At 65.8% G+C, this 110,931-nt stretch carries 121 protein-coding genes (1 of these 121 only partly in view); 61 read left to right on the top strand and 60 right to left on the bottom strand.

Features of this window, described 5'->3' with window-relative positions; translation table 11 throughout:
* From J2X38_RS14115 to J2X38_RS14070, 10 genes are all read left to right on the top strand, one after another.
* On the top strand, nt 1-1,123 hold the 3' portion of the coding sequence (locus J2X38_RS14115; protein WP_310255076.1) for a DUF4166 domain-containing protein. 533 nt of this gene lie to the left of the window's left edge; only the last 1,123 of its 1,656 coding nucleotides appear in the window; its start codon lies beyond the left edge, outside the window; the stop codon is at nt 1,121-1,123.
* A gap of 88 nt (nt 1,124-1,211) precedes the next feature.
* Nucleotides 1,212-3,371, top strand: coding sequence for a prolyl oligopeptidase family serine peptidase (locus J2X38_RS14110; RefSeq protein WP_310255074.1), 2,160 nt, complete (start codon nt 1,212-1,214; stop codon nt 3,369-3,371).
* Entirely contained in the window at nt 3,371-3,859 is a 489-nt protein-coding gene (locus J2X38_RS14105; RefSeq protein WP_310255071.1) for a GAF domain-containing protein, read from the top strand. The genes J2X38_RS14110 and J2X38_RS14105 overlap by 1 nt, the downstream gene beginning before the upstream one ends.
* A 115-nt stretch (nt 3,860-3,974) precedes the next feature.
* Complete coding sequence (locus tag J2X38_RS14100) at nt 3,975-4,817, top strand: glycine zipper 2TM domain-containing protein (protein WP_058539768.1); 843 nt, start codon at nt 3,975-3,977, stop codon at nt 4,815-4,817.
* A 288-nt stretch (nt 4,818-5,105) separates the two neighbouring features.
* The gene (locus J2X38_RS14095) at nt 5,106-5,645 is read left to right on the top strand and encodes a hypothetical protein (protein WP_310255068.1); all 540 of its coding nucleotides are present in this window, start codon (nt 5,106-5,108) and stop codon (nt 5,643-5,645) included.
* A gap of 184 nt (nt 5,646-5,829) precedes the next feature.
* Nucleotides 5,830-6,366 carry a hypothetical protein gene (locus tag J2X38_RS14090; RefSeq protein WP_058539770.1) on the top strand — a complete coding sequence of 179 codons (537 nt, stop codon included), beginning with the start codon at nt 5,830-5,832 and terminating at the stop codon, nt 6,364-6,366.
* 177 nt (nt 6,367-6,543) lie between these two features.
* The gene (locus J2X38_RS14085; RefSeq protein ID WP_310255065.1) at nt 6,544-6,765 is read left to right on the top strand and encodes a hypothetical protein; all 222 of its coding nucleotides are present in this window, start codon (nt 6,544-6,546) and stop codon (nt 6,763-6,765) included.
* A 103-nt stretch (nt 6,766-6,868) separates the two neighbouring features.
* A complete protein-coding gene (locus tag J2X38_RS14080) occupies nt 6,869-7,324 on the top strand; it encodes a PilZ domain-containing protein (RefSeq protein WP_310255063.1) in 456 nt (151 codons plus the stop codon).
* Nucleotides 7,325-7,576: 252 nt separating this feature from the next.
* Nucleotides 7,577-8,035, top strand: coding sequence for a hypothetical protein (locus tag J2X38_RS14075; RefSeq protein ID WP_310255061.1), 459 nt, complete (start codon nt 7,577-7,579; stop codon nt 8,033-8,035).
* A complete protein-coding gene (locus J2X38_RS14070) occupies nt 8,035-8,850 on the top strand; it encodes a ferredoxin--NADP reductase (RefSeq protein ID WP_310255059.1) in 816 nt (271 codons plus the stop codon). Before J2X38_RS14075 ends, J2X38_RS14070 begins: the two co-directional genes overlap by 1 nt.
* Before the next feature lie 12 nt (nt 8,851-8,862).
* Here J2X38_RS14070 and J2X38_RS14065 read toward each other — a convergent pair whose 3' ends face one another.
* A complete protein-coding gene (locus tag J2X38_RS14065; protein ID WP_310255057.1) occupies nt 8,863-10,275 on the bottom strand; it encodes a M20/M25/M40 family metallo-hydrolase in 1,413 nt (470 codons plus the stop codon).
* 132 nt (nt 10,276-10,407) lie between these two features.
* On the opposite strand from J2X38_RS14065, the gene J2X38_RS14060 reads away from it, so the two are divergent.
* From J2X38_RS14060 to J2X38_RS14050, 3 genes are read left to right on the top strand one after another with little or no spacing between them, the layout of a single operon-like run.
* The gene (locus J2X38_RS14060) at nt 10,408-11,031 is read left to right on the top strand and encodes a lysophospholipid acyltransferase family protein (protein WP_310255471.1); all 624 of its coding nucleotides are present in this window, start codon (nt 10,408-10,410) and stop codon (nt 11,029-11,031) included.
* Complete coding sequence (locus J2X38_RS14055; RefSeq protein ID WP_310255055.1) at nt 11,028-11,846, top strand: DUF1295 domain-containing protein; 819 nt, start codon at nt 11,028-11,030, stop codon at nt 11,844-11,846. The genes J2X38_RS14060 and J2X38_RS14055 overlap by 4 nt, the downstream gene beginning before the upstream one ends.
* Nucleotides 11,822-12,226: a ribose-phosphate pyrophosphokinase gene (locus J2X38_RS14050; protein ID WP_310255053.1), complete on the top strand. Its 405-nt coding sequence runs from the start codon at nt 11,822-11,824 to the stop codon at nt 12,224-12,226. The genes J2X38_RS14055 and J2X38_RS14050 overlap by 25 nt, the downstream gene beginning before the upstream one ends.
* A gap of 150 nt (nt 12,227-12,376) precedes the next feature.
* Here J2X38_RS14050 and J2X38_RS14045 read toward each other — a convergent pair whose 3' ends face one another.
* Nucleotides 12,377-13,306 carry an isopenicillin N synthase family oxygenase gene (locus J2X38_RS14045; protein ID WP_058539704.1) on the bottom strand — a complete coding sequence of 310 codons (930 nt, stop codon included), beginning with the start codon at nt 13,304-13,306 and terminating at the stop codon, nt 12,377-12,379.
* 122 nt (nt 13,307-13,428) lie between these two features.
* On the opposite strand from J2X38_RS14045, the gene J2X38_RS14040 reads away from it, so the two are divergent.
* Nucleotides 13,429-13,854, top strand: coding sequence for an EVE domain-containing protein (locus tag J2X38_RS14040; protein WP_310255051.1), 426 nt, complete (start codon nt 13,429-13,431; stop codon nt 13,852-13,854).
* Nucleotides 13,855-13,860: 6 nt separating this feature from the next.
* Here the strand turns inward: J2X38_RS14040 and J2X38_RS14035 are convergent, their stop codons facing one another.
* The 7 genes from J2X38_RS14035 to J2X38_RS14005 form a co-directional block, all read right to left on the bottom strand.
* Nucleotides 13,861-14,190 (bottom strand): PilZ domain-containing protein, encoded by a 330-nt coding sequence (locus J2X38_RS14035; RefSeq protein ID WP_056368603.1) that lies wholly within the window; start codon nt 14,188-14,190, stop codon nt 13,861-13,863.
* 88 nt (nt 14,191-14,278) lie between these two features.
* Nucleotides 14,279-14,869, bottom strand: a complete 591-nt coding sequence (locus tag J2X38_RS14030) for an SOS response-associated peptidase family protein (RefSeq protein ID WP_310255048.1) — start codon at nt 14,867-14,869, stop codon at nt 14,279-14,281.
* Nucleotides 14,870-14,875: 6 nt separating this feature from the next.
* Nucleotides 14,876-15,277, bottom strand: a complete 402-nt coding sequence (arfB, locus tag J2X38_RS14025; protein ID WP_310255046.1) for an alternative ribosome rescue aminoacyl-tRNA hydrolase ArfB — start codon at nt 15,275-15,277, stop codon at nt 14,876-14,878.
* Nucleotides 15,270-15,953 carry an RNA pseudouridine synthase gene (locus tag J2X38_RS14020; RefSeq protein WP_310255044.1) on the bottom strand — a complete coding sequence of 228 codons (684 nt, stop codon included), beginning with the start codon at nt 15,951-15,953 and terminating at the stop codon, nt 15,270-15,272. Before J2X38_RS14020 ends, arfB begins: the two co-directional genes overlap by 8 nt.
* Nucleotides 15,954-15,977: 24 nt before the next feature.
* Nucleotides 15,978-16,736 (bottom strand): DODA-type extradiol aromatic ring-opening family dioxygenase, encoded by a 759-nt coding sequence (locus J2X38_RS14015; RefSeq protein WP_405053459.1) that lies wholly within the window; start codon nt 16,734-16,736, stop codon nt 15,978-15,980.
* A 46-nt stretch (nt 16,737-16,782) separates the two neighbouring features.
* Nucleotides 16,783-17,379: an NAD(P)H-dependent oxidoreductase gene (locus J2X38_RS14010; RefSeq protein WP_310255040.1), complete on the bottom strand. Its 597-nt coding sequence runs from the start codon at nt 17,377-17,379 to the stop codon at nt 16,783-16,785.
* A 122-nt stretch (nt 17,380-17,501) separates the two neighbouring features.
* A complete protein-coding gene (locus J2X38_RS14005; RefSeq protein WP_310255038.1) occupies nt 17,502-18,197 on the bottom strand; it encodes a pirin family protein in 696 nt (231 codons plus the stop codon).
* A 140-nt stretch (nt 18,198-18,337) separates the two neighbouring features.
* Here J2X38_RS14005 and J2X38_RS14000 point away from each other — a divergent pair, with 140 nt between their 5' ends.
* The 3 genes from J2X38_RS14000 (at nt 18,338) to J2X38_RS13990 (ending at nt 20,696) form a co-directional block, all read left to right on the top strand.
* Nucleotides 18,338-19,285, top strand: a complete 948-nt coding sequence (locus J2X38_RS14000; RefSeq protein ID WP_058539680.1) for a LysR family transcriptional regulator — start codon at nt 18,338-18,340, stop codon at nt 19,283-19,285.
* 182 nt (nt 19,286-19,467) lie between these two features.
* Nucleotides 19,468-20,175, top strand: a complete 708-nt coding sequence (gene ctrA / locus J2X38_RS13995) for a response regulator transcription factor CtrA (RefSeq protein ID WP_037513859.1) — start codon at nt 19,468-19,470, stop codon at nt 20,173-20,175.
* Between the two features lie 80 nt (nt 20,176-20,255).
* Entirely contained in the window at nt 20,256-20,696 is a 441-nt protein-coding gene (locus J2X38_RS13990; protein WP_310255034.1) for a GIY-YIG nuclease family protein, read from the top strand.
* A 64-nt stretch (nt 20,697-20,760) separates the two neighbouring features.
* On the opposite strand, the gene J2X38_RS13985 is transcribed toward J2X38_RS13990, so the two are convergent.
* Nucleotides 20,761-22,095: an acyltransferase gene (locus J2X38_RS13985; protein ID WP_310255470.1), complete on the bottom strand. Its 1,335-nt coding sequence runs from the start codon at nt 22,093-22,095 to the stop codon at nt 20,761-20,763.
* Nucleotides 22,096-22,319: 224 nt separating this feature from the next.
* Here J2X38_RS13985 and parC point away from each other — a divergent pair, with 224 nt between their 5' ends.
* Both parC and J2X38_RS13975 read left to right on the top strand, forming a co-directional pair.
* Nucleotides 22,320-24,623, top strand: a complete 2,304-nt coding sequence (parC, locus tag J2X38_RS13980; RefSeq protein ID WP_310255032.1) for a DNA topoisomerase IV subunit A — start codon at nt 22,320-22,322, stop codon at nt 24,621-24,623.
* A gap of 89 nt (nt 24,624-24,712) precedes the next feature.
* Nucleotides 24,713-26,395, top strand: coding sequence for an EAL domain-containing protein (locus tag J2X38_RS13975; RefSeq protein WP_310255030.1), 1,683 nt, complete (start codon nt 24,713-24,715; stop codon nt 26,393-26,395).
* Here the strand turns inward: J2X38_RS13975 and J2X38_RS13970 are convergent.
* The 4 genes from J2X38_RS13970 to J2X38_RS13955 form a co-directional block, all read right to left on the bottom strand.
* Complete coding sequence (locus J2X38_RS13970; protein WP_310255027.1) at nt 26,368-27,576, bottom strand: CCA tRNA nucleotidyltransferase; 1,209 nt, start codon at nt 27,574-27,576, stop codon at nt 26,368-26,370. The two genes, J2X38_RS13975 and J2X38_RS13970, sit on opposite strands and share 28 nt — an antisense overlap.
* Complete coding sequence (locus tag J2X38_RS13965; protein WP_310255025.1) at nt 27,573-28,157, bottom strand: CoA pyrophosphatase; 585 nt, start codon at nt 28,155-28,157, stop codon at nt 27,573-27,575. The genes J2X38_RS13970 and J2X38_RS13965 overlap by 4 nt, the downstream gene beginning before the upstream one ends.
* On the bottom strand, nt 28,157-28,741 hold the full coding sequence (locus tag J2X38_RS13960) for a DUF1285 domain-containing protein (protein WP_310255023.1): 585 nt from the start codon (nt 28,739-28,741) through the stop codon (nt 28,157-28,159). The genes J2X38_RS13965 and J2X38_RS13960 overlap by 1 nt, the downstream gene beginning before the upstream one ends.
* A 370-nt stretch (nt 28,742-29,111) precedes the next feature.
* The gene (locus J2X38_RS13955) at nt 29,112-29,615 is read right to left on the bottom strand and encodes an N-acetyltransferase (RefSeq protein ID WP_310255021.1); all 504 of its coding nucleotides are present in this window, start codon (nt 29,613-29,615) and stop codon (nt 29,112-29,114) included.
* A gap of 89 nt (nt 29,616-29,704) precedes the next feature.
* Here J2X38_RS13955 and J2X38_RS13950 point away from each other — a divergent pair, with 89 nt between their 5' ends.
* Both J2X38_RS13950 and J2X38_RS13945 read left to right on the top strand, forming a co-directional pair.
* A complete protein-coding gene (locus J2X38_RS13950) occupies nt 29,705-30,076 on the top strand; it encodes a dihydroneopterin aldolase (protein WP_310255019.1) in 372 nt (123 codons plus the stop codon).
* Entirely contained in the window at nt 30,073-30,834 is a 762-nt protein-coding gene (locus tag J2X38_RS13945) for an SDR family oxidoreductase (RefSeq protein ID WP_310255017.1), read from the top strand. Before J2X38_RS13950 ends, J2X38_RS13945 begins: the two co-directional genes overlap by 4 nt.
* A 137-nt stretch (nt 30,835-30,971) precedes the next feature.
* Here J2X38_RS13945 and J2X38_RS13940 read toward each other — a convergent pair whose 3' ends face one another.
* Complete coding sequence (locus J2X38_RS13940) at nt 30,972-32,405, bottom strand: NAD-dependent succinate-semialdehyde dehydrogenase (RefSeq protein WP_310255015.1); 1,434 nt, start codon at nt 32,403-32,405, stop codon at nt 30,972-30,974.
* 136 nt (nt 32,406-32,541) lie between these two features.
* Entirely contained in the window at nt 32,542-33,141 is a 600-nt protein-coding gene (locus J2X38_RS13935; RefSeq protein ID WP_310255013.1) for a TIGR02466 family protein, read from the bottom strand.
* 46 nt (nt 33,142-33,187) lie between these two features.
* Between J2X38_RS13935 and J2X38_RS13930 the strand changes: the two genes are divergently transcribed.
* Together J2X38_RS13930 and J2X38_RS13925 are read left to right on the top strand one after the other, a co-directional pair.
* Nucleotides 33,188-34,108 (top strand): SMP-30/gluconolactonase/LRE family protein, encoded by a 921-nt coding sequence (locus tag J2X38_RS13930; RefSeq protein WP_058539670.1) that lies wholly within the window; start codon nt 33,188-33,190, stop codon nt 34,106-34,108.
* 9 nt (nt 34,109-34,117) lie between these two features.
* Nucleotides 34,118-34,807 (top strand): VIT family protein, encoded by a 690-nt coding sequence (locus tag J2X38_RS13925; RefSeq protein WP_310255011.1) that lies wholly within the window; start codon nt 34,118-34,120, stop codon nt 34,805-34,807.
* Here the strand turns inward: J2X38_RS13925 and J2X38_RS13920 are convergent.
* Nucleotides 34,804-35,187 (bottom strand): DUF488 family protein, encoded by a 384-nt coding sequence (locus J2X38_RS13920; RefSeq protein WP_310255009.1) that lies wholly within the window; start codon nt 35,185-35,187, stop codon nt 34,804-34,806. The two genes, J2X38_RS13925 and J2X38_RS13920, sit on opposite strands and share 4 nt — an antisense overlap.
* 56 nt (nt 35,188-35,243) lie before the next feature.
* Here J2X38_RS13920 and J2X38_RS13915 point away from each other — a divergent pair, with 56 nt between their 5' ends.
* The 3 genes from J2X38_RS13915 to J2X38_RS13905 are packed head-to-tail and all read left to right on the top strand — an operon-like array spanning nt 35,244 to nt 37,474.
* Nucleotides 35,244-36,347, top strand: a complete 1,104-nt coding sequence (locus J2X38_RS13915) for a DUF2855 family protein (protein ID WP_310255007.1) — start codon at nt 35,244-35,246, stop codon at nt 36,345-36,347.
* Between the two features lie 47 nt (nt 36,348-36,394).
* Nucleotides 36,395-36,799: a hypothetical protein gene (locus tag J2X38_RS13910; protein WP_310255004.1), complete on the top strand. Its 405-nt coding sequence runs from the start codon at nt 36,395-36,397 to the stop codon at nt 36,797-36,799.
* Between the two features lie 15 nt (nt 36,800-36,814).
* Nucleotides 36,815-37,474, top strand: coding sequence for an HAD-IA family hydrolase (locus J2X38_RS13905; RefSeq protein ID WP_310255002.1), 660 nt, complete (start codon nt 36,815-36,817; stop codon nt 37,472-37,474).
* Nucleotides 37,475-37,654: 180 nt separating this feature from the next.
* Here the strand turns inward: J2X38_RS13905 and J2X38_RS13900 are convergent, their stop codons facing one another.
* Nucleotides 37,655-38,548, bottom strand: a complete 894-nt coding sequence (locus J2X38_RS13900; RefSeq protein WP_310255000.1) for a LysR family transcriptional regulator — start codon at nt 38,546-38,548, stop codon at nt 37,655-37,657.
* Between the two features lie 90 nt (nt 38,549-38,638).
* Between J2X38_RS13900 and J2X38_RS13895 the strand changes: the two genes are divergently transcribed.
* The 7 genes from J2X38_RS13895 (at nt 38,639) to J2X38_RS13865 (ending at nt 44,388) form a co-directional block, all read left to right on the top strand.
* Nucleotides 38,639-39,349: a CoA transferase subunit A gene (locus J2X38_RS13895; RefSeq protein ID WP_310254999.1), complete on the top strand. Its 711-nt coding sequence runs from the start codon at nt 38,639-38,641 to the stop codon at nt 39,347-39,349.
* The gene (locus J2X38_RS13890) at nt 39,349-40,236 is read left to right on the top strand and encodes an HAD family acid phosphatase (protein WP_310254997.1); all 888 of its coding nucleotides are present in this window, start codon (nt 39,349-39,351) and stop codon (nt 40,234-40,236) included. Before J2X38_RS13895 ends, J2X38_RS13890 begins: the two co-directional genes overlap by 1 nt.
* Nucleotides 40,236-40,886: a CoA transferase subunit B gene (locus J2X38_RS13885; RefSeq protein WP_310255467.1), complete on the top strand. Its 651-nt coding sequence runs from the start codon at nt 40,236-40,238 to the stop codon at nt 40,884-40,886. Before J2X38_RS13890 ends, J2X38_RS13885 begins: the two co-directional genes overlap by 1 nt.
* Nucleotides 40,879-41,328: a hypothetical protein gene (locus tag J2X38_RS13880; protein ID WP_310254995.1), complete on the top strand. Its 450-nt coding sequence runs from the start codon at nt 40,879-40,881 to the stop codon at nt 41,326-41,328. The genes J2X38_RS13885 and J2X38_RS13880 overlap by 8 nt, the downstream gene beginning before the upstream one ends.
* Before the next feature lie 43 nt (nt 41,329-41,371).
* On the top strand, nt 41,372-42,676 hold the full coding sequence (locus tag J2X38_RS13875; RefSeq protein ID WP_310254993.1) for a serine hydrolase domain-containing protein: 1,305 nt from the start codon (nt 41,372-41,374) through the stop codon (nt 42,674-42,676).
* 66 nt (nt 42,677-42,742) lie between these two features.
* The gene (locus J2X38_RS13870; protein WP_310254991.1) at nt 42,743-43,720 is read left to right on the top strand and encodes an NAD(P)-dependent oxidoreductase; all 978 of its coding nucleotides are present in this window, start codon (nt 42,743-42,745) and stop codon (nt 43,718-43,720) included.
* Nucleotides 43,708-44,388, top strand: coding sequence for a glutathione S-transferase family protein (locus J2X38_RS13865; protein ID WP_310254989.1), 681 nt, complete (start codon nt 43,708-43,710; stop codon nt 44,386-44,388). The genes J2X38_RS13870 and J2X38_RS13865 overlap by 13 nt, the downstream gene beginning before the upstream one ends.
* A gap of 85 nt (nt 44,389-44,473) precedes the next feature.
* Here the strand turns inward: J2X38_RS13865 and J2X38_RS13860 are convergent, their stop codons facing one another.
* A complete protein-coding gene (locus tag J2X38_RS13860; RefSeq protein ID WP_310254987.1) occupies nt 44,474-44,992 on the bottom strand; it encodes a sterol desaturase family protein in 519 nt (172 codons plus the stop codon).
* A 215-nt stretch (nt 44,993-45,207) separates the two neighbouring features.
* Here J2X38_RS13860 and leuC point away from each other — a divergent pair, with 215 nt between their 5' ends.
* From leuC to J2X38_RS13835, 5 genes are all read left to right on the top strand, one after another.
* On the top strand, nt 45,208-46,638 hold the full coding sequence (leuC, locus tag J2X38_RS13855; RefSeq protein WP_310254985.1) for a 3-isopropylmalate dehydratase large subunit: 1,431 nt from the start codon (nt 45,208-45,210) through the stop codon (nt 46,636-46,638).
* On the top strand, nt 46,635-47,225 hold the full coding sequence (gene leuD, locus J2X38_RS13850) for a 3-isopropylmalate dehydratase small subunit (RefSeq protein WP_310254983.1): 591 nt from the start codon (nt 46,635-46,637) through the stop codon (nt 47,223-47,225). The genes leuC and leuD overlap by 4 nt, the downstream gene beginning before the upstream one ends.
* A gap of 31 nt (nt 47,226-47,256) precedes the next feature.
* Nucleotides 47,257-48,252 carry an NADPH:quinone oxidoreductase family protein gene (locus J2X38_RS13845; RefSeq protein WP_310255465.1) on the top strand — a complete coding sequence of 332 codons (996 nt, stop codon included), beginning with the start codon at nt 47,257-47,259 and terminating at the stop codon, nt 48,250-48,252.
* Between the two features lie 65 nt (nt 48,253-48,317).
* Nucleotides 48,318-48,530 (top strand): DUF167 domain-containing protein, encoded by a 213-nt coding sequence (locus tag J2X38_RS13840; RefSeq protein ID WP_310254981.1) that lies wholly within the window; start codon nt 48,318-48,320, stop codon nt 48,528-48,530.
* A gap of 71 nt (nt 48,531-48,601) precedes the next feature.
* Nucleotides 48,602-48,895: a hypothetical protein gene (locus tag J2X38_RS13835; protein ID WP_058539654.1), complete on the top strand. Its 294-nt coding sequence runs from the start codon at nt 48,602-48,604 to the stop codon at nt 48,893-48,895.
* A gap of 65 nt (nt 48,896-48,960) precedes the next feature.
* On the opposite strand, the gene sdhA is transcribed toward J2X38_RS13835, so the two are convergent.
* The 6 genes from sdhA to ald form a co-directional block, all read right to left on the bottom strand.
* On the bottom strand, nt 48,961-50,763 hold the full coding sequence (gene sdhA, locus J2X38_RS13830) for a succinate dehydrogenase flavoprotein subunit (RefSeq protein ID WP_137892876.1): 1,803 nt from the start codon (nt 50,761-50,763) through the stop codon (nt 48,961-48,963).
* Between the two features lies 1 nt (nt 50,764).
* On the bottom strand, nt 50,765-51,172 hold the full coding sequence (gene sdhD / locus J2X38_RS13825; protein ID WP_058539652.1) for a succinate dehydrogenase, hydrophobic membrane anchor protein: 408 nt from the start codon (nt 51,170-51,172) through the stop codon (nt 50,765-50,767).
* Nucleotides 51,172-51,615 (bottom strand): succinate dehydrogenase, cytochrome b556 subunit, encoded by a 444-nt coding sequence (sdhC, locus tag J2X38_RS13820; RefSeq protein ID WP_137892875.1) that lies wholly within the window; start codon nt 51,613-51,615, stop codon nt 51,172-51,174. Before sdhC ends, sdhD begins: the two co-directional genes overlap by 1 nt.
* Before the next feature lie 111 nt (nt 51,616-51,726).
* A complete protein-coding gene (locus tag J2X38_RS13815) occupies nt 51,727-52,797 on the bottom strand; it encodes an alpha/beta fold hydrolase (protein ID WP_310254977.1) in 1,071 nt (356 codons plus the stop codon).
* 46 nt (nt 52,798-52,843) lie between these two features.
* Nucleotides 52,844-53,074 (bottom strand): hypothetical protein, encoded by a 231-nt coding sequence (locus J2X38_RS13810; RefSeq protein ID WP_058539649.1) that lies wholly within the window; start codon nt 53,072-53,074, stop codon nt 52,844-52,846.
* A 27-nt stretch (nt 53,075-53,101) separates the two neighbouring features.
* Nucleotides 53,102-54,217: an alanine dehydrogenase gene (ald, locus tag J2X38_RS13805; RefSeq protein ID WP_058539648.1), complete on the bottom strand. Its 1,116-nt coding sequence runs from the start codon at nt 54,215-54,217 to the stop codon at nt 53,102-53,104.
* A 158-nt stretch (nt 54,218-54,375) separates the two neighbouring features.
* On the opposite strand from ald, the gene J2X38_RS13800 reads away from it, so the two are divergent.
* From J2X38_RS13800 to J2X38_RS13775, 6 genes are all read left to right on the top strand, one after another.
* A complete protein-coding gene (locus J2X38_RS13800; protein WP_310254974.1) occupies nt 54,376-54,843 on the top strand; it encodes an Lrp/AsnC family transcriptional regulator in 468 nt (155 codons plus the stop codon).
* 105 nt (nt 54,844-54,948) lie between these two features.
* Nucleotides 54,949-56,301 carry a methyl-accepting chemotaxis protein gene (locus J2X38_RS13795; RefSeq protein ID WP_058539647.1) on the top strand — a complete coding sequence of 451 codons (1,353 nt, stop codon included), beginning with the start codon at nt 54,949-54,951 and terminating at the stop codon, nt 56,299-56,301.
* Between the two features lie 52 nt (nt 56,302-56,353).
* Nucleotides 56,354-57,046, top strand: coding sequence for an SDR family NAD(P)-dependent oxidoreductase (locus J2X38_RS13790; protein WP_058539646.1), 693 nt, complete (start codon nt 56,354-56,356; stop codon nt 57,044-57,046).
* 117 nt (nt 57,047-57,163) lie between these two features.
* Nucleotides 57,164-58,135 (top strand): 50S ribosomal protein L11 methyltransferase, encoded by a 972-nt coding sequence (locus tag J2X38_RS13785; protein WP_310254969.1) that lies wholly within the window; start codon nt 57,164-57,166, stop codon nt 58,133-58,135.
* 64 nt (nt 58,136-58,199) lie between these two features.
* Nucleotides 58,200-59,081 (top strand): hypothetical protein, encoded by an 882-nt coding sequence (locus tag J2X38_RS13780; protein WP_310254967.1) that lies wholly within the window; start codon nt 58,200-58,202, stop codon nt 59,079-59,081.
* A 7-nt stretch (nt 59,082-59,088) separates the two neighbouring features.
* On the top strand, nt 59,089-59,901 hold the full coding sequence (locus tag J2X38_RS13775; RefSeq protein WP_310254965.1) for a hypothetical protein: 813 nt from the start codon (nt 59,089-59,091) through the stop codon (nt 59,899-59,901).
* 3 nt (nt 59,902-59,904) lie between these two features.
* On the opposite strand, the gene phhA is transcribed toward J2X38_RS13775, so the two are convergent.
* The 14 genes from phhA to J2X38_RS13705 all read right to left on the bottom strand — a co-directional run bounded on the left by phhA (nt 59,905) and on the right by J2X38_RS13705 (nt 74,590).
* The gene (gene phhA, locus J2X38_RS13770) at nt 59,905-60,777 is read right to left on the bottom strand and encodes a phenylalanine 4-monooxygenase (RefSeq protein ID WP_137892856.1); all 873 of its coding nucleotides are present in this window, start codon (nt 60,775-60,777) and stop codon (nt 59,905-59,907) included.
* Between the two features lie 39 nt (nt 60,778-60,816).
* On the bottom strand, nt 60,817-61,437 hold the full coding sequence (locus J2X38_RS13765; protein ID WP_310254963.1) for an ATP-binding cassette domain-containing protein: 621 nt from the start codon (nt 61,435-61,437) through the stop codon (nt 60,817-60,819).
* Nucleotides 61,427-62,122, bottom strand: coding sequence for a molybdate ABC transporter permease subunit (gene modB / locus J2X38_RS13760; RefSeq protein ID WP_058539640.1), 696 nt, complete (start codon nt 62,120-62,122; stop codon nt 61,427-61,429). The genes J2X38_RS13765 and modB overlap by 11 nt, the downstream gene beginning before the upstream one ends.
* Entirely contained in the window at nt 62,122-62,886 is a 765-nt protein-coding gene (modA, locus tag J2X38_RS13755; protein WP_310254962.1) for a molybdate ABC transporter substrate-binding protein, read from the bottom strand. Before modA ends, modB begins: the two co-directional genes overlap by 1 nt.
* 7 nt (nt 62,887-62,893) lie before the next feature.
* Nucleotides 62,894-64,246 (bottom strand): PepSY domain-containing protein, encoded by a 1,353-nt coding sequence (locus J2X38_RS13750; protein ID WP_310254960.1) that lies wholly within the window; start codon nt 64,244-64,246, stop codon nt 62,894-62,896.
* 15 nt (nt 64,247-64,261) lie between these two features.
* Nucleotides 64,262-66,271: a TonB-dependent receptor domain-containing protein gene (locus J2X38_RS13745; protein ID WP_310254958.1), complete on the bottom strand. Its 2,010-nt coding sequence runs from the start codon at nt 66,269-66,271 to the stop codon at nt 64,262-64,264.
* 69 nt (nt 66,272-66,340) lie between these two features.
* Nucleotides 66,341-66,733: a DUF2946 family protein gene (locus J2X38_RS13740; RefSeq protein WP_058539636.1), complete on the bottom strand. Its 393-nt coding sequence runs from the start codon at nt 66,731-66,733 to the stop codon at nt 66,341-66,343.
* Nucleotides 66,734-66,783: 50 nt separating this feature from the next.
* On the bottom strand, nt 66,784-67,953 hold the full coding sequence (locus tag J2X38_RS13735) for a sterol desaturase family protein (RefSeq protein ID WP_310254956.1): 1,170 nt from the start codon (nt 67,951-67,953) through the stop codon (nt 66,784-66,786).
* A 106-nt stretch (nt 67,954-68,059) separates the two neighbouring features.
* A complete protein-coding gene (ligA, locus tag J2X38_RS13730) occupies nt 68,060-70,246 on the bottom strand; it encodes an NAD-dependent DNA ligase LigA (RefSeq protein ID WP_310254954.1) in 2,187 nt (728 codons plus the stop codon).
* A complete protein-coding gene (locus J2X38_RS13725) occupies nt 70,243-70,641 on the bottom strand; it encodes a putative quinol monooxygenase (RefSeq protein WP_058539633.1) in 399 nt (132 codons plus the stop codon). The genes ligA and J2X38_RS13725 overlap by 4 nt, the downstream gene beginning before the upstream one ends.
* Nucleotides 70,638-71,321: a GNAT family N-acetyltransferase gene (locus tag J2X38_RS13720; RefSeq protein WP_310254952.1), complete on the bottom strand. Its 684-nt coding sequence runs from the start codon at nt 71,319-71,321 to the stop codon at nt 70,638-70,640. Before J2X38_RS13720 ends, J2X38_RS13725 begins: the two co-directional genes overlap by 4 nt.
* On the bottom strand, nt 71,318-72,988 hold the full coding sequence (gene recN, locus J2X38_RS13715; protein WP_310254950.1) for a DNA repair protein RecN: 1,671 nt from the start codon (nt 72,986-72,988) through the stop codon (nt 71,318-71,320). Before recN ends, J2X38_RS13720 begins: the two co-directional genes overlap by 4 nt.
* Before the next feature lie 47 nt (nt 72,989-73,035).
* Complete coding sequence (locus tag J2X38_RS13710; protein ID WP_056368495.1) at nt 73,036-73,830, bottom strand: outer membrane protein assembly factor BamD; 795 nt, start codon at nt 73,828-73,830, stop codon at nt 73,036-73,038.
* A 61-nt stretch (nt 73,831-73,891) separates the two neighbouring features.
* Nucleotides 73,892-74,590 carry a peptidylprolyl isomerase gene (locus tag J2X38_RS13705; protein WP_310254947.1) on the bottom strand — a complete coding sequence of 233 codons (699 nt, stop codon included), beginning with the start codon at nt 74,588-74,590 and terminating at the stop codon, nt 73,892-73,894.
* Between the two features lie 130 nt (nt 74,591-74,720).
* On the opposite strand from J2X38_RS13705, the gene J2X38_RS13700 reads away from it, so the two are divergent.
* From J2X38_RS13700 to J2X38_RS13685, 4 genes are all read left to right on the top strand, one after another.
* A complete protein-coding gene (locus J2X38_RS13700) occupies nt 74,721-75,407 on the top strand; it encodes a hypothetical protein (protein WP_310254945.1) in 687 nt (228 codons plus the stop codon).
* A 49-nt stretch (nt 75,408-75,456) separates the two neighbouring features.
* On the top strand, nt 75,457-75,837 hold the full coding sequence (locus J2X38_RS13695; protein WP_056368491.1) for a helix-turn-helix transcriptional regulator: 381 nt from the start codon (nt 75,457-75,459) through the stop codon (nt 75,835-75,837).
* Nucleotides 75,837-76,370, top strand: coding sequence for an SRPBCC family protein (locus J2X38_RS13690; RefSeq protein WP_310254942.1), 534 nt, complete (start codon nt 75,837-75,839; stop codon nt 76,368-76,370). The genes J2X38_RS13695 and J2X38_RS13690 overlap by 1 nt, the downstream gene beginning before the upstream one ends.
* A 108-nt stretch (nt 76,371-76,478) precedes the next feature.
* Complete coding sequence (locus J2X38_RS13685) at nt 76,479-76,940, top strand: nucleoside deaminase (RefSeq protein WP_310254940.1); 462 nt, start codon at nt 76,479-76,481, stop codon at nt 76,938-76,940.
* Between the two features lie 73 nt (nt 76,941-77,013).
* Here the strand turns inward: J2X38_RS13685 and J2X38_RS13680 are convergent, their stop codons facing one another.
* The 8 genes from J2X38_RS13680 to J2X38_RS13645 all read right to left on the bottom strand — a co-directional run bounded on the left by J2X38_RS13680 (nt 77,014) and on the right by J2X38_RS13645 (nt 84,443).
* A complete protein-coding gene (locus J2X38_RS13680) occupies nt 77,014-77,622 on the bottom strand; it encodes a class I SAM-dependent methyltransferase (protein ID WP_310254938.1) in 609 nt (202 codons plus the stop codon).
* Between the two features lie 129 nt (nt 77,623-77,751).
* Nucleotides 77,752-80,070, bottom strand: coding sequence for a polyribonucleotide nucleotidyltransferase (pnp, locus tag J2X38_RS13675; protein ID WP_310254936.1), 2,319 nt, complete (start codon nt 80,068-80,070; stop codon nt 77,752-77,754).
* A 192-nt stretch (nt 80,071-80,262) separates the two neighbouring features.
* Nucleotides 80,263-80,532: a 30S ribosomal protein S15 gene (gene rpsO, locus J2X38_RS13670; RefSeq protein ID WP_058539624.1), complete on the bottom strand. Its 270-nt coding sequence runs from the start codon at nt 80,530-80,532 to the stop codon at nt 80,263-80,265.
* 25 nt (nt 80,533-80,557) lie between these two features.
* A complete protein-coding gene (truB, locus tag J2X38_RS13665) occupies nt 80,558-81,511 on the bottom strand; it encodes a tRNA pseudouridine(55) synthase TruB (protein ID WP_310254933.1) in 954 nt (317 codons plus the stop codon).
* A gap of 85 nt (nt 81,512-81,596) precedes the next feature.
* Nucleotides 81,597-82,004 carry a DUF6491 family protein gene (locus tag J2X38_RS13660; protein ID WP_310254931.1) on the bottom strand — a complete coding sequence of 136 codons (408 nt, stop codon included), beginning with the start codon at nt 82,002-82,004 and terminating at the stop codon, nt 81,597-81,599.
* Nucleotides 82,005-82,264: 260 nt separating this feature from the next.
* A complete protein-coding gene (locus J2X38_RS13655) occupies nt 82,265-82,807 on the bottom strand; it encodes a GNAT family protein (RefSeq protein ID WP_310254929.1) in 543 nt (180 codons plus the stop codon).
* Nucleotides 82,800-83,414 (bottom strand): thymidine kinase, encoded by a 615-nt coding sequence (locus J2X38_RS13650; protein ID WP_310254927.1) that lies wholly within the window; start codon nt 83,412-83,414, stop codon nt 82,800-82,802. Before J2X38_RS13650 ends, J2X38_RS13655 begins: the two co-directional genes overlap by 8 nt.
* A 60-nt stretch (nt 83,415-83,474) precedes the next feature.
* Entirely contained in the window at nt 83,475-84,443 is a 969-nt protein-coding gene (locus J2X38_RS13645; RefSeq protein ID WP_310254925.1) for a helix-turn-helix domain-containing GNAT family N-acetyltransferase, read from the bottom strand.
* A gap of 108 nt (nt 84,444-84,551) precedes the next feature.
* Between J2X38_RS13645 and J2X38_RS13640 the strand changes: the two genes are divergently transcribed.
* Entirely contained in the window at nt 84,552-85,970 is a 1,419-nt protein-coding gene (locus tag J2X38_RS13640; RefSeq protein WP_310254923.1) for a wax ester/triacylglycerol synthase family O-acyltransferase, read from the top strand.
* Between the two features lie 110 nt (nt 85,971-86,080).
* On the opposite strand, the gene rbfA is transcribed toward J2X38_RS13640, so the two are convergent.
* The 6 genes from rbfA to rimP are packed head-to-tail and all read right to left on the bottom strand — an operon-like array spanning nt 86,081 to nt 92,610.
* Nucleotides 86,081-86,488 (bottom strand): 30S ribosome-binding factor RbfA, encoded by a 408-nt coding sequence (gene rbfA, locus J2X38_RS13635; protein ID WP_310254921.1) that lies wholly within the window; start codon nt 86,486-86,488, stop codon nt 86,081-86,083.
* A gap of 3 nt (nt 86,489-86,491) precedes the next feature.
* Nucleotides 86,492-87,043, bottom strand: a complete 552-nt coding sequence (locus tag J2X38_RS13630) for a DUF1697 domain-containing protein (protein WP_310254920.1) — start codon at nt 87,041-87,043, stop codon at nt 86,492-86,494.
* A 36-nt stretch (nt 87,044-87,079) separates the two neighbouring features.
* Nucleotides 87,080-89,647: a translation initiation factor IF-2 gene (infB, locus tag J2X38_RS13625; RefSeq protein ID WP_310254918.1), complete on the bottom strand. Its 2,568-nt coding sequence runs from the start codon at nt 89,645-89,647 to the stop codon at nt 87,080-87,082.
* 17 nt (nt 89,648-89,664) lie between these two features.
* Nucleotides 89,665-90,435 carry a DUF448 domain-containing protein gene (locus tag J2X38_RS13620; RefSeq protein WP_310254916.1) on the bottom strand — a complete coding sequence of 257 codons (771 nt, stop codon included), beginning with the start codon at nt 90,433-90,435 and terminating at the stop codon, nt 89,665-89,667.
* A complete protein-coding gene (gene nusA, locus J2X38_RS13615; RefSeq protein WP_310254914.1) occupies nt 90,416-92,065 on the bottom strand; it encodes a transcription termination factor NusA in 1,650 nt (549 codons plus the stop codon). Before nusA ends, J2X38_RS13620 begins: the two co-directional genes overlap by 20 nt.
* Entirely contained in the window at nt 92,065-92,610 is a 546-nt protein-coding gene (rimP, locus tag J2X38_RS13610; RefSeq protein WP_310254912.1) for a ribosome maturation protein RimP, read from the bottom strand. The genes nusA and rimP overlap by 1 nt, the downstream gene beginning before the upstream one ends.
* A 205-nt stretch (nt 92,611-92,815) precedes the next feature.
* Here rimP and J2X38_RS13605 point away from each other — a divergent pair, with 205 nt between their 5' ends.
* The 8 genes from J2X38_RS13605 to J2X38_RS13570 all read left to right on the top strand — a co-directional run bounded on the left by J2X38_RS13605 (nt 92,816) and on the right by J2X38_RS13570 (nt 97,758).
* Entirely contained in the window at nt 92,816-93,091 is a 276-nt protein-coding gene (locus tag J2X38_RS13605; RefSeq protein ID WP_310254910.1) for a metal/formaldehyde-sensitive transcriptional repressor, read from the top strand.
* 8 nt (nt 93,092-93,099) lie between these two features.
* Complete coding sequence (gene dmeF / locus J2X38_RS13600) at nt 93,100-94,014, top strand: CDF family Co(II)/Ni(II) efflux transporter DmeF (protein ID WP_310254907.1); 915 nt, start codon at nt 93,100-93,102, stop codon at nt 94,012-94,014.
* Nucleotides 94,015-94,273: 259 nt separating this feature from the next.
* Nucleotides 94,274-94,480 (top strand): cold-shock protein, encoded by a 207-nt coding sequence (locus J2X38_RS13595; protein WP_037514749.1) that lies wholly within the window; start codon nt 94,274-94,276, stop codon nt 94,478-94,480.
* Nucleotides 94,481-94,572: 92 nt separating this feature from the next.
* Nucleotides 94,573-94,782 carry a hypothetical protein gene (locus J2X38_RS13590; protein WP_310254903.1) on the top strand — a complete coding sequence of 70 codons (210 nt, stop codon included), beginning with the start codon at nt 94,573-94,575 and terminating at the stop codon, nt 94,780-94,782.
* A gap of 39 nt (nt 94,783-94,821) precedes the next feature.
* Entirely contained in the window at nt 94,822-95,385 is a 564-nt protein-coding gene (locus tag J2X38_RS13585; protein WP_310254900.1) for a helix-turn-helix transcriptional regulator, read from the top strand.
* Nucleotides 95,386-95,432: 47 nt separating this feature from the next.
* A complete protein-coding gene (locus J2X38_RS13580) occupies nt 95,433-96,032 on the top strand; it encodes an HD domain-containing protein (RefSeq protein WP_310254897.1) in 600 nt (199 codons plus the stop codon).
* A gap of 168 nt (nt 96,033-96,200) precedes the next feature.
* Nucleotides 96,201-97,328, top strand: coding sequence for a cell wall hydrolase (locus tag J2X38_RS13575; RefSeq protein WP_310254895.1), 1,128 nt, complete (start codon nt 96,201-96,203; stop codon nt 97,326-97,328).
* 43 nt (nt 97,329-97,371) lie between these two features.
* Complete coding sequence (locus tag J2X38_RS13570) at nt 97,372-97,758, top strand: VOC family protein (protein WP_058539610.1); 387 nt, start codon at nt 97,372-97,374, stop codon at nt 97,756-97,758.
* A 103-nt stretch (nt 97,759-97,861) separates the two neighbouring features.
* Here the strand turns inward: J2X38_RS13570 and J2X38_RS13565 are convergent, their stop codons facing one another.
* From J2X38_RS13565 to J2X38_RS13545, 5 genes are all read right to left on the bottom strand, one after another.
* Nucleotides 97,862-99,574, bottom strand: coding sequence for an ATP-binding protein (locus J2X38_RS13565; protein ID WP_197411538.1), 1,713 nt, complete (start codon nt 99,572-99,574; stop codon nt 97,862-97,864).
* A 70-nt stretch (nt 99,575-99,644) separates the two neighbouring features.
* Entirely contained in the window at nt 99,645-100,415 is a 771-nt protein-coding gene (locus J2X38_RS13560) for a TIGR02186 family protein (protein WP_310254891.1), read from the bottom strand.
* The gene (locus J2X38_RS13555) at nt 100,412-101,320 is read right to left on the bottom strand and encodes a sulfite exporter TauE/SafE family protein (protein WP_058539608.1); all 909 of its coding nucleotides are present in this window, start codon (nt 101,318-101,320) and stop codon (nt 100,412-100,414) included. Before J2X38_RS13555 ends, J2X38_RS13560 begins: the two co-directional genes overlap by 4 nt.
* A gap of 106 nt (nt 101,321-101,426) precedes the next feature.
* The gene (locus J2X38_RS13550; protein WP_310254887.1) at nt 101,427-102,572 is read right to left on the bottom strand and encodes a hypothetical protein; all 1,146 of its coding nucleotides are present in this window, start codon (nt 102,570-102,572) and stop codon (nt 101,427-101,429) included.
* Nucleotides 102,569-103,993: a glycosyl transferase family protein gene (locus J2X38_RS13545; protein WP_310254885.1), complete on the bottom strand. Its 1,425-nt coding sequence runs from the start codon at nt 103,991-103,993 to the stop codon at nt 102,569-102,571. Before J2X38_RS13545 ends, J2X38_RS13550 begins: the two co-directional genes overlap by 4 nt.
* Before the next feature lie 138 nt (nt 103,994-104,131).
* On the opposite strand from J2X38_RS13545, the gene nhaA reads away from it, so the two are divergent.
* Both nhaA and J2X38_RS13535 read left to right on the top strand, forming a co-directional pair.
* Nucleotides 104,132-105,415: a Na+/H+ antiporter NhaA gene (nhaA, locus tag J2X38_RS13540; RefSeq protein ID WP_310254884.1), complete on the top strand. Its 1,284-nt coding sequence runs from the start codon at nt 104,132-104,134 to the stop codon at nt 105,413-105,415.
* Nucleotides 105,415-106,758 (top strand): hypothetical protein, encoded by a 1,344-nt coding sequence (locus tag J2X38_RS13535; protein ID WP_310254882.1) that lies wholly within the window; start codon nt 105,415-105,417, stop codon nt 106,756-106,758. The genes nhaA and J2X38_RS13535 overlap by 1 nt, the downstream gene beginning before the upstream one ends.
* 16 nt (nt 106,759-106,774) lie before the next feature.
* Here the strand turns inward: J2X38_RS13535 and J2X38_RS13530 are convergent, their stop codons facing one another.
* Nucleotides 106,775-108,514 (bottom strand): D-aminoacylase, encoded by a 1,740-nt coding sequence (locus tag J2X38_RS13530; RefSeq protein WP_310254880.1) that lies wholly within the window; start codon nt 108,512-108,514, stop codon nt 106,775-106,777.
* Between the two features lie 125 nt (nt 108,515-108,639).
* Between J2X38_RS13530 and J2X38_RS13525 the strand changes: the two genes are divergently transcribed.
* Nucleotides 108,640-109,389: a methyltransferase gene (locus J2X38_RS13525; RefSeq protein WP_310254878.1), complete on the top strand. Its 750-nt coding sequence runs from the start codon at nt 108,640-108,642 to the stop codon at nt 109,387-109,389.
* Nucleotides 109,390-109,393: 4 nt separating this feature from the next.
* On the top strand, nt 109,394-109,705 hold the full coding sequence (locus J2X38_RS13520) for an alkylphosphonate utilization protein (protein ID WP_310254876.1): 312 nt from the start codon (nt 109,394-109,396) through the stop codon (nt 109,703-109,705).
* An 89-nt stretch (nt 109,706-109,794) separates the two neighbouring features.
* Here J2X38_RS13520 and J2X38_RS13515 read toward each other — a convergent pair.
* Nucleotides 109,795-110,931 (bottom strand): acyl-CoA dehydrogenase (locus tag J2X38_RS13515; protein ID WP_310254874.1); only part of this gene is annotated, 1,137 nt, incomplete at its 5' end.

Genomic DNA, 110,931 nt, shown 5'->3' with positions numbered 1-110,931 from the left:
TGCCGGCGCCCCGGTGAAGCTGCGACGCGGCGGCAAGGATGCGCACGGCATCGGGCTTGCGGAAAGCCTGCGCTATACCGTCGCGGTCCCCGGCCGGCTGCCACTCAGGAACATCCATTTCTCGCTCGTCGACGTCCCCGATCTCCAACTCATTCCGCGCGCCTGGCCTGCGCTCACCGATATCTGGATGGGCGCGGGGCCGGTGCCCGAGATCCTGCATCGCATCCTGAACCTGCTGGCAAAAGCCCGCGCGCGCTTTCGCCTGCCGTCGTTCGAACCCTTCTCGCGCCTCTTCTACGCGGTGCTCAACCGCATGCGCTTCGGCGAGCATCGCGGCGGGATGTTCATTCGCGCGCGCGGGCTTGCCGAAGGAAAAATGGCCGAACGGAGCTGGCATCTTTTGGCCGAAGGCGATGATGGGCCCTATATCCCGTCGATGGCGATCGAGGCGATCGTCCGCAAATTGCGCGCCGGCGATCGTCCGGCCGCCGGCGCGCGGTCGAGCGTCGATGCGCTGAGACTCGCCGACTATGACGCGCTGTTCGCGAACCGATCGATTCACACCGGCTTTCGCAGCGAAGAGCCCGACGCGCCGCTCTATCGTCAGCTTCTCGGGACCGCCTTCGACACGCTGCCGCCGACGCTTCGGCTGCTGCACGGAAGCAAGGCCGAACGCCGGTGGCAGGGTCACGCCGAAGTGCGCCGCGGCACCGGGCTGCTCGCGCGGATCGCCGCCGCGATCGTCGGCTTTCCGAAAGCGGCTGCGCGCGTCCCCGTCACGGTCGCCTTTACGCCCGAAAAGGGCGGCGAACGCTGGGTCCGCGAATTCGGCGGCGAGCGCTTTGCGTCGTTGCAGTCGCGCGGCACCGGCCGGAACGACTATCTGCTCGTCGAGCGCTTCGGCCCGCTATCGTTCGCGATGGCGCTCGTGGTCGAGAAGAACCGCCTTCATCTGGTCCCGCGCCGCTGGTCGGCCTTTGGCGTCCCGATGCCGCGCTGGCTGATGCCGCGCGGCCCCAGCTTTGAAACCGAGGCCGACGGCAGCTTTCGCTTCGACGTCGAAATCGCCGCGCCGCTGATCGGATTGATCGTCGCCTATCGCGGATCGCTCGATCCCGCCTGACGGGCATCAAATCCCCTTGCCCGCCCCTTGCCGATGCTTACATATCGACGCACGATAATTTCCCGCAGAGAATGAGGATCGCCTTGCCATGTCCCGTAAAGCCCTGTCCGCGCCGCTCGCGCTCGTTGCCCTGACGATGATCCCGGGCGCAGCAGCGGCGGCCGACGCCGCGGCGACATCGGCGACGGCCAAGGCCTTGACCTATCCCGACACCACGCGCGGCGACACGGTCGATCCGCAGTTCGGCGTCGACGTTGCCGACCCCTATCGCTGGCTGGAGGACGACGTCCGCGTCAATCCGAAGGTCGCCGACTGGGTCGCGGCGCAGAACAAGGTCACCGACACCTATCTCGAAACGCTGCCCGGCCGCGACAGCTTCAAGGAGCGGATGACCGAGCTTTACAATTACGAACGCTTCGGCCTGCCGACGAAGGCCGGAACGCGCTATTTCTATAGCCGCAACGACGGGCTGCAGCCGCAGTCGGTGCTCTATGTCCGCGAAGGGCTCAAAGGAGAAGGTCGCATACTGATCGACCCCAATAGCTGGGCGAAGGACGGCGCGACCGCGCTCGGCGAGTGGAACCCGTCGGAAGATGGCAAGCATCTCCTCTATTCGGTGCAGGACGGCGGCACCGACTGGCGCATCGTGCGCGTCAAGGATGTCGCAACGGGTCAGGACCTGTCCGACGAGGTGCGCTGGGTCAAATTTTCGGCACTCGACTGGGCGAAGGACGGCAGCGGCTTTTATTATTCGCGCTTCCCCGAGCCTAAAGAGGGCGAAGCCTTTCAGTCGCTCAACGAAAATCACAGCGTCTATTTCCACAAGCTCGGGACGCCGCAGAGCGCGGACGTGCTGATCCACGCGACCCCCGACAAGCCCAAGCTCAACAACAGCGCGGTCGTCACCGACGACGGCCAATATCTGCTCGTCGTCTCGTCCGAAGGCACCGACGAACGCTATGGTCTGACGCTGTATCCGCTCGGCAAGCGCGGCGCGAAGCCGATCACGCTTGTCGACGATTTTGCGAACAACTGGGAATATGTGACCAATGAGGGTACGCGCTTTACCTTTGTCACCAACAAGGGCGCGCCGCGCGGACGCATCGTGTCGCTGGACATCAAAAAGCCCGCCGCGCTGACGCAGCTGGTCGGCGAGAATGAGGCGACGCTGGTCGGCGCATCGCGCGTCGGCAACCGGCTGATTCTCTCCTACCTCGGCGATGCCAAGTCGGAGGCGCGCATGGTCGCGCTCGACGGCAAGCCGATCGCCAACATCAATCTCGCCGACATCGGCGCGGCCTCGGGCTTCGGCGGCAAGTCGAGCGATCCCGAGACCTTCTACAGCTTCTCGAGCTATGCGCGGCCGACGACGATCTATCGCTTCGACACGCAGACCGGGAAGAGCGAGATTTTCGCCGAACCGAAGCTGACCTTCAAGCCCGCCGACTTCAGCGTCGAGCAGCGTTTCTACAAGTCGAAGGACGGCACCGAAGTGCCGATGTTCGTCGTGATGAAAAAGGGCCTCGACCGCAGCAAGGGATCGCCGACATTGCTCTATGGCTATGGTGGCTTCAACGTCTCGATGACCCCCGGCTTTTCGCCGACCAAGCTCGCCTGGGTCGACAAGGGCGGCGTGCTCGCGATCGCGAACCTGCGCGGCGGCGGCGAATATGGCAAGGCGTGGCACGACGCCGGGCGCCTCGACAAGAAGCAGAATGTCTTCGACGATTTCATCGCCGCGGGCGAATATCTGATCGCCGAAGGTATCGCAGGCAAGGGCCAGATCGCGATCGAGGGCGGATCGAACGGCGGGCTGCTCGTCGGCGCGGTGACCAACCAGCGCCCCGACCTGTTCGCCGCGGCGCTGCCCGCGGTCGGCGTGATGGACATGCTGCGCTTCGACCGCTTCACCGCCGGCCGCTATTGGGTCGACGATTATGGCTATCCGTCAAAGGAGGGCGATTTCAAGAATCTGCTCGCCTATTCGCCGTACCATAATATCAAGGACGGCACCGCCTATCCCGCGGTGCTGGTGACGACCGCCGACACCGACGACCGCGTCGTGCCGGGGCACAGCTTCAAATATACCGCAGCGCTCCAGCATGCGAAGGCGGGCGACAAGCCGCACCTGATCCGCGTCGAAACGCGCGCGGGCCACGGCAGCGGCAAGCCGACCGACAAGATCATCGCCGAGGCGGCCGACAAATATGCCTTTGCGGCGAAGTGGACGGGGCTGAGCGTCGAATAATGTCCTTCGCCCTCGCCTTCTCCGCCACCGATCCCGCCGAGCGCTGGGCCGAGGCGGGTGACGCCGCGGCCGCGCTCGTCGCGGGCGAACCCGACGGCATCGCCAATATGGCGAATGTCGCGGCGCTGATCTGGCAGGCGATCCCCGACCTCAACTGGGCAGGCTTCTATCGCTTCGACGGGACCGAGCTGGTGCTTGGCCCGTTCCAGGGCAAGGCGGCGTGCATCCGCATTCCGCTCGACAAGGGCGTGTGCGGGGCCGCTGCGCGGCTTCGCGTCACCCAGCGCGTCGACGATGTCCACGCCTTTCCCGGCCATATCGCGTGCGACGCCGACAGCCGCAGCGAGCTCGTCGTGCCGGTGATCGCGAACGACCGGCTGGTCGGCGTGCTCGACCTCGACAGTCCGATCCCCGGCCGCTTCACCGCCGCCGACCAGGCAGGTGCCGAAGCGCTCGTCGCGCGCATCGCGGCCGCGCTCGCGGCCTGAAACCCCGCCCCAAATCGGGACAGATAAGTCACGGTTAACGGATTCGCGAAAAGGCGCTAATTTTGCTAACAAACTGTTAACCAATCGGTTCGGCCGAGGGAACAGGGAGTAAGTCATGCGCACGTTCGTGTTGTTGGGAATGGCCGCAGGGTCGTTGTTGCTGGCGAGCCATACGCGCGCCGAGCAGCCCGCGCTCGACTATGGCGTTCCCGCCGATCCCGATACCCGTGTTTACACCGGCTATCCCGACCGCGTGCCGAGCGAAGTCGATTATCGCCACGTCAATGGCACCTATGACGCCGAGGGCCGCTGGACCGGCACCTGGGACGGCACGTACGAGACATCCGACGGCCGCCGCTACGAAGGCCGTTATGAAGGCACGATCGAGGGCCATGGCGCCGGCTATCCGCCGCCGCCCGCTTACGACCCCCGTTATCACGGTGGGTATGACGCGCGTTACGACGAAGAGATGGAACGCCGCTGTGGCCGGGGGGGCACAGTGGGCGGCGCGGTTGTCGGCGGGCTCGTGGGGGGCATCGCCGGCAACCGCATAGCCGGACGCGGCGACCGCACCGCGGGCACGCTGATCGGCGGCGGGCTCGGCGCGCTGGCCGGCAGCGCGATCGGCAGTGCAGCCGACAAGAAGAAATGCGACGAATATTGGTCGAGCCGCAGCGCCCGCTACCAGGGTGGCCATTATCAGGGCGGCTATTATCCCGGCGGCACCTATCCCGGTGGCTATGCGACGACTTACCAGCACAGCGGCTACGGCTATGGCTACGGCTATTACACCCCCGGCGTCGTCGTCACGACGATCATCAACGGCGCGCCGATCGTGACCGAAACGGTCGAGACGTCGACGCGCACCTATTATGAAAATGTTCCGGTGCGGAAACGCTATGTCGCGAAGAAAAAGTGGAAGCCGAGACCCAAGGCCGCGCCGCGCTGCGTCTGCTGATACCCGGGAACAGGTCTGGTCATCTGTAACAGGCCCGTCATCCCAAGGATGGCGGGCCTTTCGGTTCTTTTCGTCATCCCGGGCTTGACCCGGGATCCCGCTTTTCCGGCGTATCGATCGCAAGCGGGACCCCGGATCAAGTCCGGGGTGACGATAAAAGGAAGGATGCCACCAAGCTCGCCTCATCGGGCGGCGGCCACGGTTCAGCGGTGCGAAAGCATCGCGCGCGTAGGGCGGTGACATTGCGGGCTGGACCATCCTGAGCCCGCCGAAGGGGAGCTTCCCTCGATGCGTAAATTGACCAGCTTCACCACCGCAGCGGCGATCGTCCTGACCTCGGTCGGTCTCAGCGCCGTGCCCGCCGAAGCGCGCGGGCGCCATCATCATGGCGGCTGGGGTTATCGCGACCGCGACAATATCAGCACCGGCGACGTGCTCGGCGGGCTGCTCGTCATCGGCACGATCGCCGCCATCGCGAGCTCGGTGAGCAAGAACAAGCGCGAGCGGGCGCCCGACTATCGTTACGAGCCGCCTTATCGCGGCGACGACCAGCGGCAGGAGGTGCCGCGCTACGAACCCGATGCACCGAACGACATCACCCCCGGCGCCTATGGCCGCGGCGAGGCCGAAGGGCGCGCCGCCGACGCCTGCAGCTGGGCGGTCGAGGGCGAGATGGGCGACGACGCCCGCGTCGACAGCATCACCGGCACCGAGCCGAACAACGGCGGCTGGTACGTCACCGGCACCGCCTCGCGCCTTGGCGGCGAGGTGAGCAGCTTTGGCTGCAGCTATCGCAATGGCCGCGTTGTCGACGTCAATTTCGGCTGACACTATCCACACCGGTAAAAGGCCTCTCGCCTCCGTGGCGAGGGGCCTTTTTCCTTTATGAACGCCAGCGAAACCAAGTCTGAACCCCAGATAAGCGGTGGGTTCAGCGCCCTGTCACAGCCACACCGGTAAACCGTCTCCAACAGGCCGCGAAGCTGCTGCCTGCGCTTAAGGAGACCGAACCATGGCTATCAAAACCACCCTGACCAAAGCCGCAATTGGTGCGGCCACCGCCGGCGCGATGCTGATGAGCGCCGCCCCTGCCGCCGCGCGCGATCGCTATGACCGCGACGGAATCAGCGCGGGCGAAATCATCGCCGGCGCCGTCGTAATCGGCGGCCTCGCGGCGATCCTGTCGAGCGGCGACAACGACCGCTACGACCGTTATGATGGCCGCTACGACGATCGCTATCGCGGGCGCTACGACGATCCCCGCTACGGCTATGGCTATGACTATAACCGCTATGGCAACAGCCGCCGCGCGGTCAGCCAGTGCGTCGGCGCCGTCGAGCGCGGCAGCCGCCGCTATGGCCGCACTGACGTGACCGAGGTCACCAGCATCGACCGCAAGCGCGACGGTTACCGCGTCAAGGGCCGCGTCATCGTGCGCGATGGCTATGGCGACCGCTGGGGCCGCGGCGGCTATTACGACAAGGGCAAGTTCACTTGCGAGGTTCGTTATGGCCGCGTCCAGGACATCCGCTTCTCGGGCCTCGGCTAACCGTCAAAGCCCCTCTCCTAAAGGAGAGGGGCTTTTCTTTATTCACGTTGGGCGGCATGAAGCCATCTGCCCGCGCTCGTGCTTGGCTATCCGGCGATCCGCTTCACCGTCGGCGTCGAAGATTAGGCCCACCAGCATCAGGTCAGCATCGACGGCGCGGTCAGTTCGAACACGACGGTGAAATGGGCGCCGGTTAAGGACGCTGCCGCCTATCGGCTGTACTGGCGCCGCGCCGACCGCAACGACTGGTCCGACGGCCGGGTCGTCCTGTCGGATGCTTCGACCGAGGTCGTGTGGTCCGGTGCAATCGTCGACGATAATTTCTTTGGCGTTTCAGCGCTTTCCGTGGACGACCGCGAAAGCATCGTCACCTTGGGCGGGCTGCCGCCGGCGCAATAATTACCGAACACGCTATACGAAAATTTACCTTCTGCCTTTACGACTATCGGAGGACCACAATAATCGGCCGACGTGGGGGTCAGCCGACAGAGATGAGTCGCGCATGTCCAGTCCCGAGGCTTCCCCAGCCTCATCCGTCCCCGCCGAGAAGCGCCAGCCGCGTCAGTCGCGTCTGGTAAAGGGCGCGCTTGCCTGCGCGCGGCTCGGCCAATTCGATGTAACGATCCGCAACGTGTCCGAAACCGGCATCGGCGGACAGGGGCCCGTTGCGCTCAATATCGGCGAGCGAATCACTGTGTTTCTGCCCGGCCACGACCCGATGCTGGGCACTGTCCGCTGGGTCGTCGACAAAAGATTCGGCATCGAGACCGACCGGCCGATCGACACGGCATTGCTCCGCGCCGCGCACGGGGGGGCGGCTCCGGCAACCCATGCCGTCGCCTCTGGCTTCGAGATCGTCCCGCCCCCCAGCGCCCCCGCACGCCGCCCCGGCCTCGTCCTCGGCGCTGCCCAACCGGCGCACTCCGGCCGCAGCGTGTGGCAAGGCAAACGGCAGTGAAGCAGTTTGGCGTTAGGGTGCTGAGCTAATGTTCCGACATTCGTCATTCCCGCGGACGTGGGAATGACGAAGGAAGAAAGAGCGCGGCCACGCCCGGTCTTGAGCGGCCGGACGGGTGCGCTTCCTTTGGGCCGAACGGCCGGATTCAGCCCGCCTGCGGCATCCCCTGACAGAAATATTGAATTGCAAATGACTCGCAATAACATATAAGCCCGCCGGCGCGGCTTGTCGCGCGCGCTGGAAAGGGAAGCGATGTACGCCTTTGTCGATCGCCGGGTGGACAGCCTTTGCAACAGCGGTCGTTTCCTGCTCTGGGCGATGCGCGGGTGGGTTCACGCCGCCGAGCGCGGGCGATGCCCGCCGCAGGTGCTCCATCGGGGCTTTGCTGCGGTCGGTGCCGCGGGCGCCCTGCCCGACTTTCACGTTGCGATGGCGCTGCTTGCCGGCGATGCGGTCGAAACCCTGCTGCTCGCGCCCCTGCCCTGTCTCCAGATTTCAGAGGATGAAGCAATTCTGCTTGGACTCTGGCGCGATTTTTCGCTTGAGAACGCCGCAAATGCCCATGCGACGCTGGCCTTGCTGGCCGAGGGAGAAAGCGTCGGCCCGATCGCCAAAGCGATGGGCGCCGCGACCGACCGGCTGGTCGCGACGGGATTCGATATGCCGGCCCTCGCGGCCGGCACCATGACACATCAGGAAAGTCCAAAGTGATGAGTGACCGTATTGCCGAAGCCGCCAAGCTGGCCCCCTCCGCCTCGCTGACCGTCGAGGAGGTGCGTTCGGTGCGTCATTGGAACGAGCATCTGTTCAGCTTCACGATCACGCGGCCGCCGAGCTTTCGCTTTCGCTCGGGCGAGTTCGTGATGATCGGCCTGCCCGGCGAAGGCCGCCCGCTGCTCCGCGCTTACTCGATCGCGAGCCCCGCCTATGCCGACGAGCTCGAATTCCTGTCGATCAAGGTGCCCGACGGCCCGCTGACCTCGCGCCTCCAGCTGATCCAACCGGGCGATCCGGTCTATCTCGGCCGCAAGCCGACGGGGACGCTCGTCGCCGACGCGCTGACCCCCGGGCGGCGTTTGTTCATGCTGTCGACCGGGACGGGGCTCGCCCCTTTCCTCAGCCTCGCGCGCGACCCCGACATTTACGAGCGTTTCAACCAGATCGTGATCGTGCATTGCGTGCGGCAGGTCAGCGACCTCGCCTTCCGCGACGAGCTCGAAAGCCAGCTTGCGGGCGATCCGCTTGTGCAGGATCAGGCGCTCCTCCAGTTCCACTATCTGCCGACGGTGACGCGCGAGCCCTTCCCCACGACGGGCCGCATCGACGCGCTGATCGAAAACGGACTGCTCTTTGGCCATCCGCTGACCGGCCCGAGCGCCTTCGATTCCACCACCGACCGCATCATGATGTGCGGCAGCATGGCGATGATCCGCGACCTCGAGGCGCGCTTCGAGGCGCTCGGCTTCAAGGAAGGCTCGAACGCCGCGCCCGGCGACTTCGTCATCGAGCGCGCGTTCGTCGGTTAGGACCAAATCCCGTCAGGGCTTGTCCGCGTATGCCTTCACCAGGTCGAACATATAGTCGCGCCCGACATAGACCGAACGCACTTCCATGCGTTCGTTGAGGCCGTGCGCGCCATTGCCGTCGGGGTCGCCCCACATGCCGGGGATGCCATAGGTCGGGATGCCGACCGCACCCAGAAAGGTCGCGTCGGTATAGCCGTTCGCCATCGACGGGATGACCTTCAGCCCCGGCCAATATTTGTCGACGAGCGTCTGCATCGGGCCGAGGATCTTCGGGTCGAGCGGCGGCGCGGGCGGTGCGGGGCGTTTGGGCGGGAGCTGGGTGATCGTGACGCCCGGATCGCCGATCACACGTCCGAGTTCGTCCTTGATCGATTCGATGCTGTGGCCGGGGAAGATGCGGCAATTGATGTTCGCGCCCGCGCGCTGCGGCAGCGCGTTCGGGGCATGGCCGCCATCCAGCAACGTCGCGACGCAGGTGGTGCGCAAATTGCTGTGGAGGAACGGGTCCTTGTTGACGATCGCCTCGGCCGCCTTGTCGGCGGGGTTCTTCGCCAGCGCGGCCATCGCCCTGCCCGTCTCGTCGCCGCGCGCGGCGCCGGCTTCGGCAAAAAAGCGCCGCGTCGTGTCGGTCATCTCGACCGGGAAATCATAATCCGCAACCTTGGTGAGCGCGCGCGAAAGCTCGTAGATCGCATTGTCGGGCACCGGCGCCGAGCTGTGCCCGCCGGGGTTTCTCGTCTCCAACCGGAAGTTCGCGAAGGTCTTTTCGCCGACCTGCACCGACTGGCCGAGCACCTTGCCCTTGCCGTCGCTGTCGCCGCCGCCGCCTTCGTTCAATGCAAATTCGGCGTCGATCAGGTCGCGCTTGTTCGCGGCAAGCCATTCAACGCCGTTGAACGCACCATTGGTTTCCTCGCCGCAGGTCAGCGCGACCTTGACCGTGCGCTTGGGCTTGTAGCCCGCCTGCTGGAAACGGATCAGCGTGTCGACCCACACCGCGGCCTGCGCCTTGTCGTCGGCGGTGCCGCGGCCATAGAAATAGCCATTCTCCTCGACCATGACGAACGGGTCGCGCTCCCAGTCGGCGCGCTTCGCCTCGACGACGTCGATATGCGCGACGAGCAGGAGCGGCTTCGCGGTCTTGCTGGTACCCGGATAGACGGCGACGAGACCGCCTTCCTTGGGGTTTTCAGCGGTGGCGAACAGGGTCAGCTGGCTCGCCGGTATGCCCGCCGCCTTCAGCCGCGTGGCCATGCGCTCCGCAGCGAGCGTGCAGCTGCCCGACGAGAGCGTCGTGTTCGTCTCGACCAGCTCCTTGTAAAGGCCGCGGAACGCAAGCTGGTCGGGGCGCGGCTGCGCCTCGGCGGCAATCGCGGGCGCCGCAAGCAGCATGGCGGACGTCAGCAGCGCGGACAGCGTCTTCATCAAATTCTCCCCTGTTTTGGGATGAAGGGAGCAGAAAGACGGCATCGCCGCAAGCCGCGATGCGCGCACCTCTTGCGCCACGACGGGCTTTCGCGCAATTCGGGCCATGGGAGAGGACCAAGCGTGACACGAATGAATGACGACCCGCCGGGGCTGGTGGCGCGCGCGGTGCGCCGCCTGCTGCTTTTGCTGTACCGGATTCGCGGATGGAAAGCCGTCGGCGAGGTGCCCGAACCGCGCCGCTTCATCCTGATCGCGGCGCCGCACACGAGCAACTGGGATTTCGTCAATTTCCTCGGGCTGACCGCAGACCTGAAGATCCGGCCCTTTTTCATGGCGAAGTTGTCGCTTTTCCGCTGGCCGATCGGCGGCTTTATCCGCCAGATGGGCGGCGTCCCGGTCGATCGCCGCGGCGGCGGCAATGTCGTCCAGCAGATGGTCGATGAATTCGCGCGCCGCGCCGAATTCATGCTCACCGTCGCGCCCGAGGGCACGCGCGGCAAGGCGGCGAAATGGCGCACCGGCTTTTATCAGATCGCGATGGCGGCCAAAGTGCCGCTGGTGGTCGGCTTCATGGATTATGGCACCAAGACCGGCGGGCTCGGCCCGCTGATCTGGCCCACGGGCGACTTTCGCGCCGACATGTTGAAGGTATTTGAGGTATATAGGAGCCATAGCGCTCGATTCCCCGAGCGGCAGGCGCGCTCGATCGATGATATCGTCGGCCGCGATGAGGTACCGGACATGCGCGCGTGAGTGACGCAATTTTGCTCCTGACGATCAATTTCGGCGGATTGCTCGGCGTGATCCTGCTGCTCTGGGGCATCGCGACGCTGATCCGCGACGTATCGTTCATCGACGCCTTCTGGGCGTTCGGCATGGTACTGCTCGCGTGGGGCACATGGTGGCAGGTCGGCGCAGAGGGCGCGCATGCCAAGCTGCTCCTCGGCCTGACCTCGCTATGGGGGCTGCGGCTCGCGATCCACCTGACGATCCGCTGGGCGAGCCATGGCGAGGATCCGCGCTACAAGAAAATCCTCGCGCACTCGATGGAGAAGCGGAAGTGGAGCTGGGCGAAGACCGCGCTGCTCATGGTGTTCCTGACGCAGGCGCCGTTGCTCTTCATCACCTGCCTGCCCGCGCAGATCGGTATCTGGGCGAGTGCGGCCGACCCCGTGGCAACGTTGGATGTCCTCGGCTGGGTCGGCGCGGTAGCGGCGCTGACCGGCATCGCGTTCGAAAGCATCGGCGACGCGCAGCTCGACGCCTTTCGGAAAAACCCCGCGAACAAGGGCAAGGCGCTCGACACGGGCCTCTGGCGTTATACGCGCCACCCCAATTATTTCGGCGATGCGCTGACATGGTGGGGCCTCTGGCTGGTCGTCGCCGACCTCGGCTGGGCGCCCGCGCTCGCGAGTGTGATCGGGCCGGTCTTCCTGACCTTCACGCTCACCAGATGGTCGGGCAAGGCACTTCTCGAAAAGGGGCTGCACAAGACGCGGCCCGATTATGTCGACTATGTCGCGCGCACCTCCGGATTCATTCCATGGCCGCCAAAGACCAGGGTTTAGGCGGCGAGGAAAGCCCGGCCGATGTGTCGGCGCTCGGCGACGCGCCGCGTATTCGCGCGATATTGATCGAGGCGGCGCGCGCGGGGCGGAGCGTCAGCTATTCCGAACTGCTCGGCGACCTCGGTTTCCGCTTCACCCGGCCCAAGATGCGTGCGGTGTGCCGGACGCTCGAAGAAGTCGACCGGCTCAGCGCGCTCGATGGCGAACCCGATCTGGCGGTGCTGGTGGTGCGCGAAAGCGACCGGCTGCCGGGGCAAGGCTGGTGGGTCGGCGGAACGGCTTTGTTGCTCGGCTATGACGGCCCGTGGGAAGGGGCGGCGGCGGCGCGGTTTATTCGCGAGCAGCAGCAGGCGGTGTTCGATTATTGGGAGGGGCGGTAGGCTGATTTCGACCAGTTGCTGACATATCCATCATCGTCACCCCGGACTTAATCCGGGGTCCATGACTTCAACGCTGCGGTGGATCCCGGATCAAGTCCGGGATGACGAAAGGAGGGGATGGCAGCTAACCACCCCGGAACCGTCATGCGCTTATTTCTTCAACCCGATCTCGCGCAGCCGCTCCTGCAGATACTCGTCCGCCGTGATCGGCGTCGGATATAAATTCGGGTGCGACGCGTCGACGCAGCTTTCGAGCGTCTCGATCGGATAGTCCGAGCGGAAGTGCAGAAAGAAGGGCATCGAATAGCGCGCGACGCTCGCGCGGCCCGCATCGGGGTTGCGGACGCGGTGCGTGGTCGAGGGCAGCTTGTTGTTGGTCAGCCGCTGGAGCATGTCGCCGACGTTGACCGCCATTGCGCCCGGAGGCGGCGAGACGGGGAGCCAGCTGCCGTCCTTATCGAGGATTTCGAGCCCGGCTTCTTCTGCGCCGAGCAGCAGCGTGATCGTGTTGATATCCTCATGCGCCTCTGCACGGATGCCCTTCGCGGGGGCTTCGACCGGCGGATAATGGAGCAGGCGCATCACGCTGTTGCCGTCGGCGACCGTGTCGTCGAAGAAATCGGGCGCGAGGCCGAGGTAGCGCGCGATACCGGAGAGGAGACGCGCGCCGACGCGGTCGAATTCGGCGAAGAGCTTGTCATAGGCGGTACGAAAGCCGTCGACCTCGGCGGGCCAGACATTGTTCGGCTGCTGCGCCGCGAGGCGGTGCCCCGCGGGCAGGTCGCGGCCGACATGCCAGAATTCCTTGAGGTCGACTTCCTTCGCGCCCTTGGCGATCTCGGTCCCGAACGGAGTGTAGCCGCGCGCGCCACCGCCACCGGCGATATGATAGGCGCGCTTGGTTTCCTCGGGCAACGCGAAAAAGGCTTTCGCCTTGTCCCAGGCTTGGTCGATCAGCGCGGGGTCGATGCCGTGATCGGTGATCATCGCGAAACCGAAGCGTTCGAACGACGCGCCGAAATCCTTCGCGAACTGGTCGGCGGGGAGCGACATCGAAATGGTGGGAACTGCGGCAGTCATCTTATCATCCATATTGGGCGAAGCTTAGGCCTTCGCGACTCTGTTCCCGCATGTAGGACCGTCGACGAGGCAGGGAAAGAGGCTCGCTCTTTTCAAACCGGCGATGCTTGCTAAGAGAGCGCATGGCAAAATCATATTGGCTGATGAAATCCGAACCCGACGCCTATGCGTGGGAACAACTCGTCGAGGACGGCACCGGGATGTGGGACGGGGTACGCAACCACACCGCCAAACTCAATCTGATGGCGATGAAGGTCGGCGACGAGGCGCTCTTCTATCACAGCAATATCGGCAAGGAATGCGTCGGGATCATGGAGATCACCGAAGAGAGCTTTCCTGATCCGACCGCCGAAAAGGGCGCGCCGTGGGTCGTGGTGCGCGTCGCGCCCGTTCGTGCGCTTGCCAACCCGGTGACGCTGGCGGCGATCAAGGCTGATCCCAAGCTCGCCGACATGGATTTGATCCGCCAGTCGCGGCTGTCGGTCGGGCGCGTAACGCCCGCTGAGTGGAAGCATATCTTGAAGAAGTCCGAGCAGCCCGAGGGCTGAGCCGGCTTACTGGCCGCGCAGCTTGACCTGCAGATGCTTCGCCACCGACGGGTGAAGCGGGTTGACGAATTCGCAACCATAATTGTTGCCATCGGCGCGGCGAACGACGGCTTCCAAAGGCTGGAGCCCGGGCAGGTTCACCCAGATATGCTTGCCGATCTGCGGCCGGAAAAACGTCACCATGCGAAAGCCCGTCGACGACAGGTCGAACAGTTCGACGTCGAAGGGGTTTAGCCCCGGTTCGCGGAAACGCGCGCGTGCGGTCACGGGTGCGCGCTCGGCGCCGCGCCCGGCGGTGGGCGCTTTTCTGGTTTCGATGGTGCGATTCCCCAACACGGATTCGGTCCCTGCATTTCATTCTTGGTCGAACTGCTTTTAGGCCGCCGTTGGTTACCCCAAAGTGAAGCGATATGGTGAAAATCGGCTACACCGGCGGGGTGTCGCCAACCGCCATCAACTGGCTGGGAAAAGGGACCGCGAGCGCCACGGCGGCGCGCCATTCACCGCTCAGCCAGATAGCATAATCCTCCGGGCGAAGGATCACCGGCATGCCCTTTGGCTGATGATGCGCAACCAGCCGATTGGCATCGGTCGTAAGCACCGCGAAGCAGGGCCAGTCATCGCCCTGCCGATGGATTCCGGCAAAAGCGAAGACCGGCCGCGACGGCACCGAAAACCAGTGCTGGCGCCGCGCGCCGTCGGCGCCCGACCAATAGGCAAAGGCGGTCGCGGGGATCAGGCAGCGGAGTTCGGCATGGCGCAGCGTGCCGATCCAGAACGGGCTTTCAAGGTTGCGGACGCTGGTGACCGGCCGGTCGCCCTGCGGCGGCGGCGGAACACCCCAGAGTTTCGGGCGCAGATACCGCCGCGATCCGCCGCGGCCGTCGCTGACGATCACCGGCGCAGGGCGGCCCGGCGCGACATAATCGCCGGTCCAGGGGTCATTGCCAGCCTCGGCGCCGAACGCCGCGGCGATCGAGCTGGCGGGGACGTCGAGGCGGTAGAGGCTGGTCATGGAAGCTTAGTCGGTCCCGCGCACCCGTCCGCGGCCGGCCTTGACCGTGCTGCGCGCTTTCTTGCTGTCGACGCGCTTCGCCTTGGCCGCCTTGCTCGGCTTGGTCTTGATGCGGCGTTCGGGGCGGACGAGCGCAGCGTCGATCAGGTCGGAAAGGCGCTGCCGGGCGTCGGCGCGGTTCGCTTCCTGCGTGCGATAGCGGCGCGCGAGGATGATGAGTTCGCCCTCGGTGGTCATCCGGCTGCCCGCGAGGGTTTTCAGTCGTTTGAACGCGTCGGGCGTGAGGCCGAGCGCATAGACATTGACGCGCAACTGGCACGCGGTCGCGACCTTGTTGACATTCTGTCCGCCGGGTCCGGTGCCCGCTAGAAATTTTTCACTGATCGCGCTTTCGGGGATCTCAGCCACGCGTTGGCTCCGCTCCCTCCGGCGCCGCGAAGCCCAATGCGATGAAGCTGTCGGGGAACGGCGCCTCGGCAATTATCGACGGCTTGACGTCACGTTTTACGACGAGCCTTTCGGCGTGGAGCAAGGTGCGCGTTTTCGTGCCACCGCGGCCGTAAACGGGGTCGCCGACAAGCGGAAAGCCGAGCCCCTCGAGTGCGTGGACGCGCAGCTGGTGCGTGCGGCCGGTTTCGGGGCGAAAGCGAAGCAGGGCGCGTTCGCCCACAACGGCGATCTTCTCCCAATGCGAGACCGAGGGCTTGCCCTTGGGGTCGCCGACCATGCGCCAGCCCTCTTCGGCGGTCGACACCTTCGACAGCGGCAGGTCGATCGTGCCGCCGTCGCCGTCGGGCACGCCGTCGACGATCGCGAGATATTGCTTTTCGACCTCGCGGCTTTCGAACGCGCGGGTGAAACGGCCGTGCGCCTTGGGATTGCGCGCGAGGAGCAGGCAGCCCGACGTGTCGCGGTCGAGCCGGTGTACCGCGAGCGGCCAGCGTTTGAAGCCGAACTTGAGCAGGTCGAGATGATTTTCGAGGCTGATACTGCCGTCGCGCGGCGCGTCGACCGGAAGGCCCGCGGGCTTGTCGATGACGAGAGCCTCGCCGTCGAGGAAGAGAACACGATCTGAAAGGAGCATGGCGCGCTATAGGCGGGCTGCTGCCTAGTCGAAAGCGTAAACGTCCATCGCGAGCAGGCCGTAGGTGATGCTGTGGTGCAGCCGCTCGGCGTTGAACGAGGCCCCGCCCGCACCTATCGCCACGAACAGGGGCAATATATGGTCGGGCGTCGGGTGATTGTCGCGGCCGTGCGGCGCCTGTTCGACGCTGTTCAGCACATCGTCGATGGCGCCTGCCGCCATGCTTTCGGCTACCCAGTCGGTGAAATCGGTCACCCACGCCGGCGCCGGGGCGTCGATCGGGAGGCGCGCCGAGAACAGCGCGCGCAGATTGTGCGTGATGCTGCCCGATCCGATGATCAGCACATCCTCATCGCGAAGCGGCGTCAGCGCCTGACCGAGCGCATAATGCCATTCGGGCGAGGCGTTCGAGGCGATCGAGAGCTGGACCACCGGAATATCGGCGTTGGGATAGATCAGCGACAGCGGCACCCATGCGCCGTGATCGAGGCCGCGGTCGGGATCGGCGGTGACGGACAGGCCGTGGCCGGCGAGCAGATCGACTACGTGCGTCGCGAGCGCCGGGTCGCCCGGCGCGGGATAGCGCATCGCAAACAGTTCGTCGGGAAAGCCGCCGAAGTCGTGGATCGTCGGCGGCGCGGGCGATGCGGTGACGGTCGCGCGGCCACCCTGATACGCCGCATCATGGTGCGCCGACACGACGAGGATCGCGCGCGGGCGCGGCAGCTGGGAACCCAGCCCGGCGAGGAAGGTCCGCGCCGGGCTGGGCTCGAGCGCCATCATCGGCGAGCCATGCGAAAGGAAAAGGCTCGGGAGACGGCGCATCGGTTCAGGCAGCCTGCTGCAGTTCGCCGATCGCCGAAGTGGCGCGAGCGACCGCTTCACCGTCCATCATATGGCCGTCGGCGGCGATGATCGTGACGTCGGTGATGCCGACGAAGCCGAGGATATGCTTCAGGTACCCGCTCGCGAAATCGACCTCGCTGCCCAGCGGCACGCCGCCCGAGGCAAAGACGATAAACGCGCGCTTGCCCGTCAGCAGCCCTTCGGGACCGGCTTCGGTATAGCGGAAGGTGCGGCGCGCGCGGGCGATCAGGTCGACCCAGGCTTTGAGCGACGCGGGGATTGCGAAATTATAGATCGGCGCGGTGATGACGATTGTATCGGCGGCTTCGAGTTCGGCGATCAGTTCGTCCGACCCCGCGAGCACGGCCTTTTGCTCGTCGCTGCGCGCCGCTTCGTCGGTGAAGTTGGCGCCGATCCAGCTTTCGGTGAGCAGCGCGGGCGGCGCGGCGTTGAGATCGCGGCGGGTTACGGTGGCGCCGTAACCCTGTTCAACGAGACGGTTCACCAGTTGGTCGGCGAGCGGACGCGTGGTCGAACCTTCGTTGCGGGCGCTGGCGTCGATGCGAAGAATATGGGTCATCGGGGTACTCCTTTTCACTTCGGGGAGAGGGGGTGCCGCGAGCCGCCCATGTTTTTGGGAAGAACTCGCGGCACCGGTTGGGCCGCCGTCAGGGAGGGGGAAGGCGGCGGCCCAGGGGCTTCTTAGAGGCTGTCGACGAGCACCAGTTCGGCGTCGTCGAGCGCCTCGACCTCGATCGTGCCGACATCACGGAGCGCGATGCCGTCGCGGGGATCGGCGTCCGCGCCGTTGACGCGGATGCGGCCCTTGGCGGCGACCAGATAGGCGTGGCGCCCGGCTTCGAGATCGTAGGAAACGCTCTCACCGGCATTCACCGTCGCCGCGGCGACGCGGGCATTGGCGCGGATCGGCAGGGCTTCATCGCCCTCGATCCCGCTTGCCAGCGTCACGAACTGACCCGACCGGTCGGCCTTGGGGAACTGGCGTGCGCCCCAGCCGGGATTGCCGCCGTCGCGGTCGGGCATGATCCAGATCTGGAACAGCGTCGTTTCCTCATCCTCGAGGTTGAACTCACTGTGCGTCACGCCGGTGCCGGCGCTCATCACCTGGACATCGCCCGCCGCGGTGCGGCCGCTGTTGCCCATCGAGTCGCGGTGCGTGATCGCGCCGGTGCGGACATAGGTGATGATTTCCATGTCGCGGTGCGGATGCGGGGGGAAGCCCGACTGCGCCGCGATGGCATCGTCGTTCCAGACGCGGAGCGCGCCCCAACCCATACGCTTCGGGTCGTGATAGTTTGCGAACGAAAAATGATGACGGGCGTCGAGCCAGCCGTGGTTGGCGTGGCCCAGCGTGTCGAATTTGCGGATGTCGATCATGGCCTTGTCCTTTCGTATCTTCTCAATCGTTGCGCACATCGGCGATGCGGATGCGCTGCTGTTGAGGACAAAATAGGCATTTCGATCGTTTCTAAAATAGCGTAGATGGAAAACCATCGTTTCCATTCAGGAGCTATTGCGTGGCACTTCCCGACTATGAAGGCTGGGCCTGTTTCGTCGCTGTCGCCGACGGCGGCAGCTTTACCGCCGCCGCCGCATCGCTGGGGTTGTCGAAGGCGAGCGTGTCGAAAGCGGTGACGCGGCTCGAGGCGTCGCTCGGCATCACCCTGCTGCACCGAAGCTCGCGCGTCGTCGCGGTCTCGACCGCGGGCGCGGGCCTGCTCGACGAGGCGCGCGCGATGGTCGCGGCGGCGACTGCGGCCACCGAAGCGGCGCGCGGCGACCGCGTCGACCTCGCGGGACCGATCCGCCTCGCCGCGCCGATGAGCTTCGGGATCAAGGTGCTCGGCCCGCCGCTCGCGGTCTTTCTCGAGCGGCATCCCGCGGTCGAGATCGAGGTATTGCTGAGCGACGCGCGCAACGATCCGGTCGCCGAAGGCATCGACCTGACGCTGCGCATTTCGCCGCTCGCCGATTCGAGCCTGCTCGCGCGCACGATCGCGCCGGTCGCGGCGTCGGTGATCGCGAGCCCCGCCTATCTGGAAAAGCACGGCACGCCGAAACATCCGCTCGAACTCGCCGGCCACCGGCTGATCGGTTACGGCCACCGCCAGCGCGCGATGCCACTGCATTTCCATCGTAAGGGTGAGGAGGCGACCGTGCTGCCGACGGGGCCGCTGTTCGCGAACAACGGCGATGTCGCGGTGCCGCTGGTCGTCGCGGGGGTCGGAATCGCCTCGCTGCCCGACTTCATCGCCGCCGAAGCACTGGCATCGGGCGCGGTCGTCCCGATCCTGACCGACTGGTCGCTGCCGCAGTCGCACCTGCACCTGTTGTCGCCGCCATCGCGGCTGCGCCCGGCGCGCGTGCGCGCGCTTTCGGACCATCTGGTCGACACGCTGAAGATGTCCTGTACCGGCGCACATGATCGCTATGTGGCGCTTCACCATGATCCGAAAACGGCCTGAGCGACTGTTGCAAAATGGCCGCGACTCGCGGACTTCTGCGGGTTAAATCAAAATTAACCTTTTCCCTTCATTAGTTTCGTGGTTAATGTTCCGGCAGTCCTGCAACGGGGGTTTGGTCGGTGACATCCTTGATGGTCATGCGATCGGGTTCGCGGGATTATCGTGGGAAAAAGGGGTGCCCAATGCGCGTACTGCTGATCGAGGACGAGCCGACGACCGCGAAAGCGATCGATACGATGCTCACGACCGAGGGCTTCAACGTCTATACCACCGATCTTGGTGAGGAAGGCCTGGACCTGGGTAAGCTCTATGATTACGACATCATCCTGCTCGACCTGAACCTGCCCGACATGCACGGCTATGACGTGCTGAAGAAGCTCCGCACCGCCAAGGTGCAGACGCCGGTGCTGATCCTGTCGGGCATTTCGGAAATGGATTCGAAGGTGCGCTCGTTCGGCTTTGGCGCCGACGATTATGTCACCAAGCCGTTCCACCGCGACGAGCTGGTCGCGCGCATCCATGCGGTCGTCCGCCGGTCGAAGGGCCACAGCCAGAGCGTCATCAAGACGGGCAAGCTGGCGGTCAACCTCGACACCAAGACGGTCGAGGTCGACACCACCCGCGTGCATCTGACCGGCAAGGAATATCAGATGCTCGAGCTGCTGAGCCTGCGCAAGGGCACGACGCTGACCAAGGAAATGTTCCTGAACCACCTCTATGGCGGGATGGACGAGCCCGAATTGAAGATCATCGACGTCTTCATCTGCAAGCTGCGCAAGAAACTCGCGCTCGCCTGCCACGGCGAAAATTATATCGAGACGGTCTGGGGCCGCGGTTATGTCCTTCGCGATATCGACGACGAAGGCAATGAGGTGCGCCGCGTCGCCTGACGCGTAGCATTTCGCACGATTTACCGAGGGAACCCGGCGCGGAGCGATCCGCGCCGGTTTTCGTTTAGGAGTTGCAGCTATTGTTCGCGGGAAGGCCGTTAGCGACAGGAAGCTGCCTTATCAATCACCGTCACCCCGGGCTTGACCCGGGGCCTGCCTTGCCTTTTCATCGGACGATGGAACGCCATCCTTGTGTCTACATTCTTGCGCGTTCATCGCACGGCACGCTTTACACCGGGGTTACGTCGAACCTCGTCCAGCGCATCCACCAGCATCGCGAAGAGACCTTCGAAGGTTACACCAAGGAATATGGAATCAAGCGCCTCGTCTGGTTCGAAGGCCATGACACGATGGATTCTGCCATCCTGCGCGAAAAGCGGATCAAGCGATGGCTGCGATCGTGGAAATATGAACTGATCATCGCAATGAATCCGACGTGGCGCGATCTGGCCGAGGATTTTGGCTTTGATCCGTTGCCCTTGGGACGAAGGAAGGCGGGTCCCGGGTCAAGCCCGGGATGACGAGGAGGCTACGGCCGTTCTCCACTCCATAGCGGATCAGCATTCGCCGCCACCGCCCCGCGCATCATATCCGCGATTGCGTCAGCCGATGGATTGGGCCGAATTGCGCAATTGCAGCGCCCACAAAGGGCAGCGCAACGAGCCAGAGGCGCACGCCGGTGACGCCGAGCGGGCTCGCGATGCTGATCGCCGCGGTGGCGCCGAGGCCGGCGCAGATGAAGAGCAGCCCGACGATCAGGCGCCAGTGCGGCACCTCGCCGCGGTCCTTGCTCGCGCGTTCGTAGCGCGCGAAGAGCGTGATCAGCGGGAAGAGCGCCGCGATGTAGAGTAGGAACCAGACCGGTCGCGCGAGCCACCATGCGGCGCTGCCGGGCTGCACATCGAGCCCGATGCCGCCGAGCAGCCACGCCGCGACCATCACGAGCACGAAGGCGGTGAGGTGCCAGAGGTAGATCGTCATGATCATGCCGTTGACGAGCACGACGCCGGTCCAGATGCGGAGATTGTCGAGCATCCGCCGCGCCGCGGGTTCGAGCGCGAGCGCAAAGCCCGCCTGTGCGATGCCGAGCGCGAGCAGCGCGAGCGTCGGGGGCATCGAGTTGCTGAGGCCGCTTCCCGGTACACCGATCATCGCGACCGGATAGGGGCCGAAGCCGACGAGCAACGCAAGCGCGATCAGCCCGCCGATGCCCCACAAGAGCGCCCTGCCCGGCGCCAGCCGCCCCTCGCTCCACGCGAAGCCGAGTTGGTGGATCGCAAGCCAGACGAAGGCGAAATTGAGGAAATTGACGTACGGCACGTCGAAGCGCAGCGCCGCGACGTCGATCGCCACCGCGCCCGCGACGAGCGCCCAGAAGGAGGCGAATCCCCAGCGTTTCCATGCCTTCCACGTCAGCGGCACGACCGCCGCAACCATCAGGTAAACCGACAGGAACCACACCGGGATCAGCGCGAGCTGCGCCGCCATCGCGACGATACCGCGATCGATCCCCGCGAGCGTCCCGAACATCGCGACGAGCGTCCAGATCAGGAATAGCGGGAGCACCGGGTTGATCAGCCGTTGCAGCCGCCCGCTATACCAGCTTTCGTAGCTGCCGCCCTTGCGCAGTGTCGCCGCCCACGACATGCCGTTCGAAAAACCGCCGACGAGGAAGAAGAGCGGCATCACCTGGAAACCCCAGGTCAGCCACTGCGTCCACGGCAGGATGCCGAGCAGATGCCCGCCCTCGACCGCGCCGTCCTTCATATAGGGCGCGGCGACGAGCCAGTGACCGACGACGACCGCGAGGATCGACAGCGCGCGGAGGAAATCGACGTAGCGGTTGCGCTCGGGCGGCGCCTGCTGCGCCATCTCCCTGGCCCGCGACCAGATGCTTTTGCGAGTTGCGGCAGCTCCCATTTCGGTCAAAAAATTTCCTCCCTCGTAAGCCCGGTTCTTTCTTCGTCATTCCCGCGAAGGCGGGAATCCCGCTTTCTTCATTGGAGCCAGAGAAGCGGGATTCCCGCCTTCGCGGGAATGACGGGTGTTGTTGACGTCGGAACCTAGTGCGGCTTCGCGTTGGCACAAGAGCGAAGACGCTTCGCCTTTGCCTTGGCGCGCCAGCCTTGCTATCGCGCCCAACAATGGCCAGCACGACAGACGACCTTCCGCCTTCAGAACCCGTCCCCGGCATGACCGATACCCCGTTCGACAGCGCGCTGTCCGAACGCTATCTCGTCTATGCGCTGTCGACGATCACCGCGCGTTCGCTTCCCGATCTGCGCGACGGATTGAAGCCCGTCCACCGCCGCCTGCTGTGGGCGATGCGCGCGATGCGGCTCGACCCGAGCCAAGGCTACAAGAAATCGGCGCGCGTCGTCGGCGACGTCATCGGTAAATTCCACCCGCATGGCGATGTTGCGGTCTATGACGCGATGGTCCGCCTCGCGCAGGATTTCTCGCTCCGCTATCCGCTCGTCGACGGCCAGGGCAATTTCGGCAACATCGACGGCGATAATGCCGCCGCCTACCGTTATACCGAGGCGCGGCTGACGCGCGTTGCGGTCGACCTGATGCAGGGGCTCGACGAGGGCACGGTCGATTTCAAGCCGACGTACAATGGCGAGGATGAAGAGCCCGAGATCATGCCCGGCCTCTTCCCGAACCTGCTCGCCAATGGCGCGAGCGGGATCGCGGTCGGCATGGCGACGAACATCCCGCCGCACAACGCCGCCGAGGTGATCGACGCCGCGCTGGTCCTGATCGAGAACCCGCGCGCCGAGCTGTCCGAGCTGCTCGAACATGTCAAAGGCCCCGATTTTCCGACCGGCGGCATCGTCGTCGACAGCGCCGAGACGATTGCGCATGCCTATGAAACCGGGCGCGGCGGTTTCCGCGTTCGCGCGCGCTTTTCGACCGGCAAGCTGGAGACAGGCAGCTGGGAAGACAGCGGGATCGAGAAGCAGCCCGGCGGCACCTGGCAGCTCGTCATCAGCGAAATTCCGTACGGCGTCGCGAAGGGCAAGCTGATCGAGCAGATCGCGCAGCTGATCGCCGACAAGAAACTCCCGATCCTCGAGGATGTTCGCGACGAAAGCGCCGAGGACCTGCGCATCGTCATCGAGCCCAAGAGCCGCAACGTCGACCCCGACATTCTCAAGGAAAGCCTGTACCGGCTGACCGACCTCGAAAACCGCTTCGCGCTCAACCTCAACGTCCTCGACGCGACGCGTACACCGAAGGTGATGGGGCTGCACCAGCTGCTCACCGAATGGCTGCAGCACCAGATCGTCGTGCTCGTCCGCCGCGCGCAGCATCGTATCGCGAAGATCGACGACAGGCTGGAGCTGGTCGCGGGCTATATCATCGCCTTCCTCAACCTCGACCGGATCATCGAGATCATCCGTACCGAGGACGAGCCGAAACCGGTGATGATCGCCGAATTCATCCTGACCGACCGGCAGGCCGAGGCGATCCTCAACATGCGGCTGCGGAGCCTCCGCCGGCTCGAGGAAATGGAGCTGAAGCGCGAGCAGGCCGACCTGACTGCCGAGCGCGAGGAGCTGGTCAAGCTGGTCGAGAGCCCGGCGCGGCAGAAGACCCGGCTGCGCAAGGATCTGGAGAAATTGCGGGCGGTATATGGGCTCGAAACCCTGCTCGGCGCCCGGCGCACGACGATATCCGAAGCGGCGCCGGCGCGCGACATTCCCCTCGACGCGATGATCGAGAAGGAACCGGTGACGGTGATCCTCTCGAAACGCGGCTGGATTCGCGCCCAGCGCGGGCATGTCGCAGCGGACCAGTGGGCCGAATTCAAGTTCAAGGAAGGCGACGAGCTGTTGTTCGCCGCGCACGCGCAGACGACCGACAAGCTGCTGATCGCGGCGAGCGACGGGCGTTTCTTCACCGTCGGCGCCGACAAGCTGCCCGGTGGGCGCGGTTTTGGCGAACCGCTGCGCCTGATGGTCGACATCGACCCCGAGGCGCGGATCGTCGCGATGATCCCGGCGAGCGCCGATGGCCGGCTGCTGCTCGCCTCGACCAGCGGCCACGGCTTCGTCGCGCAAATGGCCGAAGTCGTCGCCGAAACGCGCAAGGGCCGCAACGTCGTCAACCTCAAACCCAAGGCCGCGCTCGCCATCGTGCGGCCGGTTCTGGCGAGCGACGACAGCGTCGCGGTGGTCGGCGAAAATCGCAAGCTCGTCGTCTTCCCGCTCTCCGAAGTGCCAGTGATGGCGCGCGGGCAGGGCGTGATGCTGCAACGCTACCGCGACGGCGGGCTGTCCGACGCGGTCAGCTTCGCCTTTGCCGACGGATTGAGCTGGGCGATGGGCGGCGACACCGGCCGCACGCGCACCGAGACCGACCTGGCACCGTGGCGCGTCGCGCGCGGCGCCGCCGGACGGATGCCTCCGACCGGTTTTCCGAGGAACAATCGTTTCGGCTGAACGTATTTCGTTATTGCCGTAAATCCCTTCTTTACTTCCCGTGACCTAGGCATTGGGCAATGGGGAAAGGTCGCACAAAACCCTCTGTTATGCCTATCGATAGAACCGGCGAAGACCGGCCCTTATTGTTCGTCGGCTGGATCGACGCGTTGCCCGTTCCGGCCGCGCTGATCAGACCGATGGCGCGCGGCAATTTCCGGCTCCATGCAAGCAACGCCGCGTTCGACCGGTTGAGCCTGTCGCCCGCGGGCGTCGAGGCGCCGATCGAAATGCTGCGCGCGATCGAGCGCGCATCGCAATATACGGACGAATCGCAGGAATTTTCCTGCCAGCTCGGCGAAGGGCCCGCGGCGCGCGACCTGCGCGGCTCGATCGGCCCGCTGCCCACCGAATCGGGCGATGACGGGCTGTTCCTGCTGACGCTGATCGACCGGACGCAGGAGATGATGACCGAGCGCAACCTGCGCCGCGAGCTGGTTTCCGACAGCCTGACGGGCCTTCCCAACCGCGCCGGGTTCGAGGAACTCGTCGAACAGCGCTCGATCACCGACGTCGGCGCCGCCGACCATGCGATCCTGCTGCTCGACCTCGCACGGTTCAGCCGCATCAACGAACATATCGGGCCGATGGCCGGCGACGAGCTGATCATCACCGTCGCGCGGCGGCTGAAATCGAGCCTGCGCAGCGGCGACATATTGGCGCGCACCGGCGGCGACGAATTCGCCATATCGACGCGCGTCGTGGGCGGCCGCGCCGATGTGCGCGAAATGGCGCGGCGCATCCGCGGTTGTTTCGACCACCCCTTCCGGATCGGCGAATTGAAGGTCAGCGTCGACTGCGCGCTCGGCTGCGCGATCCAGCCGGCAGCTGACACCGATGTCGCCGATCAGATCCGCCACGCGCAGATCGCGCTCAAACGCGCGAAGCAGACCGATCGCATCGAAATCTATGAACCCGAAGCCGCGATGCTGTCGGACAACCGGTTCGGGATGGAAACCGAGCTGCGCAACGCGATCGAGGAAGACCGGCTCCACCTCGCCTTCCAGCCGCTGATCGAACTGGCGAGCGGCCGCGTTGCCGGGTTCGAAGCGCTGGCGCGCTGGGACACAAGCAGCGGCCATTCGGTTTCGCCGACCGAATTCATTCCGATTGCCGAGGATTCGGGTCTGATCGTCCCGCTCGGCCAATGGGCGATCGGCAAGGCGGCCGCGGTGCTCGCCGACTGGGACAAGCAGAATGGCGGCGGAATCGTCGACTGCTATTTCTCGGTCAATGTTTCGGCGATCCAGCTGGTGCGCGACGATGTCGCGGCGGTGGTGCGGCAAGCGCTCGAAAGCCATAAGATCGGCGGCGAACGGCTGATGATCGAACTCACCGAAAGCGCGATCATCGGCGATCCCGACCTCGCGCTGTCGGTGCTCAGCGAGCTGAAGGCGCTCGACGCGCGCGTCGCGATGGACGATTTCGGCACCGGCTATTCGAACCTCGCCTATCTCCAGCGCCTGCCGATCGACGTGCTCAAGATCGACCGCAGCTTTGTCGAACATATGGTCGACGACCGCGACAAGGTGGCGATCGTGCGTACGATCCAGAGCCTGGCGGAAGTGCTGGGCATGCGCACGACGGCCGAAGGCGTCGAGACCGCCGATCAGGCGCGGCTGCTGTCGGCGCTCGGATGCGATTTCGGGCAGGGTTTCCTGTTCGCGCGGCCGATGGACGGCAAGGACGCGCTCGATTATTGGCGTCAGTCGCTGGTGCGCCCGATCTTCTGATCGACGAGCTGCGCCACGCGCGCCGCATCAGGAAAATCCTCCGCCACCCACTCGGCCTCGACCGCTTTCAGAATGCGCGCGACCTCGGGGCCGACCGCAATCCCGCGCGCGACGATATCGCCGCCCTTGAGCGGCATTTCGGGGACGGTCCAGCCCGATAGTGCTTCGACCGCCGTGCGTGCCGAAGCCGCATCGTCCGCGAGCAGATGCACGTCGCGCGCGGCGTCGACCCCGATCGCATGCGCCAGCTGGCGGACCGGCCTGACGGTATCGGCGCGGCGTCCGCCGAGCGCGGCGAGATGTTTGCGCTGGCGCGTCGACAAGCGAAGCCGGCTCGCGACCTGTTCGGCAATGGCGGCGTCGGCGGGCAGCAGCGCCGATAGGCGGCGCAAAGGCGCGACGGCCACGCCCGCGGCCTCCTCATTGGCCACCAGCCGGTCGAACGCGGCGGCGAAGCCGGCGTCGCGTTCGGGCAGCAAGACCTCGAAAATCCCGTCGGCGGCCATTTGCCCGACAATCGCGCGCGGATCGGGCAGCGACAAGATCTTGAGCAGTTCGTCGGCGATCCGTTCGCGCGACAGGCTTTTGAGCGACTGGCGCGCGGTCACCACCGCGGCGTGGCTCACGGCGTCGAGGTCGCCGCGCCCGAAACGCGCGGCGAAGCGATAGAAGCGCAGGATGCGCAAATGATCCTCGGCGATGCGCGTCGCGGGGTCGCCGATGAACGCAACGCGCCCCGCCTGCAGGTCGGCAAGGCCGCCGAACCAGTCATCGACCGTGCCGGTATCGGGGTCGGCATAGAGCGCATTGATCGTGAAGTCGCGCCGCGCGGCATCGTCGCGCCAGTCGTCGGCGAAGGCGATGGTCGCGCGGCGTCCGTCGGTCTCGACGTCGCGGCGCAATGTCGTGATTTCATGATGGTCGCCGCTGGCGATCGCGGTGACGGTGCCGTGCGCGATGCCGGTCGGAATGACCTTGATATCGGCCGCCTCGAGCCGCCGCGTTACCTCCAGCGGCAGCAGCGGGGTTGCGAGGTCGATGTCGGTGACGGCGAGATCCAGCAGCGTATCGCGCACCGCGCCGCCGACGATCTTCACCGCGCCGCCATCGGCGGCCAGCGCAGCGACGATGCGCCGCAGTCCGGGCCGATCGCGCCACTCGGCGGCGGGCAGCGCGGTCACCGGTGCCACCCCGCCGGCATCCGCCGCGCCAGATTGATGATAATTCCCGCCGTCACGCCCCAAATCCGTCGCCCCTGCCAGTCCATGTCATAATAATGGCGGTCGTGCCCCTGAAAATTCGCGTGCTGGCGCGCGTAATTGTCGGGATCGAACAGGATGTCGAGCGGCACCTCGAACCAGTCCTCGACTTCGTCGGGATTGGGATCGAGCGGCAGGTCGGGCGGGATGACCCCGAGCACCGGGGTGATGATATAGCCGCTGCCCGAACGATAGGGTTCGGTCACGCCGGCGACCATCACGTCGCGGCGGCTGAGGCCGATTTCCTCCTCCGCCTCGCGCAGCGCCGCGTCGATCGCGTCGCGGTCGCCCGGATCGATCTTGCCGCCGGGAAAGGCGACCTGCCCCGCATGACTCCTCAGCCATTGCGGCCGCTGGGTCAGGATGACGCCGGGGTCGGGCCGGTCGGTGAAGGCGATGAGCACCGCGGCATCGCGCAAGGTCGGGGCGCCGAGATAGGCTTCGTCCTCGCCCGCATCGGGAAGTAGGTTATCGAGCGCGGCGCGCAGCTTTTCGGAGAGCATCAGCCGTCGACCAACGGAAAGCGTCCGCCGTTGGACCAGATCGCTGGCTTATCGGCGTCCTCGGCGAGCGCCATCTCGACGAGCTCGTAGTAGAGCGCACGGTCGATCCGCGCTTCGAGCCCGTTGCCGATCGTGCCGCGTACGTGCAGCCGCGGGTTGGGATTGTCGGCATCGCTGCCGAAGTTCAGCGGGTGGTCGGCGCCGGCCATGACGAGATCGTCGGTATCGAGACGGAAGACCAGCTTGCGCGCGTCGCCCCCGCCTTCGCTCTTCATCTCGACGGCGCGGAAGGGCGTGTCTTCAACCGCGATCGAAAGCTTTTCGGCCGGGGTCACGAGAACATGGCTGCCGTCGGCTTCGCGCCGCAGGATCGTCGAGAAGAGCCTGACCATCGCGGGGCGATTGATGCGGCCGCCTTCGTGATACCAGCTGCCGTCGGCGCGGATTTCCATGAAGCTGTCGCCCGCGCGTTCGGGATGCCATTGTTCGACCGGCGGCAGCTTGCGCGCCGCGAGCAATTCGGCGGCTTCGGTCAGCGAGAGCTGCGAAAATTCCTTGGGAAGCGACGGTGCGGGGGTGACCATCCATCCGACATAGGAATGTGGCCGCGCAAGTAAAGCCGCACCACGCCAAGAAGTGCAAGATGCCCGGTGACGGAGACCATCGGAAAACTGCGCAACTTCATTCGCGATTGCAGTTTGCGATGGCCTCCTGAAGTGATTCCCGGCGAGAGCCGGGACCCAAAACCGCAAAGCCCGTTTCCCCGATCTGGACCCCGGCGGTGGCGCTACGCGCCGTCTGCGACTCCGCCGGGGAGCACGGAAAGGACGATCGAAGAAAACGGCTGAAAACTGCGTAACTTCATTCGCAATTCGCGTTTTGGCGTGACGGACGGAGAGCATCCCGCAAGGCTATGCCGCCCGAATAATGTAGGACAGCCATTTTTCCGGTTCGCTAACGCGGCCCGATCATGCCCGCGCCGGCCGGCAAATCGTGCCCGTTCACCGCCCGGGCGAGCAGACGGCGGCGCTCGAACGGTCCTGGCAAATCCCATTCGCCCGTCGCATCGGCCGTAAAGCCGAAGAAGCGGCCATAATATTCGGGATCGCCGATCATCATCAGCGCGCTGTCGGCCTCGGTTTCTGCGGCATCCAGCATCTGCGCCATCAATGCGCGGCCATGGCCGCCGCGCTGAACGTCGGGGCGGATCGCCACCGGACCGACCATCACCAGCGGGGCTTCGCCGCCATCGGGCGCACGGAGCGCGACCGGCCAGCACTGGATCGTGCCGACAAGCGCGCCATCCTCGACCAGCGCAAAGCTGAGTTCAGGCACCGCATCCACGCCTTCGCGGATGCGATAGGCGGTTCGTCCAAAGCGATCCGTTCCGAAAGCGGCGTCGAGGAGATCCTCGACGGCCTGCGGCTCGATATCGGACAATGGAAGTAACTCGACCAACGCGTACCCTTTCGCTAATGCGGCGGCGCTTTAGGGTCCGGCGTCGGTATTGCAAAGCCGAATGTCGCACCGCTCGACAGGATGACCGTGTGACCGATAGTTTATGGCTGGAAGTGGACGGGCTGACCGTTCAGGTGCTGACCGGCATTTATTCCGAAGAAACCCATCTGCCGCAGCCGCTGCGCATCTCGGTGCGCGCGAAGCTGGCGATGGCCGACCATTATGATCCGACGACGCCGCTGAGCGCGTCGAAAAACTATATGCACCTGAAATTCGCGGCGACCGAGGGCATTCCGAAGGATGTGCATTTCGTGCTGATCGAAAGCGTCGCCGACCATATCATCGACACTTTGTTCCTGCAGGACGACAAGGTCCACGAGGTCGAGGTCAAGATCGTCAAGCTCGCGATCGCCGAGGAAGGCGAAGAGATCGGCATCACGATGCGGCGGGTGCGGAAGTGACGCAAAAGCTCGCTCTCGTCACGGGCGGGCTGCACCGCGTCGGCGCGGCGATTTCGGCGCGGCTGGCGCGCGAAGGCTATGCGCTCGCGATCCACAAGCGCAGTCCGGGCGACGCCGATCCGGTGCTGGCCGACGCGCTGGCCGAGACGGGCGCGCGCAGCCACCGCTTCGCCGCCGACCTCGCCGATCCGGCGGCGGTCGACACGCTGATCCCCGCGGTGATCGAGAAATTCGGCCGCGCGCCCGACCTGCTCGTGAACAATGCGGCGCTGTTTGCCGAGGGCGAGTGGACAGACCTGTCGGCTGCGGCGCTCGCCGAGATGATGCAGGTCAATCATCATGCGCCGGTGATGCTGGCGAAGGCGCTCGTCGCGGCGAGCGACGGCAAGCGCCCGGCGATCGTCAATATCGTCGATCAGCGCGTTCTCCATCCAGTGCCCGACCAAGTCGCGTACAGCCTGTCGAAATCGGCGCTGTGGCAGGCGACGGCGACGCTCGCGGTCGCGTTCGGGAACCGCGCGCGGGTCAATGCCGTGGCACCGGGGCTGACGATGGCGACCGAGGATTATTCGGCGGCGCAGGTCGAGCGGCTGGCGAAGCTTATGCCGCTCGGCGCGCTGCCCACGCCGGCGCAGATCGCCGATGCGGTCGTCTATCTCGCGCGCGCGGAGGCGGTGACGGGACAGACGATCTTCGTCGACGGCGGCGCGCATCTGGCGCCGATGGCGCGCGATTTTGTGGCGTTGGAGCGGGATTGAAAATCCTCCCTGTCGCGAAGCGATGGGGAGGTGGCAGCGCAAAGCGCTGACGGAGGGGCTATGGCGCGGCCCCTCCACCACTCGCTTGGCGAGCGGTCCCCCTCCCCATGGCTTCGCCACAGGGAGGATTGGGTAGCTCAGTAAATATGCACCGCCTTGGTGACGAGATAGCCGTCGAGCCCCTCGGGCCCGCTTTCGCTGCCGAAGCCCGATTCCTTGATCCCGCCGAACGGCGTGTCGAGCGTCGAGATCATAAAGCTGTTCACCCCGACCATGCCGCTTTCGATCGTGTCCACGATGCGATTGATGCGGCGGCCATTCTCGGTGAAGGCGAAGGCCGCGAGGCCGTAGGGCAGCCGGTTCGCCTGTTCGAGCGCCTCATCCTCGGTGCCGAAGGGCCGGATCAGCGCCATCGGGCCGAAGGGTTCGTTGTTCATCGCATCGGCCTCAACCGGCACGTCGGCGATCGCGGTCGGCTGGAAGAAATAACCGTTGCCCGTCGCCTCGCCGCCCGCGATGACGCGCGCGCCCTTGGCCCTGGCATCGGCGACCAGCGCTTCCAATGCGGGGATGCGGCGCGCGTTGGCGAGCGGGCCCATCTGCGTATCGCCATCGAGGCCGCTGCCGATCTTCACCTTCGCCGTCCGCTCGGCAAAGCCCTTCACGAACGCGTCGTAGATGCCCTGCTGGACATAGAAGCGCGTCGGCGAGATGCACACCTGCCCGGCGTTGCGGAATTTTTGCCACACGACCTTGTCGAGCGTGGCTTCGAGGTCGCAATCGTCGAAGATCAGCACCGGGGCATGGCCGCCGAGTTCCATCGTGATCCGCTTCACCCCGTCGGCGGCAAGCTTCATCAGATGCTTGCCGACTGCGGTCGAACCGGTGAAGCTGACCTTGCGGATCACCGGGCTCGCCAGCAGATGCCGGCTGATCTGGTCGGGGTCGCCGTAGACGAGCTGGACGACGTCACCCGGAATGCCCGCGTCCGCAATGCAGCGCATGATCGCGCTGGTGCAGCCCGGGGTTTCCTCGGGCGCCTTCGCGATCACGACGCAGCCCGCGGCGAGCGCGGGGGCGATTTTCTTGACCATCAGATTGACCGGGAAGTTCCACGGGCTGAAGCCCGCGACCGGCCCGACCGGATGCTTGGTGACCATCGCGCGCTGCCCCGCCGGGCGCTGGAGCACGCGGCCCTCGATGCGTTTGCCCTGCTCGGCGAAATAGTCGAACAGCCCCGCCGCCGACAGCACTTCGCCGCGCGCCTCGGCGATCGGCTTGCCCTGTTCGAGCGTCAGCAAGGTCGCGATATGGTCGACGCGCTCGCGGATGATGCCGGCGGCCTTGTGCATCAGCGCGGCGCGCTCGTCGGGGGTCTTGGCGCGCCAGACGGGCCAGCCGCGGTCCGCCGCGGCGAGTGCCTCGTCGAGGTCGGCCGCCGTCGCCACCGGCAGCTCGGCAATCGTGCCCGCGGTCGCGGGGTTATAGACCGGCCGCTCGTCGCGTCCCTCGCCGCTCCGCCAGGCGCCGTTGATGAAGAGCTGGAGGTCGGCGTCGTAGGTCGCGGTCATATTATATTCCTATCCGAACCGTTCGCATCGAGCGAAGTCGAGATCCCCTCGACCTCGCACCACGCCGATGGGTGTCTCGACTTCGCTCGACACGAACGGGAATGGGGTGGTCAGATGGCGCCCATATAGGACCGGCTCAGCGATAGTTAAAGCTGATGCTGATCCGTTCGCCCTTGCCCGAATGCGGCATCACTTCGTGGCGCAGCCAGCTTTCCCAGAGGAAGACGCGCCCCGCGGCGGGCTCGGCATAAATGAAGGGCAACAGATGCTCGGGCGCATTGTCGGTGCGGCCGGGTGCGGCCATCAACATCGCGAGGCGCGGGTCTTCGAGTTTCAGCGCGCCCGATCCCGCGGGGACGGCAACGTAGAAGGTTCCCGATACGATGCTGTGCGGATGGATATGGCCGCTGTGCGTGCCGCCGGGCTTCAGGACATTGACCCACAGGCTGTCGAGCTTGAGCGGTTTCGCAAGGTCGAAGTGGCACGCCTTGGCGAACGCCTTCACTTCCTTGTCGAGCAGCTTCTTCAGATCATAGAAGGCAGGATCGCGCTCGGGCAGGTCACCGAGGCTCGCGTAGCTGGTATAGCCCTTATAGCCGTGGTCGCGGCTCCAGCGCCGGCCAGCACCATCTTCTTCGGCGAACAGGCGGCTGCTTTCCTCCAGCTCTTCGAGCAGGTCGGGCGTGCCGATATCGGCCTCGTAGAAATTGGTGGCGAAGAGCGTGCGAACGGGCATGATGGCCGCAAAGCACAGCAAGTGCGGACACGCAAGGGAGATGGGGATGGCCGAGTTTGAACTGATCGCCGACGGATTGCGCTTTCCCGAGGCGCCGGTGGTGATGGACGACGGCAGCGTCATCGTCGTCGAGATCGAGGCGAAGCGCATCACGCGCTGCTGGCCCGGCGGGAAAAAGGAGGTCATCGCGACCCCCGGCGGCGGTCCCAACGGCCTGGCGATCGGTCCCGACGGCAAGCTTTATTGCTGCAACAACGGCGGGTTCAACTATGTCGAATCGAACGGCTATCTCGCCCCGCACGGGATCGCCGACGATTATTCGGGCGGGCGGATCGAGCGCATCGATATCGAGACGGGCGAAGTCGAGGTGCTGTATAAATCGGGCGATCATGGCGTCGTTTTGCGCGGCCCCAACGACATCATGTTCGACGCGCATGGCGGCTTCTGGTTCACCGATCATGGCAAGGTCGATTATGCCGCGCGCTGCCACGACATCGTCGGCATCTTCTATGCCAAGGCCGACGGCAGCTTCATCGAGGAAGTGATCTTCCCGAGCTATAACCCCAACGGCATCGGCATCTCGCCCGACGGCAGCAAGCTTTACGCCGCCGAAACCTACACCTGCCGCCTGACCCAGTTCAACATCGTGGCGCCGGGCAAGGTCGACGATGCGGCGGGACCCGGCGGACCCGGCATCCCGCTCTATCGCCCCGCGGGCTATAAATTCTTCGACAGCCTCGCGATGGAAGCGAACGGCAATATTTGCGTCGCGACGATCGGCGAGTGCGGGATCAGCGTCGTTTCGCCGGCGGGCGAGCTGGTCGAATTCGTCGCGACCGACGATATCTTCACGACCAATATCGCCTTTGGGGGCTCCGACCGGCAGGATGCTTATTTGACCCTGTCGGGCACCGGACGGCTTGTGAAGACGCGCTGGGCACGGCCGGGGCTGCAACTGCAATATTGAAGGGCTACGATGCACGAGGAAACCCACGCCGTCACGCGGATCGGCTGGCTGCGCGCCGCGATCCTCGGCGCCAACGACGGGATCGTCTCGACCGCCAGCCTGATCGCGGGGGTTGCGGCGGCGGGCGTGTCGCAGTCGTCGATCCTCGTCACCGGCACCGCGGGGCTCGTCGCGGGCGCGATGTCGATGGCGGCGGGCGAATATGTGTCGGTAAGTTCGCAGGGCGACGCCGAAAAGTCCGACGTCGAGCTGGAGAAACGCCACCTCGCCGCCGATCCCGAGTTCGAGCTCGAGGAGCTGACGCAAATTTATCAGGAACGCGGGCTCGACCGCGCGCTCGCCGAGCAGGTCGCGGTGCAGCTGACCGAGCATGATGCGCTCGACACGCATCTGCGCGACGAGCTGGGCATGACCGACGCGATGGCGGCGCGGCCGGTCCAGGCGGCCGCCGCCTCTGCAGCAAGCTTTGCGATCGGCGCGGCGTTGCCGCTTGCAACGGTGCTCGTCGATCAGGGCGATACGCTGCCCCTCACCGTATCGGCGGCGTCATTGGTCTTTCTCGCGATCCTCGGCGCACTCGGCGCCTGGGCGGGCAATGCCCCAATGCTGCGTCCGGTCGTTCGCGTCACCTTCTGGGGTGCGATGGCGATGGCGGTGACGATTGCGATCGGATCGCTGCTCGGGACGACGGTGGGCTAGCGCCGTTCCAACCACTCACGCAACGCGACGGCGTTGTTTCGCTGCTCGCTCTTCGCGGCATAAAGCAAGGTCACCGGTCCGGCCTTCGCCGCGGCGTCGAGCGTGAAGAGCGCCGCCTTTACCTCCTCACCGCCCGCGTCGAGTTCGGCGAAATAGTCGAGGCGGAACCCATCCCATGCATCGTCCGAATCGGCGGTCTCGCCGTGGAACCGTTTGCGCAGCCCATCGCTCGGCGACAGCGGTTTGAGCCACGCCGCGAGCGCCGCCTTCTCCTTCGACACGCCGCGCGGCCACAGCCGGTCGACGAGGAAACGCGTGCCGTCGCCGGGACCGGCCGGTTCGTGGATGCGTTTGACCGCGATTGTCAGGGGCGGTGCCATCTGTATGACTATCGATCATCCCGCATTCGCGGGCAAGACAATCGGAGGGGTCCGGAATGAGCGCAAAGAGCTGGGCGATCGACATCGATCGCGACGATATTACGCAAGCCCATTTGGTCGAGGACGCCGATGCGCCGCTCGCACCGGGACAGGTTCGCGTGCACCTCGACAGCTATGCGATGACCGCGAACAACATCACCTATGCGGTGTTCGGCAAGCCCGCCGGGTTGTTCGGAAATGATCAGGGCTATTGGGATTTCTTCGCCGAGCGCGATACGCCCGGCCGCCTGCCGGTCTGGGGCTTTGCGACGGTGACCGAAAGCGCCGCCGAGGGGGTGTCGGTCGGCGACCGCTTCTATGGCTATTATCCGATGGCGGAGGGCGCGGTGCTAACCGTTGGCAAGGCGGGGCCGGGCGGCTTCACCGATGTGACGCCGCGGCGCACCACCCTGCCCCCCATCTATAATGCTTATCAGCGGATCGAGGCGCTGCCCGATTATCGCGCCGCCGACCATGATTATTGGCCGGTGTTCCGTCCGCTGTTCCTGACCGGCTGGCTGATCGCCGACCAGTTCGAGGATGAGGGCGATTATGGCGTCCAGCAGATTTTGATCGCCAGCGCGTCGAGCAAGACCGCGATCGGCCTCGGCTTCGCGCTCAAGCTGCGCACCGAGCGGCCCGAAACGATCGGGCTGACGAGCGCGGCCAATGTCGACGCCCTCGCCGCGCAGGGCATCTACGACCGCGTCATCAGCTATGACCAGATCATGACGCTGAACGCGACCACCCCCGCGGCGCTCGTCGATATGGCGGGCAATGGCGCCGTGACGCGAACCGTCCACAGCCATTTCGGAGGGCAGCTTCAGGCATCGATCGTCGTCGGCAAGTCGCACTGGGATGCGCAGGCCGATGGCGAAGGGCTGCCCGGCCCCGAGCGCCAGGGCTTTTTCGCGCCGGGCCGCAGCCAGAAGCGCATCGCCGACTGGGGCGGTCCGGCATTCGGACAGAAGATCGCCGAAGCCTGGCTGGCCTTCATGGACGTTGCGCCGCGGCTGACTTCGGTCGATAAACGCCGCGGCGGCGAGGCGGCGCTTGCCGCCTATCGGGAGATGCTCTCGGGACAGGCCGACCCCGCGAAAGGGATCGTCGTCGTTCCATGAGAGTCGTGGGGAGCAGTCCCTTTCACCGCCGCACGAAAGGACCCGCCATGCTTCGTACCCTTGCTGTCGCCGCCTCGCTCGCCTTTTCGCTTCCAACCGGAGCGGCGCTTGCCGAACCGCCGAAGGCCGCACCCGCACACAAGGCCGACCTCGCCGATCGCGTTGCCGGCACGTACAAGGGCGCGGTGGCATCCGATGCGCGCGGATCGTCGCGGGACAATGTGACGATCACCGTCACGCGCACGGGGCCGAACAAGGTCGAGATCAAATCGGACTATCCGCGCATCCCGACCGTCACCATCCCGCTCGAGCAAGCGATGGACGCGATCCTCGCCGCGAGCGGGCCGTCGGTCTTCCTGCTCGATACGGTACGTTCGCCCGACCGGCTCGACCTGACTATCGACGACGCCAGCTGGTCGGGCAATCGCGTCGCCACCCCCGCCAAGAAATAAGGTTCTTTCTCCCGCATGACTTACACGACGGTGATATTCGACTTCGGCGGCGTCATCACGGCGTCGCCGTTCGAAGCCTTCAATCGCCTTGAAGAAGAACGCGGGCTGCCGCGCGATTTCGTGCGCCGCGTTAACAGCGCCGATCCCGACGATAACGCCTGGGCGAAGTTCGAACGTGCGGAGATCGACGCCGCGACCTTCGACACATTGTTCGCCGAAGAGGCGCGCGCATTGGGGCATGACCTTGAAGGCGAAGCCGTGCTCGCGGTTATCGCGGGCGCGGTGCGTCCGGCGATGGTCGCGGCGCTCGACACGTTGAAGGATCGGGGTTTCACCATCGCGTGCATCACGAACAATGTCCCCGGCGGCAAGATGGGCGTTCTCGGCGCGGGGATGACACGCAGCGAAGAGGCCGCGATCGAGGTCGCCGATATCATGGCGCGCTTTGCGCATGTTATCGAATCGAGCAAGGCGGGGGTGCGCAAGCCCGACCCGCGGATCTATCTGATGATGTGCGAGGCGCTTGGCGTCGAACCCGCCGAGTGCATCTATCTCGACGACCTTGGCATCAACTGCAAACCGGCGAGCGCGCTCGGCATGCATGCGATCAAGGTGACGAGCGGCGAACAGGCGCTCGCCGACCTGTCGGCGGTGCTGGGGATGCCATTGCCCTGACCGGTCTTTCGATCACGCAATGAATGACGGTTTGGGGTGGTGAGTTGACGGCGAACTGCTCCACTTCGTCATCCCGGACTTGATCCGGGATCCACGACGACGGCGCAGCTATGGATCCCGGATCAAGTCCGGGATGACGATGAAAGGAAGGGCAGCTTCCGGTCGATCCTGCCGTCCGGATCAGACCACCGCCTCCGCAAGATTCAGCTTCGCCGCGCGCTCGAAGATTTGCGTTAGCACGGGCTCGGTGTCGGCGACGCGCATCGCGACCTGAAATTCGACCGGGGCCAAGGCCGGCATGCCGTCGATTGGGGCGAGCGCGCCGCTCGCGACCTCCCCGCGCACCATCGGTTGCGGAAAAATGCCGATCCCCCCGCCCGCCTTCGCGATGTCGATCATCGTGCGGGCATTGTTGCAGAGATTGAGCGATTTCTGCGCGATGCGCGACGCCGCGATCGCCTCGCGCATGCGGCCGTGGATCGGCGAATGGCTGGCGAGCGACCAGACGGGGAGCGTCGCCTCGCCGCCGGCAAAGGCCGACGCGACCGTGGGACTGGCGAGCCAGACCAGTTCGACCGCGCCGATCGGGCTCGTTTTCAGCGCGGGGTGCGCGATCGGCCCTGCGGCAAAGGCGATGTCGGTGCGCCCGGTCAATAGCTGCTGGATCAGGTTCGCGGTGAGGTCGATTTCGATTTCGAGCCCGACGCCCGGCATGTCGGCCTTCAATCCCGCGACGAAGCCAGGAAGGCAGCTCGCCGCCGCGATCTCGCCCGCGCCGATGCGCACCACCCCGCTAGCCTCGCCATATCCGCCGCTGCCGAGCAGCGCGACCTGCATGTCGCGGAGCAGCGGGTCGCAGTCGCGCACGAGCTTGCGCCCCGCTGCGGTGAGCGACATCGTGCGGCCTTCGCGGCGGAACAATGCGGTGCCAAGGCGCTGTTCGAGCTCGCGCATCCGCGCCGATACCGTCGGCTGGGTGGTGTTGAGCCGCTCGGCGGCGGCCGAAAACGTGCCGAGGCGGTCGATCCACAGCAGGGTTTCCAGATGATAGAGCGAGACGCGATTGATAGACATCGTCTATGTATAATCCAAAAATCGAACAATTAGAATTGATGGATCAAATGCGCCAAGGTCGCGCGCGACACCATATAGGAGAGCCGTCCCATGGGGCAGAAGCAATATCCCGACGCCGCCGCCGCCCTTGAAGGCCTGCTGTTTGACGGCATGCAGATTTGCGCAGGCGGTTTCGGCCTTTGCGGCATCCCCGAACGGCTGATCGACGCGATCCGCGAGGCGGGCACCAAGGATCTCACGATCGCCAGCAACAATGCCGGGATCGACGGCGAAGGGCTCGGCAAGCTGCTCCGCACCAAGCAGGTCAAGAAGATGATCTCATCGTACGTCGGCGAGAATAAAGAGTTCGAGCGGCAATATCTGGCGGGCGAGCTCGAGGTCGAATTCTGCCCGCAGGGAACGCTCGCCGAACGCTGCCGCGCCGGCGGCGCGGGCATTCCGGGCTTCTACACCAAGACCGGCGTCGGCACGCTCGTCGCCGAGGGCAAGGAAGTGAAGAATTTCGACGGGCAGGATTATATCCTCGAACGCGGCATCTTCGCCGACCTGGCGATCATCAAGGGGTGGAAGGCCGACGAGAGCGGCAACCTCATCTTCCGCAAGACCGCGCGCAACTTCAACCAGCCGATGGCGACCGCGGCAAAGATCTGCGTCGCCGAGGTCGAGGAAATCGTGCCTGTCGGCAGCCTCGACCCCGATGCGATCCACCTGCCGGGCATCTATGTGAAGCGCCTCGTCCTTGGCGCGCCGTACGACAAGAAAATCGAATTCCGCACGACGCGCCCGCGCGAGACGGCGTGATGCGCAGCCTCGCCATTGGCGCCGCGCTGCTCCTTGCAGGGTGCGCGAGCGCGCCGGCAGAGGTGGCCACGGCTCCGGCTCCGCCCGCCCCTCTGCCGGCCCCCGCACCGGCGGAAGCCGCCAAGCCGCCCGTCGCACTGCAATATCTCTATGGCTCGCCCGAGGCGGCCGTCGCGGTGCGCGCGACCAATGCGCGGATCGCCGATTATGGCGTGGGACGGATCAAGCAGCGGCCGAAGGACAGCGTTGTGCTCGCGGCGGGTGCGACGATGGACGCACCGGCGTTCGAGCCGTGCGGCGACAAGCCTTTCGCCGCGGTGTTCGACGCCGACGAGACGTTGATCTGGAACCTCGGCCCGATGCGGCATTTCGCTGAAAAAGGCACCGGCTTCGACCTTAAGGTCTGGGACCAGTGGGAAAAGAGTGGCGCGGGCAAGGCGGTCGCGATGCCCGGCAGCATCGAGATGGTGAACAAGCTCCGCGCCGCGGGGATCACCGTCATCGCGAACACCAACCGCAGCGCCGCCAATGCCAAGGGCAGCGAGGATACGCTGCGCGCCGCGGGGCTCGGCGAATTCAAGCATGGCGAGACTTTGTTCCTGATGGGCGACGACGCCGGCGGGTCGAGCAAGGACGGACGCCGCGCGACGATCGCGTCGCGCTACTGCGTGATCATCCTCGGCGGCGACCAGCTCGGCGATTTCAGCCAGCAGTTCAACGTCAAGGATTTGCCCGCCGCGCAGCGCATGGCGCTCGCCACCAGCGCGGGCGCAACCACACTCTGGGACAAGGGCTGGTTCCTTTTCCCCAACCCCGTCTACGGCCCGTGGGAAAAACTGGGCTGGGGCGACGCCTTCCCCTCCGACAAGCAATGGGAGCCGAAATGATGGCCCAAGAAACTACAGGTTGGACGCGTGATGACATGGCGGCGCGCGCCGCGAAGGAACTGCAGGACGGCTATTACGTCAATCTGGGCATCGGCATCCCGACCCTGGTCGCGAACCATATTCCTGCCGGGATGACGGTAACGCTCCAGTCCGAAAACGGCATGCTCGGCATCGGGCCCTTCCCTTATGAGGGCGACGAGGATCCCGACCTGATCAACGCGGGCAAGCAGACGATCAGCGAGTTGCCGCAGTCGGCCTATTTCTCCTCTGCCGACAGCTTCGCGATGATCCGCGGCGGGCATATCGACCTCACCGTCCTCGGCGCAATGGAGATCGCCGAAAATGGCGACATCGCCAACTGGATGATCCCGGGCAAGATGATCAAGGGCATGGGCGGCGCGATGGACCTTGTCGCCGGGGTCAAGAAGATCATCGTCGTGATGGAGCATAATGCCAAGGACGGCAGCCCGAAGTTCATCCCTGCATGCACGCTGCCGCTGACCGGCAAGAATGTCGTCGACATGATCATCACCGACCTCGCGGTGTTCAAGCGCGACGATCATGACAGCCCGTTCAGGCTGATCGAGCTGGCGCCGGGGGTGACGCCCGAGGACGTCGTCGCGAAAACGACGGCGCATTATATTGCATAATGTCGCGGCCAATCCCGGCACCACCTGGCTGATCGTCGGCGGGTGGCTGTCGGTGCTGGCCGCGCTTCTGCATATCGCCTGCATTTTCGGCGGCCCCGACTGGTATCGCTTCTTCGGCGCGGGCGAAGGCATGGCGCGTGCGGCGGCGCGCGGCGATCTGCGGCCGACGCTGATCACGCTGGCGATCAGTGCGATCCTGCTGATCTGGGCCGCCTATGCTTTTTCGGGTGCCGGTTCGCTCCCGCGCCTGCCGCTACTGAGAACGGGGCTGGTCGTCATCGCCGCTATCTACCTGCTTCGCGGACTGATCTTCGTGCCACTCCATCTGTGGCGCCCGCAACATACCGACAGTTTCGCGATCTGGTCTTCGCTGATCGTCCTTGTCTATGGTGCGGTTTATGCCGCCGGGACGTTCAAGGCGTGGGACCATCTCGCGCCCTGAGGGGTGACGGCGGCGGATGTCGCGGCTAAGACGACGGCCAATCATGAGGTCGCAGTCCAAAAACAAGTCCAGGAAGCCGGTTTTCACCTATCTCATCGCGATCCTCGCGTTGGGGTTGGCGGGCTGGTTTGGCATTCACGCGCTCGGCGGGAAGCACCCGCTCGCCAGCGTTCCGATCCCGATCAAGGCGCCCGAGAACCTGCCCGACACGCCCGCCGAATGGCGCGGCCGGATCGATTACCCGGCGCTCGACCGGCAACTCGCTGCGCTGTCGCAGCGGCCCGAAATGGCGGGGCTGGCAGTAGCGGTGGTCGAAGACGGCAAGCTCAGCTTTGTCCGCACCTATGGTGTCGCCGACAAGTCGACCGGCGCGCCGGTCACGCCGCAAACGCTGTTCCGCTGGGCGTCGGTGTCCAAGACCGCGACGGGGGCCTTGGCGGCGGCGCTGGCCAAGGATGGCAAGGTCGATCTGGACCGGTCGGTTGCCAGCTGGCGCACGTCGCTGCGCCTTCCCGGCGGCGCCGAGGAACGGATCACGGTGGGCGACCTGCTCGCTCAGCGGACCGGCCTCACCAAAAACGCCTATGACGAAAAGCTGGAGGAAGGGCAGAGCCCGCAGCTGCTACGCGCGAGCCTTGCCCTCGCACCGCTGCAATGCGAGCCCGGAACCTGCCACACTTACCAGAATGTCGCCTTCGACACGGCGAGCGAGATATTGGGCAAGGCCGCGAACGAGCTGTTCGCCGACGCGGTCGAAGACCGGTTTTTCCGCCCGCTCGGCATGGTCAGCGCGGGATATGGGATGGAGCGGCTGACGAGCGCCAAGGATTGGGCGAAACCGCACCGGGGCGCGCAGGTGCGCCCGATCAAGGAGGCCTATTGGCGCGTTCCCGCCGCCGCGGGGGTCGAAAGCGATATCGTCGATTTCGCGACCTGGATGCAGGCGATGATGGGCAGCCGTCCCGATGTGCTGCCGGGCGAGGTGCTGCAGATCGCGCATCGCCCGCGCGTCGGCACGGGGCGGCTCTATGGCGGCACCTTGCGGGCGGCCACGGGCGAAGCGGGCTATGGCCTTGGCTGGCGGAGCTTCACCTATGCCGGCGGCCGGCTCGAAGGCCATTCGGGCGCGGTCGAGGGCTATCGCGCGACGATGATTTTCGAACCTGCGACGCGGACGGGCGTCGTGGCATTGTGGAACAGCGATTGGGGATTTCCCTTCCGCATCCCGTTCACGGTGATCGACAGCTATCATAGGCGCGACGACGCGGGCTGGCTCGACCTCAGCGAACTGCCCCAGCCGGCCGGCGGCGCGGCGACCCGCCCGGTCGTCGCGAATCCGAAAGGCTAACCGCCTTTCCCCCTGTCCGCCGCCTGTGTATGAGGCGCGCGGACGAGACCGGGAGGAGATATAACGATGCGCGTACTGCTGACCGGATCATCGGGTTGGCTGGGTCGCTATCTCGCTCCGCTGCTCGTCCAAAGCGGTCATGACGTGACCGGGCTCGACGTCGTGCCCGGGACGCATACGCAGGTGGTCGGCACCGTTGCCGACCGCGCGCTGATCGACCGGACGATGGGCGAGCATGGAATCGAGGCGGTGATCCATGGCGGCGCGCTGCACAAGCCCGACATCGTCCGTTACCCGCGCCAAGCCTTTGTCGACGTCAATGTCGGCGGCACGCTCAATCTGATCGAGGCCGCGGTCGCGGCGGGCAACGACCGCTTTCTCTTCACCTCGACCACCTCGCTGATGATACGCGCCGATGTGCGCGAAGGCGCGGGCGAGGCGGGCGCGTGGTGGATGGACGAGGATTTCGGTCCGATCGAGCCGCGCAACATCTATGGCATCACCAAGCTCGCCGCCGAGCAGGCGGTGAAGCTGGTGCACCGCGAGCATGGCATCGCGGTGGCGATCCTGCGCACCGGGCGCTTCTTCCCCGAAGATGACGACACGCATGCCGTGCCGAGCGGACCGAACCTGAAAGCGAACGAACTGCTCAACAGGCGTTTGACGGTCGAGGATGCCGCCGCTGCGCATCTCGCCGCGCTCGAGGCCGCGCCCGCGATCGGCTGCGACACCTTCATTCTCTCGGCCCCGCCGCCGTTCGCGCGCGAGGAGGCCGAAGAACTGGCGCGCGATGCGCGCGCAGTGATCGCGCGGCATCATCCCGATGCGGCCGAGCTTTATGCCGCCAAAGGCTGGATGCTCCCCGAGATCATCGACCGCGTCTACGACCCCTCGCGCGCCGAGCGCCGTTTCGGCTGGCGCGCCACGACCGATTTCGGCAGCGTGCTCGCCGCGCTTCGCGACGGCACCGAACTGCCCTTCGCGCACGATCCCGATTACACTTCCCCCATCATCGCACAGGAGCGCCAGGCATGTATGTGCTGATCACCGCCAACCGCAATTATTCGAGCTGGTCGCTACGCCCGTGGGTGCTGATGCGCGCGCTCGGCATCGCGTTCGAGGACCAGATCGAACCCTTCACCAACCCGATCAACTATGACGAGTTTCGTAGCTTCTCACCGACCGGACAGGTGCCCGCGCTGCTCGACGAAGGACGGACGGTTTATGATTCGCTGGGCATCACGCTCTATCTCGCCGACCGGCACGAGGGCGTCTGGCCGGCCGACCCCGACGCGCGCGCCTGGGCGCAATGCGCGACGGCGGAAATGCACAGCGGCTTTTCGGCGCTGCGGGGCGATTGCACGATGAATGTCGGGGTTCGCGTAACGCCCAAGCCGCCGTCGGGCGCGCTTCGGCTCGACGTCGCGCGAATCCGCGAATTGTTCGCCGAGGGCCTGTCGCGCTTCGGCGGCCCCTTCCTCGCGGGCGACCGCTTTACCGCGGTCGATGCCTTTTTCGCCCCGGTCGCCTTCCGTATCCGCACCTATGGACTCGACGCCGGCGCCGGACAGGCGTGGGTCGACCATATGCTTGCGCAGCCGGCGATGCAGGATTGGGAACGGCAGGCGCTCGCCGAAAGCTGGCGCGAGGAGGGCCACGAGGCGGAATTGATGGCAGCGGGGGTGATTACCGCCGATTACCGGACGGCCTAACTATATCGTCGCCCCCGCGAAGGCGGGGGCCGTTGTCGGTGTAGCGCAAGGTTGCCAGCGGCCCCCGCCTTCGCGGGGGCGACGGTTATTCTGCCAGCGCCTCGCGCACCACTGCGATCCCGGCCTCGCGCTGCGCTCTCAATTCGGCCTTCAGCTTCGCCGGATCGCGCGCCAGCACGAAGCCGAAGCTGACCCCGCCCTCCTTGCCGACCGTGGCGTGATGGAGCTTGTGCGCCTGCACCAGCCGCTTCGCATAGCCGCGCCGCGGCACCCAGCGGAAATAGCGCTGGTGGACGAGCCCGTCGTGCACCAGCGTATAGATGATGCCGTAGAAGAGGATTCCGAGCCCGATCCACGTTCCGGGCTCCCACGCCGCGGCGCCCATGATCATCGGGCTGCCGACGACGAACATCGAAATGCTCAGCGCGGCGCCGACGAGGCCGAACAGGTCGTTCTTTTCCAGCATCTTGTCGTGCGGCTCATGGTGGTCGCGGTGCCAAGCCCAGCCGAAGCCGTGCATGATATATTTGTGGCTCGCCCAGGCGACGCCCTCCATCGCCGCGACGGTGGCGAGAATGAGCGCTATGATGGCGAGCGTCGGCATGGGGGCAGTATAGGCCGATTGCGAACCTGATGCACGATCCCTCCTTCGTCATGCCGGACTTGATCCGGCATCCCGCTTTTTCCTTGCGCGTGAAGAAGCGGGACCCCGGATCAAGTCCGGGGTGACGAAAGAAAGGGCAAGAGTCGTGCGACCGAAAATTGCGTTTTTGATCGCCACTCGCTTGCATTGTTGTCGCGCAGGCTTAAGTGAACCGCATGACTCGGCCCCGCACCCTTTATGAGAAAATCTGGGACGCGCATGTCGTCGAACAGCGCCCCGATGCCACTTGCCTGATCTTCATCGACCGTCACCTCGTCCATGAAGTCACCAGCCCGCAGGCGTTTGCCGGGCTTCGCGCGAGCGGCCGCACGGTGCGCCGCCCCGACCTGACGATTGCGGTGCCCGACCATAATGTGCCGACGACCGCGCGGCTCGACGCGGCGGGCAACAAGCTGCCGATCGCCGACCCCGAAAGCGCGGCGCAATTGGCGGCGCTCGAAAAGAACGCGCCCGAATTCGGCATCCGCTACATCGATGCGACGGCGCCCGAACAGGGCATCGTCCATGTCGTCGGCCCCGAGCAGGGCTTTTCGCTGCCCGGGACGACGATCGTCTGCGGCGACAGCCATACCGCGTGCCACGGCGGCATCGGCGCACTCGCCTTCGGCATCGGGACGAGCGAGGTCGAGCATGTGCTCGCGACGCAGACGCTGCTGCTCCAGCCGTCGAAGACGATGGAAGTGCGCGTCGAGGGCGAGGTTGGCCCCGGCGTCAGCGCGAAGGACATCATCCTCCACATCACCGGCGTCATCGGCGCCGCGGGCGGCACCGGCCATGTCATCGAATATACGGGCAGCGCGATCCGTGCGCTGTCGGTCGAGGGCCGGCTGACGGTCAGCAACATGGCGATCGAGGGCGGCGCGCGCGCGGGCCTGATCGCGCCCGACGAGACGACCTTCGAATATCTGAAGGGCCGCCCCTATGCGCCGAAGGGCGCCGATTGGGACGCCGCGGTCGCTTATTGGAAAAGCCTCGCGACCGATCCGGGCGCGACGTACGAGAAGACCGTCGTCATCGACGCCGCCGACATCGCGCCGAGCGTCACCTGGGGCACCAGCCCCGAGGATGTCGTGCCGATCACCGGCATCGTCCCGGACCCCGCAAGCTTCGCCGATCCATCTAAGCAAGCCGCAGCCGCCAAATCGCTCGCCTATATGGGCCTCGAGCCCGGCACACGGATGCAGGATGTGCCGGTCGAGAATATCTTCATCGGCAGCTGCACCAACAGCCGCATCGAGGACCTGCGCGCCGCCGCGGCGGTGATCAAGGGCCGGCACAAGGCCGACAATGTCAAATGGGCGATCGTCGTCCCCGGATCGGGGCTGGTGAAAGCGCAGGCCGAGGCCGAGGGGCTCGACCGCATCTTCACCGACGCGGGGCTCGAATGGCGCGAACCGGGCTGTTCGGCGTGCCTCGCGATGAACCCCGACAAGGTGCCCGCGGGCGAACGCTGCGCCTCGACGAGCAACCGCAATTTTGTCGGCCGTCAGGGTCCGGGCGCGCGCACCCACCTCGTCAGCCCCGCGATGGCGGCGGCGGCGGCGGTGACGGGCAAGCTCACCGACGTACGGGAGTTGATGGCATGACCCCGCTCGACAAGGTCGAAGGCCGCGCGATTCCGTTCGGGCTCAAGAATGTCGACACCGACGTGATCATCCCCGCGCACTGGCTGAAGACGACGACGCGCGAGGGCATGGGCCGCGGCGCGTTCGAAAGCCTGCGCGCCGATCCCGACAATCTGTTCGACAGCGCCGATTTCAAGGGCGCGCCGATCCTGATCGCGGGCGACAATTTCGGCTGTGGGTCGAGCCGCGAACATGCCGCGTGGGCGCTCGGCGACCTCGGCATCCGCGTCGTGATCGCGCCCAGCTACTCGGACATTTTCTCGGGCAATGCGGTGAAGAACGGCATCCTGCCCGTCGTGCTTCCCCAATCGGCCATCGACCGCCTGATGGAGGTCGCGGCAACCGACCCGGTCTTCGTCGACCTCGAGCATCAGACGGTGACGACGCAGTTCCAGGACCGCTTCAGCTTCGAGATCGACCCGTTCCGCAAAATGTGCCTGCTCGAAGGGCTCGACGAGATTTCGCTCACCGAAAAGAGCGACGCGGCGATCGGCGCCTATGAGGCAAAACTCGACGCCGATCGGCCGTGGATGCGTCCTGCCGCATAGGATCAAACGAACACCATAAGAGGAGAAGATGATGAAGGCTCTCTTGTCGACCGCAACCGGCGGCCCCGAAACGCTCACCTTGGGCGAACTGCCGCGCCCGACCGCGGGCAAGGGCCAGATCGTGATCGACGTGAAGGCCTGCGCGGTCAACTTTCCCGACGTGCTGATCATCGAGGATAAATATCAGTTCCGCCCCGAACGCCCCTTCGCCCCCGGCGGCGAAGTCGCGGGGCTGGTCGCCGAGATCGGCGAGGGCGTAACCGAGTTCAAGATCGGCGACCGCGTGATCGCGGGCTGCGGCAATGGCGGCATGTCCGAAGCCGTCGCGGTGTCGGTGCACAATGTCTATCACCTTCCCGAGGCACATGATTTCGCCGCGGGCGCCTCGCTGCTGATGACCTATGGCACCAGCATCCATGCGCTGGTCGATCGCGGGCACATCGAGGAAGGCGACACGTTGCTGGTGCTCGGCGCATCGGGCGGCGTCGGCATTGCCGCGGTCGAGCTGGGCAAGGCATTCGGCGCGCGCGTCGTCGCCGGCGTGTCGAGCGAGGAAAAGGCCGACATCGCACGTCAGGCGGGCGCCGACGAGGTCGTCGTCTATGGCCGCCAGCCGTTCGACAAGGACCAGTCGAAGGAGCTTGCGAACAAGTTCAAGGAAGCCGTTGGCCCGAATGGCGCGAACGTCATCTATGACGCGGTCGGCGGCGATTATGCCGAGCCCGCGCTGCGTTCGATCGCATGGGAGGGCCGCTATCTCGTCGTCGGTTTCCCGGCGGGCATTCCGCGCCTGCCGCTCAATCTGACGCTGCTCAAGAGCTGCGACGTCGCGGGCGTGTTCTGGGGTGCATTTGTGGCGCGCGAACCGCTGCGCAACCGCGCCAATATCGCGCGACTGTTCCAGCTGTGGGAGCAGGGCAAGATCAAGCCGCGGGTGACCGAGAGCTTCGCCCTCGCCGACGGCGGCAAGGCGATCGCCAAGCTCGGCGACCGGACGGCGGTCGGCAAGCTGGTCGTCACCGTCTGAAAACCCGCCCCGACCCGGCGCTGACCGAGGCGCTCCGCGCACTCGCAGCGTCGGGACGGATTGCAGTGCGGGTCACGCCCGGTGCGCGTCACGACGAGATCCGGGTCGAGGACGAAAGCGTGCATGTCCGTGTGACTTCCCCGCCCTCCGACGGCGCCGCGAACGACGCGGTGCTGCGCCTGCTCGCCGCGGCGCTCGGCCGCCCGCCGCGCGATTTGACGCTGCTTCGCGGGGCGAGCGCGCGCATCAAATTGATCGGGATTGCGACGAGCCGATAGCGCCGGGTTAACCAATTGGCAGGAGCTGGGCGCTATAGCTATGAACAGGACTAGCTGGGCCAAGGTGGATCATGGCAAAACGCCGATCGACAAGCGAAGAGGGAGACGCGAGTATCGCGAATATTTCGCGTACCCGCCGCGCACAGCTTGTCGCCGAATTCGAAGGCGAGCTGGGCATCGACTATAAGGCCCGTGCCAGGGCCGAAGAGGCCGAGCGCCGCTGGATCGCCCGCAAGACCTTTATCGTCTGGACGATCGCGGTGATGTTCTTTGCCATCGCGTGCCAGAAGCTGTGGATCATGGGCAACGACGTCGATGTGCCCTTTTCCGACATCAACCCGGTGCGCAGCCTGTTCGGCGAGTAGCGAAGCCGATAATCAAGCGAACGGGGCCGCGATCGCTCGCGACCCCGCTTATCCGCTAAAACCGATCAGTAAACGCGCGCCTTCGGCTTGATATATTCGACGTCGTCGGACAGCGTATATTCGTGGACCGGGCGGTAATCGAGGCGGACGCCGCCGCCCTTGCCGCCCCAGCCGTCGAACCAGCTGATCGTGTGCTTCATCCAGTTCGCGTCGTCGCGGTTCGGGAAATCCTCGTGCGCGTGGGCGCCGCGGCTTTCCTTGCGGTTGAACGCCGAATGCATCGTCACCGTCGCCTGCGCGATGAGATTGTCGAGCTCGAGCGTTTCGATGAGGTCGGTGTTCCAGATCAGGCTGCGGTCGGTGACATGAACGTCGTTCATCCGCTGATAGGTCTTGGTGAGCTTTTCCTTGCCCTCCGCCATCAGTTCGTCGGTGCGGAACACCGCGGCATGGGCCGACATCGCGCGCTGCATCTCGGTGCGGATCTCGGCCGTTGGCGACCCGCCATTGGCGTTGCGGAAATGGTCGAGGCGGCCGAGCGCGAGATCGGCGCTGTCCTTGGGCAGCGCGGCCTGTGCGGCGCCGGGCTTCAGGATTTCCTTTAGGCGGTGCCCGGTCGCGCGGCCGAAGACGACGAGGTCGATCAGGCTGTTCGAGCCGAGGCGGTTGGCGCCATGGACCGACACGCACGCGGCTTCGCCGACCGCGAACAGGCCGGGGACGACGGTGTCGGGGCCGTCCTTGCCCAAGGTCACGACTTCGCCATGATAGTTACAGGGGATGCCGCCCATATTGTAATGGACCGTGGGCACGACGGGGAGCGGCTGGCGCGTCAGGTCGACGCCCGCGAAAATCTTGCCGCTTTCGGTGATGCCGGGCAGGCGCTCGGCAAGCACCGCGGGATCGATATGGTCGAGGTGCAGATAGATATGGTCGTTGTGCGGACCGACGCCGCGGCCTTCGCGGATTTCGAGCGCCATCGAACGCGACACGACGTCGCGCGATGCCAGATCCTTTGCCGACGGGGCATAGCGTTCCATGAAACGCTCGCCTTCGGAGTTCGTCAGATACCCGCCCTCGCCGCGCGCACCCTCGGTGATGAGCACGCCCGCGCCATAGATGCCGGTCGGGTGGAACTGGACGAATTCCATGTCCTGCAGCGGCAGCCCGGCGCGCAGCACCATGCCGCCGCCGTCGCCGGTGCAGGTGTGCGCCGAGGTCGCGGTGAAATAGCAGCGGCCGTAACCCCCGGTCGCGAGCACGACGGCCTGGCTGCGGAAGCGGTGGATGCTGCCATCCTCGAGGCACATCGCGATGACGCCCCGGCAGGCGCCATTTTCCATGATCAGGTCGAGCGCGAAATATTCGACGAAGAAGTCGGCGTCATATTTCAGCGACTGCTGATAGAGCGCGTGGAGCATCGCATGGCCGGTGCGGTCGGCCGCGGCGGCGGTGCGCTGCACCGGCGGGCCTTCGCCCATATTCTGCATGTGGCCACCAAAGGGGCGCTGATAGATGGTGCCGTCGGCGTTGCGCGAAAACGGCACACCGGCGTGTTCGAGTTCGTAGACCGCGTTCGGTGCCTCGCGCACCATATATTCGATCGCGTCCTGGTCGCCGAGCCAGTCGGAGCCCTTGACGGTGTCGTACATGTGCCACTGCCAATGGTCGGGCGAATTGTTGCCGAGGCTGGCGGCGATGCCGCCCTGCGCCGCGACGGTGTGACTGCGCGTCGGGAACACCTTGGTGATGCACGCGGTCTTGAGCCCCGCTTCGGCGCTGCCCATCGTGGCGCGCAGGCCCGAGCCGCCGGCGCCGACGACGACGGTGTCATAGATATGGTCGATGATCTTGTAGGCGTCGGTCATCTTACATGCCCCCCGGAGCGAGCCCGGCGGCGGGCGCAAGCACGATACGGACAATGGCAAAAATGCCGTAGGCGGCGCCGCCGATCGCGTAGAAGTTGAGAAGGACGAGCGACAGCAGACGCGTCGCCTCGCCATGGACATAGTCCTCGATCAGCACCGTCAGGCCCAGCCGCAGGTGCCAGAAGACGCTGACCACCATCAGGATCAGCGCGAGCGCGACGGTGGGATTCGATGCCCAGCGCAACACCGCAGCATGATCGCCGAGCGGCAGACGGACCAGCGAAACGAACAGGAAGCCGACGAGGAGGATATTGGCGAGCGCGGTCAGCCGCTGTTGCAGCCAATGCTGCGAGCCATGCCCCGACGAGCCGAGGCCGCGGACCTTGCCCAGATGCGTGCCATTGCCCATCAGAGTGCCTCCGCCATGATATAGAGCCAGGTCGCGGCGGTCGCGAGGACGCCCGCGGTGATCACGGCGATCGACCAGAGCTTGTTGGTCTTCAGTTCGTAACCGGCACCCGTATCGAGCACGAAGTGGCGCAGCCCCGAAAAGAGATGCTGGAAAAAGGCCCAGGTCAGGCCGACAAGCACGACCTTGCCGACGATATTGGTGATCTGGTGAACGATGCCGACCTCGGGGCTGGGATCGTGCCAGACGCAGGCGAGGAATGCGGCATACGCGTCGGGACCGGCCGCGAGCGCGCCAAGCCACCATAGGAACATGCACGCACCAACAATCGCGAGACCGTCACCGCTCGCGCGATGAAGGATCGAGACCGCCATCGCGGGGGTCCATTTATATACCTGCAAATGCGGGGAGCGCGGACGCGCACTCGGTTCGTTGCCAGCCATATCAGCCCTGTCTTGACTCTAAACGGTCGATGCGGTGCCGGTTAAGCCTTCCCGCCGCGATATGCAATTGCTTAGGAGCATAGGCAAAAAAATCGCCGCCTTCCGCGATATTCAGCGCGTCACATACCCGTTGAGCGCGAGCCAGCTGGCAAGAATGGCGATATATTCGGACGAATCCGGCCGTTCGGTGCCGTCGTGCTTGGGATCGAGCGAGATTTTCTGATCGACCGACATCGCCATCGCGTGATCGGCGCCCGCGATGCTGTGCACCGTCAGTTTCGGCATCTGCGCCGCGACCGCCTTCAGGCGCTCGACCGAGACGGCGACCGGCACCACCGCATCGTCGGCGCCATACAGGACGAGCGTCGGCACGCTGACCGCCGACAGATTCTTCAGCGGATCATTCTCGATCTCGCGGCGCCAACCCGAAACGGCGCGGTCGCGGATCGTTTCGCCCATATAGGTATATTTGAACCACGGCTGCGTCTTTGCCGCATCGATCATTTTCTGCGCGGCCTCGCGGCTCGCCGTTCCGCGCATATAATCGTCGACCGCCTTGCGCGTCGCGGTCATCTGATCGATCTCGGCCTGCGAATGGCCGTTCGCCCTGAGGTGGTTGGTCGAGGAGAAGAGCATCTGCACGTCGGCGGTGACGACCGGCGCCGACACCGCGATCACAAAGGCGATATCGGGGCTTCGCGACGCCGCCAGCGGCGATATCCAGCCGCCCTGGCTCAGCCCCCAGGTGCCGATGCGCTTCGGGTCGATGCGCGGATCGGCCTTCAGGCTCTGCGCCGCCGCGATAGCATCGTCGGCGAGGAGCGTGAAGTCGCCGCCGGCTGTCTTCGTGCCCGACTGTCCCGAACCGCGCCGGTCATAGACGAAAACCGCGATGCCGAGCGCGGGCAGGGCGGTCTTGAGATGATCGTAAAGCGACGCGCCACGGAGCGGCGACGACGCGCTGTGCGTGACGACGACGACCGCCACAGGCCGCGCACTCCGCGGCAGGATCAGCGTTCCCGACAGCTCGGTGTCGCCGCTCATAAAACGGCGGTCCTCGGTGACGACTTGCGTCGTCGCGGGCGCGGTCCACGGGAAAGCGGACGCGCCCGGCGCCGCGAGCGCAGGCTGGAACGCCGCGAGCCCGGCCGCGACGGCCCAAAGGGCGGCGATTATGCGCATCAAAGAGCCCCCGGCCCGGTCACGGGCGCGGACACGGGGACATGCCTCACTTGATCTTGCCGCGGTTCGCGTAGAGCAAGGCCGCGATCACCGCGGCCGAGCCGATGCCGAGGCCAGCGGCGGCCGCGGTCTTCCAGCCGCGCTTGCCCTTGGCCTCTTCCTCATCGGCCGCCTGCGCCGCCTCGGCGGCTTCGCGCTGCTGCTGGCGCTCGCGCGCGGCGCGCAGCACTTCGTTTTCCTCTTCTTCGGGCGGGGGAGGTGCCACTGGATCGGTCATCGTCTCTCTATGTCCTTTTGTCTTTTGTCAGGCGAGCGCCTGTTCGACAGGCACATAATCGGTTCCGATCGCTTCGGCTACGGCTTCGAACGTCACCTTACCATTCCAAACGTTCAAACCCTGCGCAAGATGCACGTCGCGTTTCAAAGCGTCTTTCCACCCCAGATCGGCGATGCGCAGCGCGTGCGGCAGCGTCACGTTGTTGAGCGCATAGGTGCTGGTGCGCGCGACCGCGCCGGGCATGTTCGCAACGGCATAATGGACGATGCCGTCGACGACATAGGTCGGATCGGCGTGGGTCGTCGCGTGGCTCGTCTCGAAACAGCCGCCCTGGTCGATCGCGACGTCGACGAGCACCGAGCCGGGGCGCATCGTGCCGAGCATCTCGCGCGTGACGAGCTTGGGCGCCTCGGCACCGGGGATCAGCACCGCGCCGATCACAAGGTCGGCCTCGGCGACGCATTCGGCGAGGTTCGCGCGGTTCGAGAAGCGCGTCTTGGCGCGCGCCTCGAAGAAGGTGCCGACGCGTTCGAGCACTTCGGGATCGCGGTCGAGGATGGTGACGTCGGCGCCGAGGCCCGCCGCCATCTGCGCCGCGTTGAAGCCGACGACGCCGCCGCCGATCACGCAGATCTTGCCCGGTGCGACGCCGGGCACGCCGCCGAGCAGCACGCCGCGGCCGCCATGCGCCTTTTCGAGCGCGGTCGCGCCGGCCTGGATCGACATGCGCCCTGCGACCTGACTCATCGGCTTCAGCAGCGGCAGGCCGCCGTGCGGGCTGGTGACGGTTTCATACGCGATGCACACCGCGCCCGATGCCATCAGGTCGCGCGTCTGGTCGGGATCGGGCGCGAGGTGGAGATAGGTGTAGAGGATCTGCCCGGGGCGCAGCATCGCGCGCTCGACGGGCTGCGGCTCCTTGACCTTCACGACCATTTCGCAGGTCGCGAAAATCTCTTCGGCGGTCTGCACGATCTCGGCGCCCGCCTCGACATAATAGCGGTCGTGCGCGCCGATCCCCTCGCCCGCGCCGGTCTGCACCAGCACGCGGTGGCCGTGGACGACGAGCTCGCGTGCGCTCTCGGGGGTCAGGCCGACGCGATATTCGTGATTCTTGATTTCCTTGGGGGTGCCGATGATCATAGTCGCTCTCCGGATATGGGTGTCATCGGCGATCGACTATCGCCGCCGAAAACTTGTCGGCGCTTTTAGCAGAAATGGCTCGCGAGGTGCTTGCATATCCATTGCGGATTCGCGACATACTTGCACGATTTTGGCGTATAATGGATCGATGGCGCACAATGATTGACCGTATCGACGTCAAGCTGCTCGACTTGCTGCAACGGCAGGGCCCGCGCCCTGCCGCCGAGCTGGGGGAGATCGTCGGACTGTCGGCATCGGCGTGCCACCGGCGCATCCGCGCGCTGGAGGCAGCGGGGATCATCACCGGCTATACCGCACGGCTGAACCCCGACAGCATCGGGCTCGGGCTCGATGTGTTCGTCGACATCAGCCTGACGTCGCAGAGCGAAGAAGCGCTGACCGCGTTCGAGAGCGCGGTGAAGAGTTTCGACGAGATTCTCGAATGCCAATTGCTGTCGGGGGCGTCGGATTACCGGCTGCGCGTCGCGGCGCGCAACGTCGCCGATTTCGACCGGCTGCACCGCCACTGCCTGTCGCGCCTGCCCGGGGTCGCGGCGATGCACAGCGCCTTTGCCCTGCGCACGATCAAGGCGTTCGAGGGCTATCCAGTGCCGGCAGCGGGTTAACACCGCTTTTACCATTTCCAGCGCATATCCCGTTCACCAGTTTCATGGGACGCATGCGGGCGACAGACCCGCGCGCCTTTTGGGTCGATCAGGGAAGCCAAGATCATGGTGAAGGAAAATCCGATTCATAAGCAGCAGATCGATCCGGTGCCGATGGCCGATCGCTTTCCCTATTACGATCTCGACGGGCGCCTTGCCGCCAATGCGACGGAAATTCACGCCATCATCGCCGGCCGCGAGGAAGCGATCGCCGCGGCCTATTGGAATGCATTCAATACGCTGCCCAGCGTCGACCGCCGCGTCGAGGGCGAATTATTCGAATCCTATGTCCGCGGCAGCGCGCGCCACACCGTGGCCAAATATGCCGACGCCGCGGGCCAGGAGGTCGCGACGATCGCGTGCCAGAACGCCCATATGGCGCGGCGCGTGAAGCTGCCGCTTGCATCGGTGATGTCGTGCATCGCCGAAAGCCAGCGGCTGACGATCGAATATGTCGTCGAAGCCTGTTTCGGCGACGCCGAACGGCTTGCGCGGCTGACGAGCGCGGTGAATCGCCTCGCGCTGCTCGAATTCGACATCATGCACCGCTATGCCAAAAAGCTCGACCGCGCGGTGATCTCGAGCGAGCGGCAGACGCTCGCGGGCGATTTCGACCGCTCGATCGCGTCGCTGGTGCAGGACACCGACGGGGTGCGCGAGCAGCTCGCCAAGCAGGCGGCCTCGGCCGACCAGGCGGCGAAGGGCATGATCGCCAAGACCAGCGAAGTCGCCGCGGCGTCCGAACAATCGGCGATGGCGATGCGCGAAGCCGCTTCGACCGCCGCGGGCCTGATCCGCGCGATCGAGGATGCACGCAGCGAAGTCGAAGCCTCGGCCAGCGTCGCGACGCGTGCGTCCGAGCAGGCGGGCGAAGCGGTCGCGATGTCGGCGACCTTGTCGCACCATGCCGAATCGATCGAATCCATCCTGGGCCTGATCCGCGAGATCGCGGGGCAGACCAACCTTCTCGCGCTCAACGCCACGATCGAGGCGGCGCGTGCGGGCGAATCGGGGCGGGGCTTTGCCGTCGTCGCGCAGGAGGTGAAGAGCCTCGCCAACGAAACCGCGCGCGCGACCGACGATATCGCGGGCAAGATCACCGCGATCCAGCAGGCGACGCGCGGGTCGGTCAGCGCCAACCAGTCGATCCAGGCGACGATCGTCGAGGTGCAGACCTCGGCACAGCGCATCCGCGACGCGATGGACGCGCAGGCGCAGACGGTCACCTCGATCACCGCCGCGGTCGACGAAACCGCGCTCGCCGCCGACAGCATGTCGTCGACGATCGCGAGCATCCGCAACGATTCGGGCATGGTCGCGAGCGAGATCAGCGTGCTGAGCCAGGAATTCGCCAAGATGGGCGGCCGGTTGCAGCAGCTGGAACAAGCTGCGAGCGAGTTCAGCCGCCGCGTGGCATAACACAGCCACTTCCCCCGCTTGGCAAGCCCCGCCCCGCTGCCTAAGGCGGGGCATGAGCACGCATATCCTGATCACCGGCGCGAGCCGCGGCATCGGCGCCGCGATCGCCGACGCCTTCGCCACCGGTGCGACCAAGGTTGTCGCGCTGTCGAGCGCCGACGGCGACCTGTCCGATCCCGCGACCCCCGACCGATTGTGGCAGGCGAGTCTCGACCGGCTCGACGGCCGCATCGACGTGCTCGTCAACAATGCCGGCGTGTTCGAGGCAAACCCGCTGGGCGACCCCAACGCTGACTGGCTCGCGAACTGGAACCGCACGATGCAGGTCAATCTGACCGCGAGCGCGCAGCTCTGCCGCCATGCGGTGCTCCACTGGCACGAACGCGGCGCGCCCGGTCGCATCGTCAATATCGCGAGCCGCGCCGCGTACCGCGGCGACAGCCCCGCGCACTGGCATTATGCCGCGTCGAAATCGGGCATGGTCGCGATGACCAAGACGATCGCGCGCGCCTATGCCAAGGACGGTATCCTCGCCTTTGCGATCTGCCCCGGCTTCACGATGACGGGCATGGCCGAAGACTATCTGGCGAGCCGCGGCGGCGAGAAACTGCTTGCCGACATCCCCCTGGGCCGTGTCGCAATGCCCGACGAAGTCGGCGAAATGGCGCGCTGGTGCGCGCTCGATGCCCCTGCGTCGATGACCGGTGCGGTGCTCGACGTGAACGGCGCAAGCTATGTGCGCTAACCTCTTTTCATCGTCATTCCCGCGAAGGCGGGAATCCCGCTTCTGGCCCGGCAAAAGCGGGATCCCCGCCTGCGCGGGGATGACGAAAGAGGGTAATGGAGTGACAGGGTTGGACGGATGAGCTGGATCGTCTCGCTCCCCTGTACCCGCGACGAAGCCGAAGCGTTGTCGGGCGAAATTCCCGAACTCGACGCCGCGCCCGAGGCGCCGGTCGTGGTGACGCGCGAGATCGACGAGGACGCCGGGCTTTGGCAGCTCGACGCCTATATGGACGCCAAGCCCGGGGCAGCGCTGCTCAAGCTGCTGCAGTCGTTCGTGCCGAGCGCGAAGGGCAAGAAACCCGTTGTCGCACAATTGCCCGAAGAGGATTGGGTGACGCTGAGCCAGCAGGGGCTGGAGCCCGTGCAGGCGGGGCGCTTTTTCGTCCACACGAGCAGCTATGCCGACCGCGTGCCCGCGGGCAGCACCCCCTTCCTGATCGACGCGAGCCAGGCATTCGGCACAGGCGGGCACGACACGACGGCAGGCTGCCTGTCGATGCTCGACCGGCTCGCGCGGCAAGGGGCGAGTCCACGCAATATCGCCGACATCGGGACCGGCACGGGCCTGCTCGCCTTCGCCGCGATGGCGCTGTGGCCGCGCGCCAAAACGATCGCGTCGGACATCGACCCCGCAAGCATTTTCGTGACGCGCGACAATGCGGGCATCAACAATGTGCCATTGGGGCGCGGCGGCGGGCGGCTCGCGCTCGCGGTGGCACCGGGGACCAATCACCCGTCGATCAAGCACCGTGCGCCCTATGACCTGGTCATCGCGAACATCCTTGCGGGACCGCTGATCACCCTCGCCCCCGATATTGCCGCCGCGACGGCACCGGGCGGCCATGCGATCCTGGCCGGCCTCATCGCGCGGCAGATGGAGCCGGTGCTCGCCGCCTACCGCGCACAGGGCTTTCGCTTCGCCGCGCGCGGCGGCAGCGCCGAATGGCCGTGCCTGTTGCTCGTCAAACGCCGCCGCTATGGCTGGCGCCGCAAGGAACGCGCGTTCCACCGCGCGAGCCCATCGGATGCGAGCTTCGGAAGCTGGTAAGCTAAACGCTGGAAATATCGCGGCGATTTGCTAGCCTAGCGCAAGTCACCGGGAGGAATCGGCCATGAGCCTTTTTGCCGCCGTCGCTTTGCTTGCCGCCATGCCCGTCGCCAGCGACACCCCGGACCCTATCGTCGTGACCGGCACGCCCGTCACCGGCGACGAAGCCCGCAAGCGCGCGCTCGAATTCGTCCGCCGGACGGGTGTCGCCGAATTGCGCCCGATCGCGCGCTGGATCGCACCGGTCTGCCCGCACGTCATCGGGGTCGACGACACAGTGGCGGCCATCGTCGAAAAGCGGGTCGGCGAGGTTGCCGTCGCGGCCGGAGCGCGGGTCGCCCCATCGGGCTGCGACGCCAATATCGCCATCGTCTTCACTTCGAACGGCGGCGCGTTGACGCGCGCGATGCTGCGCAAATCGCCCATGCAACTGAGCGAATTGTCGCCAGCGGCGCGCGAGCGGACGGCGCAGGGCGACGATGCGATCCGCTGGTGGTACAGCACGCGCGTGCAAAGCCGCGATGCCGTATCGGCCTCGACCGCGCCGCTGCCCTGGGCCGTCGGACATAGCGAAGGCGGCGGGCCGGTCATCAACGGCGCGGGCCCGACGTTATCGCATTATGGATCGAGCCTCATCAGCACACAGGCGGTGCGCGCGCTGACCGCCGCGACCGTCGTGATCGATGTCGAAAAGGCCGACGGCACGCCGCTCGATGCCGTGGCGTCCTTCGCCGCGATGGTGGCGATGGCCGAAATGGACAGCGACCCGCCGCCGCCCGGAAACTCGATCCTCGCGCTGTTCGACGGCGAGGACGACCGGCGCGCGTTGTCGAGCGAGGATCAGACGCTGCTGCGCGCTATCTATAGCCTGCCGCCCGACCGCGAGGCCCATCAGCACCGCCGCCAGCTGGTTACCGCGATCGCCAAGCCCAAGAGCGGCGATTGACCCGGCCATGAGCCTGTTCGCCGCCATCGCCCTGCTCGCCGCCGCGCCCGTTGCCGGTGACGATCCCGATGCGATTATCGTCACGGGGACACCCGTCACCCGCGAAGAAGCGAAGAAACGCGCGGCCGAATATGTGCGGCGCGCCGGGATCGCGCAGCTCAAGCCCCTCGCGCGGTGGGTCGATCCCATATGCCCGCGCACGGTCGGGGTCGATGAAACGGTCGCGGCGATCGTGAACGCGCGCGTCCGAGCGGTCGCCACGGCGGCGGGCGCCCCGGTCGCCCCCTCAGATTGCCAGGCGAATATCGTCGTCGCCTTCAGCTCGGACGGCCGGAGCCTCGCGCGCGCAGTGCGCCGCAAGGCGCCCGACCAGTTCGCCGAGCTGGCGCCGGTGGCGCGCGATCGCGTGCTCGACGGCACGGGTGCGATCCGCTGGTGGTACACGACGCGCGACGAAAGCCGCGACGGGATGCCGATCAGCGACTTTTTCGTGAAGCTTTACAACAGCAGCATCGTCAGCACGCAGGTCGTGCGCGCGTTGCAGTCGGCGACGGTCGTGATCGACGTCGAACAGGCCGACGGCACCCCGCTCGATGCCGTCGCCGCCTATGCCGCGATGGTCGCGCTCGCGGAGTTCCGGAGCAATCCGCCGCCGCCGAAGGATTCGATCCTGGCGCTGTTCGACGGCGAGGCAGAGCGCCGCGAGTTGTCGAGCCACGACGCGGCGCTGCTGCGCGGGATCTATACCGTGCCGCCCGACCGCGAAGCCTTTCAGCAGCGGCGCCAGCTGGTGACGACGGTCCGTAAAAGCGGCGAGTGACGGTCAGCCGCTCTTGGCGAGCGCATATTCCTGTGTGCCGCGCGTGATCACCTCATCCTCCGGCAGGAAGTCGGCGATCGGAATCGGCGGCAGCGCGGCATTTTTGGCATAGAGCGGCGCGAAATCGGTGTTCACCGTCGTGTCGAGCAGCTGATCAAGGCTGTCGATGACGAAATAATTCTGCTGGAAATCGTCGATCCGGTAATCGGTACGCATCACGCGCGCGAGGTCGAAGCCGATGCGGTTCGGGCTGTCCGAATCGAGCGCAAAGACGCTCTCGGCAAAAGAGGAGACGATGCCCGCGCCATAGATGCGCAGGCCGCCGGCTTCGCGGATCAGGCCGAATTCGACCGTGTACCAGTAAAGCCGCGCGAGCTGTTTCAGCGCGTCGAACTTGAGGCTGCGCAGCCCGCCTTCGCCGTACGCGACCATATAGTCCGCGAACACCGGGTCGGCGAGCATCGGGACATGGCCGAAGACGTCGTGGAAGACGTCGGGTTCCTGGAGGTAATCGAGCTGCTCGGGGGTGCGAATGAAATTGCCCGCCGGAAAGCGGCGATTCGCGAGATGGTCGAAAAACACCTCGTCGGGGACGAGCCCCGGCACCGCGATCACCTGCCACCCCGTCGCGGCCATCAGCCGCGCGTTGAGCTCGCGATAATCGGGGATGCCCGGCTTTTCGAGGCGCAGCACGTCGATCCCGCGCAGGAAGGCGTCGGCGGCGCGGCCGGGGAGCATATCCGACTGGCGCGCGAAGAGGCGGTCCCACATCGCATGCTCGTCGGCGGTGAAGGCGTCCCAATTTTGCGAAATCGTCCAGTCGGCCGCGGCACCCGGCGGCGGCGTGTCATGGACATGGGTAAACTGGCTTTCCATACGACCGCTTCTATCATCAAAATGGTTTCATGTGAAACTTTATTCGCCGATCGCCACCACCGAGGTCGCGAGCCGGTCGATCTCGGCGCGGTCGTGGCTGACGTAGAGGATCGGCAGTTTGAGCTCGTCGCGAATCCGCTCGATCACCACCATGATACCGCCGCGCCGCGCGGTGTCGAGCGACGACAAGGGTTCGTCCATCAGCAGGATTTCGGGGCCCGCGAGCAAGGCGCGGCCGATCGCGACGCGCTGCGCCTCGCCCCCCGACAGGCTGTGCGGCCAGCGATCGAGCAGGTGGCCGATGCCGAGGAATTGCGTCGCCTCGTCGAGGGTCATCCAGCGGTTCGCGGATGGTACAATGTCATGGCCGTAGGTCAGGTTCGCGCGGACACGGCGATGCGGGAAGAGCCGCCCGTCCTGAAAGACATAACCGACGCGGCGCGCCTCGGGCGGCAGGTCGGTGGCGCCGTCGAACAGCGTGCGGTCGCCGACGCGAATATGCCCGCGGTCGGGCCTCAGCAGTCCCGCGACCATGTTGAGGATGCTCGTCTTGCCCGCGCCCGATGGCCCGAACAGGGCGGTCAGGCCGGGACCGGCAGTGAAGCGCGCGGCGATGCTGCGGTCGCCGAGACGCCTGGCGACGTCGATATCAATCGCCATGGCGCTGCCTTTCGCGATGCGTGCGGCGGACGAGCCATTCGGAAAGCACCAGCGCGCCGAGCGAAAGCGCGACCGAGAGCAGCGCGAGCCGCGTCACCATCGCTTCGCCGCCGGGCACCTGCAGCGCCGAATAGATGGCGAGCGGCAGCGTGCGCGTTTCGCCGGGGATGTTCGAGACGAACGTAATCGTCGCGCCGAACTCGCCAATCGAGCGTGCGAAGCCGAGCACGAGCGCGGCGAGGATGCCGGGGAGCGCGAGCGGCAGGCTGATCGTCCAGAAGCTGTGCCAGGGGCTCGCGCCGAGCGTCCGCGCCGCGCCCTCGAGCCGCCGGTCGATCCCCTCGATCGACAGCCGCATCGCGCGCACCATCAGCGGCAGCGCCATGATCGCCGCCGCCAGCGCGGCGCCGGTCCAGCGGAACATCAGGCTGACCCCGAACCAGCTTTCGAGCCAGCGCCCGGCGGGGCCGAACGGGCCGAAGGCGATCAGCAGCAGCCAGCCGGTGACAACGGGGGGTAGGACGAGCGGCAGATGGACGAGCGCATCAAGGACAACGCGGCCGGGGAAGCGGTGGCGCGCGAGCAGCCACGCGAGCGCGAAGGCGATCGGAAGCGTGGCGAGCACCGCGACGCCGCCGACCTTCAGCGACAGCGCGACAATGCCCCACTCTTCGGGTGAAAGCATCAGGGCGCCGAAAAACCGTGGCGGACGAAGATCGCGCGGCCCTGTTTCGACAGCAGGAAGGCGCGGAAACCCGCGGCGTCCCTGCTTCGCGACGCCTTGAGCAGCGCGACGGGGTAGCGGATCGGCGGATGGCTCGATGCCGGAAAAACACCGACGACACGCACCGCTTTCGACGCACGCGCGTCGGTTGCGTAGACGATGCCGAGCGGCGCCGCGCCGCGTTCGACGAGCGCCATCGCCGCGCGGACATTTTCGGCGGGGGCGACCTTGGCCGCGACGCTGGTCCAGACGCCGAGATGCGTGAGCGCCGCCTTCGCATATTTGCCCGCAGGCACCGCGTCGGGATCGGCGAGCGCAAGACGGCCGCTGCCGAGCGCCCTGGCGAGCGCGAAGCCGCGCGCCGGGGTCAGGCGGACCTTGCTCGACGCGGGGGCGATCAGCACGAGGCGGTTGCCGAGCAAGGTCGTGCGGGTGCCCGCGCGAAGCAGGCCGGCCTTCGCGACCGCGTCCATCCACTCCTCGTCGGCCGAGAGGAAGAGGTCGGCGGGGGCGCCCGCCATGACCTGCCGCGCGAGCGCCGACGAGGCGGCAAAGGAGATGACGGGTTTGGCGTGCCCCTTCGCCGCCCACGCATTCGCCGCTTCGGTCAGCGATTCCTGCAGGCTCGCCGCCGCGAGCACGACGGGGCCGCGCTCCTGCGCGAACGCGGCCGGGGCGAGGAGCAGCGCGATGAGCAGGGCGAACAGGTGGAGGGCGCGGGCCATTGGCAACCTATAGGCGCGCCGGGGCCTTCGCCGCAACGCCGAGCCATCGCGCCATGCTCGGCATGCGCGGAAGGATCAATCGCTCGACGATCCAGAGGAGGATCAGCGAGGCGGCGAGCATGGGGAGAAGCGCGGCGAGGATCAGGATCAACGCGGCAACGCCCTTGAGCTTTGCGGGATCGCGCGGCTGCGGCGGTGCGCCGAGCGCATCATCGGGTCTGCGGCGGCGCCACATCAGGAAGCCGGATATTGCTAGCGTGAAAAGCGCGAGCGCGGTCGCGACGCCGATCAACTGGTTGGCGAGGCCGAAGAGCTGGCCCTCGTGCCACGCGATGCCATAGCCGACGGCGCGGTCGATCACATGCTTGTCGGCAAAGCCGCTGCGCGACACCTCCAGGCTTGTTTCGGGGTCGTAGCTCACCTTGCGAACCTGCGGGCGGTTTTGGGTGAGCGTCGTGAGCGTCCAGACATTGCCGTTGGGCGGGCCGAAAGCATTGGGTGCGCCCGGCGGCTGGATGATTGCGGGCGCGGGCATATGCTCGCTGCGGGCGCGGAGGACGATATATTCCAGACGTGCTTGCGGAGGCGGTCCGGCCGGCGGGGCGGCCGCCATCGCATGATGATCGTGCGCGGCGTGCGGATCGGCGCCGCCCTTCCAGTCCTGCACCCCCGACACCCAGCCCATTTCGGCGCGGACGGTGCGAAGGCCGCTAGCCCACACCTCGGTCCACGGCAGCGCGGTGAAAAGCAGGATCAGCGCGAGGCCCGAAACCCAGAAGCCGGTGACGGCGTGGAGGTCGCGCAGCGCGGTGCGGCCCCGGAGCGAGAGCCGCGGCCAGACCACACCGGCCGCGCCGCGGCCGCGCGGCCACCATAGGTAGAGGCCGGTCAGGATCATCACGATTGCCCAGCTCGCGGCGAGTTCGATGAGCAGGCGGCCGGCGCGGCCGATGAGCAATGTGCCGTGGATGCGCGAGAGCCAGGCCGAGATGCGCTGGTCGGGATCCGCGGCGCCGATCACCTGTCCCTGCGGCGAGACGGCGACATCGCGCATTCCCCCATCCGGCAGGCCGATATGGACGACCGCCGCATCGCCCGATGCTTCGGGGATGCGGTAGTAATGAAAGCTCGCGCCCGGATTGGCCGCGAGCACGGCGGCGACCCGCGCATCGGCGTCGACCGCGCCCGCCGACGGCAGGTCGCGCCATGCGCGCTCCTCCCACCGGTCGATCTGCGGCTTGAACAGATAGGCGGCCCCCGTCGCCGACAGGATCAAAACAAAGGGGACGACGAACAGCCCGGCGTAGAAATGCCAGCGCCAGATCGTGCGATAGAGCGGAACGCGGTTGCTGTCGGTCATCCCCTGCCCTGCCCTTTAGAAGCGCGCGCGGATGCCCGCGGAGACCGCGCGGCGTTCGACGGGGTAATAGATCGCCGATGCGGGTGTGACGGCGATCGCCGCGCTGATGTCGCCGATCGCCTTCTTGCCGGTGATGTTGCGGACGTCGACAAAGGCGTCGACGCCCTGCGCAATCGCCGCGCCGCCGGTGACGCCGAGCAGCGCATAGCCCGGGGTGCGGACATGATTGCGGTAGTCGGCGAACGGTCCGTCGGGCACCCATTCGAGGTTCGGCGCGATGTGCAGCGCGTCGCTGCCGAGGCGGAGTTCGGCGCGATAGGCGTGCTTCGGCACGACCGGCAGACGGTTGTCGCCGAATTGCGCGTCACCCCGGAAACGGAAGTCGCTGTAGGTGTAGACCTGCCGCAGCCGCAGCCAGTCGGCCGGTGCCAGATCCAATCCGGCCTCGACGCCCTGATGGAGCGTGCGGTTGGCGTTGAAGGTCGCGGCGGGGATGCTGGCGTTCGTCGTGAACTGGAGCAATTCGCCCTTCAGCGTCGATCGGTAAACGGCGATATCCCAGCGCGCGAAACCAAGCTTGCCGCGCGTGCCGATCTCGGTGGTCCATGCGCGCTGCGGGCGGATGTCCGAAACGACCGTGCTCGTCGGCGGGGTGCCGATCGTCTGGAACACTTCGCCGAAGCCGGGGAATTCGGCCGAGCGGCTGTAGTTGGCGAAGATCTGGATATCGGCGGCCGGCTCGAACAACAGGCCGACTTTGGGCGAGAATGCGTCGAAGTCGATCCGGCCGTCGGTTGCCGGCGTGGCGGAGAAATTGACGGTCCGCTTGCGCCAGCCGTCGGCGGAGACGCCGCCCGCGATCAGGGTCAGCGCTTCGACCGGCCGCACGCGGACTTCGCCGTAGAGCGTCGCGGTCTGCGCTTTCTGGTCGGCGTCGAAGGTCAGCGCGCCGCGCCGCCCGCCGGTGTTGACGAACTGGCGCGCATCGGTGCTGCCGCGGCGGATTTCCCCGCCCAGCGTGACTTCGACCGGGCCGGTCGCATAGTCGGCGCGGAAGAAGCCGCCCACATCGACCGACTTCTGGTCGATGAGCTGGAAGATCGGGTGGTGGAGCGACTTGGCGTTGACGAAGCCGCCGACGTCGAGGGTCAGGGCGCCCCAGTCGAAGCTTGTGCGGTTCTGGAGGCGCAGCGAGTCGATGTCGCGCGCTTGATCGCCCGCGACCGCGCCAGCGTTGGCCTTGCGCGGGGTCGACAGAGCCTCCGCCATCGTCAGCGCGCCGGGAATTTCCTGCCGGATATGGTTGACGCTGGCGTAGAAGCGCGTGTTCACTACGTCGCTGAAACGCATTCCAACATTGCCTTGAAAGCGCAGGCTGCGGCGTTTCGCATGGTCGCGGTCGCCGTCCGACGTATCGGCGCTGATCGCGCCCCACGCATCGACGCGGTCGCTCGCGACGCCCGCCGAGACGAGGCCGCGCACGCTGTCGAAGCTGCCGACGTCGCCGCGCAAGTAAATCCCCTTCGCCGTGCGCCCCGTCGGGGTCACGCCGTTGATCGCGCCGCCGAGCGTGCCCGACCCGAAACGCAGCGCATTGGCGCCGCGATACACTTCGAGATGGTCGAAGAAGATCGGTTCGAGTTCCTGGAAATCCCCATTGTCGTCGGCGAGGTTGATCGGCACGCCGTCCTGGAGCAGCGTCAGCCCGCGCATGTGGAAGCCGCGCGACAGGCCCGAACCGCGGACCGATATGCGAACCTCCTGCCCGTAACGCGGCTGGAGATAAACGCCGGGTGAGAAAGCGAGCGTGTCGCGCAGGCTTACGACCGATTTGTCGGCATAGTCGTCGTATGACACGACGTCCGTGCCGCCCGGCGTGCGTGCGGCGCGCTCCTCGGCAGCGTCGGTGGCGGTCGGTGCGGTGACGATGATGGTCGAATCGACCTCTTCGGCACGGACGGGAGCGGCGACAAGACAGGTCGCAAGCGCCAGCAACGGCGCGGCCCCATGGGTACGGGTTTTCATAGATTTTCCTTCGCTGAATACAGTCATGGGCCGCGCCGCGCAAAAACGCGGGCAGCCGATTGGTCTGGATCAGGCGAAGGCGGGTGGTCCGGTACTCGGCGGCAGCGGTGAGGCGATGCCCGGCGCGAAGCCGAGCGAGCGTGCCGCGACGGGGACGGGTTCGCCCGTGACTGGCGCGGCGGCGAGTACCGGCAGGTCGGGGACGATCGGCGCATTGGCGAGCGCGCCCCACGGGCAATGCTGCTGCGCTTCGCCCGCATTATGGTCGCCGGCTTTCTCGAGCGGGATCGTCATCGTGCCGCCGGGGTTGGCGGGGTCCGAACAGATGCGCACGGTAATCGACCCGCCCGCATCACTTTCGATCATCCAGCCCGGTGCGACGAGCACGCGCGCGGCGAGCGCGAGCAGCAGCGGCAAAAGCAGCAGGATGCCGGGACGGCGAAAGGCGGCGAGCAGGCTCACGCGAGCGGCCTTATTGCGCGCCAGTGCAGCAAGCAAGCGGGCAGATTGCCCTATTCGGCCGGCGTCTCGTCGGTCTTCTTGCCGGTGCGCGTCCAGGGGTACAGGAACTGACCCCAATAGCTGCGCGGCACATCTTCGGGGATGCCGTAATTTTCGGGCCAGCGGTCCTTGGGCAGGTGGAAGGTGCCGAACATCTTGTCGATCCACGGAAAGTGAATCGCGAAATTGACGTCGAACGCCTCGCGCTTGAGCCCATGGTGCCAGTGGTGGAAACGCGGGGTCGCGATCCAGTGGCCCAGCCGGTTGAAATTGCCGCCGACATTGGCGTGGAGCAGCGACGACCAGACATAGACGAAGCCGATATAGGCCTGCATCACCGACGGCGCGAAACCCAAGGTGAAGAGCGGCAGCGAGGTGATCGAGCGCAAAAGGATGATCTCGACGAAATGCATCCGCGATCCCGCGAGCCAGTCCATCGATTTCGCGCTGTGGTGCACCGCGTGGAAACCCCAGAGGAAGGGGTAGCGGTGGAAGGTGCGATGGAAGAAATATTGCGCCATGTCCGACGCGACGAGCACGATGACGAACTGGACGATCCACGGCAGCGAGGCGACCCCGGCACGGAACGCCTCCCAGTTCGACGTATTCTCGTTGATGATCGTCGAGGGCGCGAGCGCGAGGAAGCCCAGAACCTGCACGAACATCGTGCTGACCAGATAATAGAAAAGATCCTCGCGCCATTCGATGCGGAACAGGCGCTGCGTCCGGCGATGCGGAAAGGCGCGCTCCAATGGCGCGAACATGAAGCCGGTGACGAGCAGGTTCACGACGAAGAAGTCGAGCCCGAAGAAAATGCCCCAGTCGCGCGTTTCCTGCGGCTGGACGTTCGCACCGCCGACGAGGATCGCGGCGAGCCCGATCATCAGCGCGGTGAGGCCGAGCGCCTTGCGCGGGCGGAGCAGCAGGCTGAGCAGCGAAAGGCCATAGCTCACGAGCAGGATCGCATGGACCAGCCCGCGAAAGCCGCCCCAATGCTTGATGATTTCAAGCTCGGGGGTCGCGAACCAGTCGGGGAAGCGCAGCGCGATCACCATGAAGAAACCCGCGATCGCGAACAGCAGCCCGAAGAAGCCCGACAGCCAGCCGCTGCCGAACCGCCGCACCTCGGTATGCGATTCGAGATCGCGCATCAGGTTCTGAAGATAATCACGCTTTGCCATGCGGCCCCACCCCCTCAATCGTCATGCCGGACTTGATCCGGCATCCATTCCTGCCCCGGCGTCATGGACCCCGGATCAAGTCCGGGGTGACGAGGGTGGATGGTTCTCATCCCGCCGCGGCGACGATCGCCGCCCATTCAGCCTCGTCGATCACCCGGATGCCGAGCGCGCTCGCCTGCTTGAGCTTCGACCCCGCACCGGGACCCGCGACGACAAGATCGGTCTTGGCGCTGACGCTGCCCGCGGCCTTGGCACCGAGCGCTTCGGCCTGCGCCTTGGCCTCATCGCGGCTCATTGTTTCGAGCTTGCCGGTGAAGACGACCGTCATTCCCGACACTTCGCTCTCGCGCGTCTCGACGACGTAAGGCGGCGGCGAGACTTCGGAGAGGAGGTCGTCCCATAGATCGCGGTTGTGGGGTTCGTGGAAGAAATCGGCGAGCGCTTCGGCGACGGCGGGACCGATGCCGTCGGCGCGGACTTCGAGGATCGCCTTGAACGCCTCGACCTTGCGCGTCGTATATTTGCCGTCGGATTCGCCCTCGCCCTGCGGGTTCGCTTCGAGATAGGCGTGGATCTCCGCCGCCTTTTCGGGGAGCCGCGCGATATCGCCGAGCCCCTTGAGCAAATCGCGCGCGGTCACCGCGCCGACGTGACGGATGCCGAGTCCGAAGAGCAGCCGCGCGGCGTCGGGCGAGCGTTTCGCCTCGATCGCGGCGAAGAGATTGTCGACTGACTTTTCCTTCCACCCCTCGCGGCCGAGCAGTTCGGCACGGTGGCTTTTTAGCCGGAAGATGTCGGCGGGACCCTTGTCGAGCCAGCCTAGCCGCAAGAATTCCTCGATGCTCTTTTCGCCCAGCCCCTCGATGTCGAGCGCGCCGCGGCTGACGAAATGGCGCAGACGCTCGAACTTTTGCGCGGGACAGATCAACCCGCCGGTGCAGCGCACATCGACCTCGCCCTCTTCGGCGACCGCCTCGCTGCCGCAGCCGCCGAATTCAACGGGGCAATGGTCGGGGAACAGATAAGGCGCGCGCGCTTCGTCGCGGGTCAGATTCTCCACAACCTGCGGGATCACGTCGCCCGCGCGCTGGATGACGACGCGGTCGCCCGGGCGGACGCCGAGGCGGCCGATCTCGTCGCGGTTATGGAGCGTGACGTTCGACACGACGACCCCGCCGACGGTGACGGGGACGAGGCGGCCGACGGGGGTCAGCTTGCCGGTGCGGCCGACCTGGATGTCGATCGCCTCCAAGGTCGTCTGTGCGCGTTCGGCGGGGAATTTATGCGCGATGGCCCAGCGCGGCGCCTTGGCGACGAAGCCGAGGCGCTGCTGCCATGCGAGGCTGTCGACCTTGTAGACGACGCCGTCGATGTCATAATCCATGTCGGCGCGACGGCGCTCGATCTCGGCATAGTGCGCGAGGATTTCGGCAACCGATTCAAAGCGCTTGAGCATCGGCGACACCGGAGCACCCCAGCGTTCGATCTGCTTCATCATGTCATATTGCGTGTCGGCCGGAAGCGCGCTGACTTCGCCCCAGCCGTGCGCGAGGAAACGCAGCGGTCGCGACGCCGTGACGCTCGCATCCTTCTGGCGCAGCGAGCCCGCGGCGGCGTTACGCGGATTGGCGAACTGGCGGATGGTGGCGGAGTCGAACTCCTGCTCGCGCTGCGCGGCGAGCGCCCGCCCCTCTTCCATCAATCGCGAATTGAGCGCGGTGAAATCGGCCTTCGCCATATAGACTTCGCCGCGGATCTCGAAGACATCGGGCGCGGCGCCCTTCAGTTCCTGCGGGATGTCGGCGATGTGGCGGACGTTCGCGGTCACATCCTCACCGACGCTGCCGTCACCGCGCGTCGCGGCCTGCACCAGTTTGCCCTTTTCGTAGCGTAGCGAGCAGGAGAGGCCATCGATCTTGTCCTCGGCGGTCATCGCTATCGCGGCGTCGGCGCTGAGATTGAGGAAGCGCCGCACGCGCGCGGCGAATTCCTCGACGTCTTCGGCTGCGAACGCATTGTCGAGGCTCATCATCCGCTGCGCATGCGTGACCTTGGCGAGCGGTGACGCCTCGACCGCGGCGCCGACCAATTTGTTCGGGCTGTCGGCACGGATCAGCGCCGGGAAAGCGGCTTCGAGTTCGTTGTTACGGCGGACGAGCGCATCATAATCGGCGTCATCAATCTCCGGCGCATCCTCCGCATGATAGCGTTTGCTGTGATAGGCGATCTGCTTCGCCAGCCGCATCAATTCATTGGCGGCGTCGGCCTGCGACAGGGATTCGATTTCGGTCATGCACCGGCCTTTGCCACCGGCTTGAACTCGGCGCGAGTACCAAATCCGGCGATAAGCGGGCGACCTTTCTTGATCGCGTCCTGCACCGCGGGGAGCTTCAGCGAGGCGGCGTGCGCTTCCTTGCTGTCCCACAGCTCGACGATCCAGATCGCGTCGGGGTTCGCGCTGTCCTCGCCGATCAGATAGGCGATGTTGCCGGGCATGGTCCCGGTGCCTTCAGCCAGGATCGCGACGAGCGCGGCACGCTGGCCGGGCTGCGCCATCATCTGGCCGAGCAGGCCATATTGGGGATCGGCGTCTTCCATCTTGGCCTCCAGGGCGCGCAGTTTGGTGGCGGGGAGAAGCGCGGCCGCCATCGCGAGCATTGCGGCGAGATGCTGGCGGCGGTCCATCATTTCGCGATCGCCAGCACATGCACCTCTCGCCGGATACGAAAGCCGAGCGATTCATAGAGCGCGATCGCGCCGGCATTGTCGGCATAGCTGTGCAGGAAGGGCTGCTCGCCGCGCGCGACCATTTCGCGCATGACGTGGCCGATCAGCGCGCGCGCAAGCCCGCGGCCGCGGCAATCCTCCCACGTCGCGACACCGCTGACCTCGGCCATGCCGGGAACCAATATGCGTTGCCCCGCCATCGCGAGCAGACGGCCGTTTTCGCGGATTCCGAAGAAGGGGCCGTAGCGATGCGTCTTCGGCCCCCATGGTCCGGGCTTCGCATGCTCGGCGAGCGACGCCATTTCGGGGGCATCATCGTCGCCGAGCGCGATGATCGCGGGCTCACCTTGGCGCAGCGGCGGCGCGCCCTCGGCGACCATCTGCGCCAGCACCGCGCGCTTCACTTCGCGCGTGCCGGGAGGGACCGGCCACGGCTCGCCCTCGACGATCCAGATTTCGCCTTCATCGGGGACGAGTGCGGCGAGCGCGGCAAGCGCCGCGGCGCCGGTGTCGGGAGCGGCGCCGAAGACGCCATAGCCGCGGTCGATCCGCACTGCGGCGCCACCGCCCTCGGCGAGATGCGCCTGCCGCCCGGTAAGCATGCTCCAGACGGGCCGGTCGAGCGGATGCGGCGCGGTCATACCGCGGTCTCCAGCAGCCTCTCAGCCTGCGCGCGCGCCTCGGCCGTGACTTCGGCGCCCGAGAGCATGCGCGCGATTTCTTCGCGGCGGCCGGCTTCGTCGAGCGCGTGGACGCTGGTGCGGGTGACAATGCCCTGGCTCGACTTGGCGATGATGAAATGCGCGGCGCCTTTTGCGGCGACCTGCGGGCTGTGCGTCACCGCGAGCAATTGCTTGCCCGCGCCCGCAAGGCGCGCGAGCCGTTCGCCGATCGCCGAAGCAACCGCGCCGCCGACGCCGCGGTCGATTTCGTCGAAGATGATCGTGTCGGCCCCGCCCTCCTCGGCAAGCGCGACTTTGAGCGCGAGGATGAAGCGCGAGAGTTCGCCGCCCGATGCGATCTTGGCGAGCGGCGCGAAGGGCGCGCCGGGGTTGGTCGAGATCAGATATTCGACGCGGTCCATGCCCTCGGGCCCCCAGCGCTCGGCGGGCAGACGCTCGACGAGCGTCTGGAAGCGCGCGGCGTCGAGTTTCAGCGGCACAAGTTCGCCCGCGACCGCGGCGTCGAGGCGGGTCGCGGCCTTGCTGCGCTGGTCGGACAGCGCCGTCGCGGCGTGGGTGTAAGCGGCGGCGGTTTCGGCAACCGCTGTTTCGAGCTTCGCAAGCCCCGCGCTGCCGCCCTCGATCGCATCAAGCCGCGCGGCGAGCGTCCCGGTGAGCTCGGCGAGCTCGTCGGGCTGGACATTGTGCTTGCGCGCCATCGCGCGCAGTTCGAACAGGCGCGTCTCGGTCGCCTCGAGCCGCTCGGGGTCATATTCCATCGCGCGCGCGGCTTCGTGGAGCTTGCTCTCGGCCTCGTCGGCCTCGATGATCGCGCGGTCGAGCCCCGCGAGCGCCTCGGCGAGCAACGGATGGTCGCCCGCGAGCCGGTCGAGCCGCCGCGCCGCGCCGCGGAGTTGCGCGGGGCCGCTGTCGCTGCCCTCGAACGCCTCCATGATCGCGCCGAGATCGCCCGCGACCTTTTCGCCCTTTTGCATCGTGGCGCGCGCTTCGGAGAGTTCGGCATCCTCGCCGGGTTGGGGCGCCAGCGTCTGCAATTCGGCAACGCAATGCTCGAGCCATTCGCGATCGCGTTCGGCTTCGGAGATCGCGGTGCGCGCGGCGGCGAGCTTGTCCTCGGCGGCACGCCATGCGGTGTGGGCGGCGGCGACGCCGCGGGTATCGGCGCGGGCATAGGCGTCGAGCAGCGCGCGGTGCCCCGCGGGGGCGAGCAGGCCGCGGTCGTCGTGCTGGCCGTGGATCTCGACGAGATAGGTGCCGACCTCGCGCAACAACGCCGCCGAACAGGGCTGGTCATTGAGGAAGGCGCGGCTGCCGCCGTCGGCCTTCAATGTGCGGCGGATCAGCAAGGGTTCGCCGGTTTCCAGCGCAATCTCGTTTTCGGCGAGCAGCGCGGCAAGCTTCGTACCGGGTGCGGGCGCGACAAAACTCGCCGTCACCTGCGCCTTGTCGGTCCCTTGCCGCACCAGCGCGCTGTCGGCGCGCGCGCCGAGCGCGAGGCCCAGCGCGTCGAGCAGGATCGACTTGCCCGCCCCCGTCTCGCCGGTCAGCACGCCCAGCCCGGCCTCGAAATCGAGGTCGAGCCGTTCGATCAGGACGATATTGGCGATGGATAGAGCGGTTAGCACAGGCCGTCCTTACCGCAGAACAAAGGCAGAATCTATTCCCGGCGCTATCAGGCGCTCGGCGCGTTCTTCTGCATCAGCTTGTAGGCGCGCGCATACCATTCGTTGCCCGGATAGTTGGCGCCGAGCACCGCGGCCGACTTTTTCGCCTCGGTGGGGATGCCAAGCGCGAGATAGCATTCGGTCAGGCGATAGAGCGCCTCGGGCGCGTGGCTGGTCGTCTGATATTTGTCGACGACCTCGCGGAAACGGATCGATGCGGCGAGCCAGTTCGAGCTGCGCTGGTAGAAACGGCCGATTTCCATTTCCTTGCCCGCAAGATGATCCTGCACCAGGTCGACCTTGAGCCGCGCGTCCGACGCATAGCGGCTGTCGGGATAGCGACGGATCACTTCGCCGAGCGCGTTCTGCGCCTGCTGGGTGATCTTCTGGTCGCGGGTAACATCGCTAATCTGCTCATAATAGCTGAGCGCGATCAGATAATAGGCGTAGGCCGCGTCCTTGTTGCCCGGATGGATCGCGAGGAAGCGCTGCGCGGCCTCGATCGCCGGGGTATATTCGCGGTCCATATAATAGCTGAACGAGCTCATCAGCTGCGCGCGGCGCGCCCACGGCGAATAGGGATGCTGGCGCTCGACCTCGTCGAACAGCGCCGCGGCGAGGCCATATTGCCGGCGGTCGAGCCGGTCCTGCGCCGCGCGGTACAGCGTGTTGACGTCGCGCGCGACGTAGCGCGTGTCCTTCTTCACATTGCCGCCCCCGGCACAGGCCGCCAGCATGGGAGTAATCGCAAGTGCGGCGGCGAGCAGGCGCAGGGTCGCGCGCGAAGGGGCATGTTGAGTCATGCGCGCGGTATAGCCACAGCGCGGATGAACGCAAAATAAATGATAGGGGTCCGGCGCAGCTTTACGGCGCTTTGACGACACACCCCTTCGGAGCATCCGCCGGCGCCGGGACGCGCCGCGCGGTCTTGATCGTCACCTGGGGTTCGAGCATCTGGCCGACCATCACGCCCTCACCCGCGGTCGGCGAGATCGGGGCGTTGAAGATCGCCTCGGCGACGTCAGCGCCGCCGACGATCTCGCCGAACACCGCGAAACCCGCGCCGTCGCCGCCCGGCGCATCGGCGTTGAAGCCCTTGATGTCGGACAAGAGCAGGAAGAAATCGCTCGTCGCATCGCCGGGGTTGAGCCGCGCCATCGACAGCGCGCCCTTGCAGTTGGTGAGGCCCGTCTTCGTGGTCGGCTCGTGCGCGATCGGCGGAAAATTCTTGCGCGCATCGCCGCGGTTGCCCGCCTGCACCAGCTGGTTCGCCGGACCCCAGCTTTTTGTCGAGCGATAGAATTTGAACCCGTCCATCCGCTTCGCATCGACATAGCGGAGGAAATTGGTGGCGGTGATCGGCGCGCGCTTGTTTTCGATCCGCACGGTGATCGTCCCGAGATCGGTGGCGAGCGCGACATAGGGCCGCGTATCCGCCTCGACAACGGGCGTGACGGGCGCGGGAATCGGCGGCAGCGTAGCCGGCGGCAATTGCGTCGCCTGCGGCGGGAGGGATGTCGATTGGGCGGCGAGCGCGAGCGCGGAAAGGAGCGTGGTCAGCATGGCACCGATCATAAACGCAATGCACCGGTCGATGCGAGCGGTTTCAGAACGGTCGCCTACAACAGCACCGATTGGAAAACCCCGGCAGCCGGTATAGGCATGCGCACCAAGCAAGCGAAAGAGGATAGTGATGAGCGAACCGTCGAGCCGCGACACCACACCCGAACCTGCCGTGTCCGCACCCGACGTCGCGGCGATCGGATCGCGCTTCCTGCGCTATTTGCCATTCATTACGATCGCGCATTTCCTCATTGGCCTGCCAGCGCTGATCGCCTCGCTCGCGCTCGCCTATTTTGCCTTCGTTCAGGCCGACGCGACGCAGAAGATGCAGAGCGGCGGGGTGATGCCCTTCGTGACCTTCGGAACGAGCAATGGCGACAAGGACGGCAATCAGGATATTGCGCTGACGCTGACAAACAACGGGGTCGGCCCCGCGATCCTCGGCCCGATCGAAATCCGCTATGAAGGCAAGCCGGTAAACACCCCGATCGACTTGCTCGAAGCATGCTGCACCGACGCCGGCGCGCGCCCCTTGCGATTTTCCACCTCGCCTTCAACCGGAATCGCCGTGCGGCCCGGCGAGACGATCGAATTCGTCAGCTTTCCGCGTACCCCCGCATCCGAAAAGGTCTGGCAGAGGTTCAACAAGGAGCGGTGGAAACTCAAGGTCCGCGCCTGCTATTGTTCGATCTTCAACGATTGCTGGATCACCGAAGGGATGCAGGGATTGCCAAAGGCCGTGAACAAATGCCCTGCCGACTGGTCGCTCTATCGCGAGGATGCGGGAAACCGGATCGCCGGGGTCGACGCGAAATAATTCAACCAATCGGTTGACATTAAAATCAGGGCGATGAATATTCAACCTCATGGTTGAACATGATTCGCACACACTCGATACGATTTTCCACGCGCTGGGCGATGCAACGCGCCGGGCGATGCTGGGCGAACTCGCCGCCGGCGAACGGACGGTCGGCGAGCTGGCGGAGCCCTTCGCGATGTCGCTCGCCGCGGCCTCGAAACATATCAAGGTGCTGGAAAGTGCCGGGATGGTCCGCCGCGACGTGCGCGGACGCACCCATGTCTGCAGCCTCGACCCGGTGCCGCTGATGAGCGCCGACCAGTGGATCGGCATGTACCGCCGCTTCTGGACTGACCGGCTCGATACGCTCGAACGGTTGTTGCGCGCGGAAGATGCCTCCCCCCCTCCCCCCAAGAAACCCCTCCCCGGGAAAGAAGGAGAAAAGTGATGACGACGATGCTGACCGAAGAATATTATGGCGTGCTCACCGAGCCCGCGACGCTGACGATCGAGCGCCTGCTCCCCGGCCCGATCGAGCGCCTCTGGTCGTACCTGACCGATGGCGAACTGCGCCGCCGGTGGCTCGCCGCGGGCGCGATGGAGCAGATGGTCGGCGCACCCGTCGAACTCGTCTGGCGCAACGACGAACTGACCGACCCGCCGGGCGCGCGTCCCGAGGGCTTTGGCGACGAGCACCGCATGACGTGCGAAGTCGTGGCGATCGACGCCCCGCGCAGCCTTGCGATCAGCTGGGGCAGCACCGGCGGCGTGACCTTCACCCTCACGGAAAAGGGCGATGAAGTGCTGCTCACGATCGTCCACAGCCGTGTCGAGGATCCGTCGGTGCTGCTCAACGTCAGCGCGGGCTGGCACAGCCATGTCGATGTGCTCGAAGCGAAGCTGCGCGGTACGACGCCGGTGCCGCACTGGGACAATTTTGCGCAGCTGCGCGGCGTTTATGCCGAGCGCCTGTTCGATTGACGCCAGAATTGGGCCGACCCCCCGAAAGAACAGGCTGTCTGGATGGACAGCCGACCAAGGATCGTGGCATTTCCGACGCGAAGACAAGCCGACGGGAATGCCACGATCATGGAAGACAGCGAAGAATATCTGCGCGAAGCGATCGCGCTCGCCTATGCCAATGCAGAAAAGGGCGGCCGGCCGTTTGGCGCGGTGATCGTCCGTGACGGGCGGATCATCGCCAAGGCCGTCAACGAAATATCGGCGACCGGCGATCCGACCTCGCATGCCGAACTCAATGCCATCCGGCTCGCGAGCAAGTCGCTGGGCGCCGACCTCGGCGGCTGCGCGGTCTTCGCCAGCGGCCACCCCTGCCCGATGTGCATGGCGGCGATGCGCCTCACGGGAATCGACGCCGTAACCTATGCCTATTCGAACGAGGACGGCGCCCCGCACGGCCTGTCGACGGCAGCGATCTACGACGATCTCGCCAAGCCCTTTGCCGAGCAGGCGATGGAAATCCGCCACCTGCCCGTCCGGCTGGCCGGCAAACCCGATCTCTATGCGGGCTGGCGGCAGCGGCAGGGCTGATCAACGCAGGGCGATACGCCGACGACGGCTTGCGACCGGAATACGCCAATCAACGCTGCGGCGAAGCGCTCCGTTAGCGGACCTTCCCGAAAGCAAGCCAAGTCCAAGAAACCCCCATGACCTGATTACCCCTTTGAATGGAGTGGGCGTCCTGCCTGCGCAGGAGGTGCAGTCCACAAGCATATGCCATTTCGATTGTCAGGTCGGGCGACACCGGAAATACCCTGCGACCTTTGGCGCCGGGGCCGTGTCGAAGCGACATGATGAGGATTCCGTTCGGTGCGATCATAGTCGCAAGGCGAGCTATGGCGATTGCCCGATCTGCGTCGGGAAGGTGCTGCCACACGGCGCACAAGGTCACGAGATCGAACGAGACACCGGCCGGCACTGCGCCGAGATATGGCAAGCGATCATCCAGCCACTTGATATTTGCGGCGGGGTGAAGCTTCTTGCCCGCCTCGCGAAGTTCACGCACCGGTTCGATAGCGAGTATGTCGTGTCCCTTGGCGGCCAACCATGCTGCGTCGCGCCCCGTTCCGGCTCCAATATCCGCAATCTTAATGCTGCGATCTGGGAGTAAATCGATGACGTGCTCGTATATGCTTTCCGGCGACAGCCCTTCATATGCGGCAATAAAGTCCGCGGTGGCAACGGCGGCGTATCCTTCCAGAACATCCTGCATTGGTCTTCCACGAATGACTGGAAATCGACGGTATACCTGCGGAAGGGAACGGGCAAGAATCCACCCCAAAGCTACCAAGAAAAAGGGGCCGCTTTCGCGGCCCCTTCTCTTTTCCGATTAGCGGAAGGCTCAGTCCTTCAGGAAGTCGGGCACATGGCCCTGGTCTTCCGGACCTTCGCTGCGCTCGCGGCGCGGGCCGCGGTCGCCACGGCCTTCGCCGCCGCCGTCGCGGCGCGGGCCGCGATCACGGTCACGGCCACCGCCGCCACGCGGGCCGCGGTCACCGCGGTCGCCGCCATCACGGCGCGGACCGCGGTCGCTGCGCGGTTCGCGCGGCGGGCGCGTGTCTTCGAGTTCTTCGCCGGTTTCCTGGTTCACGACGCGCATCGACAGGCGAACCTTGCCGCGCGGATCGATCTCGAGGACCTTGACCTTGACTTCCTGACCTTCGGCCAGAACGTCGGCGACCTTCTCGACGCGCTCGTTGGCGATTTCTGACACATGAACAAGGCCGTCCTTGCCGCCCATGAAATTCACGAACGCACCGAAATCGACGAGGTTGACGACCTTGCCGTCATAGATCTTGCCGACTTCGGCTTCTTCGACGATGCCCGAAATCCACTTGCGCGCGGCTTCGATCTGCTCGGGATCGCTCGACGAGATCTTGATCAGGCCTTCGTCGTCGATGTCGACCTTGGCGCCGGTGGTTGCGACGATCTCGCGGATCACCTTGCCGCCGGTGCCGATGATGTCGCGGATCTTCGACTTGTCGATCTGCATCGTTTCGATGCGCGGCGCATGCGCCGACAGCTCGGTGCGGGCTTCGCCCAGCGCCTTCGCCATTTCGCCGAGGATGTGCGCGCGGCCTTCCTTCGCCTGGTTCAGAGCGGCCTCGAAGATCTCGCGCGTGATGCCCGCGATCTTGATGTCCATCTGCATCGTGGTGATGCCGTTGGCGGTGCCCGCAACCTTGAAGTCCATGTCGCCGAGGTGATCTTCGTCACCAAGGATGTCCGACAGGATCGCATAATCCTTGCCTTCGAGGATCAGGCCCATCGCGATGCCCGAAACCGGACGCTTCAGCGGAACGCCGGCGTCCATCATGGCCAGCGAACCGCCGCAAACCGACGCCATCGACGACGAGCCGTTCGACTCGGTGATGTCGCTGGTGATGCGGATCGTGTAGGGGAACTCGTCCTTCGTCGGCAGCACCGCGTGCAGCGCACGCCATGCCAGCTTGCCATGGCCGATGTCGCGGCGGCTGGGCGCCCCGAAACGACCGACTTCGCCGACCGAATAGGGCGGGAAGTTATAGTGCAGCATGAAGTTCGAGTAGCTGAGGCCGTTGAGGCCGTCGATCATCTGCTCGCTGTCCTTGGTGCCCAAGGTGCAGGTCGCGATGGTCTGCGTTTCGCCGCGGGTGAACAGCGCCGAGCCGTGCGCGCGGGGCAGGAAGTGCGTTTCGGCAACGATCGGACGAATCTGCGTCGTCGTGCGTCCGTCGATGCGCTTGCCGTCCTTGAGGATGGCGCCGCGAACAATTTCGGCTTCGAGCTTTTTCATCAGCTTGCCGGCGGCCATCTGGTCCTGCGGCGCAGCATCGGCGAAAGCAGCCTTGGCGGCGGCACGGGCTTCGTTCAGCGCGTTCGAGCGGGCCGATTTGTCGGTCAGCTTGTACGCAGCAGCGATGTCCTTGCCGATCAGCTTCTTGAGCTTGTCCTTGGCAGCCGACAGGTCGGCCTGTTCGGCCATGTCCCAGGGATCCTTGGCAGCCTGTTCGGCCAGCTTCACGATCGCCTTGACGACGTCCTTGCACGCATCGTGCGCGAACAGGACGGCACCGAGCATGATCTCTTCCGACAGCTCATTGGCTTCGGATTCGACCATCATCACGGCGTCGTAGGTCGCGGCGACGACGAGGTCGAGGTCGCCTTCGGCAACCTGCGCATCGGTCGGGTTCAGGATATATTCGCCGTCGACATAACCGACGCGTGCGGCGCCGATCGGGCCCATGAAGGGCACGCCCGAGATCGTCAGAGCCGCAGACGCGGCGACCATCGCGAGGATGTCGGGTTCATTGTGGCCGTCATAGCTCAGAACCTGGGCAATGACGTTGATTTCGTTGTAGAAACCTTCGGGGAACAGCGGACGGATCGGACGATCGGTCAAACGCGAAACCAAAGTTTCCTTTTCGGTCGCGCCGCGCTCGCGCTTGAAGAAGCCGCCGGGGATGCGGCCTGCGCCCGAATATTTTTCCTGATAATGGACGGTGAGCGGGAAGAAATCCTGCCCTTCCTTGACCGTCTTCGCAGCGGTCACGGCCGCCAAAACCATCGTTTCGCCCAGCGTCGCGACAACCGCGCCGTCGGCCTGGCGGGCAACCTTGCCCGTTTCGAGGGTCAGCGTTTCACCGCCCCACTCGATCGATACTTTTTTCACGTCAAACATGGAGTTTCCTTCGCCCGCCGGGCCCGATGCCGGGCGGGGCCTCTGATTCCGGGCAATCCGGCCCGGGGCGGTTTAGGGCGTCTGTCTGCCCTTATGGCGGTCCCGCCGGATGCGGGAGCGGCCCTGTGGCCCGGCACTTTGCGCGGGACCAATATGACAGCGGCCCCGGAAATCCGGGGCCGCCAGAAATTCTTACTTACGAAGACCCAGCTTCGCGATGAGAGCCGAATAGCGACCCTCGTCCTTCTTCTTCAGATAGTCGAGCAAGCTGCGACGCTTGTTGACCATCATGAGGAGGCCGCGACGGCTGTGGTTGTCCTTGTGGTGCGCCTTGAAGTGGGCGGTCAGCGTGTTGATGCGGTCGGTCAGGATTGCGACCTGCACTTCCGGCGAACCGGTATCGCCCTTTGCACGGGCATTGTCGGTGATGACTTCGGTTTTGCGCTCGGCGGTAATCGACATAGATATTTTCCTCGAACATCCTTGTTTACAGATTGAAGCCCCGGACGACTTTCAGCGTTCCCGCCAAAGCCTCGATCAGGGCAACGGGACGCATTTCGCTGTCCCTTCCCCAATAGAGCCCGTCATCCGTGCTACCCCCGGTCCAGACACGACCCTGACGGATCGCCCCTGCCGCTTCCGGGGAAAGGTTCAGAGCCGGGATGTCGACCAGCCCTGCCTCAAGCGGCAGAAATATTTCTGATTGGGCGGCCCCTTGGCCGAATGCGTTCAATTTGTCCAGCGAAATCGCCTGTTCCAGATCGAACGGCCCGGCCTTTGTACGGCGGAGCATCGTGACATGACCGACGGTGCCGACGGCCTGTGCAATGTCGCGCGCGAGGCTGCGGATATAGGTGCCCTTGGAGACATGGGCGGTGAGGGTGATCTCATCGAGCCCCTCCCCTCCCCTTACCTCGTCACCCCGGACTTGATCCGGGGTCCCGCTAAGCGACGCCGGATCAAGTCCGGGGTGACGGATGGAGAGAGAATGAACGGTCACACTCCGCGCCTTCATCTCGACCTCTTCGCCCGCACGAGCGCGATCATAGGCGCGCTGGCCATCAATCTTGATCGCCGAATAAGCCGGCGGCACCTGTTCGATCGGGCCGGTGAAGCGCGGCAGCACCGCTTCGATTTCGGCGAGCGTCGGTCGCACGTCGCTCGTCGCCACCACTTCGCCCTCCGCATCAAGGCCGTCCGTTTCGGTTCCGAACTTCACGGTGAAGTCGTAAATCTTGCTCGCATCGAGCATCCGGCCGCAAAGCTTCGTCGCCTCGCCGAGCGCGATCGGCAGCACCCCCGACGCGAGCGGGTCGAGCGTGCCGCCATGGCCGACCTTGACCTTGCCCAGCCCCGCCTCGCGGCACACGCGTTTCACCGCGCCCACCGCCTGCGTCGAGCCAAGGCCGACAGGTTTGTCGAGGATGATCCAGCCGTTCATCCCGCGCCGCTAGAGCATTTTCAAGTCAGGTGAAACCTGATGGTTCGTAAAATGCGGCAGACAAGAAATCGCGGGTTGAAGACTGTCAATTTTGCGCGGCCTTTTCGGCTTCGCGCGCGGCCTTGCGCTCGGCCTTCGACGGCGGCGGCGCCGAGGTCACGAAGGACGAGAGCATGCACCGCTCACCGCGGACGATGATCGACGCAAATTTGTCGAGCCGCCCGGCGCCGCGCGTTTCGACGCCGATCGCCTGCGCGAAATCGACGTCGCGGCAGAGGCCGGCGAAGCTGCCATAATACCATTCGCCGCGGCGGCCCTCGATCCAGATGCCGCGGTCGCGGTCGGCCTGCCAGTTGCGGATCGTGCTGTCGCTCGGAAAGACGATGCTCGATTCGACGCCGAGCGCGCGCGGCTCTTTTGCAGGCTCGTTGGCCGCCGCGGCCGCAGAAAGGGGAAGCAGCACGGCGGCCAGGGAGAGTGCGAGATTCTTCATGGCGAGTCGTTTAGCGCTGCGTGTCTGAATGGGCGCTGACCCCATTTTCGTCATTCCCGCCCTTCGACTGCCTTGGCAGGCGCTCAGGATAAACTTCAGCCAAAGGCTGAAGGCGGGAATCCCGCTTTTTCTTTTTCATTCCTTCTTCGCGTCTTTGCGTCTTTGCGCGAAATTTCCTTGTTTCGCGCAAAGACGCGAAGACGCAAAGACGCGAAGACGAAGAAAGCGGGATCCCCGCCTTCGCGGGGATGACGAATGGACTAAGGGCGTGCCGCCCACTCATCGGCGAGCAGCGACCAGAGGCCGGTATCACGCACATAGCCCGTCCAGGTGATGCGCTCCGACCGCAGCACGCCGTCCTTGGTACAGCCGAGCTTCGCGACCGCCGCCTGGCTCCGCTTGTTGCGCTCGTCGATGCGGAATTCGATGCGGCGGATGCCGACCGCGAAGGCGTGATCGAGCATCAGGCGCTTGACCCGGCCGTTGAAGCCGGTGCCGCGCGCATCGGGGTGGATGAAGCTGTTGCCGATCTCGACCGTCTGCGCCGACCAGTCGGGGCGCAGCCACGCGGTCATGCCGACGAGCGTGTCGCCGTCCATGATCGCATAGGGCATGCGGCCGGAGCCACCGATCAGCGTGTCGAAGCTTTTGTCGAAATGGCCGGGGCCGAAGCTCGACGAATAGATCGGCCAGACATCGGCGTCGGCGGCGCAGACGGCGCGCAGGTCTTCGCGATGCGATACGGTCAGCTTGACGAGCCGAAGGTCGCCGTCGGCGAGGTCGACATAGAGGCGGTCAAGCATCGGCGCCTACCTTCCTTGGCGCCTCGGCGGCTTCGCGCCGTTTCGCCATGAAGTGACGCCGGCACATCGCGACATAGCGGTCGTTGCCGCCGATCTCGGTCTGCGCGCCCTCGACGACGGCGCGGCCGCTTTCGTCGACGCGCAGGTTCATCGTCGCCTTGCGCCCGCACTCGCACACCGCCTTCAGCTCGACGAGCGCGTCGGCAATGCCGAGCAGCGCCGCCGATCCGGGGAATAGCTCGGCCGAAAAATCGGTGCGCAGGCCATAGCAGAGCACCGGGATGTCCACCTCGTCGGCGAGCCGCGCAAGCTCCAGCACCTGCGCGCGCGTCAGGAACTGCGCCTCGTCGACGAGCACGCAGGCGAGCGGCCGCTCAGCGTTTTCGGCGCCCACCGCCGCCCACAGGTCGCTGTCGGGATCGAATTTATGCGCTTCGGCCATCAGCCCGATGCGGCTCGTCACTTGCCCCGCGCCGTAGCGGTCGTCGAGCGCCGCGGTCCACAGCATCGTTTCCATGCCGCGCTCGCGATAGTTGAAATCCGCCTGCAACAGCGTCGTCGATTTGCCAGCGTTCATGCTGGCGTAGTAGAAATAGAGCTTGGCCATCGGCGCCCAATAGCGCGGACATGGGCCTTGCACCAGTTGTCAGGACTTAGGGTCCAGACCCTAAAGTGCGAGCCGCCAGTGTTCGCTCTGTTCGGGCTTGCCGAATTCGTCGTGCGTCTCGACCTGTTCGATGGTGAAACCATAGTCCGCATAGATGGCGCGCGCCGATGCGAGGACCGTGTGGGTCCAGAGCACCAGTTCGGCATAGCCCGCCTCGCGCGCGAAGGCGATGCAGCGCCCGACGAGATCGCGGCCGAGACCATGGCCCCGCGCCGCGGCGTCGACATAGAGCAGGCGCAGCCGCGCGACCTTGTCGGACTCCGCGACGAGGAAGACGCTGCCGAGCAGTTCGCCATGGCGTTCGGCGACCCAGCATTGTTCGCGGCCGGCATGGAAATCGCGAACGAAGCGGCTCGTAATCTCGCCGATCAGCACTTCCATCGCGTCGCCCCAGCCATAGGCATTGCGATAATAGACCGCCTGTTGCGCGGTGATCAGCCCCATGTCGCCCGGCCGCCACGGACGGACCGCGGGCGGCGGCAGCGGCACACCCGCCAGCCGCGCCTCGATCCATGCCAGCCGCTCGGCCAGCCCGGCCTGCTCGCCCGGCGACAGATGCGCGAGCGTCGCCGATGTCGACGCGGCGGTCGTGCGGTCGAGCTGGGAAAACAGCGCCTCGCCCGCCGCGGTCAGCCGGATCGGATGCTCGCGCGCGTCGGCTCCGCGCGTCCGCGCGATCCAGCCCAGTTGGGTGAAGCGGCGCAGGATGCGGCTGAGATAACCGGGGTCGACCGACAGCGTCTCGACGATCCGCTTCGAGACGACCGGCTGCCCCGTGGCGATTTCATAGAGGATGCGCGCCTCGATCAGCGAAAGCTCGCTGCCCATATAGCCAGGACCAAGAACCCCGGCAAAGCGCGTGTAGAAGCGGTTGAAGCGGCGCAGCGCGTCCGTGGCGGCATGGGGCGCCGGCGCGTGATCGTCCGGCAGGTGGAGGTTGACCGATGGCATGGTGATACGATGCGTCAATTATTTGACTTTGTCAACTAAATAGCCCCGGGCCACGCGCTTGACACACCCACACCCCCTGTCATGCTGCACATCAAAGATGCAGCATAAACAGTGGGGAGAGCTGCCATGCGGCTGATGCCGGTGACCGACGCGATGTTCCTGGTCGCGGAAACGCGCGAGACGCCGATGCATGTCGGCGGCGTCAATCTCTATACATTGGCCGACAAGGTCGACGAGACCGAGTGGCTGAACGAGCAGCTCGCAATGCTGCGCCAATCGGAAGGGCTGCGGCGGCCATTCAGTGAGGTGTTGAAGCTCACGCCGCTCGGTCAGTACGGCCCGATCCGGCTCGAACCCGACCGCGACATCGACATGCATTACCATGTGCGCAGCGCCGCCTTGCCCAAGCCGGGGCGCTATCGCGAAATGTTCGAGCTCGTTTCGCGCCTTCACGGGACCTTGCTCGACCGGACGCGACCGATGTGGGAGATCACGCTGATCTCGGGCCTGCCCGACCGGCAGATCGCGACCTATTTCAAGATCCACCATGCGCTGATGGACGGCGCGTCGTCGATGCACTTCACCAACGCGATGCTGAGCGCCGATGCGAAGGAAAAGCGTAGCTACTCGCCGATGTCGGTCGAAGCCTATGAAGCGTATAAGCGCAAATTCCCGGTGCCGAAGAAGGCACCGACGCCGAGCATCACCGACATCAAGGCCATCGGCGGCTTCCTGAAGGAGCAATGGGGCAACAGCGTCGGGGTGACCAAGGCACTGAACCAATATGCCGCCGCGATGTTCGGGCTCGGCGGCAGCGACCTTGCAACGCCGTGGGGCGGGTTGCCGCGCACCAGCTTCAACCGCAACATCACCGGCGCGCGGCGTTTCGTGGCGCAAAGCTGGTCGCTCGAACGCGTGCGCGCGATGGGCAAGGCGTATGACGGGACGATCAACGACGCGGTGCTCGCAATGTGCTCGGGCGCGATGCGCAAATATCTGCAGTCGCTGAACGAGCTTCCCGACAAACCTTTGAAAGCCATGGCGCCGGTGTCGATCCGCGCCAAGGACGACATCGATTCGGGCAATTCGGTCGCGGCGGTGACCGCGAACCTCGCGACGCATATCGACGATCCCGCGACGCGCATGGCGACGATCCAGGCGTCGATGAACGCCGCGAAGGCGCAGCTGCGCGAAATGACCGCGCAGCAGATCCAGATCTATACCGCGATCACGCAAATGCCGCAGATGCTGACCGCGCTGACGCGCACCGCCGACAAGTTCCCGGCGTACAGCGTCACCATTTCGAACGTCCCCGGCCCGCGCGAGCAGCTTTACTGGAACGGAGCGCGGCTCGACGGCATGTATCCCGCGAGCATCCCGGTCGACGGCATGGCGATGAACATCACGCAGGTGTCGAACAACAAGAATATCGATTTCGGCATCACCGCGTGCCGCCGCAGCGTTCCGCACGTCCAGCGGCTGATCGACTATCTGGAGGATGCGCTGGTCGAGCTGGAGGAAGCGGCGGGGATCAAGGGGAAGTAGCCTTAGCCGAACCCCAGCTCCGTCATCCCGGCGAAGGCCGGGATCTCATGGTGACGTCATAACGAGAGGTCGAGATCCCGGCCTTCGCCGGGATGACGATAGTTTTCAGATCAGTCTTGGGCTTCGCCCTCGCCGCTCGCCAAATCCCTCGCCACCTTCGGGTCGCGCAGCAATTTGTCGATATGGCTCGCCTCATCGAAGCTTTCGTCGCTCAAGAATTTGAGCTTCGCGGCATATTTCATGCTCATCTTTTCGGCGACGCTCTTTTGCAGCCAGGCGGTGTTGGTGCGCAGCGCCTTCAGCACCGCTTCCTCATTCTTGCCGAGCAAGGGTTTCACGAACACCGTTGCGTGGCGCAGGTCGGGCGACATGCGGACCTCGGTGATGCTCACCGGATGCCTGGCCAAGAGCTCGTCATGCGCGTCGCCGCGTGCGAGGATTTCGGAGAGGAGGTGGCGCACCTGTTCGCCGACGCGCAGCACGCGGACCGAGGGGCCTTTTACTTTTTCGGTTTTCATCGCCTAACCCTTTGCCTCTTCGTCCAGTTTCGCGATGATCCGCGCGATCGAGCGCATGTTGCGCGCGGTGCCCTTATGTCCCAGCCGCCGCTCGATCAGCCGCGCGTGCAACTTGCTGTCGGCGGCTCCGTCGCCAAAGTCGATATAGAGCGCCCGGTCGCCGAGCGCGAGGCGCTCGTTCGGCCGGACGCGGTGGTCGGTCGCCAGCGCATCGAACTGCTCCGCGGCGGGCTGACCGTCGAGGAACATCGTATGGACGATGCGATCCTCGTTCGTGCCCGCGAACGGATTGTCGGCGATCGCCGCGGCGAGTTCGTCGCGATCGCGCACCAGCGCCGCGCTCGTCATGTCGAAACGCTCGTCGACCATGATCGACAATTTCTCTTCGAGCCCGCGCGTCGGCCGCGCGTCATGGTCGAACAGCACATTGCCGCTCGCCACGACGGTTTCGACGTTGCTGAAACCCTCGGCCTCGAACGCCGAACGCAGGTCGGCCATCGTCAGCCGGTTGCCACCGACGTTGATGCTGCCGAACAATGCCACATAGCGAGCCATGCCGGCACCTCCTGACCCGCGCGGAGCGGACGCCCGTTAGAGCGTCCGTTCGCGCAGTTCGACTTCGAAGACTTCGAGGTGGTCGCCCGCCTTGATGTCGTTGGTGTCCGCCAGCACGACACCGCATTCGAGACCCGCGCGCACTTCGGCGACATCGTCCTTGAAGCGGCGGAGCGACGAGATGGTCGTTGCCGACACGATGACGTCGTCGCGCGTAAGGCGTGCGTGCAGCCCCTTGCGGATCGAGCCTTCGAGCACGAGCAGACCGGCGGCCTTGTCGCGCTTGCCCGCGGGGAACACGTCCTTGACCTCGGCGCGGCCGACGACGGTTTCGATCCGTTCGGGACCCAGCTCGCCCGCCATTTCCTTCCTGATCTCATCGGTCAGGTGATAGATGACGTCATGATACATGAAGCGCACTTTTTCGCGCTTCGCGATATCGCGCGCCTTGGCGTTCGGACGGACGTTGAAGCCGATGATCGGCGCCTTGGTCGCCGCCGCCAGCGTCACGTCGCTCTCGGTGATCGCGCCGGCGCCCGACTGGAGCACGCGGACGCGGATCTCGTCGGTCGACAGCTTGTTCAATGCATTGACGATCGCCTCGACCGACCCCTGCACATCGCCCTTGATGATCACCGGGAACTGGATGACGTTCGCCTTGTCGGCGAGCGCCTCGAACATGCCTTCGAGGCTGACCGGTGCCTGGACGGTGCGCTTGCGCGTCGCCTGTTCCTGACGATAGGTCGCGACTTCGCGGGCGCGCGCTTCATTCTCGACGACGGTGAGCGTATCGCCCGCCATCGGGACGCCGCCCAGACCGAGCACTTCGACCGGCATCGACGGGGTCGCCGATTTGATCTGCTTGCCCTGGTCGTCGATCAGCGCGCGAACACGGCCGCTTTCGGCGCCGCAGACGAAGATGTCGCCGACCTTCAAAGTACCGCGGCGGACGAGGATCGTCGCGACGGGGCCGCGGCCCTTGTCGAGCTTCGCCTCGACAACGGTGCCTTCGGCGGCGCGGTCGGGGTTGGCTTTGAGCTCCATGATTTCGGCCTGCACCGCGATCGCGTCGAGCAATTTGTCGAGGCCGGTCTTCTTGAGCGCCGACACTTCGACATTCTGCACGTCGCCGCCCATTTCCTCGACCACCAGCTCATGCTCGAGCAGGCGTTCGCGGACGCGCTGCGGATTGGCGCCTTCCTTGTCGACCTTGTTGATCGCGACGATGATCGGCACGTTCGCCGCCTTCGCATGATTGATCGCCTCGATCGACTGCGGCTTGAGGCCGTCGTCGGCGGCGACCACCAAGATGACGATGTCGGTGACATTGGCACCGCGCTGACGCATCTCGGTAAAGGCTTCGTGGCCCGGCGTATCGAGGAAGGTGACGAGCGACCCGTCGGGGGTCTTCACCTGATAGGCGCCGATATGCTGGGTGATGCCGCCGGCTTCGCCCGCCTGTACATTCGCACCGCGCAGCGCGTCGAGCAGCGACGTCTTGCCGTGATCGACATGACCCATGATCGTGACGACCGGGGCGCGCGGCTTCAGATGTTCGGCATCGTCGACATCTTCATCGTGACGGATGTCGATGTCGCCTTCGCTGACGCGGATGATCTCGTGCCCGAACTCGGTGACGAGCAGTTCGGCGGTGTCCTGATCGATCGTGTCGGTGCTCGCCGACGGGACGCCCATCTTGAACAGCGCCTTGACCAGATCGCTGGTCTTTTCGGCCATGCGGTTGGCGAGATCCTGAACCGTGATGCTTTCGGGCACGGTGACTTCGCGGATCTGCTTCTCACGCGGACCCGACGAGGCGGTGTGCGAACGCTTTTCCTTTTCGCGGGCGCGCTTCAGCGCCGCGAGGCTGCGCGCGCGCGCACCTTCGTCTTCGTTCAGCGCCCGCGTGACGGTGAGTTTCCCCGACTGGCGGCGGCTGTCGCCGCCGCGGGTTGCCTTCGGCTCGGGGCGCTTGGGTTCGGGGCGCTGCGGAGCCGCGACCGGGGTAAAGCGGCGCGGTGCGGGCGCAGCGCTGGTCGTCGCGCGCGGCGCGGGCGTCGGCGCGGCCTCGCTCTGCGGCGCTGCGGCAGCGGCGGGCGCTTCGGCGGCGGGAGCGGCAGCGGGCGCTTCAGCAGCGGGCGCGGCAGGAGCCGGCTCGACGGCCTTCGCCGTTGCCTGTTCGACCTTGGCTTCGGCGCGCGCCTTCTCTTCCTCGGCGGCGCGCGCACGCGCGGCTTCGTCGCGGCGGCGATTATCTTCTTGCGCCGACATGCGCGCTTCTTCGGCCTCGCGCAGCAGCTGCGCCTGGCGTTCCTGACGCGACATCAGGCTGTCGTTCTCGCTGACGCGGGGCGCGGCCGGCTTCGGAGCGGGCGCGGGTGCCGGAGCGGGAGTCGGTGCGGGTGCCGGAGCGGCCTCGACCTCTTCGGCCTCGACCGGGGCGGCTTCGCCCGGACGACCGAGCACGCGGCGACGCTTCACCTCGACCACCACCGTGTTGCGGCGCCCGTGGCTGAATTGTTGCTGCACCTGTCCGGCCTCGACCGTCCGCTTCAGCCCCAGGGGCTTGCGGGTAAGGGTCGGTTTGTCCTGTTCGTCACTCATCGAAAACCATCATTCCTTCAAAACGCGTCCGAAGCGGCGCTGCTGGTCGGCAACGCCCCAATATTTTCCTCGCCAGAAGCCGGCGCGGCGTGCGGGTCGGAATCGCGGTTGGTCGCGTCCCTACTCCATCCTGTGAAAAACTGCCAGCGGCTCAAATGCGCCAGCACCCGGTCCGCGGCGCGGGCGTCGGTCAACGCCAGATGCACCGCATTCTCGCGGCCTAATGCCATAGATAGGGTGCCGCGGTCCACCGGCAAGACCCGGCCCTCGCGGCCCGAGCCTTCATCGTCCTCGCCGACGCGCCACGCCTGCGCCAATTTCTTGCGCCCGTCCTCGCCCGCATCGCTGGCGTGGAGCAGCAAGCGAACCTGACCCTTGCGCGCCGCGGTTTCGATCTTTTCATTGCCGCTGAGCAGGGTGCCCGAGCGCGATTCCAGCCCCAGCCGGTCGAGCGTCGCGCGCTGAAGCTGCGCCTCGATGCGCGCGCCAAGGTCGTCGGGGATCGTGAAATTGCCGTCCTGCAGCGCGCGCGCCAGCCCGCCCTTCAGCTTGCCCTTCGCCTGTGCAGCTTCAAGCGTCGCGCGATCGACGCCGATCCACGCGCCGCGCCCCGGCGCCTTGCCGAGGACGTCGGGCGCAATCGTGCCGTCGGGCCCGAGCGCAAGGCGCACGAGCCGTTCGGCCGGCGAAACCTCGCCGGTGATGACGCAGCGCCGTTCAGGCACATGCTGGCCGCGCCGACCAGCGCGGTCTGGTTCGCTCAGCTGATCATTGTGCGGGGTCCGCATCGGCGGCCTCCCCGTTTTGCGGCTCCGCCGCGGGCCCAGCTTCCGGTGCGTCGGCTTCCGGCTCGTCGTCGAACCAGTGCGCGCGCGCCGCCATGATGATTTCGTTGCCCTGCTCTTCGCTCAGGCCATATTCGCCCAGAACGCCGCCCTTGTCTTCGGCGCGTTCGCTGCGCGGCGGGCCGCGGCGGTTGTCGGTGCGCTTCTTGGCGATCAGTTCGTCGGTCGCCAGATCGGCGAGATCGTCGAGCGTCTTGATCCCGGCCTTGCCGAGCACGACGAGCATCGCTTCGGTCAGGTGCGGGATCGCGGCCAGATCGTCCTCGACGCCGAGCGCGCGGCGTTCCTGACGCGAGGCTTCTTCGCGGCGCTCGAGTCCTTCGGTCGCGCGGCTCTGCAGCTCCTGCGCCAGTTCCTCGTCGAAGCCTTCGATGCTCGCGAGTTCGTCGATGCCCACATAAGCGACTTCTTCGAGTTCGCCGAAGCCTTCGGCGACGAGCAGCTGTGCGAGCGTTTCGTCGACGTCGAGCTCTTCCTGGAACATCGTCGAGCGTTCGACGAATTCGCGCTGGCGCTTCTCGCTCGCGTCGGCCTCGGTCATGATGTCGATCTGGCTGCCGGTGAGCTGGCTGGCGAGACGGACATTCTGGCCGCGGCGACCGATGGCGAGCGACAGCTGGTCGTCGGGAACGACGACTTCGATGCGGCTGTCATCCTCGTCGATCACGACGCGCTGGACCGTTGCGGGCTGGAGCGCGTTGACGACGAAGGTCGCCGTGTCTTCGGACCAGGGGATGATGTCGATCTTTTCGCCCTGCATTTCCTGGACGACCGCCTGCACGCGGCTGCCCTTCATGCCGACGCAGGCGCCGACGGGGTCGATCGAGCCGTCATAGCTGATCACGCCGATCTTGGCGCGCGAGCCCGGGTCGCGCGCGGCGGCCTTGATCTCGATGATGCCGTCGTAGATTTCGGGGACTTCCTGCGCGAACAGCTTCTTCATGAAGTCGGGGTGCGCGCGGCTGAGGAAAATCTGCGGGCCGCGGGTTTCGCTGCGCACCGACAGGATCAGCGCGCGAACGCGGTCACCGACGCGCATCAGTTCGCGCGGGATCTGCTGGTCGCGGCGGATCACGCCTTCGGCGCGGCCGAGGTTGACGACGATGTGGCCGAATTCGACCGACTTCACGACGCCGGTGATGATCTCACCGCCGCGATCCTTGAATTCCTGATACTGGCGCTCGCGATCGGCTTCGCGGACCTTCTGGAAGATCACCTGCTTTGCCGACTGGGCGTCGATGCGGCCGAGATCGACCGCGGGCAGCGGATCGACGATGAAGTCGCCGATCTTGGCGTCCTTCTGCAGCTTCTGGCCGGCGGCGAGGTCGACCTGCTTGAAATAATCCTCGACCTGTTCGACGACTTCGACGACGCGCCACAAGCGCAGGTCGCCGGTCTGCGGGTCGAGCTTCGCACGAATGTCGTTCTCGGCGCCGTAACGGGCGCGCGCGGCGCGCTGGATCGCTTCTTCGATGGCTTCGATGACGATGCCCTTGTCGATCATCTTCTCGCTGGCGACGCTGTTGGCAATCGCGAGGAGTTCGGCCTTGTTGGCGGAAATGGCAGTGGCCATCAGTCCTGTCCTTCTTCTTCCATTTCGTCGGCGCCCTCGATCGAGAGCGGGACGGTTGCGGCAATCAATTTGTCGGTGAGAACGAGCTTCGCCGTGTCGATCGCGTCGAACGGCAGCTTGTGCTCCACACCCTCTTTATCCGAAATCGTAACGACATCGCCGTCGATGCCGATCAGCTCGCCGTTGAAGCGCTGACGTCCGTCGCGCTTTTCCTTGAGCGCGATCTTCGCCTCGTGCCCCGCCCAGTCGGCGAAGTCGGCAGGGCGCGTCAGCGGGCGGTCGATGCCCGGCGACGACACTTCGAGCCGGTACGCCTGTTCGATCGGGTCCTTGCCCGCTTCCTCGAGCGCGTCGAGCTGCGCCGAAATGCGGCGCGACAGGTCGGCGCAATCCTCGATCGTCAACTGGCGCGTATCGGGGCGCTCGGCCATGACCTGCAAGGTCGGATCGCTCTCGCCGCCAAAGAAAGCGACGCGCACGAGCGCAAGGCCCATCGCCTCGGCTTCGGGCGCGATGATCGCATTGAGGACGTCGAGATCGGCCAATGAAATTTCCCGTTTCGGATGACCGGAAAGCATGTGGGTATAGCCGCCGCGGCCCGCGGCCCCGACGTCCCAACTGGCTAACCATGTCAAGAAGTACGGCGCATATAGGCTTTGGCGGGTGAGTCGGCAAGGGGGAATGCGGCCCCATCGCAGCGGCGAGTGCCTCGATTGCATCGATCGACAATATAGGATAGGGGGGTATCCTATGTCGCATATGCACGCCAACAAGGACCAGCTCCTCGCACGCACCCGGCGGATCGCCGGGCAAATCGCGGCGATCGAACGCGCGATTGCGGGCGAGGCGGGTTGTGCGGCGATCCTGCATCAGGTCGCGGGGGTCCGTGGCGCGATTGCCGGGCTGATGGACGAACTCGTCGCCGAGCATATGCAATCACATGTCGTCGCACCGGGTCTCTCGGACGCCGAGCGCGCGCAAGGCGGTGACGAACTGCTCGCGGCGATCCGCCGCTATACGAAATAGGAGCCGGCATGTCGTTCGATAGCGAGATCGAGGCGCTGGCCCACGACCATGTCTTCCTCGGCAAGCGGCACGACGAGAATGCGCGGCGTACCTTGTGGGTCGTCGCACTCACCGCGGTGATGATGGTCGGCGAGATCGCCGCGGGGCTTGCCTTCAACTCGATGGCGCTGCTCGCCGATGGCTTCCATATGGCGACGCATGCAGGCGCGCTCGGGATCGCGGCGATCGCCTATGCCTATGCGAAGCGCCACGCCCATGGGCGCCGCTACAGCTTCGGCACCGGCAAGGTCGGCGACCTCGCGGGTTTCGCCTCGGCGCTCGTGCTCGGCATCGTTGCGCTCGGCATCGCGTTCGAATCGGCGATGCGCCTTGTCGATCCGAGCCCCGTCGCCTTTACCGAGGCGACGATCATCGCGGTGATCGGGCTGGGGGTGAATATCGTGAGCGCGCTGCTGCTTGGCCATGGGCACGATCATGACCATGATCACGCGCACGACCATCATCATGGCCATGCGCACGAGCGCGACAACAATCTCCGCTCGGCCTATCTGCACGTTGTCGCCGACGCGTTGACCTCGGTACTCGCGATCGCCGCCTTGCTCGGCGGGCGCTATCTGGGCTGGGTGTGGCTCGACCCGTTGATGGGGATCGTCGGATCGGTCGTGATCGCGGTGTGGGCCTGGTCGCTGATGCGCGACACCGGCGCGGTGCTGCTCGACGCGACCGACGCCGCGATCGAGGCCGAGATTCGCGAACTGGTCGAAGGCCCGGGCGACGCAAAGATCACCGACCTCCACGTCTGGCGCGTCGGCCCGGGCGCGCATTCGGCAATCATCAGCGTCGTCGGCGCAACGCGCGAGACCATTTGCGCGCGGGTCAAACCCGTCCACGAGATCGAACATCTGACGGTCGAGATTCGCTGAGCTTCGCCGGATTCGGCTTGCCGAATTCATGTCCCGCCGCAGGGTCAATTCTTGTGGAATATTTTTACAGCGAACCGATGAAATCACAGGAAATTGCCAAAAACCTTGACTTTTCGGTAAAATAATTTCAATGTAATTTGGCTAACGTCGCCTGCGACGGAAATTTGATGCCTAGCGGCGGATACTTCCCTTCACGCGCTACCAGCTCCTCCGGTGCTTTTGCCGGTTGATTCCCTGTTTTCGTGAAAGGAAACATCCCATGCCCATCGGCACCGTAAAATTCTTCAACAGCGACAAAGGCTATGGTTTCATTGCCAATGAAGATGGCTCGGGCGACAGCTTCGTCCACATCAGCGCCGTCGAGCGCGCCGGAATGGCGACGCTGAACAAGGAACAGCGCGTTTCTTACGAGCTGGAAACCGACCAGCGCGGCAAGACCTCGGCTGTCAATCTTCAGCCTGCATGAATGACATCCGGCCCGGCGCTCATCGGGCGCCGGGCCGGACCATTCGCCGATCGTTCGGCCCCATGCTCGCGCAGTCACCCAAGGAACATCCTATGGATATGAACGAGCTTTTCTACCGGCACCAGATGGCCCTGATGGCCACCCGCCCCCTGCACGGCGCCAGCGCGCGCCATGCCGATTTCGACCTGCCCGGCCATTATGCCGACCGCATCGACGCCTATCGCATCCGCCGCGGCATGAGCAAATATTTTGCGGAACCGGCGAGCGCCACGCCGCCGACCATCCCGCCTTTGCCCAACTAGGCCGTTTCAGCGGCGGGTCTTCGGCGCTATGTTTGCCGCGTGACCCAAGCCGTACTGCCTTGCCGCAACCATCTGGGCGCATCGCTGCGGCGCTGGCGCGCGATGAATCGCATCAAGCAGTCGGCGCTGGCGGACGAGATGGGGGTCTCGCAAACGACGGTATCGCGGTGGGAGGCGGGTGTGCTGACCCCCGGGGTGACCGAAGAGGATCGGCTGACGCGCCTGCTCGCAGCGCGGCCGAACTCGGCTGCCGACAGCGCCTTGCTCAACCTGGTGCGCCATTCGCCGCAGCCGGCACACCTGATCTGCGACCTGACGCACCGGCTTTTCGCCGCGTCGCCGGCGCGGATATCGGGCTGGCGGGTCGGGATCGAGGAACTGGCCGGAAAGTCGCTGTGGCGATTCGCCTCGCCGGGCATCGCAGAGGGCGAGGCGGCGCTGGACGCGCTCGGCTGGTACGAACCGGTCGCGCCCGCGGTTATCGTCGATACCGGATATGCGGATTTCGACGAACTCACGATCGCCGCCGGCCAGCTTCGCTACACACGCATGCCGCTTTCGGACGGCAGCTTTGCGCGGCTGGTCCAGGACGGCGGCGCATAAATTATTCGGCGGCTTGAATCGGCGATCCTGCCGGTTAGCCTCGCCGCATGACGACACCCTATGCCATCGCGCCGTCGCGCCTCGCCGCGATCATCGATTTTCTGCAGGCGGCCGAAAAGCTGAAGGACACGCTGCGCAGCGGGATTACATCGAACGGCCGCGCCGAAAGCACCGCCGAGCATAGCTGGCGGCTCTGTCTGATGGTGATGCTGTTCGACCGCGAACTGGCAGATCATGACCGGCTGAAGCTGCTCAGGCTCTGCATAGTCCACGACCTGGGCGAAGCGATTTCCGGTGACGTTCCGGCGACATGCCAAAGCCCCGACGACGGCCGGGCGGCGCGCGAGCGCGCGGATCTTGAAACATTATCTGCGCCGCTGCCCGACGACCTGGGCCGCGAAATCCTGGGCCTGTGGGACGAGTATAGCGGCGGCACGACGCCCGAAGCCCGAATGGTCAAGGGCTTCGACAAGCTGGAGACGATGCTGCAGCACCTCATCGGGCGGAACGCCGCCGATTTCGACTATGCGTTTAACCTGACCTACGGCACGCAGCATACCGTCCGGCACCCTCTGCTTTTTCAGATACGCGAACTGGTGGACGCGGCAACGCGCGAGCGGATCGCGGCATGCGGGACGCGGAAATAACGAGGTCCGCGAACCCGCCCGTCGCTTAAGCCCCGGCGTTTTGCCTGCTCCACCGCGACACATCACACAGGCATTGCAACATTTTGTTGGCGTTTCAGCGTATAAGACGGACTGACGCCCCGTTCGCGCGAATCGGCGACGGGCGGAGCGATGGAATTTGATGCGCGAATGAAGCCCGAACTGTCCCTGACCGCCCGCTCGACGTGGCGCGACCCGGTGCCGGAAAAACCGGCGGGCCCGGGACGTACGTTCTGGGCGGCAATCGTCGCGGTGGTCGCGGTCGCATGCCTCGCCTTCCTGCTGTCGAGCGGTCAGTTCCGCGCGCCCGCGTTCTTCGGGCCGTATAGCGTGTCGGTGCCGCTGAACTTTCGCGCCTATGATCCCGAACGCTGGGCGATCATGAACGCCGAGGATTATGCGGACGCGCTGAAGATCGACCCGACGCTGCCCAACCCCGACAGCGTCGGCTATGGCGACGCGGCGGCATTGCCGCCTGCCGACCCCGCATTGCTACGCGAGGAAGCCTTTGTCGGGCCGCCTGCCAAATCCTATGTGTTCCGCGGCGTCACCGCGCTCGACCGCGAGCGCGCGCATTATTGCCTGACCGCCGCCATCTATTACGAAGCCGCGTCGGAGACCGACGACGGGATGCGCGGGGTTGCGCAGACGGTGATCAACCGCGTCCGCCACCCGAGCTTTCCCAACACCGTATGCGGCGTCGTCTTCCAGGGATCGCAGCGCGCGGGCGTGTGCCAGTTCACCTTCAGCTGCGACGGCGCGATGGCACGGAGCCCAAGCAAGCCCAACTGGCTGCGCGCGAGCCGCGTCGCATCGGCGGCGCTCGGCGGATATGTGTTCCCCAAGGTCGGCCTCGCGACGCATTATCACACGCAGGCGATCTGGCCGCGCTGGGGCAAGAGCCTGGTGATGACCAACATCGTCGGCGCGCATATCTTCCACCGCTGGCGCGGGCGCTGGGGCATGCCCGATGCGTTCCGCGCGCCCTATCTCGGCCGCGAGCCGGTGCCCGGCCCCTATCTGCCGCTGGCACAGCAGCTGGCGATTCTGAAGGGTCAGGGCCTGCCGCCCGGCGCCGGTCCGGCGCCGATGCTCACCGCTGGCGCCGCACCGCTTCCCGATACCCCCGCGGCCCCGCTGCCCGGCACGATGGCCCCCGCGGCGTCCGTCGCGCCGCCGGTCGCGGTCCCCGCCGCGCAGACCTATGCAGATCCGCGCCTCAACCAGTCGGGCCAGGTCCGCGAAGAATTCAAGGGCAGCGGGGAGTGGAAACGCTGAGCCAATCGGCCTAGGCTGCCCGCTTCACGGGCAGGAGGCCATCATGGGACATGTCAAAGGCATCGGTGGACTGTTTTTCCGGGCACGCGACCCCGAGGCGCTGAGCGCCTGGTATCGCGAACGACTGGGCGTCGGAGGCGGATGCAGCGCCGACGAGAGCGTACCGCCGAACCAATGGGTGTGGAATGTGACCGCGGGTCCGCTCGTCTTCGCGCCGTTCAAGGCCGACACCGACTATTTCCCCGCCGACCGCCAGCATATGCTGAACCTGCGCGTCGACGATCTCGACGCCGTGCTGGCGCCGTTTCGCGCGGCGGGCGACGAGATCATCACCAAGGACGAGTGGGACGACCCCGCGGTCGGACGATTTGCCCGGGTGCATGACCCCGAAGGCAATCCGATCGAGTTGTGGGAGCCGCCGAAAACATAATATCGTCATCCCGGCGAAGGCCGGGATCTCGACCTACCGACATGGCGCACCGGTGAGATCCCGGCCTTCGCCGGGATGACGGTTTTGGGTTTGGCGCCGGGACTTACCGCCCCTGGCTGCGCCAGCGCTTGACCACACGCTCGAGGATTTCTGCCTCGCCGCCGGTTTCGCGCCATAGTTTCGAGAACAGCGGATCGCTCGATGCCGGGCGCTTTTCCTCTTCGAGCGTGTCGAGATAGACGCGGATCGGGATCGACACGCCCTCGCCGCAGACGATGCATTCGCGGTTACGCAGCGCCGGGATCGAATCGATGAAGCCGCGCGCGCCTTCGGGCATCGCGGCCTTCACGAAATGCTGGTCGCGTTCGTTGTTGAGGCGCATCGAGATGATCGTGCCGCACTGCGACAGCACGCCTTCGGCCAGATCGGACGGGCGCTGGGTGATGAGGCCGAGCGACACGCCATATTTACGGCCTTCCTTGGCGATCCGTTCGAGGATCTTGCGCACCGCCTGGCCCTGGCCGATGTCCTTGGCCGGGATGTAGCGGTGCGCTTCTTCGCAGACGAGCAGGATCGGGCGCTGCGGTTCGCCGCGCGACCAGATCGCATAGTCGAAGGTCAGGCGCGACAGCACCGCAACGACGACCGACGTGATGTCGCTCGGCACCCCCGACACATCGATGATCGAGATCGGCCGGCCGTCCGACGGCAGGCGAAAAATCTTGCCGATGAAATTCGTCATCGTGTCGGCGACGAGCATGCCCGAGAACATGAAATTATAGCGCGGATCGGCGCGCATTTCCTCGATCTTGCCCTTGATCCGCATGAACGGCGCGCTCGACGTCGCCTTGTCGAGCTTGCCCATTTCGTTTTGCAGAATGTTGAGCAGGTCGGAGAGCAGATAGGGAATCGGCGAGTCCACGGTAATCTTCGTCATGCCTTCGGCCAGCCGGTTCTTCATCCGCGCCTGGAGCAGGCAGCGCGCGAGCACGTCGCAGTCGGCCTGGCGGTCGCGGCCCTCGGCGGTGACGAAGACTTCGCAATGCTCTTCGAAATTCATCAGCCAATAGGGCATGGCGAGGTTGTCGACGTCGAACAGCGCGCCGATGCCCTTGAACGCCGCCGAATATTCGCCGTGCGGATCGATCATCACGATATGACCCTGCGGCGCGAGCTCGCAGATCTTGTGAAGGATCAGCGCGGCGCTGGTCGATTTACCCGTACCGGTCGAACCCAAGAGCGCGAAATGCTTGCCCAGCATCGCGTCGACATAGAGCGACCCGCGAATATCCTTGGTCGGATAGACGGTGCCGATTTCGACATGCGCGCGCTCGTCGGCGGCGTAGATCTGCTTGAGATCGGCGCTGGTTGCCGCAAAAACCTGGCTGCCGGGGATCGGGTAGCGGGTGACGCCGCGGCGGAAATTGTGAATGCGGCCGGTGATCTTTTCTTCTTCGCCTTCGCCAAGAAAGTCGACCGTCGCGAGGATCAGCCCCTCGCCGCGTTCGTGCAGCTGCTGGTCGCGGATGCTGGCGATCAGCCAGATATTGCCGACACGGACCTTGACCTGCGCCCCGACCTGCCCGGCCATCGCCACCGCGGAATCGCTGGAGGAAGCCAATTTGCCGATCGCCGCGGCATCGAGCAGGATACGCGAGGCCGATCCCGAAATATCGACGACTTCGCCGATCATCAGATCGTCGCGATGATGGTTGGTTACCGGCGCAATCGAGGCCGCTACGCCGCCGCCGGCAAGCCGAACATGCTGTGCCGCCGTCAAGTCCCCGGCGCTGAATCCGCCGCCCTGCATGTCCATGTATCCGCCCCGCCTATTGTGGTCCCCGGCCGGGTATCGCAGACGAGGGTAAATAGGCCGTGAATGATAGCTATCGGCGCCGGAAGATCGCCGAAGCGCCGTAACCGAGCACGAGCGACAGGAATACGGCCGAAAGCCCGTATAGAAAGCCGTGCCGCTGCGCCGCGAGCGCGACGAACCGTTCGAACCCGGCCTTGCGGATCTGGACATCGCGCGACGCGACCGCGAGCACGCGCCCGCGACTGATCAGATAGGTTTCGGCGCGGTAGGTGCCAACCGGAACACGCGCCGGCACGGGGATACGCGCGCGATAGAGCACGCCTTCGGTGATTTCGACCGCGGCGGGATTTTCGACGAAAAGGCCCGAGCGGCGATAGAGGTCGGTCAGCCCCGCCTCGAACCGCTCGAGCTTCTTCGCCTCCGAAAATCCGCTGGGCGACATCGACAGATTGGCGAGGCCGAGTTCAAAAATCGCCGCGGTGCGTTCGTCGACCAGCTTGTCGATCGGACGCGACGAGCCGATCGCGTAAAAGCCCGGGGACGTGCGCAGGCGGATGCTGCTGGCGTTGACCCAGATGCCCGCGACGCGGCTTTTTTCGCGCAGCACGATCGGCCGCACCGGCCCCTTCAGCACCACGACGATGTCGGCGCGGTCGTCGGGCAGGCGCTGGCCGGGATAGAGGATCGCGCCGAACAGCAGCAATTCCTCGCCGGTAAAGCTGTACTGGATATCGATTGCGCGGCTCGACACATCGGGCACGAGCCGCGGATCGGCCGCATGGGCGGCCGCGGGCGACAACAGCGCCGCGAGCGACAGGAGCAAGGCGCGCGGCGCGCTCATTGCACGGTGTAGATTTCGTCGGGGCGGATGAAGAGGTCGACGCCCATGCGCAGCGCGACGAGCAGCACGATCGCCGCGAGCGCCATGCGCAGATATTCGGGCTTCACCTTTTGCGCGAAGCGCGCACCGAACTGCGCCCCGATCACGCTGCCGAGCAGCAGCAGCCCCGCGAGGACGATATCGACGGCGCCGGTGGTCAGCGCATGGACCATCGTCGTCGCGATCGTCACGAACAGGATCTGGAACAGCGACGTGCCGACCACCACCTGCGTCCCCATGCCGATCAGGTAAAGCATCGCCGGCACCATGATGAAGCCGCCGCCGACGCCGAGCAGCATCGTCAGCACGCCGCCGACCATGCCGAGCAGCAGCGGCGCGAGCGGCGAAATATAGAGGCCCGACCGATAGAAGCGCCAGCGCATCGGCAGGTTCGCGACCATCGGGTGATGACGCCGCTTGCGCGCGGGCGCCGGCAATCCGGTCTGCGCGGCGCGGTAGCTTCCCCACGCCTCGCGCCCCATGAAGGTGCCCACGATGCCCAGCAAAGCGACATAGAGGATGTTGATCACCGTATCGATCTGGCCCCAGGCGGTGAGCAGCTCGAACAGCCCCGCGCCGATCAGTGAGCCGATCAGGCCGCCCGCGACGAGCACCCAGCCCATGCGCAGGTCGACCCCATCGCGCTCGAGATGCGCCATCACCCCCGACACGCTCGCGCCCGTCACCTGCGTCGCCGCCGACGCCGCGGCGACCGTCGGCGGGATGCCGTAAAAGATCAGCAAAGGCGTGGTCAGGAAACCCCCGCCGACGCCGAACATGCCCGACAGGAAACCCACCCCGCCACCGAGCAGGATGATGACCAGCGCATTGACCGACAGATTGGCGACAGGAAGGTAAAGGTCCATGGGCCCCGATTGCGCTCAGCGGCGCTGGAACCGCGCCGATTCCAAGGACCCTAGACCATTTTTTCGGCGTGGGGAATCGGCCGCGGCGGCTAAATTTTACCGTTCTCTAGAAGTCGCTCGCGAGCGTCAGGGCAAGGCCGCTTTCGGGGTGCGCATCGCCCGCGACGCGCTGGCGCCAGTCGAGCGCGATGCGGCTGCCCTCGCCCACGTCGGGCAGGCGGAGCGTCAGCCGCGGGCCGACATCGACGCGCGCCGCGCCGGGCTGCACCGCTCCCGCCGCGAGCGCGCCGAGGCGCAAGGATGTTTCTTCGGAACCAAGGCGGCGATCGACGACAATCGCCCCGTCGGCAAAGCCGTCGCGCCGCCGCGTCCCGACGACGCCCGCCTGCGCATAGGCGTCGAGCCGGAAACCGGCGGGCAAGACGACGTCCGAGACACCGCCGCTCGCCATGGCGGCAAGCGCCGTTCGACCTTCTTTTCCCGCGGCGACGCGCTGCTCGATCGCGAGATCGACCGGCAGCTGCGCGAGCGGGGCAAAGGCGAGGCCGAACGCAAGCTCGCGTTGCTGCGGCCGCTGCACCGCGATCGTCGCGCGGCCGTAGGCGCGGATGCGGCCGGTATCGCCGAACCCATAGGCGAGGCGGAGCCCGGCCTGACTGCCGCCGAGCTGGCTCGCGCCGCCGATGGTTTCGGGCGCATTCCCCGACCCTTCGCGCAGATAGAGCCAGCCCGCGAGCGCCCAGCCTCCCATCTGCCGCTGGATCCAGAAGGGCTTGCCCTGCCCCGGATCGGCCGGCGCGGCGGGCGCGAGGGGGAACCATAAAGGCCCGTTCGCCGCAGCGGCCGACTGCGCGAACCGGCCGGGTGGCGCCGGTAGGAGTCGCGCGAATAACGCGAGACGAAGGCTGTGACGATCGGCACCGAAGCCGCCCGAAACCGGCTCTTCTCCCGGCGTGAGCGACACATCGACCGACCGTGGTCCCGGCACAGCGAAAGCATGCGCTGCGCGCGCGCGCAGCGACGGCGTGGCACGCATCGGTGAAGCGTCCGCGCGGGGGGCGCTGTCCCGAACACTGTCGCTCGCGGCAAAGGGCGACGGCACGGCCCAAGGCACGGTGGCCGGATCGGGGGGCGGCGCGATAGCGGGGTTCCAGACGACCATGATCCGCACCGCGATCCAGCCGCCGACGCACAGGAGCAGGAAGCGCAGCGCCGGCGCGTCGCGCCGCGCATCGGCCCGGCGCGCCATCACCGCGCCACCGTCCTGGCAAAAGCGTCTTCGTACGCGGTCTCATGTTCCAGATGTTCGGTCTTGTCCCATATGACTTCGCCCGATCGCAGCATTCGCCAATAAAGACCGATCGCGCGCCGCGCCGCGAGCATCGCGATCACGTTCGAAAAAAAGGCGCGCGGCAGCGAAAGCATCGCTTCGTTGAAGCCGTACCAGCGCGCCGTGAAATGCCCGCGCATCGCCAGTCGCCAGCAGAGCATGACCGCATTGAAGGCGAGAAGCAGCCGCATGCCGTCGCCGACGATGATCGCATTCCAGCCGAGCAGATATTGTCCCGCCCAGCCCAGCGCCGTCAGTAGCGCCCCGACATACGCGGCAAGGAGAATGAGCGCGGCGAGCGGCGCGCGGCGGTCACGCCACAGCATCCAGCGTGCGATCCAGGCGCGGCCGCTGCGAAGATCGGCGTCGTCGCGCCGCGATCCCGGCCAGCCCAGATGGTCCCACCCCGCCAGCGCGATCCCGGCGATCCAGCGCGATTTCTGCCGCACCGCCTTTTCGGTCCGGCCCGGAAAGGCACCCCGCGACACGATACGGTCGCCGGCGGGTCCGACCGTATCGACAAAGCGGGTTCCAAGGCCATAGGCGCCGATCACCATGCCGATCTCATAATCTTCGGTCAGGCTGTCGCAGCGAAAAGGTTCACCGCCGCGTTCGATCGCCAGCAGCGCCAGCGCAGTGCGCGTCAGCGCGCAGCCGACCCCCGCCGACGGAAGCGGCAGGCCGAGGCGCGAACGAACGACCAGTTCCTTGCCATGCGCTTCGGCAAATTCGTCGCCATAATGCCCGCCGACCCAGCGCTCCGCACGCTTGATCAAGGGCACGACGGGTATTTGCACCATCGCATTTTCGCCGAGATAGCGGCGATAGAGCGCGAGTTCGCCTGGATGCACATGATCCTCGGCATCGTGAAGGACGATAGCGGCAAACCGAACGCCTTCCGCCCGCTCGTCCTCGGCAAGCGCCACCCACAGCCGATTGAGATTGTCGCCCTTGGTCGTCGGCCCTTCGCCACTGCCGACGACAAGCCGCAGCCGTCCATCGCGCGCGACCAGCGGCGACACGGCGAAGAGCGTCTCGGCGTCGTTGGGATAGCAGCCGACGTAAAGCCGGAAATCCTCGCCCTCCCACGCGCCAAGCGTGCGCCGCAGCATCGCGGGAAGCGCTTTGGCCTCGTCCCATGCGGGCACGAAGATCGCGAAGCGCCCCTCGACCGGCGGCGCGGTCGGCGTCAGCGACCGTCCGCGCCGGGGCGTCGCCAGCCACAGCGCGTCGAAAAGCAGGTCATCGAGCCCGAACAGCAGGATTCCGACCGATGCGAACAGCATCAGTTCGTGGCCGGCACCCAGCACCAGCCATTCCAGCCATGCGGTCGACAGCTCCAATGTGCTAGCCCCGCCCCCACCGATGACCTAATGTCATCAATATCGATATTGCTAGTGAACAGAGCAGATTTGTAAAGACGCGCCCCTGCCGGCGGCCAACCGTCAAATTTTCTGACAAACAAAGGAAATCGCTTACTCATGACCCGCAGTTTTCCGCCCCGTTCAGCATTGCGCGAATTCCTGGAGAGCGAAAGCGCGGGCGGAATGCTGCTTATTTTCGCCGCCATTTTGGCGATGATTGTTGCCAATTCGCCGCTGGCGGCACTTTATCACGATGCGATTCATGCCGTGACCGGCCCGGTGCTCACCGACAAACTTGGGCCGATGACCGTCCACCTGTGGATCAATGACGGGCTGATGGCGATTTTCTTCCTGCTCGTCGGGCTGGAGATCAAGCGCGAGTTCGTCGACGGGCGGCTCGCGAGCTGGGACCGGCGGCGGCTGCCGTTCATCGCCGCGGCGGCGGGGATGGCGGTGCCGGCGGCGATCTATATGGGTTTTGCCGGGGGCAACCCGGGGCTGGCGCAGGGCTGGGCAATCCCCGCGGCGACCGACATCGCCTTTGCGATGGGCGTGCTCGCGCTGCTCGGCAAGCGCGCGCCGACCTCGCTCAAGCTGTTCCTCGTCACCGTCGCGATTGTCGACGACATGGGCGCGGTCGCGATCATCGCGCTGTTCTATACCGCGAAGATCAACCTGCTCGCGCTCGCCGCCGCTGCGGTCATTCTCGGCCTGATGTTCGCGATGGGCCGGATGCGCGTGCGGAGCCTGCCGCTCTACCTGCTGATGTTCGCCTTGCTCTGGTACGCGATGCTGCTCTCGGGCGTCCACGCAACGATCGCCGGGGTGCTCGCGGCGATGGCGATCCCGTTCGATCGCACCCCGGGCGCGCCCGACAGCGAAACCTCGCCGCTCCACCGGCTCGAACATGGCCTTCATCCGTGGGTCGCCTTTGCGATCGTGCCCCTGTTCGGTTTCGCCAATGCGGGGGTCGACGTGAGCGGGCTGACCGCCGAGCAGATTTTCGCGCCGCTGCCGCTCGGTATCGCCGCGGGGCTGTTTATCGGCAAGCAGATCGGCATTTTCGGCAGCGTCTGGCTGTCGGTCAGACTCGGCATCGCGGGGCGGCTGCGCGGCGCGACATGGCTGCAGGTCTATGGCGTCGCGATGCTGTGCGGCATCGGCTTCACGATGAGCCTGTTCATCGGCGGCCTCGCCTTTCCGGGCGACGTACTGCTCGTCGAAGAGGCGAAGATCGGGATCCTGATGGGGTCGCTCGCGGCGGCGCTCGCGGGCTTTGCGGTGCTGCGTTTCGCGCCGCCGCATCCCGAACATGGGGCGGTCGAAAGCGCGTCCGATGCCGAGATCGCCGCCGACGGCGATGTGCGTGACACGTCCGAAAAGCGCGCTATGGCAGACTGATGCGCAAATTTGTCATTCTGTCGCTGGTTGTCGCCCTGTCGGCCTGCGCTGCAAGCGAAACAAAAACGCCGCCAAAACCCGGGGTCGCGACGCTCGACGTGCGCCGCACCGCCGCCTCGACCAGGGCGCTCGACGAGATTGCGGCAGCCTATTTGCGGCTGACACTCGAAATCGGCACGCACGAGGCCGGCTATATCGACGCCTACTACGGCCCGCCCGAACTCAAAACAGCCGCCGAGGCCGCACCGCGCGACAAGGCTGCGTTGCTCACAGCAACGCGCGAGTTGATGGCACAAATCGATCTCGCGGCGCGGCGCATTCCCGACCCGCTCGAACGCCGCCGCGCGACTTTCCTGCGCGCTCAGCTCCGCGCTGCCGAAACGCGGCTGATGATGATGCAAGGCACACGCTTCGCCTTCGCCGACGAGGCCGAACGGCTGTTCGGCGTGCGGCCGCGACTGAAGCCGCTCGCGAGCTATGATGCCGAACTCGCGAAGATCGACGCGCTGGTCCCCGGCGAAGGCGCACTCCCGGACCGCGTCGAAGCCTATCTCGACGCCTTCACCATCCCCAAGGACCGGCTGCAAAAGACCTTCGACGCCGCGATCGCGCGCTGCCGCGGCCGCAGCATGGCGCATATCCCGATGCCGGCAAACGAAAGTTTCCGCCTCGAATTCGTCACCGGCAAAAGCTGGAGCGGCTATAATTATTACCAGGGCGGCTATCACAGCCTGATCCAGGTCAACACCGACCTGCCGATCCGGCTGTCGCGCGCGCTCGATCTCGGCTGCCACGAGGGCTACCCCGGTCATCACCTCCTCAACATGAAGCTCGAGGAAAAGCTCGTGAAGGAGCGCGGCTGGAGCGAGTTCAGCGTCTATCCGCTCTACAGCCCGCAGAGCCTGATCGCCGAGGGCAGCGCGAATTATGGCATCGACCTCGCCTTTCCCGAAAGCAGCAAGGCCGACACCGAGCGCGACGTGCTGATGCCGATCGCCGAGATCGCGGTGCCGTCCGACGATCGCTACTGGCAGCTGCTTGCGGCGATCAAGCGCGCGTCGGCGGCGCGGCTGACGATCGCGCAGCAATATCTCGACGGCGAAATCGACCGTCCGACGGCGGTCGCGCTGACGCAGAAATATATGCTCGTCTCGGCCCAGCGCGCCGAACAGTCGGTGAGCTTCACCGACCAGTATCGCAGCTATGTGATCAACTACGGGCTCGGCGAGACGATGGTGCGCGCCTGGGTCGAGCGCGGCAAGCCATCGCGCGACGAGATGTGGCGGCGCATGGCAAAGATCGTCAGCGAACCGACGCTGCCTTCGGATTTGCTCGCGCGATGACGCACGAGGCGGCGGATCACTCCGCCGCCATCGCCATTTCGACGCGCTGCGGACCGCGGATCACCCCGCCGGGCGTGGGTCCCTGCATTTCCCCATCCTTGAACGTCACCACCCCCGACTTCACCGTCGCGACATAGCCGTCGGCCTTTTGCAGCAGGCGCTTGCCGCCCGCGGGCAAGTCGAAAGCGAGCCAGGGTTTGCCGAGCTTGATCGCGTCCATATCGATGACGTTGAGGTCGGCGAGATAGCCCGGCGCCAGCACGCCGCGATCTTCGAGGCCATAGAGCAAGGCGGTATCGCGGCACTGGCGCTTGACGGCATGTTCGAGCGCGATGCGCTTGCCTGCCCGGTCGCGCACCCAATGCTGGAGCATGAAGGTCGGCGAGGCGGCGTCGCAGATCGTCCCGCAATGCGCGCCGCCGTCGGACAGGCTGTTCACCGTGTCGTCCGACGCCTGCAAATCCTCGAGGAAATTGAGGTTGCCGTCGCGGTAGTTCAAAATCGGAAAATAGATGAAGCCCTTGCCGTCGTCCTTCATGAGGAGGTCATAGGCATATTCGGCCGGCGAGACGCCCGCCGCCGCGGCGCGGCCCGCGATGCTTTCGCCCATCTTCGGCTCATAGTTGAAGTCGGGGTCCATCTCAAAATGGACCGGCCAGCCCTCGGCTACGACCATCAGGAAATCGAGGATGTCGCTTTCGGGCCAGACATTCGCTTCCGAAATCATCCGTGCCTTGAACGCCGGGTCTTTCAGCTTCGCGAGCTGCTGCTCCCACGAAAGATCGATGATCTCGTTCCACGCCGGCTTGAAACGGAAGGGATGGACGGTGCCTTGCCAGGCCATGATAATGCCGTTGCCGCGCAAAGCGATCTGCGCGACGATGTTCGCGCCGGTCGCGTTCTGCTTGCGCATCTCCGCAATCTGTTCCTCAAGCGGCAGTTCCTTGGCGATCGACTGGAGCGCGGCAAAGGTCACCGGCAACCCGGTTTCGCGGCTGAGGTCGCCCATCCACTGAAACTCGTTCCACTCGCGCTTCATGTCGCTCGCCATTTCGAACACCCCGTAACCGACGCGCCCCATCGCGCGGCCGATTGCAATCAGCTCTTCGGCGGTCGCGGTGGTGCCGGGAACGAGCTCGCCGTCGATCGATTTGTGCAGCACGGTGCGGCTGGTCGAGAAGCCGAGCGCGCCCGCGCGCACGCCTTCCTCGACGATGCGCGACATTTCGGCGATGTCGTCGTCGGTCGGGATCGCGCCGGGCTTTTCGCGGTCGCCGAGCACATAGGCGCGCACCGCGCCGTGCGGGACGTGGCACGCGACGTCGACGGTGCGCGGCAGCTTTTCGAGCGCGTCCATATATTCGGGGAAGGTTTCCCAGTCCCACGACATGCCTTCGGCGAGCGCGGTGCCGGGGATGTCCTCGACGCCTTCCATCAGCGAAATCAGCCAGTCATGCCGGTCGGGCTTGGCGGGGGCGAAGCCGACGCCGCAATTGCCCATCACGACGGTGGTGACGCCGTGCCAGCTCGACGGCGCCATTTCTGCATCCCACGTCGCCTGTCCGTCATAATGGGTGTGGACGTCGACGAAGCCCGGCGTGACGATCTTGCCCGCGGCGGCGATTTCTTCGCGGCCCGCGCCCAGATTCTCGCCGACGGCGACGATACGGTCGCCATCGACCGCGACATCCGCGACAAAGGGCGCGCCGCCCGAACCATCGACGACGGTGCCGCCGCGAATCACCAGATCATGCATGTCCGCTCTCCCAATTTTTTAGTTTCACGAAGAAACCTATCATCAAAATCGCGAGATGCAAATAAACGCGCAGCCGCCCCGGCAAGACGCTATGATGGCGGGACAAGAGATAGGGAGTCGATGCCATGATCCGTCCGCTTACCCTCGCCCTGATGCTCGCCGTCTCGGCGACCCCGCTCGCCGCCAAACAGGCGGCCGCCCCCAGCTATAAGACCGCGCTCGCCGATCCCGCGCGGCCCGCCGCCGACCGGGCACGCGACGCGGCGCGCAAGCCCGCAGAACTGCTCGCCTTCGCCCAGGTCAAACCCGGACAGAAGGTCGGCGACTATGTGATGGGCGGCGGTTACGTCACCCGCCTGCTCGCCGCCGCGGTCGGACCGTCGGGCAAGGTTTATGCCTTCCAGCCCGCCGAATTCATCAAGTTCAAGGCGCAATATGGCACCGATCAGGCCGCGGTCGACGCCGCTTACGTCAATGTCGATGCCGTCGCCGGTCCGTTCGCCGCGCCCGCCTTTCCCGAGCCGCTCGACACGATCGTTACGGTGCAGAATTTCCACGACCTCTATCTGAAGCCCTTCCCCGAAGGCACGGGCGACAAGGCGAGCGCGGCCTTGTTCGCGGCGCTGAAACCCGGCGGCACGTTGGTCGTCGTCGACCATAGCGCGGCGAAAGGCACCGGCACGACGCTGTCCGACAGCCTGCACCGGATCGACAAGGATGCGGTCGTCGCGACGCTGACCAAGGCTGGCTTCAAGCTCGAGGCCGAAAGCGACCTCTATCGCCGCCCCGCCGATCCGCGTAGCGCCAATGTCTTCGACGACAAGATCCGCGGCAAGACCGACCAGTTCACCCTGCGCTTCCGCAAACCGGGATAAGAGAATGACCAGCAACGACGAAGATTATGTCTATGACGAGGCGAGCGGCGAATGGATGTCGGCCGGCGATATCGCCGCGCGCGATGCCGCCGCGGTGGCGGGTCCCGAGGTGCGCGATGCCGTCGGAAACCTGCTCGCCGACGGCGACTCGGTCGTGCTGGTCAAGGATCTGAACGTCAAAGGCGCGGGGCAGACGCTGAAGGTCGGCACCGTGATCAAGTCGATCCGCCTGACCGGCGACGATCAGGAAATCGACTGCCGGCACGAGGGGATCAAGGGGCTGGTGCTACGCGCGGAGTTTGTAAGAAAGCGATAGCACCGTCGCCCCAGCGAAGGCTGGGGCCGCCATCGTCACAGCAGGCCGCCGGCGATCCCAGCTTTCGCTGGGATGACGACTAGTCGAACCTAACCCAACCTCCCCTTCCGCGGCCCCATATATCCGAACAGGTAAGCAGCGACCTTTCGCATCTGGATTTCCTCAGCGCCTTCGGTGATGCGGTATCTGCGGTGGTGGCGGTAGATGTGCTCGAACGGCTTGTGGCGTGAGTAGCCGATGCCGCCGTGGACCTGCATCGCGCGGTCGGCGGCCTCGCAGACGAGCCGGTTCGCCCAGTAGTTGCACATGCTGACCTTGTCGGAGAGGGTGCGTTCGACCTCCTTGTGCGGCGTATTGTCCATGTCCCACGCGGTCTTGCGGATGAGCAGGCGCAGCATCTCGGCCTGCGTCGCCAGCTCGACGAGCGGGAACTGGATCGCCTGGTTCTTCGCCAGCGCCTCGCCGAACGGCTTGCGGGTGCGGGCGTATCTGACGCTCTCCTCGATGCAGTAGACCGCCGCGCCGAGCGAACTCGCCGCCTGACGGATGCGGTTCTGGTGGACGAAGCTTTGCGCAATCGACAGGCCGCCGCCCTCGGGGCCGAGCCGCGCCTCGTCGGGCACCCACACGTCGCTGAACGTCATCCTCGGATGGTCGGTCGGCATGTTGAACGTCCACATATATTCATCGACGGTCATGCCGGGGGTGCCGGTGGGGACGAGCAGGCAGGTGATGCCCTTCGCATCGCCATCCGCGCCGCCGGTGCGGCAGAAGGTCGCGCAGTGCGTCGCTGTATGCATGCCGGTGATCCACATCTTGCGGCCATTGATGAGCCAGCCATCGACGCCATCGCGCGCCTCCTTGACCGCGCGCGTCTCCATATGGGTGGCGTCGCTGCCATGGTCGGGCTCGGTGAGCCCGAACGCGGTGCGGCGTTTCCCTTCGAACCCGCCGAGGATAAATTCCTGTTTCTGCTCCTCGCTCGTCGCAAATTGCTCGAACATCTCGACGAACGGGAAGTTGCCGACGATGCTGTGCTCGTTCTGGAGATCGTTGTGGAGGCCGAGGCCCTTCGCGGCGAAGTGCTCGCGGATCACCGCCATCCAGAGGTTGCTGCCATCCTTGCCGCCATATTTCTTCGGCGCCGAGAAGCGCCAGTGGCCCGCGGCATCGGCCTTGCGCGTCGCGGCTTTGAGCAGCGCTTCCCACTCCTCGCGCGGCAGGCC

Origin of the sequence: Sphingopyxis sp. BE235 (assembly GCF_031457175.1) — a bacterium.
GTDB lineage: Bacteria > Pseudomonadota > Alphaproteobacteria > Sphingomonadales > Sphingomonadaceae > Sphingopyxis.
This window is presented reverse-complemented; position numbering and strand designations above follow the sequence as displayed.

Coding starts and splice junctions, on each gene's coding strand:
- J2X38_RS13660 (WP_310254931.1), bottom strand. CDS start 82,004: ATGAAGAATCTCGCACTCTCCCTGGCCGCCGTGCTGCTTCCCCTTTCT.
- truB (WP_310254933.1), bottom strand. CDS start 81,511: ATGAACGGCTGGATCATCCTCGACAAACCTGTCGGCCTTGGCTCGACG.
- J2X38_RS13875 (WP_310254993.1), top strand. CDS start 41,372: ATGAGGTCGCAGTCCAAAAACAAGTCCAGGAAGCCGGTTTTCACCTAT.
- J2X38_RS13705 (WP_310254947.1), bottom strand. CDS start 74,590: ATGCTGACCACGCTCCTTTCCGCGCTCGCGCTCGCCGCCCAATCGACA.
- J2X38_RS13575 (WP_310254895.1), top strand. CDS start 96,201: ATGAAGCCCGAACTGTCCCTGACCGCCCGCTCGACGTGGCGCGACCCG.
- J2X38_RS14095 (WP_310255068.1), top strand. CDS start 5,106: ATGCGTAAATTGACCAGCTTCACCACCGCAGCGGCGATCGTCCTGACC.
- J2X38_RS13775 (WP_310254965.1), top strand. CDS start 59,089: ATGAGCCTGTTCGCCGCCATCGCCCTGCTCGCCGCCGCGCCCGTTGCC.
- J2X38_RS14020 (WP_310255044.1), bottom strand. CDS start 15,953: ATGCTCCTTTCAGATCGTGTTCTCTTCCTCGACGGCGAGGCTCTCGTC.
- J2X38_RS13915 (WP_310255007.1), top strand. CDS start 35,244: ATGAGCGCAAAGAGCTGGGCGATCGACATCGATCGCGACGATATTACG.
- J2X38_RS13870 (WP_310254991.1), top strand. CDS start 42,743: ATGCGCGTACTGCTGACCGGATCATCGGGTTGGCTGGGTCGCTATCTC.
- J2X38_RS13900 (WP_310255000.1), bottom strand. CDS start 38,548: ATGTCTATCAATCGCGTCTCGCTCTATCATCTGGAAACCCTGCTGTGG.
- J2X38_RS13560 (WP_310254891.1), bottom strand. CDS start 100,415: ATGAGCGCGCCGCGCGCCTTGCTCCTGTCGCTCGCGGCGCTGTTGTCG.
- J2X38_RS13520 (WP_310254876.1), top strand. CDS start 109,394: ATGACCAGCAACGACGAAGATTATGTCTATGACGAGGCGAGCGGCGAA.
- J2X38_RS13720 (WP_310254952.1), bottom strand. CDS start 71,321: ATGACCGCGCCGCATCCGCTCGACCGGCCCGTCTGGAGCATGCTTACC.
- leuC (WP_310254985.1), top strand. CDS start 45,208: ATGACTCGGCCCCGCACCCTTTATGAGAAAATCTGGGACGCGCATGTC.
- J2X38_RS13690 (WP_310254942.1), top strand. CDS start 75,837: ATGACGACGATGCTGACCGAAGAATATTATGGCGTGCTCACCGAGCCC.
- nhaA (WP_310254884.1), top strand. CDS start 104,132: ATGACCCGCAGTTTTCCGCCCCGTTCAGCATTGCGCGAATTCCTGGAG.
- J2X38_RS14090 (WP_058539770.1), top strand. CDS start 5,830: ATGGCTATCAAAACCACCCTGACCAAAGCCGCAATTGGTGCGGCCACC.
- leuD (WP_310254983.1), top strand. CDS start 46,635: ATGACCCCGCTCGACAAGGTCGAAGGCCGCGCGATTCCGTTCGGGCTC.
- sdhD (WP_058539652.1), bottom strand. CDS start 51,172: ATGGGCAATGGCACGCATCTGGGCAAGGTCCGCGGCCTCGGCTCGTCG.
- J2X38_RS13975 (WP_310255030.1), top strand. CDS start 24,713: ATGCCTATCGATAGAACCGGCGAAGACCGGCCCTTATTGTTCGTCGGC.
- J2X38_RS13795 (WP_058539647.1), top strand. CDS start 54,949: ATGGTGAAGGAAAATCCGATTCATAAGCAGCAGATCGATCCGGTGCCG.
- J2X38_RS13780 (WP_310254967.1), top strand. CDS start 58,200: ATGAGCCTTTTTGCCGCCGTCGCTTTGCTTGCCGCCATGCCCGTCGCC.
- J2X38_RS13590 (WP_310254903.1), top strand. CDS start 94,573: ATGGATATGAACGAGCTTTTCTACCGGCACCAGATGGCCCTGATGGCC.
- J2X38_RS13605 (WP_310254910.1), top strand. CDS start 92,816: ATGTCGCATATGCACGCCAACAAGGACCAGCTCCTCGCACGCACCCGG.
- J2X38_RS13725 (WP_058539633.1), bottom strand. CDS start 70,641: ATGATGGACCGCCGCCAGCATCTCGCCGCAATGCTCGCGATGGCGGCC.
- J2X38_RS13735 (WP_310254956.1), bottom strand. CDS start 67,953: ATGGCAAAGCGTGATTATCTTCAGAACCTGATGCGCGATCTCGAATCG.
- J2X38_RS13555 (WP_058539608.1), bottom strand. CDS start 101,320: ATGGACCTTTACCTTCCTGTCGCCAATCTGTCGGTCAATGCGCTGGTC.
- J2X38_RS13765 (WP_310254963.1), bottom strand. CDS start 61,437: ATGGCGATTGATATCGACGTCGCCAGGCGTCTCGGCGACCGCAGCATC.
- modA (WP_310254962.1), bottom strand. CDS start 62,886: ATGGCCCGCGCCCTCCACCTGTTCGCCCTGCTCATCGCGCTGCTCCTC.
- J2X38_RS13785 (WP_310254969.1), top strand. CDS start 57,164: ATGAGCTGGATCGTCTCGCTCCCCTGTACCCGCGACGAAGCCGAAGCG.
- J2X38_RS14045 (WP_058539704.1), bottom strand. CDS start 13,306: ATGACTGCCGCAGTTCCCACCATTTCGATGTCGCTCCCCGCCGACCAG.
- nusA (WP_310254914.1), bottom strand. CDS start 92,065: ATGGCCACTGCCATTTCCGCCAACAAGGCCGAACTCCTCGCGATTGCC.
- J2X38_RS13920 (WP_310255009.1), bottom strand. CDS start 35,187: ATGGCACCGCCCCTGACAATCGCGGTCAAACGCATCCACGAACCGGCC.
- J2X38_RS13525 (WP_310254878.1), top strand. CDS start 108,640: ATGATCCGTCCGCTTACCCTCGCCCTGATGCTCGCCGTCTCGGCGACC.
- J2X38_RS13860 (WP_310254987.1), bottom strand. CDS start 44,992: ATGCCGACGCTCGCCATCATAGCGCTCATTCTCGCCACCGTCGCGGCG.
- J2X38_RS13530 (WP_310254880.1), bottom strand. CDS start 108,514: ATGCATGATCTGGTGATTCGCGGCGGCACCGTCGTCGATGGTTCGGGC.
- J2X38_RS13620 (WP_310254916.1), bottom strand. CDS start 90,435: ATGCGGACCCCGCACAATGATCAGCTGAGCGAACCAGACCGCGCTGGT.
- J2X38_RS14100 (WP_058539768.1), top strand. CDS start 3,975: ATGCGCACGTTCGTGTTGTTGGGAATGGCCGCAGGGTCGTTGTTGCTG.
- J2X38_RS13905 (WP_310255002.1), top strand. CDS start 36,815: ATGACTTACACGACGGTGATATTCGACTTCGGCGGCGTCATCACGGCG.
- J2X38_RS13895 (WP_310254999.1), top strand. CDS start 38,639: ATGGGGCAGAAGCAATATCCCGACGCCGCCGCCGCCCTTGAAGGCCTG.
- J2X38_RS13535 (WP_310254882.1), top strand. CDS start 105,415: ATGCGCAAATTTGTCATTCTGTCGCTGGTTGTCGCCCTGTCGGCCTGC.
- ald (WP_058539648.1), bottom strand. CDS start 54,217: ATGATCATCGGCACCCCCAAGGAAATCAAGAATCACGAATATCGCGTC.
- J2X38_RS13745 (WP_310254958.1), bottom strand. CDS start 66,271: ATGAAAACCCGTACCCATGGGGCCGCGCCGTTGCTGGCGCTTGCGACC.
- J2X38_RS13940 (WP_310255015.1), bottom strand. CDS start 32,405: ATGACCGCGACCTACGACGCCGACCTCCAGCTCTTCATCAACGGCGCC.
- J2X38_RS13810 (WP_058539649.1), bottom strand. CDS start 53,074: ATGACCGATCCAGTGGCACCTCCCCCGCCCGAAGAAGAGGAAAACGAA.
- rpsO (WP_058539624.1), bottom strand. CDS start 80,532: ATGTCGATTACCGCCGAGCGCAAAACCGAAGTCATCACCGACAATGCC.
- J2X38_RS14080 (WP_310255063.1), top strand. CDS start 6,869: ATGTCCAGTCCCGAGGCTTCCCCAGCCTCATCCGTCCCCGCCGAGAAG.
- J2X38_RS13565 (WP_197411538.1), bottom strand. CDS start 99,574: ATGGACATGCAGGGCGGCGGATTCAGCGCCGGGGACTTGACGGCGGCA.
- sdhC (WP_137892875.1), bottom strand. CDS start 51,615: ATGGCTGGCAACGAACCGAGTGCGCGTCCGCGCTCCCCGCATTTGCAG.
- J2X38_RS13985 (WP_310255470.1), bottom strand. CDS start 22,095: ATGGGAGCTGCCGCAACTCGCAAAAGCATCTGGTCGCGGGCCAGGGAG.
- J2X38_RS13815 (WP_310254977.1), bottom strand. CDS start 52,797: ATGCGCATAATCGCCGCCCTTTGGGCCGTCGCGGCCGGGCTCGCGGCG.
- J2X38_RS14105 (WP_310255071.1), top strand. CDS start 3,371: ATGTCCTTCGCCCTCGCCTTCTCCGCCACCGATCCCGCCGAGCGCTGG.
- J2X38_RS13845 (WP_310255465.1), top strand. CDS start 47,257: ATGAAGGCTCTCTTGTCGACCGCAACCGGCGGCCCCGAAACGCTCACC.
- J2X38_RS13935 (WP_310255013.1), bottom strand. CDS start 33,141: ATGCCCGTTCGCACGCTCTTCGCCACCAATTTCTACGAGGCCGATATC.
- J2X38_RS13680 (WP_310254938.1), bottom strand. CDS start 77,622: ATGCAGGATGTTCTGGAAGGATACGCCGCCGTTGCCACCGCGGACTTT.
- J2X38_RS13910 (WP_310255004.1), top strand. CDS start 36,395: ATGCTTCGTACCCTTGCTGTCGCCGCCTCGCTCGCCTTTTCGCTTCCA.
- J2X38_RS13595 (WP_037514749.1), top strand. CDS start 94,274: ATGCCCATCGGCACCGTAAAATTCTTCAACAGCGACAAAGGCTATGGT.
- pnp (WP_310254936.1), bottom strand. CDS start 80,070: ATGTTTGACGTGAAAAAAGTATCGATCGAGTGGGGCGGTGAAACGCTG.
- ctrA (WP_037513859.1), top strand. CDS start 19,468: ATGCGCGTACTGCTGATCGAGGACGAGCCGACGACCGCGAAAGCGATC.
- sdhA (WP_137892876.1), bottom strand. CDS start 50,763: ATGACCGACGCCTACAAGATCATCGACCATATCTATGACACCGTCGTC.
- J2X38_RS13960 (WP_310255023.1), bottom strand. CDS start 28,741: ATGGTCACCCCCGCACCGTCGCTTCCCAAGGAATTTTCGCAGCTCTCG.
- J2X38_RS13580 (WP_310254897.1), top strand. CDS start 95,433: ATGACGACACCCTATGCCATCGCGCCGTCGCGCCTCGCCGCGATCATC.
- J2X38_RS13650 (WP_310254927.1), bottom strand. CDS start 83,414: ATGGCCAAGCTCTATTTCTACTACGCCAGCATGAACGCTGGCAAATCG.
- J2X38_RS14015 (WP_405053459.1), bottom strand. CDS start 16,736: ATGATGGCGCTCGAGCCCAGCCCGGCGCGGACCTTCCTCGCCGGGCTG.
- J2X38_RS13640 (WP_310254923.1), top strand. CDS start 84,552: ATGCGGCTGATGCCGGTGACCGACGCGATGTTCCTGGTCGCGGAAACG.
- dmeF (WP_310254907.1), top strand. CDS start 93,100: ATGTCGTTCGATAGCGAGATCGAGGCGCTGGCCCACGACCATGTCTTC.
- rbfA (WP_310254921.1), bottom strand. CDS start 86,488: ATGAAAACCGAAAAAGTAAAAGGCCCCTCGGTCCGCGTGCTGCGCGTC.
- J2X38_RS13655 (WP_310254929.1), bottom strand. CDS start 82,807: ATGCTTGACCGCCTCTATGTCGACCTCGCCGACGGCGACCTTCGGCTC.
- modB (WP_058539640.1), bottom strand. CDS start 62,122: ATGCTTTCACCCGAAGAGTGGGGCATTGTCGCGCTGTCGCTGAAGGTC.
- J2X38_RS13835 (WP_058539654.1), top strand. CDS start 48,602: ATGGCAAAACGCCGATCGACAAGCGAAGAGGGAGACGCGAGTATCGCG.
- phhA (WP_137892856.1), bottom strand. CDS start 60,777: ATGGAAAGCCAGTTTACCCATGTCCATGACACGCCGCCGCCGGGTGCC.
- parC (WP_310255032.1), top strand. CDS start 22,320: ATGGCCAGCACGACAGACGACCTTCCGCCTTCAGAACCCGTCCCCGGC.
- J2X38_RS13800 (WP_310254974.1), top strand. CDS start 54,376: ATGATTGACCGTATCGACGTCAAGCTGCTCGACTTGCTGCAACGGCAG.
- J2X38_RS14050 (WP_310255053.1), top strand. CDS start 11,822: ATGGCCGCCAAAGACCAGGGTTTAGGCGGCGAGGAAAGCCCGGCCGAT.
- J2X38_RS13790 (WP_058539646.1), top strand. CDS start 56,354: ATGAGCACGCATATCCTGATCACCGGCGCGAGCCGCGGCATCGGCGCC.
- J2X38_RS13965 (WP_310255025.1), bottom strand. CDS start 28,157: ATGCTCTCCGAAAAGCTGCGCGCCGCGCTCGATAACCTACTTCCCGAT.
- J2X38_RS13710 (WP_056368495.1), bottom strand. CDS start 73,830: ATGACTCAACATGCCCCTTCGCGCGCGACCCTGCGCCTGCTCGCCGCC.
- J2X38_RS14030 (WP_310255048.1), bottom strand. CDS start 14,869: ATGACCAGCCTCTACCGCCTCGACGTCCCCGCCAGCTCGATCGCCGCG.
- J2X38_RS13750 (WP_310254960.1), bottom strand. CDS start 64,246: ATGACCGACAGCAACCGCGTTCCGCTCTATCGCACGATCTGGCGCTGG.
- J2X38_RS13685 (WP_310254940.1), top strand. CDS start 76,479: ATGGAAGACAGCGAAGAATATCTGCGCGAAGCGATCGCGCTCGCCTAT.
- J2X38_RS13865 (WP_310254989.1), top strand. CDS start 43,708: ATGTATGTGCTGATCACCGCCAACCGCAATTATTCGAGCTGGTCGCTA.
- J2X38_RS14075 (WP_310255061.1), top strand. CDS start 7,577: ATGTACGCCTTTGTCGATCGCCGGGTGGACAGCCTTTGCAACAGCGGT.
- J2X38_RS13890 (WP_310254997.1), top strand. CDS start 39,349: ATGCGCAGCCTCGCCATTGGCGCCGCGCTGCTCCTTGCAGGGTGCGCG.
- J2X38_RS14065 (WP_310255057.1), bottom strand. CDS start 10,275: ATGAAGACGCTGTCCGCGCTGCTGACGTCCGCCATGCTGCTTGCGGCG.
- infB (WP_310254918.1), bottom strand. CDS start 89,647: ATGAGTGACGAACAGGACAAACCGACCCTTACCCGCAAGCCCCTGGGG.
- ligA (WP_310254954.1), bottom strand. CDS start 70,246: ATGACCGAAATCGAATCCCTGTCGCAGGCCGACGCCGCCAATGAATTG.
- J2X38_RS14005 (WP_310255038.1), bottom strand. CDS start 18,197: ATGATCGACATCCGCAAATTCGACACGCTGGGCCACGCCAACCACGGC.
- J2X38_RS13695 (WP_056368491.1), top strand. CDS start 75,457: ATGGTTGAACATGATTCGCACACACTCGATACGATTTTCCACGCGCTG.
- J2X38_RS14070 (WP_310255059.1), top strand. CDS start 8,035: ATGAGTGACCGTATTGCCGAAGCCGCCAAGCTGGCCCCCTCCGCCTCG.
- J2X38_RS13885 (WP_310255467.1), top strand. CDS start 40,236: ATGGCCCAAGAAACTACAGGTTGGACGCGTGATGACATGGCGGCGCGC.
- J2X38_RS13925 (WP_310255011.1), top strand. CDS start 34,118: ATGCACGAGGAAACCCACGCCGTCACGCGGATCGGCTGGCTGCGCGCC.
- J2X38_RS13700 (WP_310254945.1), top strand. CDS start 74,721: ATGAGCGAACCGTCGAGCCGCGACACCACACCCGAACCTGCCGTGTCC.
- J2X38_RS14040 (WP_310255051.1), top strand. CDS start 13,429: ATGGCAAAATCATATTGGCTGATGAAATCCGAACCCGACGCCTATGCG.
- J2X38_RS14010 (WP_310255040.1), bottom strand. CDS start 17,379: ATGACCCATATTCTTCGCATCGACGCCAGCGCCCGCAACGAAGGTTCG.
- J2X38_RS13630 (WP_310254920.1), bottom strand. CDS start 87,043: ATGGCTCGCTATGTGGCATTGTTCGGCAGCATCAACGTCGGTGGCAAC.
- J2X38_RS14110 (WP_310255074.1), top strand. CDS start 1,212: ATGTCCCGTAAAGCCCTGTCCGCGCCGCTCGCGCTCGTTGCCCTGACG.
- J2X38_RS13570 (WP_058539610.1), top strand. CDS start 97,372: ATGGGACATGTCAAAGGCATCGGTGGACTGTTTTTCCGGGCACGCGAC.
- J2X38_RS13930 (WP_058539670.1), top strand. CDS start 33,188: ATGGCCGAGTTTGAACTGATCGCCGACGGATTGCGCTTTCCCGAGGCG.
- J2X38_RS14060 (WP_310255471.1), top strand. CDS start 10,408: ATGAATGACGACCCGCCGGGGCTGGTGGCGCGCGCGGTGCGCCGCCTG.